The following is a 115343-nucleotide window of genomic DNA, read 5'->3' on the forward strand; positions in this document are numbered from 1 at the left end:
CGGCTGCCATCGTATTCAATACCCAGAGCCAGTCTGGTGGTCTGTGGCTCTGGAGTGGTTAAGGTCACCAGAAATACTCCTGCACCAGCTTCTCGGCGGTTTTCACTGCCATCAACGCACCGCCAAAGCGAACGTTATCGGCTACCGACCAGAATTGCAGCATCTCCGGGATGCCGTAGTCGTTGCGCAGGCAGCCAAGGCTGAGCTGGGCATTGCCTGACGCGTCTCCGACCTGCGTAGGATAATCGTCGTCCCCGGACAGGGCGATATCTTCGGTCTGCGACAGCACGTCCCGCGCTTCTTCTGCCGCCAGCGGACGCAAATTTTCCATATGCACAATTTGTGCGTTGCCGTAGAAAACCGGAGCCTGAACGGTACTGACCGCAATCGGCAATCCTTCATCCTGGAGTACTTTACGCACCTGATCGACCAGCCGACGCTCCTGCAACACGCTGCCTTCAGCATCGGGCAACAACGGCAGCATATTAAAGGCCAGCTGGCGACCAAACCAGTTTTCTTCCGCAGGCAGACCATTAAGCAACCGCGCGCTTTCACCCGCCAGTGAATCCACCGCTGCTTTACCGTGCGACGATGCCGCTATCAGGCTGGTCACCTGCAAACGTCCCAGACCGGCTGTGTCGATCAGGGGTTTGATTGCACACAATAACTGGCTGGTCAGGCTGTCGGCGACGGTAATGATGTTGCGGTTCCGGTAGTCTGCCAGCACCTGCGGATTAACGTCCGGCACCACCAGCGGCACGTCCGGCTCCAGGGCGTAAAGATCGCTGGTATCGATCACCAGGCACCCGGCGCTGGCCGCTTCCTCTGCATAGCGCGCAGAGGCCTCGCGTCCGGCGGCAAAGAACGCCAGCTGCGCCTGCGACCAGTCGAAATCACGGGCATCACCAACCTGCACGGTTCTGCCTTCAAAACGCAGGTTTTCACCAGCGCTGCGTTCACTGGCCAGTAAGTAAAGTTCCCCCACCGGGAACTGACGTTCCGCCAGCAGCTCCAGCACCGCTGCCCCTACTGCTCCTGTCGCACCCAGTAGCGCAATATTCCAGCCGTCAGACATGTTGGCTTACTCCAGACAATCACAAAAAAACATCAGGCGGTGACATCACCGCCCGGCAACAGATTATTTACCCCACCTTATGGCAACCTTAGGAAGCCCGGCGAGATAATCTTAACAGGCCATCCTGACTCAGTGAGCGGGCTGAAAAACAGCGTCAAAACCCAGTTTTGTCAGCATTGTGGCAGCCTGCTCTGAATCACAAAGCACCTGTAACGAAGACCATTCACGCCGCTCCTGATAGTTCTTACGCAGGCGGTCAAACTCTCCGGGAAGCGCAGCAACTTTGCGCAACGCGGCATCATCGCGGCGCACATCATACACCAGATGAACCAGCCTTTTCAGCGCAGACTGATCAAGCTCACCGTGAAGCGTCACGCTGGCAAATTCTGGCGCAGGCAGCAGCGTATCCAACGCTATCTGCTGCGGTTGTTTGAGAAAGGCGCACCAGGCTTCGAAGACCTGGGTGGTTCCGCGTGCTTTGCCCTCCAGCGTGTAGCCCGCAATGTGCGCCGTCGCCACATCCACCTTCTGCAACAGCGGCAGGGAAAGTTCCGGCTCTGGCTCCCAGACGTCCAGCACCACACTCAGGTCGTCGCGCTGCTGCATGACCTTCAGCAACGCCGCGTTGTCCACCACCGCTCCCCGGCAGGCATTTATCAGAATAGTTCCCGGTTTAAGCGCCCGGAGCAACGCCTCGTCGACCAGATGCCAGCTCGGCCAGCGCCCCTCCCTGAACAACGGCGTGTGGAAGGTCAGAATATCGGCCTCCGCCACCAGCGCAGAGAGCGGCAGAAAATCCTCTTCGTCACCGCGTTCAGCACGCGGGGGATCGCAGAGCAGTGTACGGATCCCCAGCGCCTGCAAGCGCTTCTGCAACCGGCCGCCAACGTTACCCACGCCGACAATCCCCACGGTACGATCCTGTAGCCGGAAGCTGTCGCGCTCTGCCAGCATCAGCAAAGCGGAAAACACATACTCCACCACCGCAATCGCGTTACAGCCCGGCGCGGCGGAGAAAGCAATGCCCTGTTCGTTCAGCCATGCCTCATCAATATGATCCGTGCCGGCCGTGGCCGTCCCGACAAACCTGACCGGTTTATCCCTGAGCAATGCTGCATTAACCGGGGTGACGGAGCGCACCATCAGCGCATCGGCATCATGCAGCTCCGCCTGCGGCACCGGACGACCAGGCACCGCCAGCACCTTTCCGGTACGGCTGAACAGCTCGCGGGCGTAAGGCATATTTTCATCGACGAGAATTTTTAGCTCTTTTTTTACATCAGGCACAGTTAACCTCCGGTGGGCACAACGCCCGCAAGACCTGAAACAGATTTAAAATAAAACCTTATAAAACATAAAAATAAACTTATCACATCCGGAAAGAGCCTGAAAACGCAGGTAGCTGCTCATTCTGTTCTGCCGAAGTAACCCAGTGCGCAATCATACCCGCACCACCCCGTTCAGGCAGAGGCCGGATAAAATATTTCCCCCGGGCACCTCCGCCCACTACCTAACACCGGGTGGGATTGTTATCATAGTGTTTCACTCTTTTTCCGGCGCGCCCCGGATGTTAACCGATGAGTTAAGGATTTTGCCATGCAACCGCTTAGTGGCCCTGGTGCGCCGATCCCCGGCGATCGTACAACGGTCGATCTCAGGCCCGGTACTCTGCCAACCGGCCCAGGAGAGCAGCCGCTTTCACCCGCTCAGCGCACCACGCTGGAAAGGCTGATAGTCAAAATCATGGCGCTCAGTTCACTGAAATCCGTGGAGTTATGGGCTGGCCTGCGTCATGAAGTGGGAGTGAAAAATGACGAGGGTCTGCTGTCGCGCCATTTCCCCGCCGCTGAACAGTTTCTTAACACCCGCCTTGCGCAGGTGCAGAATACCCATGCCACCCGCCAGTTGTTTCAACAGTTAACCGATCTGCTGCCCCAGGGCAATAACCGACAGGCGGTCAGTGATTTCATTCGTCAGCAGTTCGGTCATACGGTGCTCAGTTCGCTGAATCCTGACCAATTGCGTCAGGTGTTGACCATGTTGCAGAACGGTCAGATGGCTATCCCGCAGCCGCAACAGAACCATATTACCGATCGCACTCTGCTGCCAGCCGAACATCACACCCTGAATCAGCAGGTGGCAAAACTGGCTGCCGCCACCGGAGAACAGCCGGTAAAACTGTGGGCGTCGGTGCTGAAAATGGTCAATCTGCATCATGGCGATCCGATCCCTTCCCGGGTCTTTCCTCTGCTGACACAGTATCTGCAAATAAGCCATACGCTGAATCAGCACACTGCGCCAACCCTGCCATTGCTGCTCTCTGCCCTGAAGGTTCCGCCGGATCATGCAGAACAAAAAATGCTGGAAGACGCCAGCCAGCAACGCTTCCAGCTGCCACCGCAGGCGGTATTGACCACCGCTCAGGCTCAGGATTTGATCAACCTGCTGTTTGCCCGCCGTGCGGAAAAATTGCGCGAACAACCCGTGGCCGACAGCGAAATCAATCCGCAGCCAATTGTTGCGCCACTCTGGGCCTGGGTGCCGCCGGACCTGCGCCCGCTGGTCAACCGTCCGGCTTTTACCGTTTTTGCCGCCGTGTTAGTGCTTATTTTTCTGCTGTGGGTTTTTCTCTGAACCCCCTGCCTTGCTGTCAGGTTAGTTTCACCCGCAGAATCCGGTATTTCATCTGTAAACAGGGTTGCGACTTAGCAGCGGTAAATTAGCGGGTAATGAGGCGGGATATTCTCCGCCCTGCCGCAGGCAGAGAATAGTGTGCTGGCAATGCCATTCTGTCGTTGTCACTGGCGGCAGGCGATGTGATAACACCTGACTACCACCAGATTTCCATCTGTGCGCCAAAGGTCACTTCATCGTTATTGCCCGGCTGAAGGTATGTAATGCCGTGTCGCTGTAGGCCAGATTGGCCACATAGCCGCTATCGGTACGGGTGGCATATCCCCATTTTTCCTGCCATCTGGCATAGGTGGCGAACACCCGCAACGAGGGCCTGGCCCATACGCTGGGGCCTGCCTGCCACTGCTGAGCCAGCGTCAGTTTATACTGACCGTTACGTTCACCGGTGCGCTGCGATTTAACATTGTCGTAGCCCAGCTCCATGAGGCTGCTCATTATGGGCGTCCAGTTATAAGAAGGACGGATACCCGCCGTATACCAGGTCGAGCCATTCTGATTATCGCGGTCAATATTCTGGTACATCGCCACATACGTCAGCCCCCAGCGGTCGTTAAAATCCACCGCGCCGTGGTCGATAACCCGCAACATGGTTCCGTTGTTATCGATGCTGGCCCCGCTACTGCGGCCATTATTCAGCGAGGTCATCGCATACGTGGCGTACTGCACCACCACATGGTTGCTGCCGCCGGAGAGCGTCTGGCTGTGTATGGCGGTCATCATCCAGCCGTCTCTGCTGGCACCCTCAGCCAGTTGGTAACCTTGCTGCACGGTAGCGCGTCCGTAGTCCAGCCCCAGCTCCAGCGTACCGCCAGGGTTAACCGCCAGCCCCGCCAGACGCAGGTCAAAAACATCGTTGACCGTGGGCCGCTCATCACGCTGGCTTTCAAGGAAACCCAGTGAACCGCCCTCCTCACTGTTTCGCGTCACCGCCAGCGACAATTTACCAAAACCCACATCCACCTGCTCCAGCCCTGCGCCCGGCCCGGAAATATCCCAGTAATTGAAGTCGATCATATGGACATCATGGCGCTGGTAAAAACGTTTACCTGCCCAGATAACCGATCCGGGCAGCGCATCAATCAGATTAACGCCGGTGACATTAACCTCACGAAATCCCGGTGAGACAGACTCAAAATCAGCACGCTGAGAGACGGCATAGGCCAGCGTGGTGTCGAAATAAAAGCTTTTGTCTCCCTCTTTCCACGCCTCATGACCCAGTTTTAATTCCGCGTAAGTTTCACATTCATTCCCCAGACGGTATTTGCTGCCTGCGCCTGTGGCCTGAAAACATTGCTGCTCACCCCCGCTGCCCGTCCAGCCGATGCCGGAACGGGCATAGCCGTGAAAATCTACCGCCAGGACCGGAGCAGACAGCAGCCCCGCGGCCAGCGTGCCCAGTAAACAGCTTTGCTGCGAGGTGTTACGACGTTTTATTTTTTTCATCATTATCATTCCCTGTTATTAAAATCCGGATAACTCACTTATCCAGCCACCACGCCGATTCAAATGGACGAAGCATCCCGGGAAGGCTGCCTGGCGCATCGTTATAGTTGGCAATCACTGGCTGAGCGGAGGAGGAGAGCGCAATCTGTTCCCCTGACAGGGCCAGCGGCTCACGATTGAGATTGGCGACCACCAGCAGGCGTTGCCCCTGCCAGCGACGTTGATAGCACCACAGTGAAGGATGTGCCGGTGCAAGATCCTCATAATCTCCGTGGGTCAGCACCGGCAGCTCTTTACGCAAGGCAATCAGGCGACGGTAGGTGTAAAACACCGAATCAGGACTGGCTGCTGCCTGCGCCACGTTGACCTGCGGATAGTTTTGCGCACAGTCCAGCCACGGCTCACCGGTAGTAAAACCGGCACTGGCGGAACTGTCCCACTGCATCGGCGTCCGGCCATTATCACGCGATTTGCTGGCAAGGATGGCCAACACCTCTGCCTCACTTTTTCCTGCGTTGCGCAGGGCGGTCCAGGTGTTCAGGCTTTCCACATCACGATACTGACTGATATCGCTGAAGCCTGGATTGGTCATGCCAATCTCCTCCCCCTGGTAGATATAGGGAGTACCCTGCATACCATGCAGCACCATGGCCAGCATTTTGGCGGCGGTTTCCCGCAGCGCCCCCTCGTCACCAAAGCGCGAAACAATACGTGGCTGATCATGGTTACACCAGAACAGGGCATTCCAGCCCCGGTTATGCATTCCCCGCTGCCAGTCGCTGAAAATTTGCTTTAGCTGGATAAAATCGGGCGCGCCCTGGGCCCACTTCTGACCATCCGGATAATCCACTTTCAGGTGATGAAAATTAAAGGTCATCGACAGTTCACTGCCGTCATTCGAGGAGTATTGCTGGCAGTGTTCAAGCGTGGTGGATGACATCTCTCCCACGGTCATCAGGCCGCGCGGGGTAAAAACGTCCCGGTTCATCTCCTGTAACAGCGCATGGATACGCGGGCCGTCAGTATAAAAACGGCGGCCATCTCCAGCGTGGTCGTCAGGTAACTGTTGTGGCTTTGACACCAGATTGACCACATCCAGCCTCAGTCCATCCACCCCCTTATCCGCCCAGAAATGGCAAATCTTTTTCAACTGCTCACGCACAGGCGGATGCTCCCAGTTGAGATCGGCCTGTTCCGCTGCAAAAAGATGCAGGTAGTACTGGTTGCTTGCCTCATGCCATTGCCAGGCAGAGCCACCAAATTTGGAGAGCCAGTTGTTTGGCGCACGACCGTCGCGCCCTTCTCGCCAGATGTAAAACTGTCGGTAAGGGCTGGAAGGGTTCTGCGCGGCCTTAAACCAGGGATGTTCTGTGGAGGTGTGATTAAACACCATATCCATCACGATACGGATACCGCGCTGGTGTGCTGCGGCTGTCAGTCGTTCGAAATCGGCCATGGTGCCAAAGGCCGGATCGATGGCGCAGTAATCGGCAACGTCATAGCCGTTGTCAATCTGGGGTGAAACGTAAACCGGCGTCAGCCACAACGCCGCGACGCCCAGGTCTTGCAGGTAATCCAGCCGTTGGTAAATGCCATGCAAATCGCCATGACCATTACCGCTGCTGTCCTGAAAGCTTTTTGGGTAAATCTGATAAATAACGCCGTTCTGCCACCAGGGAAGAGTGTGTTTCATGACAAAATCCTTTTCTGTTTTTATTCCACAATGTTCATCTGTTGGCTTTTACGACGGTAAATCAACAGCGTCAGACTCAACGGCACCACCACGGCTACCAACATTGCCAGCGCATAGACCGGCCAGAATGCAGGCTGTACCGACAAAATACCCGGCAGCCCCCCGACGCCGATACCGTTTGCCAGCACACCATTCAGCCCGCAAATCAGCGCAGCGCAGGCCGACCCGATCATGGCGCACAGCATCGGAAAGCGATATTTCATGTTAATGCCATACATCGCCGGTTCAGTGACCCCCAGATAAGCCGCGATCGCCGCCGGGACTGACACTTCGCGCTCATTTTTCTTGCGGCTGATAATAACGATCGCCAGCACCGCCGAGGCCTGCGCAATATTCGAAAGCGCAATTAACGGCCACAATGGCGTACCGCCGGTGCTGTGGATCATCTGCATATCAATCGCCAGAGTGGTCTGATGCACCCCGGTAATGACCAGCGGCGCATAGAGGAAGCCGAACAGCGTGGCACCAATGGGGGCAAAGCTACCGGTCATGATCGCCTTCACGCACCAGGCAATGCCATCGCCGATCATCCGTCCCAGCGGTCCAATCAGCAGATGTGCCAGCAGGACAGAGAGCAACAGAGTGACCACCGGCACAATGACCAGACAGACTGCATCCGGGATCAGCTTTTTCAGCCGGACCTCGATCCAGCCGAGCAGCATCCCGGCCATCATTGAGGGAATGACCTGCGCCTGATAACCCACCTTCTCAATGCTGAACCAGCCGAAGTCCCAGACCTCCGGCAACTGCTGCCCCAGCAGATACGAGTTCATCAGCTGTGGGGAAACCAGGGTAATGCCCAGCACAATCCCCAGTACCGGCGTGCCCCCCATTTTTTTCACCGTTGACCAGCACACCGCCACCGGCAGGAACATGAAAATGGCCTCGCCAGGCAGCCACAGAAAGTCATACACCGTTTTCCAGGCTGGTGATGACTGCGCCAGCGTCTCCCCGCCTGAAAACTGAATATCACCGATGATGTTGCGGAAACCGAGGATCAAACCGCCGCTGATTAACGCCGGTAACAGTGGAAAGAAAATCTCTGCAAAGTGGGAGATTACCCGCTCTGACCATTTCATATTCTGTCGGGCGGCCGCCTTCACCTCTTCTTTGTCGGCACTGCTCTGGCCCAGAGCGGTAATCAACGCCTTATAGTAGTCATCCACGTTGGTGCCGATAATCACCTGGAACTGGCCTGCGTTGGTAAAACAGCCCTTTACCATCGGCAACGATTCCAGTTGCTGCGGTTGAGCCAGCGCCGGATTGGCCAGCACAAAGCGCAATCGGGTAATGCAGTGACTGATGGTGGCAACGTTTTCTCTGCCCCCAACCAGCGTGATCAGTCTGTCAATATCTGATGGGTTTACTTTACTCATGGGTAATCCTTTATCGTGTCCTTTTGCGAATGCTTTCCAGAAATACCGATCGGTGTTGACCGGCGCTGACACAAGATTCGCGGTAAGATCTCGTGGCAAAAGGAGTGTAACGATCGGGCAGTCAGCCAAAAATGGGAACGTTCCCTTTTTGGCGCGGCGATCACAAAACGCCGTGATTTATTGGCGTTTTATGACAGTTTTCGTAAGAGGATAAATGATGAAAATTCAGGCTAGCTGACAGGGAACAAGGGTGTGGGTCACTGAGGATGCGCCAGACAGCAGGGAAAGAAGCTGTTGTGCTGCCTGCATCCCGGCTGCGCCATAGCCAAACTCGACTGATAATGTCTGTGGAAAGAGAAAACGCAATAACTGGGTATCACCAATTGCTGCGATCTGCACATCGCTTATCTGCTGTTGCTGCAAATATTTGCTGGCTCCGAGGGCAATACTTTCAGAAGCGCAGACAATCGCACTGGTGCCATCGGCGATCACCTGGGCAGCCAGGGTGTAGCCGCTCTGAAAATTCAACGGGCCCAGCGCTGCCAGCGGTTGCAATTGCCATCGCTGGCAGTCGTCCAGATAGGCCTGATAGCGGCAGGCACCGGTGGTGAGATCATTTTCATCCACGCCCAGATAGCTGATAAAACGATGCCCCTGCTGATGCAGTCTTGCCATCAGCAAATTAACCGCACCGGCATCATCGTAACTGACGGAGGAAATTCCGGCATATTGCCGCACCATCACCACCATTTTCTGTTGCCAGGACGCCAGCATTTCATGGTTCAGGCCATTAAAGCCAAACAGGATCACCCCATCAACATGCCGTTGTGCCAGCATTTTCAACTGGCTGGTCACCAGTTGCGGATCAAACTGGCTCTCCATGACGATGGGATCGAAACCCTGCTGATAAAACAGGGGCAACATGGTGCGCACAGCCTGATTCTCGGCCGACGAATCCAGACGGGTAACAATAATGCCAACCACTTTATCGCTGTGTCCCCGCATGGCACGGGCCGAACGGGAAGGCATAAACGCCTGTTGCTGAATGACGGCCTCTACCTTTTCGCGGGTTTTCTGACTGACGCCCTCTTCGCCATTCAGCACCCGGGAAACGGTGGATTTCCCCACCCCGCTCATTTGCGCAATATCCTTGATGGTCAGACGATTTTGCATATCTCAGTACCGGTTTAACGATCTGCGGCGAGAGGGTCTTCTCTGGCCGGATTTTTACAGGATGTCAGGGCGCGACTGTTTAATCAGACGTGGTCACTCACCAGATGCAACAGGCTTCTGCCTGCCACGCAACATTAACATTTTGCTGCCAGTGATAACACAGGGATGCCGGGCCGACTCGGCGTAATCACTAAAAGAATTTAAAAAAAGGTATGGAAGAGTCTGGCTGCTGATAAGAAATACGCGGGGAAAAAAGGCGTCAGAAAAGGGGGCAGGAACTGCCCCCCGGATAGGATCAGTTGAGCTTACGCATCACCAGCGTAGCGTTAGTCCCACCAAAACCGAAGCTGTTAGACATAACGGTTTTCAGCGGCTGGTTAACGGGTTTGGTGACGATATTCAGCCCCTGTGCTGCCGGGTCCAGCTCGTCGATATTAATGCTTGGTGCGATAAAACCGTGCTCCAGCATTAACAGTGAATAGATCGCTTCCTGTACGCCAGCGGCACCCAGTGAGTGGCCGGTCATCGCTTTGGTAGCCGACATCGCCGGAGAGTTATCACCAAACACTTCACGGATAGCCCCCAGCTCTTTCACGTCGCCGACCGGCGTCGAAGTGCCGTGGGTATTCAGGTAATCGATTGGCGTGTCCACATCCTGCATCGCCATCCGCATACAGCGCATAGCGCCTTCACCGGATGGGGCGACCATATCGGCACCGTCGGAGGTTGCGCCGTAGCCCACCACTTCGGCATAGATATGTGCGCCACGCGCCAGCGCATGTTCCAGCTCTTCCACCACCACCATGCCGCCGCCGCCAGCAATAACAAAACCATCGCGGCCGGCATCATAGGTGCGCGAAGCTTTATGCGGGGTGTCGTTGAATTTAGTCGAGAGTGCTCCCATCGCATCAAACTCACAGGACATTTCCCAGCACAGCTCTTCACCGCCACCGGCAAAAACCACATCCTGTTTGCCCAACTGGATCTGCTCTACCGCATTACCGATGCAGTGGGCGGATGTGGCACAGGCCGAGCTGATGGAGTAGTTAACACCGTGAATTTTGAACGGTGTGGCGAGGCAGGCGGAAACGCCGGAGGCCATCGCTTTCGTCACCATATAGGGTCCCACGCCGCGCAGACCTTTTGCCCGCATACCATCGACGCTGGCCGCCTGAAAGAACGGCGAACCACCGCCTGAACCGGCCACCAGGCCAACACGGGGATTATTCTGATACTGCTCAGCGGTCAGGCCGGAATCTTTTACCGCTTCGAGCATGGAAATATAGGCATAAACGGATGCATCACTCATAAAACGCAGAATTTTGCGGTCAATGAGGCCGGAGATTTCGTCTTTAGACAGTTTGACGTTACCCCAGACGTGACTACGCATGCCGGAATCTTTCAGCTCCTGAGAGAAGGTAATGCCGGAACGTCCTTCACGCAGAGATGCGAGAACTTCCTGCTGGTTATTACCAATGCTGGAAACGATCCCCAGGCCAGTAATCACTGCTCGTTTCATTCAATACCTCATTCACTACTTACATTAGGATTCGACAGGCACTTTAGCTTACAGTTGTAAGCCGAACAAGTCCGATCAGCGGTTAACTTTTGTAAATTTGCGTGGGCCGCCTCACACCGTTACAATCGCGCCACCGCCTGATAAATGAGCATCTGCTGTGGAAAATAGCCCGATAAAACATGCCGAACTGCACTGGAATGAACAGGGTACACCTGTATCCCGAACCTTTGACGATATTTACTTCTCCAGTGATAACGGCCCGCAGGAGACACATTATGTCTTTATTGACGGCAATGATTTACCCAATCGGTTTGTACAACATCCGCGCGATCTGTTTATTGTGGCCGAGACCGGCTTCGGCACTGGACTTAACTTTCTTACCCTGTGGCAAAACTTCGAACAGTTTCGCCAGTCGCAGCCGGGTGCCAGGTTACAACGTTTACATGTCATCAGCTGTGAGAAATATCCGTTAACGCTCGATGATCTCACCCTCGCCCACGCCAGCTGGCCGCAGCTGGCGAAATTTTCAGCAGAGCTGCGCGAACAATGGCCGGCTGCTCTGCCCGGCTGTCATCGTCTGCTGTTGCAGGGGGGGCAGATAACCTTAGACCTGTGGTTTGGCGATATTAATCAGTTGATTCACACTTTTGATGACAGCCTGCATCAGCAGGTGGATGCCTGGTTTCTTGACGGCTTTTCACCGGCGAAGAACCCGGATATGTGGACAGCAGAATTATTCAACTGCATGGCAAAACTTTCCCGCGAAGGTGGGACGCTCGCGACCTTTACGTCGGCAGGCTTTGTGCGCCGCGGATTGCAGGAAGCGGGATTCACTCTGGCTAAACGCAAAGGTTTTGGCATCAAGCGTGAAATGCTGACCGGCGTACTGAGCAAAGCCATCAGATCCCCCGCTCTGGCACCCTGGTATGCCCGAGCCACAGCCTCAGACGATGATATCGCCATTATCGGCGGCGGTATTTCCGGGATCCTGCTGGCGCTGGCGCTGCTACGGCGTGGTAAAAAAGTGACGCTTTATTGTGCCGATGGCGCGGCGGCTGAGGGGGCTTCAGGTAATCGTCAGGGGGCACTTTATCCCTTACTTAATCATCACGACCCGGCGCTGGCCCACTTTTTCCCCGCTGCCTTTACCTTTGCCCGACGCATGTATGACCAGCTCGACGTCAGCTTCGATCACCAGTGGTGTGGCGTCACTCAGCTTGGCTGGGATGAAAAAAGCAGCAAGAAAATCGCCGGAATGGCGGCGATGGCCCTGCCGGAGGACGTTGCCCGTCTGGTCAGCCAGCAGCAAGCCGAGGCGCTGTGTGGTGTGACAACCGGCTGCGGCGGCATCACCTACCCGGCAGGCGGCTGGCTGTCTCCCGTTCAGCTCACACCGGCACTGCACAAGCGGGCAAAAGAGTTGGGGTTACGGCTGAACTGGCATCATCGGCTGAGCCGTCTCACCGCCACACCAGGCGGCTGGCAGCTGCATTTTGCCGCCAGCCCGACGCAAACACATCAGAATGTGGTGCTGGCAACCGGCCATGCGCTGACCTCATTTACCCAGAGTGAAAAACTGCCGACCTACGCGGTGAGTGGTCAGGTCAGCCACATCCCCACCACGGCGAAACTGAGCAAATTGCAGCAGGTGCTCTGTTATGACGGCTACCTGACACCGGTTAATCCGGCTAACCAGCATCACTGCATTGGCGCCAGCTATCATCGCGGTGACAGCTCGACCACTTATCGTGAAGACGATCAGCAGGCAAACCGGCAACGGCTGGCAGACTGTCTGCCAGAGGCAGACTGGCCGCGAGAAGTTGACGTCAGCGCTGGCAGTGCGCGTAGCGGCGTACGCTGTGCCACGCGCGATCATCTGCCGATGGCAGGCCCCCTGCCCGACTACCAGCAAACGCTGGAGCAGTATGCCACGCTGTCAGAAAACCGGGAGGATGCGGTGACGGCCCCCGTTTATCCGGGGCTGTTTGTGCTGGGGGCACTTGGTTCAAGAGGATTATGCAGCGCGCCACTGGCGGCAGAAGTGCTGGCGGCGCAGCTTTGTGGCGAACCGATCCCGCTGGATCGCCACACGCTGGCTGCACTGCATCCCAACCGTTACTGGGTGAGAAAATTACTGAAAGGCAGAGCGGTTTTGTCCGCGCCCACGGCGACTCAGACTGGCTGACGCGCCTGAAGGAACAGGTTGTCCCACATCCCAATCACCAGCGCCTGATCGCGCGGTGACAGTTCGCCCGCCTGGATGGCATTTTGCAGACTGTTCTGCACCTGGATCTGTAGCGCTTCCGGCGTATGTTCGCCGGCCTGTTCGATCTCTGCCACCGCCAGCGTCAGGTGCCCACGCAGATAACCGCTGGCAAACAGCTCATCGTCACTGGCACTTTCCACCATATCGTCGATCAGAGCGAGGATGCGCGCTTCAAATTCGTCAATCATACCGTTCCTTATCGGATGCATCCCTGAGGTCACAAATCTTCCGGCCACGGAAACTGTGCCGCACTCAGTGGAGGAGTTGAATAATAGTTACCCAGTTCAGCGATAAAGCGGGCGGGCCGTTCTGGCACGCCTTTTTCCAGCTGTAACATAACCTGGGCGTGTACCTTGCGCTGAAATGCAATGCGATCCGGCTCACAATCACCGCTGAGATTGTCACAACTCACGTTGAAGGGAAACCCCGCAGCCACACAAAACATCCATTCCAGCGCCTGAGGCCTGATTTCCACCTTTTCAAACTCACTCTGCGTGAGGGCATCTCGCCCGTCCGGGCAGTACCAGTAGCCAAAATCAACCTGCTTACGACGCTCGGCACCGGCGATACACCAGTGGGAGATCTCATGCAGCGCACTGGCATAGTAACCGTGCGCAAAAACCACACGATGGTAATCCACCGCATCATCGGCAGGAAGATAGATGGGTTCGTCATCGCCTTTTATCAGGCGCGTCTGAAAATCGTCAAAAAAACAGCGATCGAAAATCTCAATCAACTGCGGGTAGTGATGTGTGGAAGGCATGGTCATTCGCTCAGATTTAGCGCCATTTCCGTGGCGCATCGGGATTATCGCGTTAAGCAAACAGGTGATGCCAGAAGGCAACAATGGCTGGGCCATGACTGTCATACAGCAGCTTTGCACTCATTACCGCTGAGACGGTCACTACCATCGGGCGGATCAGCGTCTGACCGCGACTGAGCACCATACGAGCCCCAAGCCGCGCACCACAAATCGCGCCAATCAGCATGATCAGCCCGGTGCCCCATACCACTTTGCCACCGAACATAAAGAACAGCAGCCCGCCAAAGTTCGAGGTAAAGTTCAGTACCTTGGCATGTGCGGTAGATTTAGCGAGATTAAAACCACATAAGGTGACAAAGGCCAGGGCGTAGAACGATCCCGCGCCGGGACCAAAGAAGCCGTCATAAAATCCGACGCATCCTCCGGCGACCAACGCAAAAGGCAGCCCGTGCAGACGACGCTGCCGGTCCTCTTCGCTCACTTTCGGCATCAGGAGAAAATAGAGGCCAATGCCGATCAGCAACAGCGGCAGTACCTGACGCAACAGTCCGGGTTGGATATGCTGGATCAGAACAGCCCCCGTCACCGCGCCCAGAAAGGTCATGGCGATGTTCAGCCGCTGCTCGCGCAGGTTAACGGCTTTACGGCGAACAAAATAGAGGCTGGCGGAGAACGATCCTCCCACCGACTGTAATTTATTCGTCGCCAGCGCCTGAGCGGGAGAGAGCTCGGCGGACAACAGCGCAGGGACGGTCAGTAAGCCCCCGCCCCCGGCTATCGAATCAATAAAGGCGGCAAGTACCGCCACCAGAAACAGCACACCAGCCACCAGTGGGCTGACTACAAACCAGTCCATTCGAACGTTCCTAAAGCAGATGCTTATCCAGTAGTGCCTGACAGGAGGGAGGCAACGGCGGCGGCTGACGCTTCACCGGCTCACCGCTACCCGGTTTCGCAGGTGCAAACCAGCTTTGTAACTCGGCACCGCAGCCATCACCCGGCGGTGGAAGCGGCTGGTCCTGACACTCCAGACTGTCTGGCGGGCAGCGCAGGCGCACATGCATATGTGCCCGGTGACCAAACCACGGCCGCACTTTGCGCAACCAGTCGCGGTCGACACCAGCATCGGCGCACAGCTGTTTTTTAATCGCCGGATTAACGAAGATGCGCGTGACATCATCATCCTTCGCCGCCAGTTTTATCAGGCTGTCGATTTGCGGCTGCCAGTGCGCACTCACCACGTTTTTTCCGTCAGCGCTGACCAGATCCAGTGGCTGGGGCTGCAACAACATGGCCGGGGTCCAGCGGTTCTTTGGTAGTTGCAGCCAGATATCGACGTCCAGCCCCGACTGGTGGCTGGCATGGCCGCTGCTGAAACGGCCGCCAGCCGCCATTCCCATATCGCCAATGAGGACTTCACCCAGTTGCAGTTGGTGTACCTGCGCACTGAGCCGCTGAATAAACATAATCAGATCGGGATGGCCGAAGAAGCGCCGCTGATCCTGACGCATCACCTGATAATCGGGCGCATCCAGCGGTAACGGTTGCGCCCCAACAATGCAGCCGTTGGAAAACGCGCCAATCGCCTGCGGCTTACCCTCAATCGGCTGGCGAATCGACTGCCAGGGCGTTGCCGCCAGCGATACCGCACTTATCATCAGCGCACTCAGCGCCAGCAGAGTCTTTTTCATCAGCGCTTACCAGCGAGGAATATCCGTTTTTACGTCAGCGTTTTGCGCTCGCTGACGCAGTAAGTGATCCATCAGTACAATCGCCATCATCGCTTCTGCGATAGGCACCGCACGAATTCCCACGCAGGGATCGTGGCGACCTTTGGTTATCATCTCCACTTCATCACCGTGACGGTTAATGGTTTTACCCGGCACGGTAATACTGGACGTGGGTTTCATCGCGATGGTCGCCAGAATGTTCTGGCCGGAGCTGATACCGCCAAGAATGCCACCTGCGTGGTTACTCAAAAAGCCATCTGCACGGATTTCATCCCGGTGTTCGCTGCCACGCTGGCTGACTACGGCAAAACCGTCGCCAATTTCCACCCCTTTTACCGCATTGATACTCATCAGCGCGTGGGCCAGATCGGCATCAAGGCGATCAAAGACCGGCTCGCCCAGGCCCGGCGGCACCTGTTCCGCCATCACCGACACTTTTGCGCCGATGGAGTCACCCTCTTTTTTTAGCGCACGCATCAGTTCGTCCAGCGCCGAAATTTTATCCGGGTCCGGGCAGAAGAAGGGATTTTGCTCAACCTGCTCCCAGTCCTTCAGCTCACAGGCCACATCACCAATTTGCGCCAGCCAGCCACGCACCCGGATGCCGTATGTCATCGCCAGATATTTTTTGGCAATCGCCCCTGCCGCCACGCGCATTGCCGTTTCGCGAGCAGAAGAGCGCCCGCCGCCACGATAGTCACGCACGCCATACTTCTGTTCGTAGGTGTAATCCGCGTGGCCCGGACGAAACAGGTCCTTAATTTCTCCGTAGTCCTGCGAGCGCTGGTCGGTGTTTTCAATCAGCAGGCCAATACTGGTGCCGGTGGTTACGCCTTCAAACACGCCTGACAGAATTTTTACCCGATCCGGTTCGCGACGCTGAGTGGTATAGCGCGAGGTTCCCGGACGACGACGATCAAGATCGTGCTGTAAATCGGCTTCTGTCAGCGGGATGCCTGGCGGCACGCCATCAACAATGCATCCCAGCGCCAGTCCGTGAGACTCACCAAAGGTGGTCACGCGAAACACCTGACCAATTGTATTACCCGCCATCCTGACTCCTGTATCTTCTTCAATGGGCGTTTTAATTGCGATTCAAACTTACAAAGCGTCGCCCGTTACCCGGGCAGTCTGACTGTCCGCAGGACGGTGAGCACGCTTCGCCTCTCACCCTCGGGTATGCGCCGACATTAACTGACGTTGCCCCCTGGCGATCGCTATGGTTATTAATCTTTGTAAATGCTGAAGTGATGCTGCGCATCAACAATCTGCTGACGGGTGAGCATAAAGACCCCGTCGCCGCCATTGCTGAACTCAAGCCAACGGAAAGGGACATCCGGATACTGCGCAATCATATGCACCATGCTGTTGCCCACCTCACAAATCAGCACCCCTTCTTCACTCAGATAATCCGGCGCGCACGCCAGGATGCGTCGGGCCAGCTTCAGGCCATCGCTACCCGCAGCCAGACCCAGCGCAGGTTCATGACGATATTCGCCGGGAAGATCGCTCATATCATCTTCATCAACATACGGCGGATTGGTGACGATCAGATCGTAAGGCGTGGCAGGCAGTTCACGGAACAGGTCCGAGCGGATTGGCGTCACATGGTGCTCCATTCCGTGCAGTTCAATATTGTGCTCAGTTACCGCCAGCGCATCGGTCGAAATATCCACCGCATCCACTTCCGCATCGGGAAAAGCATACGCGCAGGCGACAGCAATACAGCCGCTACCGGTGCACATATCCAGAATATGTCCGGGTTCTGTCGGCAGGATAGCGGCAAAACGTTCATTAATTAATTCGGCAATCGGCGAACGGGGAACCAACACCCGCTCATCGACATAAAATTCATGACCACAGAACCAGGCTTTGTTCGTCAGATAAGCGACCGGAATGCGTTCGTTGATACGGCGTATAACCCGCTCAACAATGCGGTGCCGTTCACTGGATGTCAGCCGGGCAGTGCGCATATCTTCCGGAATATCCAACGGCAACCAGAGGGTGGGAAGGACCAGTTGGACAGCTTCGTCCCAGGGATTATCGGTGCCATGACCGTACCAGAGTTCAGCGGCAGCAAAACGGCTGACCGACCAGCGCAGCATATCCTGGATGGTGTGCAGTTCACTGACTGCCTCTTCGACGAAAATTTTGTCCAAAGTGCCCTCCACAGGCCAAACTTAATCCGGCAGCTAGTTTGCCATGAAGCTGGCGATAATTCAGCGCAGCAGGGTGAAAAAGCTGACATTTGTTTATCTGCCGGGAAAAGTCAGGGTAGACTGTCGATAAATGTTAAAAATCCTGGCATTTTTCGCGCCACGGGAGAATCAATGAGTAAAAAACAGCCGCTCAGTGCTGATGACAAAGCCCTGTTTCGAGGATTGATGTCCGGCACCCGCAAGCTGTCACAGGACACCATTGTCCATAAGCCGCTGCGCAGGAAACTGTCGGAAGTGCCGCAAAAGCGTCTTCTTGCCGAGAAAATCGATGCCAGCCACTACTTTTCCGATGAGTTTCAGCCGCTGCTGGCAGAAGAAGGTCCGGTCCGCTACGTCCGTGCTGACGTCAGCCACTATGAACTGAAAAAACTGCGGCGCGGTGATTACACTCCGGAAATATTTCTTGATCTGCATGGTCTGACGCAGAAACAGGCGAAAGACGAACTGGGTGCGCTGATTGCCGCCTGTCGCCGCGAGCATATCTTTTGTGCCAGCGTGATGCACGGCCACGGCAAACATGTGCTGAAACAGCAGACTCCGCTGTGGCTGGCGCAACACCCACTGGTCATGGCTTTTCATCAGGCACCAAAGCTGTTCGGCGGCGATGCCGCGCTGCTGGTATTGATTGAGGTGGAAGAGTGGCAACCGCCAGCGCTGCCCTGAGAGGTAGGGCCGGTATCAACGGCCCGCTGAGGAACTACATGGCTTTCGCCAGTTTGGACGGGCTGACCTGCCACGCCAGACTACCGGTGGCGTTCCCGTCGTCATAATCAACGCAGGCAATCGCCGAGGTGGCAAACATTGGCGGCGCTTCCTGCGGACAAAGTTCAGACACCAGATAGCCCACCAGTGGCAGATGAGAAATCACCAACGCCGATTTCACCCCTTCCTTTGCCAGCGCTTGCAGATAACAGGCCACCAGTGCGGGATCGCCGCCGGGCGTCAGCTCTGGCAGGATATCCTGCCCCTCCGGCAGCGGCAGTGCTTCGCGCACGGCAACCAGAGTTTGCTCCGCACGCAGGTATGGGCTTACCAGTACCCGCTCAATATCCACTTTCTGGCCGTTCAGCCAGTTAGCCATCTGCCGTGATTCATCACTGCCGCAATGAGTCAGAGGTCTTACCGAGTCACTGGCAGCTTCTAAAGCCGCATCGCCGTGACGCATAATGAAAACTTGCATAATGCACCGCTTTTGTTAAACAAAAACGCCGGAAAAAACCACTTTCCGACTCTTCATTCCGGGAATGAACGCTGTGTTGTACCCTAATGCCGGAAGTTAAGTCAACCGATTGTTTACTAATTAACCGCATTCCGGAACACTCCTGCTCAGCATAATAACCGCAGCAAACCTAACCCGCTGAATCCTCTTGAGTCTCATCCTTAACTCGTGGTTTGTAAAAGGTTTCTTGTGTCTCCGCCATCTGGCGCAACCGCTCACAGGGGGCAAAGCGCTCACCCCGCGCCTGCATCAGGCGTTCTAATGTATTCACCACCTGGCGGATGCCAAGCCGGTCCATATAACGGAATGGCCCGCCAAGAAAAGGAGGAAATCCCATGCCGTATATCGCCGCAATATCTCCATCACGTGCACAACGAATCACACCGTCATCCAGGGCCCGGGCTGCTTCGTTGAGCATCATCATTACGCAACGGCGGGCAATATTCTCGCTGCTCAGATGACGCTGCGGTTTGATATTTAACAGGTGATAGACAGTGCCATCGACGGACTTTTTGCTGCCCCACTTTTTTTTGCCGTATAAGTAAAAACCACGGCCGTTTTTCCTGCCCTTACGGTTGTCATCCAGCAGGGCACTAAAGGCGTCCGGCGCGATGAATCGTTCTCCCCAGGCGTCAGCCAGCACCGGCATGATATGCGTCCCCACATCGATGCCTACCTCATCCAGTAACTGAACAGGCCCGACCGGAAAACCAAAATCCACCAGCGCCTGGTCGATAGCATCAACCGGCTCACCTTCCAGCAGACAGCGCATGGCTTCATTTATATAAGGTGCCAGAATACGGTTAACGTAAAACCCCGCTTTATCCGCCACGACTATCGGCATTTTGCCCTGCTTTTTGGCCAGCGCGATGGTGGTGGCGATGGTTTCTGCGCTGGTGAGTGAATGTGGAATCACCTCCACCAGTGGCATTTTGTCTGGCGGGCTGAAGAAGTGCAGACCAATAATATTTTCAGGACGCCGTGCGTTAGCGGCGATATCACTGATTGGCAACGATGAGGTATTAGAGGCAAATACCGTATCGGGCCGGGTGCAGGCTTCGACCTCCGCCACCATTTTCTGCTTGAGGGTGAGATCTTCATACACCGCTTCGATCACCACATCTCGCTGTTGAAAGCCCTGAAAATCTATCCCACCAGTAAGCAACGCCATTTTTTGCTGGCGCTGGACTGAGGTGATGCGACGACGCTGTACCTCTTTGCTTAACAGCTCCCAGCTGTATTTCAGCGCGTGATTTATCCCCTGCGCGCCAATATCCTTGATACGGACCGGTAGTCCGCCGCGAACGGCGGTCACATAAGCGATCCCTCCCCCCATCAGCCCCCCGCCAAGCACCCCGACAGATTTAACCTCACGCGCCTGCGCCTGGCTTCCCGCCTCTTTCTTCATTTCCGTGGTGGCAAAGAAAATCGTGCGCAGTGCAGCAGATTCGGGGGTCATCGCCAGCTGGCCAAAGGCCCTCGCCTCAAGCACATCCCCCTCTTCACTGCCCTTTTGCAGGCCAGTTTTCATCACCTGCAAAATCTGCTGTGTGGCAGGATAATTGCCACGGGTTTTCTCATGGGCTTTCCTCGCCGCCAGTCTGAACACCAGGGCACGGCCAGCCGCCGTGTTAAGCAGGCGTTCCCGCAGTGGCAAAGCACGCGCAGCGGTTGCTCCCTGCAATACCCTGCTTACTGCCGTTTCCAGCAGGATTGACGGCGGTACGGCATCATCGACCAGTCCCAGTTTCATCGCCTGGCTGGCCCGCAGCGTTTTGCCGGTCAGGATCATATCCAGTGCCGCAGAAGCACCAATCAGTCGGGGAAGCCGCTGCGTTCCCCCGGAACCGGGCAGCAGTCCCAGCTGCACTTCAGGCAATCCCAGCCGTGTTTTATCATCCAGCGTGCACACCCGTTGATGACATGCCAGCGCCAGTTCCAGACCGCCGCCCAGGCAGGCACCGTGAATAGCGGCCACCACCGGAAACGGCAGCGAGGCGATCTCCGCCATCACGTCCTGTCCCTGCCGGGCCAGCTCCTCCGCCTGTTGTGCCGAGGAACAGTCTGCAATCATGCTGATATCCGCCCCGGCAATAAATGAGTCCGGCTTGCCGGAGATGATCACCAGTCCGGCCAGTTGCGGGTTCTGTCGGGCTCTGGCAATCACTTCCCGTATCTGTCCGGCAAATTCCGCCTTCAGGGTGTTCATTTTTTCACCGGCAACATCAAGCGTGATAACCCCAACGTTGTCCGGCCGCTGACTCAGGGTGAATGCAGATTTGGTCTCCATTATTCAGCCTCCACAACCATCGCCGCGCCCAGGCCACCAGCAGCACAGGCAGTAACCAATCCGAGGCCGCCGCCACGACGTCGCAGTTCGTTCAGCGTTTGAGTAATCATTCTGGCCCCGGTTGCCGCAAAAGGGTGACCATAGGCGATTGAACCGCCCAGCACGTTAAATTTATCCGGGTCGATCTCGCCCAGCGCATCGGGACGATTCAGTACGTCCCGTGCAAAACGCTTATCGGCGAACATCCCGATATTTGCCAGCGTCTGGGCAGCAAAGGCTTCATGCATATCAATCAGGGTTAAATCGTCCAGAGTGAGACCCGCCCGCTCCAGCGCCAGCGGAGAGGCACAGGCGGGTCCCAGCAGCATATCCTGCCAGACGTCAATGGCAGTGAAGGCATAACTTCTGAGATAGCCCAGGGGTATCATCCCCAGCTCTTTAGCCCTTGATTCGGTCATCAGGATCACGGCGGCAGCGCCGTCGGTGAGCGGCGTGCTGTTGGCGGCCGTCACCGTACCGTGCCGCCGGTCGAAGGCCGGACGCAGCCGCGCATAATCTTCCATTTTCGACTGCTCACGAATGTTGTTGTCCTTTTCCAGCGCATTTTTCCAGGGGGGAGCAAACGCGGTCATCACTTCATCGTTAAGCCAGCCCTGTTTCCATGCATGGGCCGCACGCTGATGCGAGCGATGCGCCAGCTCATCCTGCTGCTGACGTGATATGCCGTGTGTTTTCGCCATCTGCTCAGCGGTGTCACCCATCCGCAGTCCGGTGGAGTACTCCGCCACAGCGGGGGGAACAGGCAGTAAATCACCAGGACGCAATTGCGCGATCAGCAGGAGTTTTTGTCGCAGGGTCCGGGCTTTACTGAGATCGACCAGCACTCGCCCCAGCTTTTTGCTGACGCCAATCGGCAGAACCGAAGAAGAGTCTGCGCCGCCCGCCATACCGGCCTGAATGGTGCCGGCCAGCAGGCTCTCCGCCACATTCGCTACCGCCTGAAAGCTGGTAGCGCAGGCACGGGAAACAGTGTAAGCATCGGTATTGACGCTCAGACCACTGCTCAGCACAATTTCACGTGCAATATTAGGGGCTTCCGGCATCTGCACCACCTGACCAAACACCAGTTGTTCTATCACCCCGGGGGATATGTCCCAGCGGGCCATCAGCTCGGTGACCACCATGCGGCCAAGTTCCAGCGCCGCAATGCCGTGAAACGCCGTAGCCTGGCGTGCAAAAGGGGTGCGTAAACCGTGGGTGATGGCGATACGATCGCCCTGTCTGGTCAGCAAAGGTAACGCTTTACGCATGCTTATCACCTGTAAAATCGCCATGGAGTGTGCCTGTTAAAACAGGTCTGACCTCTCTAATGTTAACCAGATTTTTACATTTTGCACCACAGGGAAAAGAAAATTGCGAGGAACAACACGCTATCCCGGACAGCGAGCAGGCGTTGAGCCCGCCCGACCATTGGAGGAGGAATTAACGCAGGCCGAGTTGGAAAATCATGGTTTCCGCCTGGCAACAAAAGGTGAAATCGGCATCCAGTTGAATACCCTGCGGCACGTCAGTCAGTCGTGCATCAATCTGGCAGGGCTCGGATTCAACCTGACGCGCTTTTTCAGTCAGGCGGCTCAGTACGGCCTGCGCCTGTTGACGGTCAGTGCACAGCTGGCTCCAGCTGGCGGTACAGTCGGTGTTGTCCATCACGGTTCCGACATCAACACAGCAGCAGGCGGCGGTTTCGTTTGCGTTGCAGGGTTTAGTGACATCACTCATTAGCATTCTCCGGTTGGCCTGTGTATATCCAGGCAGAAAATTGACAGATTGCTCACAGTTTACGCCGCAGCAATTTCCCTGTCCGGTTATTGTCCCGGTCAGCGATTTTAAGTGACGAATATCACAGTAAAAATTGATCAGGGACATAAGAAGCAAAAGTCACTAGCGGATAGTGTTATTTTTTTGTTAAGCAGATCGCTTTTCTTAGATCATTTCTGAAATATTTATAAATCAATATTGCAACATCATAACAGGTCAGACCTATACTGGGGCCACTGGTCTGATTTGTTCGCTGTCATTCAGTCCCTACACTCCCCCGGCGTTTGTTACTTGATGTAACAGAGTTAATAAAAACCAGAAAATGAGGTTGTGGTCATGAACCATAAAAACCTGTTTGCAAAGTCGGCTTTGACAGTTGCAGTGGCGCTTATCTCTTCAAATGTTTCCGCGGCAGGCTTCCAGCTTAATGAATTCTCCGCTATTGGTTTGGGCCGGGCATACTCCGGTGAGGGTGCGATGGGCGATACCGCTGCGTCGGCCAGTCGTAACCCGGCCACCATGGCGTTGATGGATCGTCCGATGTTCTCTATTGGCGCGGTCTATATCGACCCGGATGTCAGCATTGACGGCACCAGCCCGACGGGAAGGAGCCTCAGTGCCAGCAATATTGCCCCCTCTCAATGGGTGCCAAATCTGCATTACGTTCAGCCATTAAACGATCGGTGGTGGCTGGGGGCCTCAGCCACCTCCAATTACGGGCTGGCGACCGAATACAATAATGGCTACACCGCAGGCCCCTATGCCGGTAAGACCGACCTGCAAACCATGAATCTGAATTTAAGTACGGCGTACCGACTTAATGAGCATTTCAGTTTTGGTGTCGGGTTTGATGCGGTGTATGCCAGGGCAAAGATCGAGCGTTATGCGGGCGAATCCGGCCAGGCTCTCGGGCTCCCTGCTGATACACAAATTGCCCACCTGAAAGGCGACGAATGGGGCTATGGCTGGAACGCCGGGATTTTGTATGAGGTCGATAAGGATAATCGCTTCGGCTTTACCTACCGCTCAGAAGTTAAAGTCGATTTTGACGGCGACTACAAGAGCAATCTCCCCAGCTCCATTAACCCACTGAATCAGGCTCTGAATCTTGGCCTGCCTTATGGCACCAGCGGCACAACTATTCCGGGTTCGTTAACCCTGAACCTGCCGGAAATGTGGGAAGTCTCTGGCTGGCATAAAGTCGCGCCGCAGTGGGCGGTTCACTACAGCATGACCTACACCAGCTGGAGCCAGTTTCAGGAGTTGAAAGCAACCGGCAACAATGGCCAGACCCTGTTTCTGAAGGATGAAAGTTATAAAGATGCTTACCGTATCGCGCTCGGAACATCCTATTTTTATGATGACAACTGGACCTTCCGCGCCGGTATTGCCTTTGATGACAGCCCGGTTCCGGCAGATAACCGCACCATTTCTATTCCCGATCAGGACCGTCTGTGGCTGAGTACCGGGGCATCTTATGCCTTCAATCAGGATGCGTCGGTTGATCTCGGTATCTCTTACATGCACGGACAGGATGTGACGGTAAAAGAAGGACCTTACACCTTCCATTCCACCGGAAAAGCCTGGTTGTATGGCGCAAACTTCAACTATAAATTCTGACAGCAATGCTTAAACAACGAAGGCCTGTCAAATGACAGGCCTTTTTATCTTTAATTGGCATCAATATCGTTGATATCGCCCTGAATAGCCGCCGCATTGGGGTTCTCCTGCGGAACCAGTCTGCCTCCGCTGGCGAGGAAATCGTGACGCTGGAAGTAGGCTGCACGCATAAAGGCATAAGGGTCGCCGGTATTACGTAGCATTGCATCGCTGTCCAGCAGCTGCGCCCGCGTTTCCACGCCTTCCAGGGTCCATTTCCCCAGTGACATCCACCATGTCAGCCAGCCAAGCGGCGCATACAGGTCATCCACCATGCCACCGATATCTTCACGTGGCGTGAAATTGCCGTAGCCCGGCAGCACCACATAAGGTCCGTAGCCGACACCGTAGTTGCCCAGCGTACTGCCGAAGCGGCGCGGCTCTTCCTTTGCCAGTTTCGGGTTGGCCATGCCTGCCACATCAATAAAACCGCCAAGCCCCAGAATGGTATTAAGAAAGAAGCGATTGAAATGGATCATCGCCTTGTAGGGCTTTCCTTCGACAAAATAGTTCACCATCGTTGACGGTTCACTGAGGTTGCCGAGGAAATTACTCAAGCCGGTGCGCGCCGGGACAGGGACATAGTCACGCCAGGCTACCGCCACAGGGCGAACGACATACGGGTCCAGCACGTTGTAATTGAAGTTGAACATGGAACGGTTGAAGCCTTCCAGCGGATCGGATCTGCCCTGCGGTTGATCCTTTGTTTGCAAACTGGCACAGCCGATCAGCAATACGCTGGCCAGCGCAACGCCCATCACGCGGTAGCTCATATCATTCTCCCTGTAGTGAAATAGTAATCGCTCACGCCTGCCGTTGATTAATCTTTACGCTCCACGGCTGATGACCTGCAAACGCATCACAGTCTGGATGCCCTGCCGGGTGTCCGGCAAGGTATGGGCGCTAACCTCAGGCACCTCTCAGCCCACATCTCGGTACTGCTCATAGCGCAACCAACAACCGGTGCAACATCATGACCCTGCTGTAATCAGGCGTCAGCAATAAATGGCTTCACGGCAGTTTTTTTAACCGTGCCTGGCATTGGTGAGCTGCCATCTGTGACGGAAATATACATCACTCCGTCAGCTGGTAACATTTTTTCTACCTGCGTTGCCAGGGTTGACGTCTTGTCAGGGTGGCTGACTGACCTGAGAAAGGCGCTCTTCAGCGGCGCAACAGCAGAATACAACCCGGCGTCAGCGAGTAATAACTGTCAGATTCTTTGCCGGGAAGTTGTTATCAGGTCAGATCCGTCAGCCTGAATTCACCTGTTAATGCTTGCGGCGTGAGCCTGGCTGGCGGTCTGGCTGCATCTGTTGAGCGACGCCCGGCCCTGAACAGGTGTACCGCCGGGCTCGGCTACGCAGAATAATAATCAACATCCCGATAAACACAAATAACGTCGGCCCAGCCCAAAGAAGGACAACTGAAGATGTCGTCATCGGCTGAGAGGTCAGAAAATGGCCCTGAGTTGCTGTCATCAGCGCTTTTGTCTGTTCCGTTGTTCCGGCATTTTGTCGCAGTTGGTAATCTGTCAGTCGTGGATCCGCCGCGTCGGTTGTCCGGTAATCGGCAACGCTGTCGTTCCGACATTCAGCGCAACGCAGAAAGTGGAGCAGTAAATGATTCTGCTGCCGCTCGACGACAAAAAATGATCGGGTATTGAAATCATCAGCCAGCGCACTGAATGCCAGCAGCACCGCCACCAGCATGATCATGCCATATTTCATATTCCTGCCTCCTTGCTGTTATTAATTCACTATCGCCTGTTTTCGCTGTTAACCTGGCCATTCAGGTCCGCAGGCTGGCGATAGCAAACATTCCCTTTGCCATCAACACCGTGCTATAAGCAAGCGTCTCAGCATACCGTTGTCGCCCTACAGACTCAACGCCTGCGGGTTGGCTGAATAAATCAGCCTGCTCATGGCCTTATGAGAATTCGCATTATCATTCAATACTTCCATGCCTGAAATCAGCAAACCCCGGCAAAAGACGCTGAGTATCCCCCCTGCCAGAGCACCGTCCCCCCCCTTCAGCACCGTAAAAGTTCAGCAAAACCAGCCCTGAATGCAGATAAAACCTGAAAGCACACTTCAGTCAGATAGCTGAGCAGACGAAACCCGCTACGCTTAAGATAAAAAATAAACGCTTTAAGGAAGTTACAGATGAACGGCAGTAAAGAAGAAGTGGAAATTGATAGCGAAGAAAGTGAACAGGGCAAAGAAATTGATGTAAATGAGGAGTCCCTGCCCTCACGCGCAGCAGCGGTGCATGAGTTGATTCGTCAGGAAGGAGAGAAAGAGCTGGAAAGGGACGGTCTGGCGCTGCTGTTTTCTGCCGTTGCCGCAGGCCTGTCGATGGGGGCTTCACTGATGGCAAAAGGCATCTTTCAGGTGAATCTTGATGGCGTTCCCGGCGCTTTTCTGCTGGAGAATCTGGGTTATACCTTCGGCTTCATCATTGTCATTATGGCCCGCCAGCAACTGTTTACTGAAAATACCGTCACCGCAGTATTACCAATCATGCACAAGCCAACCGGCAGCAACATATTGTTATTGCTTCGTCTGTGGGGAATTGTGCTGGGTGGAAATCTGGTCGGTACTGCGCTGGCCTCTCTGGCCTTTAGTCATATGCCCATTTTTGATGACGCCACACGTCAGGCTTTCATCCATATCAGCGAGAAGGTGATGGCCCACACGCCGGGAGAGATGTTTGCTAATGCAGTGGTGTCAGGCTGGATTATTGCCACAATGGTCTGGATGTTCCCATCTGCTGGTGCGGCAAAAATCTGGATTATCATTTTGATGACCTGGCTGGTTGCGCTGGGCGACCTGGCGCATATTGTGGTGGGATCGGTTGAAATCCTCTATCTGGTTTTCAACGGCGTGATTAGCTGGCATCAGTTCATCTGGCCTTTTGCCCTGCCCACTCTCGCAGGCAACATCATCGGTGGCACCTTTATTTTTGCCCTGATAAGCCATGCACAAATACGTAATGATATGAGTAATAAAGCAAAAACAGAGGGGAAAAAGAAAAAGCAGAATACCGGCTCAAAAGGATAAATCATCGCTACCGCAGTCTGGGTCCAGCCGGGTGGGCAATAACAGAGTCTGGTGGTAAGACGGGTACTTTGCTCTCCGGCAATGCTATGACGGAACGATTGCCGGAGGAAATGAATTATCCGTTAAACAGGGCAAAAGTATTGGCGTAATATCCGGCTGCAAAGACGACGTAACTCAGCCAAATTGCAGTAATGACAACCAGTGACAGTTTACCAGGCATAGTGTATTCCTTCAGAAATGCTCCAGAACGGATAGTTCGAATTACACTATTCCTGCGCCAGGACACCGATATTGATCTACCTCAATTTTGATCAAAATTGCCCCGCACCGGCTTCAAATTGTCCGCAGCCATATTGCCCGTCTGATGGAAGAGAATCGGAATCTGACAGACGATTGATGACAAAACCAGCAGTCAGAAAGGTAAGTGCTTAATCTGCTGCCATAAACGCGCTATACTGCCGCCGCTGTCTCCTTAGTTAAATGGATATAACGAGCCCCTCCTAAGGGCTAGTTGCAGGTTCGATTCCTGCAGGGGACACCATTTCATCGTTCGCCACCCTCCGTAATCGTTCGCAAAACCCCAGTAAATCCAGCGCCCGGGCACAACACCCGATGGTGATGGCTCATTGACAGACGCTCTCAACTAACAGGTGGAAGCCCCATCAAATGGATTTCATCCATATGCCGCTTATTGAGGTTTATCTCGCACTGATCACGCCAGGACTGATAATCATAGGCATCTTCATCAATCTCAGTGGCAACCGCAAGGCACAGCGCCTGTCGGTACTGTTTCCATTTCTCCTGCGCTGCCAGAAATCTATTGCTGTACACATCGCCTGAGGTTTCTTTAGCATCCTCTTTGCCATTAAATGGGCCAATATTGTTCGCCTTAATCCGTTTATCCGTTTCCGAAATTAAAACGTCGAGCTTCCTGTTGCTCTCATCCTTTTTTTTCGCAAGGCAGTCATAGGCCAACGGAATCGTTTTCTCTTGCTTAAAACAGTTATCACGCTCAGTTCCCCATGACAATTCAGCACTGGAGGTAAGAGGAAGGGCTGAAAAAACCACCAGCATTGTGATCACCTGTTTTTTCATCGTAAATATCCCAATCTTTTCTGTGACCTTTATAGCTCATATATAGAGAATCTTTTTTAATGTGTTCTGCAAGAGCGCTTTTGCCAGCAATCGCCGCCCGCATCAGTGCAGGCGCGTTATGACCCCCCTGATAAAAAAATATCGACCACCACGTCTCTGATTTTTATGTCGAGTGTATTCCAGGCGGGGGCATTGGGTATGGATTTAGCCACCCGAATATAAAAACTGCGAGCCTCACTCAGTCTTTTTCTGTAAGCGATGTTAAAAAGCTGGACTTGTTGCTGATGGATGCGACCAGAACTGAAGGCGACATATTCAGCAGGCGCTGATACCGGCGGATAGCATCAATCGTGCCCTGTCCGCATACACCATCAACTTTCAACGCTCGTCCGGTGGACTGTCGGTAGCCTGCATTTGAAACCATCTGCTGGCGCTTTTTTACTTCAGCAGGTGCATTGGTGCCTCATGTGCCGACCGGGGAAAAAAGACGGTCAGGATGCAACGTCATGCGGGTCATGCTGGTTTTCAACCCCCGTTTCCCGATTGGGAAACGGGGTGTGGGTCAGATGCGGAAGGCATTGACCACTTCGCTTAAAGAGTGCGCCTGCCCGGAAAGAGACTGAGAGGCCGACGAGGACTCCTCAACCAGGGCGGCATTGTTCTGCGTCACACCATCCATCTGGTTTACTGCAATGCTGACCTGTGAAATTCCCTGCATCTGTTCAGACGAAGCAAGCGAGATATTATCCATCGCCTCTGCCAGTTTGCCGACCATCCCCACGATATTGAGAATGCTCTGGCCAGTGCCAGTGGCAACAGCCACCCCGCTTTCAACCTGTTTCACCGCCTCTTCAATCAGATGCTTAATATCTCTGGCCGCTGTGGCACTACGCTGAGCCAGCGTTCTGACTTCACCGGCAACCACAGCGAATCCGCGGCCCTGCTCGCCAGCTCTGGCGGCTTCAACTGCCGCGTTGAGCGCCAGAATATTGGTCTGGAATGAGATGCCTTCAATCACTGAAGTGATGTCGCGTACCTTGGTGGCGCTAAGTGAAATATCGTTCATGGTTTCAGACATACGCTGCATCTCCCGTTCACCCACGCGGGCAAGTGTTGCAGCTTCACGTGCTGACTCCGCAGTTTGCTGCGCGCTGGCGGTATTGCTTTTTACCGTAGCGGTAAGCTGTTCCATACTGGCGGCGGTTTCCTGAAGCGCTGCTGCCTGCTGCTCGGTGCGGGAAGAGAGCTCCGAGTTCCCCTGAGAAATCTCATCGGCGGCCTGCGCGACTGAGGTAGAAGACTCTTTAATCTGCGACACCAGTCTGCGCAGATTAGTCTGCATGCTGTCCAGGGAGGCGAGCAGACTGGTGGTATCACTCGGACGCAGATTTACTGGCGTGGTCAGATCCCCGGCGGCAATCGTTGCGGCTAGTTGCTGTGCCTCTGACGGCTCGCCACCCAGCTGACGTTTGATGCGGCGAGTAATCAGCCCACTCATAACGAAGCCAAGAATAACAAACACAACCGTCAGACCAACCAGCGTCATATAAACGCCAGACAGAGCCTGAGTCGATGTCTGCGCCGTTTTCAGCGTCACCCGCGCCTGATATGAAACCATGCCATTTACGGCAGCACGATATTGCGAAAATGCCGGAATCAGGTCACTGACAAGCTTTGCGTCTAATGAGGCCTCATTTTGCTGAAAGACATTCCGGGCAGTCTGGTTAACCGGTCCAGAGGTCATTTCAATTTTTTTCAACAGGTCGGAGGCCTCTTCAACTTCAGCAAGATTAATCCCTGGGATACTTTTGGCGCCGTTAATTAACGTCCGAAAATGCGCCGTAATAGCGTCACTGTTTTGCAGCAGTGAGAAAAACTCCGTTTGCAGGTTAGCCACCGTCTGTTGCTGATCGTGTGCGGCAACAGCCAGTAACAGGCTGGTTTGCTGAGTGAGGTTATCTTTCAGCGACTGAAGGGCCTGTAAGTCTGACAGTCGCGCGCTGGTCAAATCCTGTTGCTCGCTTGCCGTATTGAGTTTAAATCCGGCAAAGCCCGTGGTAAATACGCCCATGAGGATGACAATAAGAAACGCCAGTGTGAGCATGGCATTTAATTTTATTTTTCTGTTTCTGAACATATTAACCCAGCCTTTAATTCAGTGTTTTACTCCGGACGTTTACACATTATTGCCCGTCCCCATCAATCCGTTTATCGGCAGGCGCAGGAAAATTTCCAGCGAAAAATCACCCTTATTTTCTTTTTATTCTTCTTGCTCACACTAAGAAAATCTTGCGCGGTGGCTGCTGAGGTGGCATTTCAGAAAGCTGCCGGGGGCAACAGATTGAATTTACGAGAATGAAACCGCATCGGGTGACTGGCAGGATAATTAGTTGCGGATATAAATTAATTCCGGTTTATTTTTAAAATCATCAATAACGACAAGTTAATCAGAATCATCGCCCGTTGCAGGGGATAATATTCAGCCAGGTGCTCAACGTCTCCCCTTTTTCACTGAAATTTCAGCCCGATAAAAGCCTTAAAAATAATATCGTCAGGGCATTGCGATGACGGCTTACAGCATCTGTTGAATCTGATTTTCCAGTCTGACCTGATCGACGGCAAACAACCTGATCCCTTCAGCCAGTTTTTCTACCGCCATTGCATCCTGATTGTGCTGCCAGAGGAACTCCGCCTCGGTCAGCGGACTGGGGCGGTTTTCTGTTACATTACCGGGTTCCAGCTGACGGGATAACGCACCTTCGCTGGCAGCCAGCTCATCAAGCAGTAGCGGGGAGAGAGTCAGACGGTCGCATCCGGCCAGCCCCTGTACCTGCTCAATGCGGCGGAAACTGGCTCCCATCACCACAGTCTCGTAGCCATGCGACTTGTAATACTGATAGATCTGCCGGACAGAAACCACCCCCGGATCGCTGTCCACCCGATACGCCGTCTGGGGCTGATTTTTCTGATACCAGTCGTAAATGCGACCTACGAACGGCGAGACTAAAAAAACGCCTGCTTCGGCGCAGGCCCGTGCCTGAGCGAAGGAGAACAGTAGAGTCAGGTTACAGTGAATGCCGTTTTGCTCCAGCTCTTCTGCTGCGCGAATCCCCTGCCAGGTGGCAGCGAGTTTGATCAGGATACGTTCTGGTCCGACGCCGTTCTTTTCGTACATCTGAATAAGCTTGCGCGCTTTCGATACGCACATCCCACGATCCCAGGCAAAGCGGGCATCAACTTCGGTGGAAATACGCCCCGGTATGTGACGCAACACTTCACAGCCGATATCCACCGCCACCTGATCGCAGGCGTTAATCAGTTGCGTTTCTGCGCTGCCGCCCTGCTGACGAGCTTTGCCGATAGCCTCAGCAATCAGCGACTGATACTGCGGCAGCTGCGCGGCCTTCAGCACCAGCGAAGGATTGGTGGTCGCATCCTGAGGGGCAAACTTTTTGATCGATGCAACATCGCCGGTATCAGCAACCATCGTGGTGTATTTTTTCAGTTGGTCTGAATAGCTGCGCTGAGTGGGGGCACAGGGTGACTCGACGTGACAATACGGCCCTCTAAGGGCGTTCCAGGGCATTTGGAGCTGTAAGTCAGAAATCGACAAATTAAATAATCCTTTATTTTGTTAATTTTTATTCAATGAATTGCTACTATTTCGAAGTTGCAAACGGACAGCAATTAAATGGAGTTAGTCAAATGGATATGAAAGATTTTGCGCAATGCAAAGTAATGACAAAATCCCCTTCCTGGACTTTTTTAGATGTATTTCGCTGGAAAGCCCTCCCTGAACAGTTCGGTGGTGGCAGGCGTCACGCCAGGGGATTTAAAGACGCGTGGGTGAAAAAACACCGTACACTCATCAGATCGGCCGCTCTTCGTTACAATATTCCAGCTGAGTTACTTGCAGGAGTCTGCTGGATTGAAGTCGGCGGAGATCCAAATATTATTGACAGGATTGCTTTTGAGATACGTTCTATTGACTGGAGCGGCCCTGCTTATGTTGACCGTAATTTTACTATAACGTCGCCACCGGCTAAGACCTCGTTCGGTTTTATCAGTATGCAGCTTCGCACCGCCGCCAGGACTATGGGACTTGATACGGATCAGATGAGCACGTCAGAACTTCGGGCGCTATCACTATGTCTCGAAAAAGACACCTGTAATATTAACCTCGCGGCTAAGCACTTACGCCAGCTATCGGACTATGACAAGTTACCAACGCGTCTAAGTATGGATGATGTCAGGATAGTCGGTGCCAGATATAACCGGGGCACCAAACCAGGTCTGGCAAGCATTAAAAAAGATATGCGGTACGGTGATTTCATTGTCAGAAATTGGCAGCATTTCAACAAACTAATTTGGTGATAGCTGAGTGAAAAAGTTCATCAGGTTTATTTTCATCCTGTTTTACCTGCTTTTTATGCTGGTGATTTACCTGTCCACGGTAGATAATTATAGCGTTATATATGATATGGATTCGGCCATACCTCAAGGCTCACTAAGTAATAACGGCAGTGATAGTGGGAAAGTTTTTGCTGGATTAATCCTGTTTATTATCGTTCTTATTCAGGGTATTTTTGTTTACTTTGATAAGTCAAAAAAGTGGAAATGGATAGCGGGGATCATGGCAGCATTTGCGTTAATTTTTTTCCTTCTTCGGTAAGCTTATCGCGGTTCCCATCTTAGAACTCCCGTTTACGATGAGTACAAAACCCTACAGTAAGCGCTGGGGAATCCCCAGTAATGGGCGGGTAAATCAGATCGGGCATAGAAAGTATGATCTACTGATTGTGCAACCAATTCAGGGAGATCGCCATTATACCTGTTCGCTCATTATGTCAGAAGTTTTTCCGCCACGCTTTAGCTCCGTTTAACCAGTATCGTCAGGACGCACTGCTCGATGCCACCGCTGCCTTGACGCGGGGGTGATTGACGTGCTGGCCACCAGCGCGTCAAATGCCAGGGCAGTGATTAACATGCAGAAGGCTCTGTGAGGAAAGCGTGCAGAGCCGGAATAACAGTGGTATCACCTTTGCCTGCTGAGCGGCTGTTTCAGGCTTAGCAGGCCGGCGTTAATCATCCGTGCTGCCGAAACAATAAATCCCTGTGATATTGATTAACCCTGACAGGGGTGACAGAAAAATCCGCCCTTGCGAGCGGATCTAAAACGAAATGCCTGAACGGTTATCTTCACCAGTAAAGGTCAGAAGTGTTCCCAGTTTTCCTGAAGATTTGTTTCGGTTTTCGCCGTCGGCAATGCCGGAAGCGATTTTATCGCCGGGCTGTTTGTCGGTCTCAACGTCGTCGGTGTTGTGGACGGCGCATTAATGATAAAGGCGGAAACCAACTGATTAAGGGTGCCTGCCTGCTCCATCAACGAGCGGGATGCCGCTGACGCTTCTTCCACCAACGCGGCATTCTGCTGTGTCACATCATCCATCTGATTAACAGCCTGATGGACCTGACCAATACCCAGCATCTGCTCCTGAGCAGCGGCAGAAATTTCATTTATCAGGTCAGAAACCTGACGAACAGCATCCTTCATGCGGTCCATGTTCTGCCCGACGTCCTCCGCCTGTTCTGAGCCGGTTTCCACATAACGCATGGATGACTCGATCAACTCTTTTATCTCACGGGCTGATGCGGAAGAACGCTGAGCCAGATTACGCACCTCACCCGCCACCACCGCAAATCCACGGCCCTGTTCACCGGCACGCGCCGCTTCCACCGCAGCGTTAAGCGCCAGAATATTGGTTTGAAAGGCAATGCCTTCGATAAGGGATATGATGTCGGTAATTTTCGTTGAGCTGTTGCGGATATCAGACATCGTCGCCAACATCGCCTGCACGCGGGTAACACTGTTATCTGAAATTTCACGCGCATTTTGCGAAAGTTCAGTAGCCAGGCGGGTGTTCTCAGCGGTCTGCCTGACGGTTTCAGTCAGTTGAGACATGCTCGCTGCCGTTTGCTCCAGCGACGCAGCCTGCTCTTCAGTACGGGATGACAGGTCTTCATTGCCGGCGGAGATTTGTGCTGATGCGGTGCTGACAGAGTCTGAAGATGCGCTAACCGAAGAGAGTGAACTGGCGACATTTTTCACCAGGTGGTTGTAGGCCTGGGCTGTCAGGCCAATTTCGTCCCTGCGCGAGTCGTCAGCACGCAGCGTAAGATCAAGAGAGGCGCTGGCATTTTCCATGGTGGTGCGCATGGCGTTAAGGCTTCTGCGGATACTGAGGATAATTTTTATCACCAGCGTACCCAGAATAAGGATTACTGCGGAGGAGCCTGCAATCATGCTCCAGAAGGTGGTGTTATAAATACGATCGTTGTCTTTTCTGAGCTGGTTACTGATATCGACATTCAGCTTCAGCTGTTTCTGATAGCCAGCGATAAGATCCCTGGCTGACTGGCCGATACCGGCATTTCCCTGGAGTTCGCGCAACGATACTTTATCGTCCTGCGCCAGCGATCCCTGGATGAACACCGGTAACCTGTCTCTGATATCTTTGATCGTGGCAAAGGCCGCCTGGGTCATCTGACGATCTTCATCGCTGGATATATCGTGGTCCAGATAGTACTGATTGAGGGTTTGCAGTTTGTCGATCACCTCGTCAATCTGCTTTCCTACCTGCGCCTGTTTATTCAGGTCGGTGGCACTCTGATGCCGATACAGCCAGATAATCAGTTCATTGCTGCTATCAACCTGCTTCCCGAGGTCGATGATTGAAGGAATAGCATTTTCCTGGACATACTGAAATCGCGACTGAAATCCGGTGACGACAAACATGGCAACAATGACCACCGTAATCAAAGAGGCTGCAAGCAAGGAAAAACTCAGAAAAAGTCGCTGTGTAATTGTCATGAACATATCCACCTGAAGAGATGCGAGAAAAACCATACCAAAAACGGATTAACCGTAGCGGAACAAAGTACTATCGGCAGCGCAGGCTTAATTATTAGTAATTTTATAATTAATCCACTGACAAATATTGTTTAGTGACCTGAACAGATTGATGCAAACTGAAAAAACGCCAGCCCGTCAGCAGCGATAAGGCACATATCTCTGAGGAAAAGTGATATGCGGACAATTTCTGCCGGAGATAAGAATACAAATAACCAACTGATCAACATACGGCATTATGACATGACGTTACTACTTGTCGCAGAATAATGTCGTTAATAATTCAGGTGCAGATTCGATCACAAGAAACACACTCATCTGTTAAACATAAACCTGGATAATTGATTGAACAAATAAGATGATGCCGTTGCGTTTTCACGCCCTGTTTCCTGATTACATCTGCACAGTTTTAAAATAATAAAAATAGCGGAAAAATTAACTTTTACGCCCGGACAGATATTTTACCCCTTTGCTGCCAAAATATTCCTCGTGCTGCTCATCAGTAACCAGATGAAAAGTCTGGCCAGCCGAATAAGTCACTTTCTCTGCGCTATTAGTAATGGTTATATCACCGTCAAGGATCAGGGCCATCGCTTCGAAGGGATGCGAATGCCAATCCAGACAGCTGTTGGCGGCTCTCTCAACCAACACCGGCTCGCTGTAGCCTTGCTGTTTCAGTATCGCCCGGAATTCACTCTCAGTCATATCGCCACCTTTTTTTCGATTCTGCAAGTGTAGTACAGGCTGTTAAAACTGACAGCTGAGCGATCGACAGGCATAACTATCCAGCCTGAGTCACCGTATTAAGGTATGGCAATGATTCTGGCCCCAACTTATTCCAGCCCTCCAAAAAGGGAATCCCGCGCTGACTCAGATTAAGCAGGCATGAGACGTTAAGAGTGATAAGAATTTATTTTCATCCGGCCTTATCGTCTCATTTCTGTCATTTTGACGATGTAATAATATTTGACAGTAACCCATCTGAATTGTCCAGAGATGTAATCCATTCACGCCATTTCACAATATCTCTGGCGGCTGAAAACAGAGTATGGATGCCGTTCACCCTGTAATTAATATTCTGTGATATTCAGAATCAGCACTTCATTCATTTTGTCATCGCCCTCTGACCCGAACAAAGGTTGTCGGTAAAATCTCTGCGGATTTTAAAAGTCATCCCCCACAGACATCACTTTATTTCGATCAGATAACGGCAGACTTGAATTAATTTTTGCTTACTGAGATAAGAGCGGTGCTGTTCAGCATGGCAGAACGCAACGATAAAAGCGTTATCCCTGCTCACATCGCTTACAAGGGCTGTCTTTACCGGGTAGCTGGCGCATAACAAGCCTCAGGCATGCTGCGGACAGCAATCATCACTTACCGCGATCCTGATAAGGATCTTTTTTATGATCCTCACTGTCATCGCGCGTGCGAGGGATCTCACCGTGTTCAGCAGGATTATCTCTCGCCGGATGGTGCTTATCGGTTTTCTCAGGTTTTTGATGGTTAGCGCTGGACGACATCTCACCCTCCTGCTGTTTACATCACGTGAAATTGACTTTCTGTTACTATAGTCGGATTCAATCTGAGGTGGTGTGAATGAAAAAATATTTCTGCGTATTGATGCTTATTCTGGCGGTTGGCGGCTGCTCTTCTTCGTCGGGAGTAAATTTCGACGACGCGAAACTGGCTAAGATTCAGTATGGTTCCACAACCCGTCAGCAGCTGATTTCGCTGTTTGGTCAGCCGACATCTGAGACACCTTACCCGGAAAATCATACCCTGATGATGTGGTCCTACAGTAAAGCCAACGCGATGAGCACCACAGTTGGCAAGACGCTGACGGTACAGCTGGATAATGGCAAAGTAAAAAGTTACACCCTCAGCAAAACCTGACCAGCAGCGGATTAGTCAAACAGGTCCAGTTGTTGGTCGCCATGCGGTCTGCTCTTATTGCGCGTTTTCTTTTCGGGCGGCAGTGGCCGCTGCATTTCCTGCTCTAACCAGCGCATGATCACCGCCACAATATAAGCCTGTTGCGCTTGCGTCAGCGGCTGCATAGCGGGAATCGCATGCCATTTGCTCAGACAGCCACGGCAGCAGGTTGCAGTGGCGTGTTGTGCGATAAACACCGGATGTCCGCGCATGGGGGTTTGTTTACCGTCGCTGGCAGGTACAGCAGGCGCCAGCCGCATGTTGATAAAGTCCTGCGCGTGACGCCTGACTTCCGCTTCCCCCCGCTTACGGCAGTAGTGATATTCCGTCTGCCCCAGGTGGAAACGCTGACGAAAAGCGGAAGCGGCCAGCCGCTGAAAAACATCATCGATGATCACGGCGATACAGCGTCCATTCTTCGACCCGTTCCCCGCCGGGTAAAGTGCAATAGCCGGTCTGTCCCTGTCCGGTGTTGACAATATCGAGGTTTCCACCCTGTTTTACACACCATGCAGAAGCCGGATTTGGCATCCCCAGTTTGGCTGGAGTGGCAGGTTTTTCTGGCTGCGCGGCACAACCCAACAGCGATGTTGCCCATATCAGTAAAAGGATATTTTTCATCTGTTTTCCCGGTTTAACAGCATCAACATGATGCTTTGTTCAGGGTGAGTTACCCAGTTTAACGCGTTGAACTTAAACCCTGATTCATTAAGATAGGTTTTTGCCCATCTCAACAGGAAGTTGCCCGCATGCTGAACACCTTTACCCTCCGGCTTACCCGCCATGTCAGCCAGTATCTGCTGCCCGACATGCGTGCACTGCTGCCCTCTGAATCCGTGCAGTTCTTTTGTAACGAACTGGATGAGGAGTGGCACTATACGTTGCTCTGTCGGCAAAACGAACACATCTGTTCGTTGACGGTATCGGCGATACTGGTGTGGCATCAACTCAGACACATACAGTCAATGGTCTGGAGTACAACGCAGGAACAGCAGGATGCCACGCATTACAGTGCCGCCAGGCTGTATGAACGCCTCATCACGCCAGGGGCAATACTTTATCTCTCCTGAAGGTTCTGTGACGATTTAGCAGCAGTTTTTTGCTGTATTCATCTGATTGAAATCTGCACTTTCCCGCTAATCTGGCAAATATTCATCAAAGTGGTAGTGGAGTAACCTATGCCGGATAAAGACGCTGTCGTTGAAGGACTGACTGTGGAAGTTCTCGCACTGAGACATATCGTGCAGATGCTTATCGCCTATGGCAATGTGCCAACCGGCGGCAAACTGAATAAGTATCTGCAAAAAGTGGCCGATGACGCCGAACATCGTGATGAGCGTGCGGCTAACAAAGCCATTGCCGACGCGATTCGCAGCTATATTCAGTAAAGAAAACGCGGAACAAAAATAATAAAACCGACACTGTTTGTTCACGGTTGAAAGGTTCAGGCTGTCTGTATTTCATAAGGAGACAGCCATGAAAAAACGTCCTGCTATGCTCACCGCGCTTTATCTTCTGTTCCGCCAGGAACGCCAGCCTCACAAATTGTTCGGTATGATTTATCTCTCACCGGAACAGCGCGCTGCTATCCTGCGCGAGCTTCTTTACCCCTGCGACCAGCCTGGTGGTTAGCCAGCTGGCAGTTTGATTTTACGCTTCCAGCCACGTTATTCTCCCCACCCCCGGCTTTGCAAAGTGGTCGGTTAATCACTGGAACAGTCTCAACACAGGGAACAGAAACAGATGTATCAGTATATTCTTGGCTGGCTTACAACTTTCGAACTACCTTATGCACCGCTGATTGCCCTGCTGGCAATGCTTGGCATAATTTTAATTATTTCCTTAATTGTCCACGGCTTGCTCCACCGTGCCATGCTGCCGTTTCTGCGCCGGCTTGCCACAAAATCATCACGCCAGTGGCCTCACGTTATTTTCGACAGTAAATTGTTCAGCCGCTTCGCCCTGTTAATGCAGGGTGTGTTGTTACAGATTCAGTCGGAGATGTTTCTTCAGGGGCATGAACCCGTTTTCAGTATCGTTATGGTGGCAAGCCAGGTATGGATGATGATCTTCAGCCTGCTGATGTTTTTCTCACTGCTGGATCTTGTCCTTGGGCTGTCGGAAAACAGCATGTTCGCCACACAATTACCACTGCGTGGCATCTTTCAGAGTCTGAAACTGATTGCTGCCCTGCTGATCGCGCTGATGATTATTTCGGTGCTGATTGGCAAATCCCCGCTGGTGTTACTGACCGGACTGGGCGCAATGACCGCCGTGCTGATGCTGGTGTTCAAAGATCCCATCCTTGGTCTGGTGGCCGGGATTCAGCTCTCAGCAAACAGTATGCTCAAGCTGGGGGACTGGCTGGAGATGCCGAAATATGGCGCAGACGGCTCGGTGGTGGATATCGGCCTGACCACGGTAAAAGTGCGTAACTGGGACAATACCATTACCACCATCCCGACCTGGGCGCTGATTTCTGATTCGTTCAAAAACTGGCAGGCAATGTCTGAATCAGGTGGGCGTCGTATCAAGCGCAGTATCAACATTGATACCACCAGCATTCGCTTCCTCAATGAAGAAGACATCCTTGCTATGCAACGGGCGCAGCTGCTTACACCTTACCTGGATGGCAAAAAAGAGGAAGTCTCGGCGTGGAATGCAGGTCTGAACTGCGATCTCAGCACCCCTCTCAACGGTCGCAGAATGACCAATATCGGGACTTTCCGCGCCTGGCTGGAAGCCTGGCTGAAGGCGCATCCCCGGACCCATAAGGGAATGACGCTGATGGTGCGTCAGCTGGCTCCCGGCTCCGAGGGACTGCCAATTGAAATTTATGTTTTTACCAATACGACGGTGTGGCTGGAGTATGAAAGGATTCAGTCAGATATTTTTGACCATATCTTCGCGGTGTTGCCTGAATTTGATCTGAGAGTTCATCAGACACCTACCGGTAACGATATGCGCAATATGCGGCTGACTACCGGCTGATAGTCAGGCTGACAGCGGGCTGTCTGTCACCCGCTGTCAGGCCAACGAAACTTAGCGGCGATAAAACGGCTCGGCTATGCCGGCGACGCCGACCCGCACCGCGAAGAGATCGCCGGACTGGGGATACTCCGCCAGCTCCTGTGGCGAACGTTCCTCGCGCGAACTGGTAATAAATAACGTCTTCAGGTCAGGGCCTCCAAAAGCAACCATCGTTGGCCAGCGTACCGGGAGAGGGATTTCATCGACAATGTCTCCATTGGCCGGATTGAGACGAATAACTCTGGCACCATCAAACATGGCCGACCAGTAAAATCCTTCGCTGTCCACCGCCGCGCCGTCTGGTAAGCCTCCCTGTTGCTCTACAAAGCGCTGTACGACCTGTCGTGGCCCGATTTCACCCTGCTCATCCATCGGATAGCGATAGAGCACACCATTTGGCGTATCAGAATGATACATCCAGCGGCTGTCGGGTGAAAAAGCCACGCCGTTGGAAATCATAATATCTTCTGCCTGAACGGTCAGGGTGAGATTCTCATCGAGTCGACACAGCTTGCCGCCATTACGATCCTGCGGCTCCCACAGGCTGCCACACCAGAAACGACCAAAACGGTCAACTCGTCCGTCGTTAAAGCGGCTACGAGACGCTTCTCCGGGATTCGGTGCAATTCGTGCGGCAATTTTTCCGTGGTGATCAAGCATACAGACGCCGCTGCGTAATGCCGCCACAAAACCGCCCTGCTCTCTCAGACCGAAACAACCAATATGTTCTGCCACCGGCATAACGCGATGTTCACCGCTACCAGGATCGAAACGGTGGATCGCCGGAGCGAGAATATCGACAAAGTAAAGGGCCTGCTCGCTCACCGACCAGACAGGACACTCTCCGAGTTCTGCCTGCACCGCCAGTACATTATCAACCTGATAGCGCATAAATTTCTCCTGAACACCAATGACAGCACTGAGTGTAATGCAAAAATGATTTTCTGCCGTGGTGAAATAAAGGGAGATAATAAACTCTGGTTGAGCATCTCTTAAATATAATTAAGAGCATTCCTTCTGCTGGGGCTTTTTTTTCGTCTTTTTCTTATTTATAATCCTCGCCGTTGGCAACGAATTACATATTAAGAATTATTTTGAAATATTTAATTAAATAACTCTACAAAGTCGGCATTATTCCTTCACTTTTCAATTGTAAGCTTGTAGTCATTGAAAAAGCGCAGGAGCATTACCAATGAGAACATTAATTAAAGCCGTCTCTGTTCTGGGTGTGATAATGATGCTGAGTGGTTGTATTATTGATGATGGTTATCGTGGTGGGCCCGGCTGGCACCATGGCGGCGGTTATCATGGCGGCCCGCACTACGGCTACCGCTATGGGCCTGGCCCGAATCGCTGTTGAAATGCAGCCGTCTGAGTAGCAGGCATTGAAGAAGAGTAAGATGTGATATAGTGACAGGCAAAGCCTGCACACAGCAATAAAAAAGAAAGGCAACAACATTGGGTGGGAATTTTCCCGCCCTTTTTATTATTTAACTTTTAATACTGTAGTTACACTGATACCAGGCTTTCATTAATCCGGGAATGCGACTTTCCTGCGGTTTAATCGGTTCGACTTTATCAAAACCTCGCTCTGCACAATAACGTTGTACATCTTCCAGCATGGCTGTTTTATTTACCAGCGACGGATTAAAACGATATTGCACCGTATTTACTGCACGATCCTCATCGACTTTTTCAAACGCGCCGGGTTTGCTGGATGTACATCCCGTTAATAAAAATGCACCGATCAGCAGTGTGTAAGTTAAAGATTTATTTTTATTCATTTTTGCTCCTTTTCCGCAGCAGTATCATAACAACGCAATTTCATTTCACTATCGGAAAAAACCGTATTTGCACATTTTTTACAGTGTGGATGCAAAATTTTGCCGATTGAATCAATCAAGAAAAACACCTGGTGCCTTTTTCTTATCGATGACATGATGACTTCACAAAACGACATACCTGTACCACACCAGGATATTACTGTTATAACAATATGTTATGCCCGCGGCGAGCGGGCTTTTTTTTGCTACCAGTTGGCATTGCCGTCAAGAATGATACGCAGTACTTCAGCCGAATGATTAACCGGAAGTGCCAGCACAGATTGATAAAGATCGATGGTCATTTCACAAAGTTTCGTCTTATCAGCCCCTGTTTCAGCCGGTGCATTAATTAATTGCAGATCACTCCCCCAGCGGCCGTACAGGCTGCGAACAATATTTCCCAGATCTTCACGTCCCTGCAATGCATTACCGGTGTGTTCTGCCCCAAAGCTTTGTTGCAGAAAATAGTCCAGGGCTTCGCCCTCCTTTTTACGCAACTCAACAGGCAGACTTTCTGTGGTGTTAATTCCTCCACTGACCTGCGGGAACAAAAATTTAAAACAGAGTTCGCTATTTTGCTGACGCAGCGCTTTCATCTGCTCCAGCGAAACCTGCATATAGCGGTACAATGCTTCATTACTGGCATAGCTGATACGCTGACTGAGCAGGTCTGCCAGCATTGGCCGAAGATGTTCCAGCGCCTGCGCTTCGCTTTCGCCCGTTGCCACTGCCGACAGATATTGCTGATGCAGCTTTTGGTATAGCGAAGGTTGCTGCACCTTCAACGTACGGTAAAGTGGCAGGTTGATAAAATAGTGTTCTGCTGCGTTCAGGCGGGCCTCGTGCTGCTGATGTGGCACTCTTACAGCAACGTAATAAGTACTGCTGACAGCAATAAGAACAATCGCCAGCCATACGGCCAGCGTTGTGCTGATTTTTTTGCGCTTGTGCAGCAGAATTAAAATCAAAAGCGCGGCAATGCCGCAAATAAAAACAATAAGCCCGGCGAAGAAAGTCAAAATTGCATCCTGAATAAGCGGGCCAGTCGGCGCAGCCCGGAAATATAATCAGTCGACGCGCACGTCAACCAGAACCGGGCAGCTGGCTCGTTCAATTACTGCGGCACTGACCGATCCTTTTAACAGACGATTAAAAGAAGACAGATGGCGACGCCCCATGATAATCATCGTTGCCCCCATTTCATTAGCCTGAGCAACAATGGTTTCAGCCGATTCTCCGGCAATGACTCTACCGGTTGCGTCAATCCCTGCCCCCTGAAGCTCCGCGAGTGCCTGACGGACAGCAGCCTCCGCCGTGTTCTGTTCGTCAAGTGCACTGCCAAAATCGCCGGGATCTTCCCCCGCTTCGATAATATAGTCACCCGTTGTGGCAGCGTAGCTGGCATCAACACAGCATAAAACTACCACCTGCGCAGCCAGTGCTCTGGCCTGCTGAACAGCCAGGGAGACGACTTTGCGGGCAATTGTTGAATTATCGACGGCAACCAAAAGTTTTTGCATTTCCCTCTCCTGTCAGTCACGTATTGACGCTTTGCCTATCTCATCCACCAGCGCCTCTTTGCATTTAAGGATTGCTTCACGGTAGAGCGCCTCATGCTGCTGAAAGCGGCTGGAAGGAACCAGTAAACTGATGGAATAGCGTCCAAGTATGGTATCGATAGCGACCGCCATCGTCGAAATCCCTGCCAGCGTTTCCTCGCGGTCATAAGAAACCCCCGTGCGGCGAATCTCCTTTAATCGCTCCAGCAACTCCGGAAAAGCTTTTACCGTGAGATCGGTAATGGCCTCAAATGCATCGCCAACCAGCGCCCTTGCCTGTTGATCGCTCTCCAGCGCAAGCAGGGCTTTTCCACCCGAAGTGCTGTACAACGGCAGATGCAACCCAATGCGCGGTACCACCCGCAACTCACGATCGGCAACCACTGAATGCACAATTGCCAGTTGCAGGCCACTGGCACGCGCCAGAGTTACCGTTTCGCCCGTGGCATCACTTAATGTCTGAAGCCAGGGCCGGGCGATGGCTACCACGTCGGTGTGAACAGTGGCAATCAGTCGCAGCAGGGCCGGACCAAGGCGAACACCGCCTGCGCCATGAATGCGCACCAGTTGCACCGAATCCAGCGCGGCGACGATACGCTGTACCGTGGAGCGAGGGAGATCAACGGCCTGGGCAATTTCCCCCAGGCTCATACCATCGGGACGATTACCGAGAGCATCCAGAATTTTTGCGGCCCGCGAGATCACCTGGATCCCGCCGTTACGTTCGTCTTCACGGGGAATTGAAGATTCAGACATCAGCTTTCCTTCCTTGCTTAAGGCCGATATTTTAGCACGCTATTGCGGTTACGGCTCAGTGTATCGCATTGCAATACACTCACTCACAAGGTAGTATGCACAGCAAATGTACCGTAATACGGTACAGTGAATCACATAATTTTTATCCTCATGGAGCCGTTATGTCTTCCCAGCCTGTTGCGGCCTCTCACCCTTTTACCCTGCGTCTGGCGCTTGGCCTGGTTGGCGTGATGATTGCTGCCCTGACCTCTGGCCTCAACGATCGGGTTACCGATCTGGCGCTGATCGATATTCGGGCAGCAACCGGTTTTGATTACGATCGTGCCAGCTGGATCACTTCTGCATATCAGGCTGCGGAGGTGGCGGCGATGATGATTGCGCCCTGGTTCGCCGTCACCTTTTCACTACGACGTTTTGCGTTGAGCGTGGCTACGGTTTTTGCCATCACGGGCGCAATACAGCCCTGCGTATCCACTCCCGCACTCTTTGTTGCTCTGCGTGTCATACAGGGCCTTGCAGGTGGTGCTTTACCGCCACTGCTGATGACGGTAGCACTGCGTTTTTTGCCTCCCCCGATCAAACTCTACGGGCTGGCAGCTTATGCCCTGACTGCGACTTTTGGTCCCAATATTGCCGCTTCGCTGGCCGCATTCTGGACCGATTCAGTTGGCTGGCAGTTTGTATTCTGGCAGGTTATCCCGCCGATTTTTGTCGCCTGCCTGCTAATGAGCTGGGGATTACCGCAGGATCCGCTGCGACCGGAGCGTTTCCGGCAGATTGACCTGATCGGTATGCTGACAGGTTGTAGTGGAGTGGCATTGCTTATTCTTGTGTTGAGCCAGGGAGAGAGACTTGACTGGTTCAACTCGCCGCTTATTACCAGCATGCTGCTGTTTTCTCTGGCATTGCTGACCATTTTTTTCATTAATGAGTGGTATCACCCGCTGCCGCTGTTCAGATTGCAGATGCTGTCCAGGCGCAACCTGGCTCACGGCCTGCTGGCACTGGCAATCATACTGCTGACAGCGCTCTCTGGTTCCGCCCTGCCGTCTGCATATTTTTCACAGGTGGACGGATTTCGCATTAATCAGTTTGCCCCGCTGGCGCTGGCTGTTGGTTTACCTCAGTTGCTTATCGCGCCACTGCTGGCAGCATTATTAAACCGCCGCTGGATTGACGGCCGTCTGATGCTGAGCAGTGGTGCCGCGCTGCTGTGCCTCTCCTGTCTGCTGGGTATGCAAATCACCGGTGACTGGGCGCGGCAAAACTTCTGGACAATTCAGCTGTTGCAGGCGTTCGGCCAGCCAATGATGATTCTGCCTGTGCTGATGAGCGCCACCAGTGTGGTTCATCCAACGGAAGGCCCCTGGGCCTCTGCGATGTTCAATACCGTACGTGGTTTTGCCAGCGTGGCGGCTGGCAGCCTGATTGAAAACCTGCTCACTTATCGTGAGAAATTTCATTCTCACCATCTGATTGACCAGATGGGTAATCACCTCTGGCTAAGCATGGCGGATAACGCAGCCAGCGCCGGCCCGCTGACACCTTTGTTGCCAGATGGCTCAGTCAGTTCAGCGGAAAATATTCGCCACTTAGCCACGCTGCTCAGACATCAGGCGCTGATCCTGAGCGTCAGCGATCTCTATTTACTGATAACCGGCTTTGCTCTGCTGCTGGTGCTGCTGACCGCCTTGCTGGCGACGCGCGTTTATCCACCCCAGACACTGATGCAATCAGCAACCTCCACCACGAGATAATCACCATGCGCTTCACACCTGCAAAAAGAATTCTGATGCTGGCTCTGTCGTTATTGTTGTTGCTGGCAGCCGCTCTGTTTGTCTGGTCTGCCATGAGCCGGCATCAGGCCAGCACTGAGGATGCCGTGGTGGCCGCCGATTACACCCTGGTGGCACCCAAAATTTCCGGCTACATTCGTTACGTTAATGTCGGTGATAACCAGGCGGTGAAAGCGGGTCAGTTACTGGCGACGCTTGACGATCAGGATTATCGCGTCGCACTGGAAAGCGCAGAGGCCAACCTTAAGATCTCTGAAGCAAAACTGGCAGGCGCAGAGGCCAGTCTGCAACAGCAACAGGCCGCCATCGCGCAGAGCGAAGCTGCCGTCAGCGCCAGCGAAGCCACCCTGGAATATGCCGGACAGAATGCCGATCGCTATCGTCGCCTGTTGAAAAGTGGAACGGCAACCGCCGATGAGCAGCAAAAAACCTATGCCACCCTGCGTGAAGCCACAGCAGGGCTACGGCAAAGTAAAGCCGCAGCTCTGGCGGCGCAAAATGAGGTGCCGGTGTTGCAGGCGGCGATTAAGCAGGCTCAGGCTGACATCGCCGCAGCACGCGCCAGCGTTGACCAGGCACGTCTTAACCTCTCTTACACCCGTATCACCGCGCCGGTTGACGGTTCCGTTGGTCAGCGCTCAGCTCGTCCCGGTGCCTGGGTTTCGGCTGGCACGCGCCTGATGGCGGTGGTCCCCTTACAGCAGAGCTATGTGCTGGCTAATTTTCTGGAAACGCAGCTAAAGCATGTGCAGACAGGGCAAGCCGTTTCTGTCAGGGTTGACGCGCTACCTGACGTCATACTTCATGGACATGTTGACAGCATCGCTCCGGCAACCGGATCCACATTTGCGGTGATTACCGCCGACAATGCCACCGGAAATTACACGAAAGTGGCGCAGCGCCTGCCCGTAAAGATAGTGCTGGACGCCAGTCAGCCAGACCTGGCGCGTTTGCGCGTCGGCATGTCGGTAGTGCCAGAGATTGATATTCACTGAATCCGATAATTTCAGGGATCACTTTATTTTACCGCAAAGAATCAGTAGATTAGCGCGCGGTCCTGCCATGAACTGATGATGGCAACCCTGAGCGAATGGACGAGAATCTTTTCGCTTTTATTCTGTTCACGTGAAGAAGGCCACGAGCCGCCGCAGGGAGTTGTACGGTGAAATATGCTTTGATGGGAGTGTCTTTTATTCTGCTGGTGTGGGTTGGGACATTCTGTCTGATGTTATAAACAGCAAACTGGCGGGGCAGGCAAAAAGCCTGCCCCTTGCTGTCAGACGGGTTCTTCCGGGGAAGCGCTGACACCGGGCAAAATACCATCAGCACGAAACATCGCTTTAATGCCTCTGATCGCCTGACGTATACGGTCACTGTTCTCAATCAGCGCAAAACGCACGTGGGTATCACCATAGTCGCCAAAACCGATACCCGGAGAAACGCAAACTTTCGCTTCCTGCAACAAATGTCTGGCAAAATCCAGTGATCCCATTGACGCATAATGGTCAGGAATTTTCGCCCAGATATACATTGAGGCTTTAGGGATCTCCACCATCCAGCCCGCTTCATGCAAACCTTTCACCAGCACATCGCGACGGCGTTTATATTGCTCTGCAATATCCCGCACACACTGCTGATCGCCTTCCAGCGCCGCAATAGCCGCGACCTGCAAAGGAGTAAAAGTGCCGTAATCGTGGTAGCTCTTGATGCGAGCCAGTGCCGCCACCAGCTCTTTGTTGCCGACCATAAATCCGATACGCCAGCCAGCCATATTGTAGCTTTTTGACAGGGTGAAAAATTCAACGGCAACATCGCGGGCACCGGGTATCTCCATGATCGATGGCGCCTTCCAGCCGTCATAGACAATATCGGCATAAGCCAGATCGTGGACCACCAGCACGTTGTATTGCTTCGCCAGTGCAATGACCCGTGCAAAGAAATCCAGCTCCACACATTGCGCTGTAGGATTAGAGGGGAAACCGAGGATCATCATTTTCGGTTTCGGATAACTTTCACGAATAGCTCTTTCCAGTTCGTTGAAGAAATCAATACCCGCTACCAGAGGAACCGAACGTACCTGCGCCCCGGCAATCACCGCGCCATAGATATGAATGGGGTAACTGGGGTTTGGCACCAGCACCATATCTCCGTGATCAAGAGTTGCCAGCATCAGATGCGCCAGCCCCTCTTTTGAACCGATAGTGACTATCGCTTCGGATTCCGGGTCGATCTCCACCTGATAGCGATCGGCATACCAACGGGAAATCGCCCGACGCAGGCGGGGAATGCCTCGTGAAGTGGAATAGCCGTGAGTGTCCTCACGCTGAGCCACGGAACAGAGTTTTTCCACAATGTGCGGCGGCGTTGGGCCATCCGGATTACCCATACTGAAATCGATAATATCTTCGCCACGTCGGCGGGCGGCCATCTTCAGTTCAGCAGTGATATTAAACACATAGGGTGGAAGGCGTTCAATGCGGGAAAAACGACGTGCAGAGCTGATATCAGCCATAGAAACCTCTGAGTTACGTTAGCGCCCGGACCGTCCGAGCGACGCTGACCACCAGTGGGTCAGCTATGAACATATCGCAGAGGTAAGCAGCCTGTCGAGAGGCCGGAAGAAATGTTTATCGGCAGGGCCGCCAGGTAAATGACTGTTCACCAGGTCTTACAACGTTAACAGGAAAACAATCAAAGACTGAGTTTTTAGATTTCCCCTTTTAATTAGCAGGCTGGGAGAATCTGAATCTGCTCGGCAGTCAGCCGCTGATGACTGATGTCATCTCCCTGATGGTTTACCGACGCCTCAGCGCTAACCAGCAGGAAATTGCCTGTTTTTACACAAAGAAGCCAGAAATTTGCGGGGAGTACGCGGCACCTTGAAGAAAGGTTTTCAGCGACTGAAGGCGCACTTAATACAGCAGACCATGAGGCGTTGCCTGGCAATCGCACCAGGGAAGATGACAAACGTTCACCTTAAAGTCTGTCAGAGAAAACCGTCAAACCTGAAAAAATGACATCCCCTTTTATCTACCTGGATTTCCGTAATTACGCCACTCTCCATCCCAATTAAGCTTGCTGCTGATAACGCTGAATGCTTTGCTGATCAACACGTTGACGGAGAGTTGCTGAGTTAGCGGCCGGAAGGAGATGTAAGGAAAAAAATGCGATCAGGAGCCCGAAATAACCACCGGGTAAGGGCCATAAGAAGTCTGGCCCGTGAAAAATTACAGCACACTGCCCAACGTCTGACGCAGATAGGCACCGGCGCCGAGCAGGCCTGGCTGATCGTGGGTGATCAGATATACCGGGATATCGCAGACATAGTCGCGAAAGCGACCTTTGTCTTCAAAGGCGGCGCGGAAGCCAGAGGCTTTAAAAAAGTCGAGGAAGCGTGGCACAATGCCACCCGCAATATAAACGCCGCCAAAAGTCCCCAGATTCAGCGCAAGATTACCGCCAAAACGCCCCATGATGACACAGAACAGAGAGAGCGCCCGGCGGCAATCCGTGCAGCTGTCGTCGAGTGCGCGCTGAGAAACATCTTTAGGCTTAAGGTTTTCCGGCACCCGGTCATCTGATTTGACAATTGCCCGGTACAGATTGACCAGCCCGGCTCCGGACAGAACTCGCTCCACCGAGACATGCCCCAACTCAGCACGTAACACTTCCAGAATCTGATCTTCTTCATCGCTGTTGGCGGCGAAATCGACGTGGCCTCCCTCCCCCGGCAGGCTCACCCAGCGCTTATCAACATGCACCAGATGCGCAACGCCCAGCCCGGTACCTGCACCATAGACCGCTACAGGTTTATCCTTCACCGCCTCTTTACCGCCAAACTGCAAGACATCCTCCGCAGAAAGCACAGGGATTGCCATTGAAACAGCGGTGAAGTCATTAATGATTTCGAGATGCTCAAAACCGAGATTGTCTTTCATTTTGCTGGTTGAGAAAGCCCAGTCATGATTGGTCATCTCGACCCAGTCGCCGGTGATCGGACAGGCAATGGCAATACAACCATCGGTCACATCCTGCTTTTGCTCGTCAAGATAGAAACGGATCACGGCTTCAAGATTGTCATAGTCTGCTGTGGGAAACGTTTTGGCTTGTGAGATGGCACCATTTTCAACATCACACAGTGCGAGGCGGGCATTGGTTCCGCCGACATCACCTACCAAAGCATATTTAGTCATTATTGTTTTACTCCGCTTGCGTAATCAGAACACATCATAAATTTCCCCCACTCAAACGACAACGCTCACCTTACACGGGTGAGCGGAAAGTCACGCTGTAACCATTCACCATACCTTTCACATCAACGATTGCCCACGGGCATCAATCTGAATTCTTTGCTCAGACTGGCACTATCTGTTGATATCAGGAAAAAACGATAGCCTGTTACCTGTTAATTTTACCGGCAAAATGCTGAGCAGTTGTGCTGAAGCGACCGGTTGATCAGATTGCGATCGACAGCGCGATATGCTTCGATGTAAACGTATACACTGCTGTTTTCATCACTGATACCCACGTTATCGCACAGGATCTCTTCATGGTTTATCAACCGGACAGGAAACGCTACCAGACAATGACCTACCACCGCTGTGGACAAAGCGGGCTGAAGCTTCCCGCCGTGTCGCTCGGTTTGTGGCACAATTTCGGCGACAGCACCAGAGTCGACAACAGCCGCGAGCTGCTGCGACACGCATTTGATAACGGCATCACCCATTTTGATCTGGCCAATAACTATGGCCCGCCTCCCGGATCGGCAGAAGAAAACTTTGGCCGCATTCTGCGCCAGGATTTCCACGCGCTGCGCGATGAGCTGATTATCTCCTCTAAAGCAGGTTATACCATGTGGGACGGCCCTTATGGTGACTGGGGTTCCCGTAAGTATCTGATTGCCAGTCTTAATCAAAGCCTTAAGCGCATGGGGCTGGACTATGTGGATATTTTTTACCACCATCGTCCGGACCCGGAAACGCCACTGGAAGAAACGATGACCGCGCTGGACCACATCGTGCGTCAGGGCAAGGCGCTTTATATCGCCCTGTCTAACTATCCGGCTGAGCTGGCAGATAAAGCAATCGTCATGCTGCGTGAACTGGGCACCCCGTGCCTTATTCATCAGCCCAAATATTCAATGTTTGAGCGCACGCCGGAAAATGGCCTGCTGGATGTATTGCAGAAACATGGGACAGGCTGCATTGCCTTTTCTCCGCTGGCGGGCGGCATATTAACCGATCGCTATTTACAGGGTATTCCGCAAGATTCACGCGTTGCCAGCGGCAGTCAGTTCCTCAATGACAGCCAGTTGACGCCAGAAAAGATGGATAAGGTGCGTCAGTTGAATACGCTCGCTCAGCAGCGGGGGCAGAAACTTTCACAAATGGCGCTGGCCTGGGTGCTGCGTGGCAGTCGAGTCACCTCAGTACTTATTGGCGCCAGTAAAACCGCTCAGATTGATGATGCGGTGGGTATGCTCCATCAGCGTGAGTTCAGCCAGACCGAACTGGACAGCATTGAGGCGATACTGCGTTAATCTTTGCTCCGCCGTACATCGCGGCGGAGCGTTGCGGAAAATTCCCAATTCCACTCCCCTTTCGCCTTTTAAGATTTGCCCAGGCGTAACCATCGTTATCTCTTTTATATGCTGCCAGCACGGTGGAGATGTCACGCCGCTGATAAGGAGACAACATGAAACGACTCATTCTTCTGGCCACCTTACTGGCAGGTTTATCTCCGTTAGCACTGCACACAGCACAGGCCGACAGTGCGAGAATTATGCTGGCACCTGGCGTTGAATTACATATCGGCGATCGCGATCCCTACGGTCGCTACTGGGATGGTGGAGGCTGGCGCGACCCGCGTGACTGGCATGATAATTATCGTTACGACGAGGGACGCTGGTGGCGTTATCAGGAATGGCGTCGTCGTGAGGAATGGCGTCAACAGGAAGAGTGGCGCCGCCATGAAGAGATGCGTCGTCGACACGAGTGGGAACGGGAGCACAGATGGCACGAACGTGAACGCTATTACGACGATCGCGATGAGGGTGGCTGGCGCTAATCCTTAATGATCAGAACCACATTTTGCTGAGGAAAGCCGCCTTTAACCGGCGGCTTTCACCGTTGTCATCACACCATCGACACCAGCAGATAGAGATTAAGCGCCACCACCACGACCACGATCACCCTGCCGACATTTTGCATCAGGGGTGAATTAACCATATCGCCCATCAGCTCGCGATTGCCGGTAAAAGCCAGCAGTGGAACCAACGCCAGCGCAATGCCAAAACTGAGCAGAACCTGGCTCATCACCAGAATACGTGTCGGTTCCCAGCCCGCCATAATGACAATAAATGAGGGCAGCATGGTCACCACACGACGGACCAGCAATGGAATCCGTATATGAATAAAGCCCTGCATAACCACCTGGCCCGCCATGGTGCCTACCACGGTTGAAGAGAGCCCGGCCGCCAACAGGCTCAGACCAAAGACCAGTGACGCCGCCCGACCCAACAGGGGATCGAGTGTCAGATAGGCCTGGTCCAGATCGGCAATACCGGTGTGGCCGCTGAAATGAAACGCCGCTGCTGCGGTCGCCATCATCGCCAGATTGACAAATCCCGCGATGGTCATGGCAATCGCCACATCAAGTTTGGTGGAGGAGTAATGTTCTGCGCGCGTGCCACCATCCGGGCTTTGCGTCAACGATGAGTGCAGATAGATAACATGCGGCATGATGGTCGCACCCAGCACACCCGCAGCAAGCAGAACCGCGTCAGCGGTGGGTAGCGAGGGAACGACAACGCCCTGCATCAGGGCACCGATCTTCGGCTGCGAGAAAAACAGCTCTAAAACGTAGGCAGCGGCCACAAACAGTAAAAGACCGCCTATCAGCAGCTCCAGCGGCTTTTCCCCTCTTTTCTGGAGCATCAGAATAAGAAAAGTGACCACACCGGTTAACACCGCGCCCTGCAACAGGCTGATGCCAAAAATCAATTTAAAACCTATTGCCGCACCAATAAACTCAGCCAGATCGGTTGCCATGGCGATGATTTCGGCCTGCACCCAGTAAAACCATACGGCAGGACGTGGAAAGCGGTCACGGATGTGTTCAGCAAGGTTTTTCCCCGTGGCTATCCCCAGTTTGGCCGACATCAGTTGAATGACCATCGCCATTATGTTGGCCCAGACCACCACCCATAACAGTTTGTAGCCATAGGATGCTCCGGCCTGGATATTGGTGGCAAAGTTTCCCGGATCGATATAGCCGATGGCAGCAATGAAAGCTGGCCCCATTAGCGCAAATTTGATTTTTCGGGAGCTACGAACCGTTTGCTCCACAGTGCGGCCTTCGGACATAGACTTACCCCTGCTATACACCTGATATGAGTATTGTCTTTAAAATGATAATGATTATCAAGCGCATTTAAACAGGTTTTCCTGATTGCTATGATAGCCAGTACTAATAAATATAGCACTGGCTATATTCACCGTTAAACTACGCCATTGCCAACATCTCAGCAACAGTTTTTACTTTAGGGTAAAAAAGATAACCTCACAACATGATGGGTGATTTTTTAAACAGCAGATCAAAGTTACAAAATCAGATGATTCTCAACGGCGCGCAATAGGTAATTGTTATATTGCGGAATAGATCTCGTTTTTCTGTAACCCGTTACATAGAATGTGCAGCGAAATATAACAGCCTTCAAATTTGGAGCAATCATGTCCCGCATTCTGCATTTTGCTTTGGCGCTGGTTGTCGTGACCCTGCTGGCCTTGCTGGTCAGCAGCGATCGCAAAAACATTCGCGTACGTTTTATTATACAGCTTCTGGTTATTGAGGTTCTGCTTGCGTGGTTCTTCCTGAACTCGGAAGTCGGCCTTGGATTCGTAAAAGGTTTTGCGGGTCTGTTCGACAAGCTGTTGGCTTATGCCGCCCAGGGTACAAATTTCGTTTTTGGTAATATGAATGATAAAGGGTTGGCCTTCTTCTGGCTGAATGTCCTTTGCCCGATTGTGTTTATCTCCGCACTGATTGGCATTCTGCAACACTTCCGCATCCTGCCGGTTATTATCCGCGCGGTGGGTACCGTGCTGTCGAAGATCAATGGCATGGGCAAACTGGAATCTTTCAACGCAGTAAGCTCGCTGATTTTGGGACAGTCAGAAAACTTTATTGCCTATAAAGATATTCTGGGAAAAATGTCACAACGCCGCATGTACACCATGGCCGCAACGGCTATGTCCACCGTTTCGATGTCAATCGTCGGCGCGTACATGACCATGATCCAGCCCAAATATGTTGTGGCAGCGCTTATCCTTAACATGTTCAGTACTTTTATCGTCCTGTCATTGATCAATCCATACCGCGTGGAACACGAAGAAGACCTGAAGCTGAGTAATTTGCATCAGGGGCAGAGTTTCTTCGAGATGCTGGGTGAATACATCCTTGCAGGTTTCAAAGTGGCGGTCATCGTCGCCGCCATGCTGATTGGCTTTATTGCATTGATTTCCGGGATTAACGCCCTGTTTGATGCCATTTTCGGTATCAGCTTCCAGGGCGTGCTGGGTTAAGTGTTTTATCCTTTTGCCTGGATGATGGGTGTACCGGCAGCGGAATCATTGCAGGTTGGCAGCATTATGGCGACCAAACTGGTATCAAATGAGTTTGTCGCCATGATGGATTTGCAGAAGCTGGCTGGTCACCTCTCCCCTCGCGGCGAAGGCATCCTGTCCGTTTTTCTGGTGTCGTTTGCTAACTTCTCTTCAATCGGTATTGTCGCTGGCGCAATTAAAGGCCTGAATGAAGAGCAGGGTAATGTGGTATCGCGCTTTGGTCTGAAACTGTTGTACGGCTCCACACTGGTCAGTGTGTTATCGGCGTCCATCGCAGGTCTTGTACTGTAAGCCATTGCAGAAAGACAAAGGCGGCCCGGCTAATCAGGCCGCCTTTTTATTGCACTTTCCGTCTTGCATCATTTCTCTGATAATGGCTACAGGATGGCTGTCACCGATGGATAAGTGACGATGGCGGGCAGTGGGAAATAAAACGGAAGTCTGAACAGACCTGATAACGCTGATTGCTTAACGTATTATTTTGAATACAAAAAAACCCTGCCAGGCAGGGTTCTTTTTAAATCTGGTGTAGATAAGCGGGATCGAACCGCTGACCTCTTGCATGCCATGCAAGCGCTCTCCCAGCTGAGCTATACCCCCAATAATACCGTTTTATCAGTTTCAGATTTATTAGTGAAAATCTGGTGGAGATAAGCGGGATCGAACCGCTGACCTCTTGCATGCCATGCAAGCGCTCTCCCAGCTGAGCTATACCCCCAAACTGATAAACCATGTCATCCTGACGGCGGGCATAATATGAAACAGTGCCGGTGGTGTCAACGGCAAATTATCATTCCAGGATCAATCGCTGAAAAAGGCGTCAACACATTAAAAAAACCCGCTTTTTAAAATGCCTGCTGCCGTATGAATGTCTACAGCAACACGAATCCGCTGCAAAATGTAGCCCCCCAACCTGCAATCATTCTTTCTGTGCGGGCACGTTCTGGCTAAGATGGAAATAATGTAAACAGGCTGTTATTTATATCTTTTTCGATGCTTTTTTTTGTTAATTCCTCATACAAAACTGCCCACGTTTTAACAGACCCTGACCCTTCCCAGGCTGAACGTGCGCTTTCTCAGCGCAACAGTTTCGTTTTTTTTCTTTTTAACACCGACTACACATTGTTCAGAGCGACTATGTCCCTCAATCAACCTGGAGAGATAGCGGCAGTCGTCATCCATTCTGGCGTAGCCAAAAGTCATTTATTCATTTCTTCCATCCTGATCCTCGGTTTTCTGGCGGGTGCCTTTATTGCCACCGGATTTCTGTTAGATATCCATGTAATTAATCAGCCGCCTGCCGACTGCGGCTCATTTAGCAGTCTGTCAGGCGCGGTGATGTTTCCGGTCGGTATTATCCCCACCATACTGGCCGGAGGAGAGCTCCTGACCGGCAATATGATGGTAATGCCAGTGGCCTGGTTTGCCTGTCAGATCGGTGTCTTAAGTGTGTCTGGTAACTGGTTTTGGGTCACCCTTGCCAACTTCATCGGTAGTGTGGCGGTAGCGTGGTTTTTTTTGCCATCTGCTGGGTATAACGGAAGGTGACTATCTTAAGAAGAGTGCCGCTATCGCCAATGCCAAAATACATGCAGATTTTATCCACGCATTTATTTCCGGTATCGGCTGTAACTGGCTGGTTTGCCTGGCAACCTGGCTGGCTTTTGCCAGTAAATATGTGATGGGTAAAATTTTAGGAATGTGGTTCCCGGTTATGGCATTTGTCGCTATCGGTTTTCAGCACGTAGTCGCCAATATGTTCATTATCCCCGCAGCCATTTTCGCCGAACAACTGAACTGGGCTGACTATTTCCCTGATTTTGTCGCGGTATTCCTGGGTAATACCGTTGGCGGCGCTGTTTTTGTTGGCCTGGTTTATTACATGGCCTGGCGACCACAAAAAAGCACTGCATCTGCCACACGCTGAGAGTTGACTCTCCTGCTAATAAACGGAGGGAGTCCTGTTTTTTCCCCTGTCATTCTGATTAGTCCTTTCTGTTAGTTGTTCACACAACAATTTGCTGTAATATGTACCTGTTACAAATCAACGCAAAAAGGATATTGCATAGTGAAAAAGGAATGGTTGACGCCTGAAGAACTGGCGCAGGAAACGGGTTTCAGTCGGCAGACGATCAATAAATGGGTTAAGAAAGAGCAATGGACAACGGTGCCCAAACCCGGTGTTCAGGGTGGTAAAGCCCGGATGATCCACATTGATGAAAATGTCAGAAACTTTTTGAAGTCGACCCGACACGTTGCTGAGCCAACCGCCACCTACCGCGTAACACAAAACTCTCTGCCCGCTCTGTTGATGACCTCGATTCAACAAATGAACACGGAAGAGCAGGAACAACTTTACTCATTGCTGTTACGTGAAGGTATTCAGGGCATGCTGCTTCGACTGGATATAAGCCAGTCTGAAAAGTAGAAATGAACTGAAACAGATTGATCGGGCGGCAGTGCCGAAATGAGAAAATCCGGAAATGTAGCATTTCCGGATTTTTTTTATGCGTATGACGGAAATAATGCGCAAAGCAAAAAAAAAGCCAGTCAGCTTTAACCGACTGGCATCAGACCCTGAGATCACTTTATTACTTTTGCCGGAATTAAGCCTGCGCTTCACGCTCCGCAATGAAAGCCAGTGCTTTTTCAATACGGGCAATGGCGCGGGACTGGCCTATTGCCTGTACCGTGACGTCCAGTGCCGGGGACTGACCGGCACCGGTCACTGCAACACGCAGCGGCATCCCCACTTTGCCCATGCCCACTTCCAACTGATCGGCCGCAGCCTGAATGGCCTGATGGACATTTTCAGCCGTCCATTCAGTAATGGCAGTTAGTTTATCCCGCACGACCTCCAGCGGCTGACGCGCTACCGGCCGCAGATGCTTTTTAGCAGCATCGGCATCAAACTCATTGAAATCTTCGTAAAAGTAACGGCAACTTCCGGCCATCTCTTTCAACGTTTTGCAACGCTCGCCCAGCAGCCTGACGAGTTGAGCCAGTTCAGGTCCGGTACGGGTGTCGATGTTTTCCTGTTCAATATGCCATTGCAAATGGGTGGCAACATATTCCGGGGCAAGGCTGTTGATGTAATGGTGGTTCAGCCACTGTAGCTTTTCCGTATTAAATGCGCTGGCAGATTTGCTCACCGCATCCAGATCGAATAGTTGCTTCATCTCTTCAGTGCTGAAAATTTCCTGGTCACCGTGGGACCAGCCCAGCCGCACCAGATAATTGAGCAGCGCTTCTGGCAGATAGCCGTCATCGCGATACTGCATCACGCCTACGGCACCGTGACGCTTGGACAGTTTTTTGCCGTCGTCGCACAGGATCATCGAAACGTGAGCATATACAGGCACTTCAGCCCCAATCGCTTTCAGAATATTGATCTGTCGTGGCGTGTTATTAATGTGATCTTCACCACGGATCACGTGGGTGATCTGCATATCCCAGTCATCAATCACCACGCAAAAATTATAGGTAGGCGCTCCGTCAGTGCGGCGAATAATCAGATCATCCAGTTCCTGATTGCTGAATTCGATTGGGCCACGGATCTGGTCGTCGAAAATAACCGAGCCTTCCTGTGGATTGCGAAAACGCACCACGCAGGGTTCATCATCCGCATGCGATTCGTGGCTGTCGCGGCAGCGACCGTCGTAACGAGGTTTTTCATTGTTAGCCATCTGCTCTTCACGCAGCGCGTCCAGACGCTCTTTTGAGCAGTAGCATTTGTAGGCCGTCCCCGCTTGCAACATCTCATCAATCACCGCGTTGTAGCGATCAAAGCGTTTAGTCTGATAGTACGGACCCTCATCCCAGTCGAGGCTGAGCCAGTTCATGCCATCCATAATCGCGTCGATCGCCTGCTGGGTAGAGCGTTCCAGATCGGTATCTTCAATACGCAGCACAAACTCGCCGCCGTGATTGCGGGCAAACAGCCATGAGTAAAGTGCGGTGCGAGCGCCACCGACGTGCAGATAGCCGGTCGGGCTGGGTGCGAAGCGGGTTTTAATTTTCATTAACAGCTGCCTTAATTACGCTATCAGAATCGGCTGTCGCCGGAGGTTCTCATAAAGAACAACAAAAAGTGGGCCACATTCTATCACCTGAGGACGAATCCTCAACGGCATTACCCGGCTTCTGTCCAGTCTTTTCCGGAAAGAGTTCATGATGATGCGGTTTTTACATGAAAGCCCGGGCGTCTGTTTAATTTTAAGACGAACGCACTTTTTCGTTTTAAAAAGCGTTGACTCATTTCCCGCGATCCCTATAATGCGACTCCACACAGCGGGGGTGATTAGCTCAGTTGGTAGAGCATCTCCTTTACACGGAGGGGGTCGGCGGTTCGAGCCCGTCATCACCCACCATCTCAAATGAAATCTGTTATGAAGTCACGAAGTGGGTGATTAGCTCAGTTGGTAGAGCATCTCCTTTACACGGAGGGGGTCGGCGGTTCGAGCCCGTCATCACCCACCACTTCGGGTCGTTAGCTCAGTTGGTAGAGCAGTTGACTTTTAATCAATTGGTCGCAGGTTCGAATCCTGCACGACCCACCAATGTAGAAAGGCACCCTAAAGGTGCCTTTTTGCTTTTATAAAATCGTGCAGGGTTCGAACCTGCCGCAGTTCGAGTCGAACGCAGTGAGACAGCGTTGCCAGCGGCAACGACCCGTAGGGCGAGGCGTAAGCCGAGTCATCCTGCACGACCCACCAGTGTAGAAAGGCACCCTGAAGGTGCCTTTTTGCTTTTATAAAATTGTTCTGCACTTGTTTTCCTGTTCCCGGTTATTAGCTCTCTCTGCCTTTAATAACCTGACCTTTACTTCTTCCTGTCAAAATTCTTACAATTTACTCATCAAGTCTGCTGCGACATATGCCGATAACCGATCTGGTCTATTACAAAGGAGAAGACGATGAGTACTATCAGTTCCAGCACCTCAATCGGTTCCGCAAGCACGGGCAGCAGTGGCTCAACGTCACAAATTGCCAGCCTGAACAAACAGATTGTTCAGCTACAGAACCAGTTAAAAAGTCTGGGTAACGACACCACCCTGACCGACGAGCAAAAGTCGGAGCAGGAGCAGATGATCGACAGCCAGATTCAAATGATTCAAGCACAGATAGCACAAATCGAGCAGCAACAGGCTCAGGCAGCACAGGAAAAGCAAGACATCAAGAAAGAGGCAGCAACCACCGCCACCACTAAAGCGGCCGATGGCGTTAATCGTCCAACGGCAACTAACTCGCTGGATGTGTATATCTAAAACGCTGGCATATTCTGGCGTTGTTGCGTCAGCAGCACAGCCTGCTGACGTACTTCCTGCCAGATAGCTTCAGCTGCCGGTGTCAGTGAGCGGTTCTTACGCCGTACCAGCATAATCGTCCGGTTAATCTCCGGCACCATCCTTCTCACCAGTAGTGCTCTTCCCCGCGGTAAAGGTAGCGCCAGAGCAGGCAGAATACTGATACCAATCCCCGCTTCCACCATCGGATACAATGTCGCCGGATGCCCAATCTCCTGCACAATTTCCGCTTCGATCTGTTGTACTCGCAAAGCTTCGTCGATTAACACCCGGCTGCCAGATGCATAATCCTGGAGAACCAACTGGCGTTGGTTGAGCATCTTCCAGTGCACAGGATACTGTTCAGCCAGCGGATCATCCCGGCGGCACAGCAACAGAAAAGGCTCATCAAGAATGGCCTCACACGCAAAATCTTCAACCGGCAGCGGCCCGATAACGATGCCAAAATCAACTTCAGCATTACGGATGCTTTGCAACACCCACTGCTGGGGTCTGTCGTGCAACATCACTTTTATCTCAGGGAAATGCAGTTGACTCGCTGCCAGGCATTGCGGCATCAGATGCGCAGAGATAGTCTGACTGGCTGCAACGCGCACCGTGCCACTGCGCTGCTGCCCATAGCTGCGCACATCCAGTAACGTTGTATTCAACTCTTCCAGCAGGCGTTCAAGACGGCTGGCCAGTTGTTTGCCTGGCTCAGTAAGGAGCACCTCACGTGTGGTGCGATCCAGAAGACGGATACCCATTTCCCCTTCCAGCTCTTTAATGCTGTGACTGACGGCTGACTGGCTCAGCCCAATCTGCTGTCCGGCCTGACTGAAGCTACCCTGCTGAGCGACAGCGACGAATACCCGAAGTTGACGGAGTGAGTAATTCATCTGTTTTTTTCATATATGAATTCAATAAATCAATTTTATTTCTAAACCCACTCGTCGCACAATAGCCGCATTGTTTAATTTAACCGGATATTAACAATGCGTCTTTTTCGTCTCGATCCTTTGATGGTGAAGCTTATCGTCACCGTGCTGCTGGCTTCTTTCCTGCCCGCGCGTGGTCATTTTGTCGATTTCTTTGAATGGCTCACCACTGCGGCTATCGCGCTGCTTTTTTTCATGCACGGAGCCAAACTGTCACGAGAGAAAATCATTGCCGGTGGCAGCCACTGGCGGCTACACCTGTGGGTGATGTTCAGTACATTTGTGCTGTTTCCGATGCTGGGTCTGCTGTTTGTATGGTGGCATCCGCTGCCGGTCAGCACAGAGATTTACACCGGTTTTCTCTATCTGTGTATTCTTCCTGCCACCGTACAGTCTGCTATCGCCCTGACCTCTCTTGCTGGTGGCAACGTGGCCGCTGCGGTATGCAGCGCCTCAGCATCCAGCCTGCTTGGCGTGTTCATCTCCCCTTTACTTGTTGGTCTGGTAATGAACGTGCATAACGATGCAGCCGGCGGCAATCTGGAGCAAATTGGCAAAATTATGCTGCAATTATTGCTGCCATTCGTACTGGGACACATCTCGCGCCGATGGATAGCCAACTGGGTGGAGAAGCATCGTGGTTTGATCGGTAAAACGGATCAGGCTTCAATCCTGCTGGTGGTTTATTCCGCCTTTAGCGAGGCGGTGGTCAATGGTATCTGGCATCGTGTGGGCGTCAGTACGCTGCTGTATATTCTCGCAGGCAGTCTGGGCCTGTTAGCCGTTGTATTAGTGATTAATCTGCTGGCGGCGCGCCTGTTCGGTTTCAATCGTCCTGATGAGATTACCATTCTGTTTTGTGGTTCAAAGAAAAGTCTGGCAAATGGCGTGCCCATGGCCAACATTCTGTTTCCTTCGGCGGCAGTTGGCATCATCGTGTTACCACTGATGATCTTCCATCAGGTGCAGTTGATGGTTTGCTCAATGCTGGCACAGCGCTATAAAAAGGCCGGAGAAAAACTGGCCGAGAAGCAGCAGGAGAAGAACAACGCCCCGGTTGAAACCCCGCGACAGATGAAGCAGGCGGACTAAAGTTCCGCCTTTAAACTGGTGTAAAACACCACAGACAACCCCGTCGCATATAGCACTGACTTGTCATTGCCACTTTGAGTGAGGTTTACAGGCTCGCTTTCAGTGGCTTAATCAGCCCTTCAAGTCCTTCGGTTTTGATCGCCAGCGTCAGTTGCATCAGCTCCCCAAGGTGCCCGGCAGGGAATTCGCCCTTTCGGGCAAACCACAGCAGATAGGGCTCCGGCAGATCGATCAACATTCTGCCTTTATATTTACCAAACGGCATGGCGGTGTTCGCTATTTCCTTCAGATGCTCTTTTTCCATGTTAATCACCTAATAGTCGGATCATCTCTGCTTCATCGATCACTTCAATTCCCAGTTCCTGTGCCTTAGCCAGTTTCGATCCTGCGGCTTCTCCGGCAATAACCAGGCTGGTTTTCTTTGACACGCTACCGCTGACTTTCGCTCCCAGCGCGGTAAGACGATCTTTCGCCTCATCACGTGACAGTACCGATAAGGATCCGGTCAGCACAACCGTCTTACCGGCAAAAGGACTGTCGATGTCCTCAGCCTTCACCACGGTAACCGCAGGCCAGGTGATACCGGCTTCCTCAATCAACTGACGTATCACCTCACGATTACTCTCTTCGTCCATAAAATTACGCACATGGGCAGCGACTACCGTACCGACATCCTGAACGGCAATTAACGCCTCTTCATCCGCAGCTAAGATCTTCTCAATTGAGCCGAAATGTGCCGCAAGATTACCTGCCGTAGCCTCACCAACTTCGCTAATCCCCAGCGCATACAGAAAGCGCGCCAGCGTGGTGTGCTTTGCTTTTTCCAGTGCATTAACCACATTCTGTGCCGATTTAACGCCCATCCGGTCAAGGCCGGTCAGCTTGCCGGGGCTGAGAGTGAACAGGTCCGCCGGCGTTTTGACGTATTCTTTATCCACCAACTGGTCGATGATCTTGTCACCCAGGCCATCCACATCCATCGCACGACGTGAGACAAAATGTTTTAACGCCCCCTTACGCTGTGCGCCACAAATCAATCCGCCAGTGCAGCGCGCCACCACCTCGCCCTCCACGCGTTCGACGTCTGAACCACAAACAGGACAGTGCGTTGGAAAAACCACTTCTCTTGCATCATCCGGACGTCCGGATTCAATAACACCTACCACCTGTGGAATAACATCACCGGCTCGCCGGATAATTACCCGATCGCCAATACGCAGCCCCAGCCGATCAATTTCATCAGCGTTGTGCAGCGTGGCGTTGCTGACCATGACGCCGGCCACCTGCACCGGCTCCAGACGAGCCACCGGCGTAATTGCTCCGGTACGTCCAACCTGAAACTCCACATCACGTACGGTAGTGATCTGTTCCTGGGCGGGAAACTTGAAGGCCACAGCCCAGCGAGGAGCACGAGCGACAAATCCCAGCCGTTCCTGTTGTGCCAGAGAATCAACCTTAATGACCACCCCGTCGATATCAAACCCCAGCGCAGCGCGCTCTTCTTCAATTCTACGGTAAAACGCCAGTACCTCTGCGGGAGAGCGGCACAGGCAGATACGGTCACTGACCGGCAGTCCCCAATCTCGCAGTTGTTGCAGGCGTGCGAGGTGACTGCCCGGCATCTCGCCTCCTTCACGCAATCCCGTGCCATAGCACAGAAAGGTTAACGGACGACGTGCGGTAATACGGGGATCAAGCTGCCGCAGTGAACCGGCAGCAGCATTGCGGGGATTAGCAAAAACTTTACTGCCCGTTCGCCTTGCCTCTTCGTTAAGTTTTTCAAAACCGGCCTGGGGCATAAATACTTCACCGCGAACCTCAATTCTCTCCGGGATATTTTCACCCCTGAGCCGCAGAGGTATTGCAGCAATAGTACGAACATTCGCGGTGATGTTTTCGCCAGTAGTACCATCTCCACGGGTTGCCGCCCGGATCAACACCCCGTTTTCATAAAGCAAACTGACAGCAAGACCATCCAGCTTCAGCTCGCAACAGAAGATGATGTCATCAGTACTTTTCAGACGGTCCTGTACACGCTTGTTAAAAGCAAGATAGCTCTCTTCATCGAAAGCATTATCAAGTGAAAGCATTGGCACTTCATGACGCACCTGCTCAAAGGCCGTGAGTGGTTCAGCACCCACGCGCTGAGTGGGAGAGTCTGGCGTAATAAGCTGTGGATTCGCCGCTTCCAGCTCCCGCAATTCGTTCATCAGGCGGTCATATTCAGCGTCCGGAACCACTGGCTCATCAAGGACATGATACTGATATTCGTAATGCCTGAGAGTGGTTTGCAGGGCGATAATTTTGTCTTGAACAGATTGCATAACGGCACCATAGCGATAAAAAACCCCCGACAAGCGGGGGTTCTGAAAAGTGAGGATTAAAACGCTCCCGGGAGGACTATCAGGCGTTGGCCTCAGTCACTTCACGAATACGGCTTTTGTAAGTTTCCAGCTTCTGTGGAGTCATCATACGCCGCTCATCGTCAAGCACCACGCCGCCAACGTCGTCAGCGATGCGCTGAGCGGATTGCAACATCAGCTTGAAGTTCTGGTTTGCATCACCGTATGAAGGCACCATCATAAATATCGAGATGCCTGGGGTGGAAAAATCAGACATTTCATCAGGATTAAATGAACCAGGCTTAACCATGTTGGCCAGGCTGAATAAAACAGGGCCACTGCCAGCGGGATTCAGATGGCGGTGAAAAATGTTCATTTCGCCAAACTGAAAACCTGCCTGAAGGATACCCTGAAGCAGAGACTCGCCGTTCAACACGCCACCAACATGCGCACCAACATGAAGGACCAGTACGGTCTCTTTCAGACGTTCCTGCGGAGGTCTGGTTGCAGTTGGCACTGCTTTTGACTGCTGCGGCTCGGGAAGCAGATCAGGCTCCGGCTGATGATGTGCCTCTGCCGGAGTCGGCCTGACAGGCTGAGCTGGTTTTGGAGCAACCGGCTCTGTAACCTGGCGTGGGGCAGGCTCAGGCGGTAATTCAGCGCCAAACAAAGGGTCAAGTTCAGGCTGCTGATCAACGACCGGCACGTGAGGAGGAGTAGATTCCGGCGGCACACGCAACCTGGCTGGTGCAGGTCTTTCAGGTGTTTGCTGATGTTCAGTCAACTCATGCTCATGCTCGTCTTCAGCACGCGCACGCGCAGGCCTGGCGCGAACATTTTCACCAGGCTCATCAATGTCGTCGAACGACTCTTCTCTTTCCTGCTTTAAGCGTTTGTGCGGACGATCACGAAAAACCGATGAGCGCTCTTTACTGCTGGTCCACAGGCCATGAACCAGAAGCGCTATTATAGCGATCGCGCCAACAACAATTAATATCAGACGCAAATCCTGCACCATTGTACTCTCTGTCTTCCAATACCTTGCCAACACGGCAAACTTTATCCTCTAAATGTATTTGCCCTGGTGCACAAGTGCAAGTCCGTGCAGTATTTTCTGACAAATAAGCGTGAGTCGACACATTTTTTTGCTGTTTTTTTGTCCAAAAGCCCCCCTTCCGGTATTAACACTCTGTATGTGGTAGCATCGCCTGGCCAATAAATAAGGAAAGCAGCCGATGACCACTCACTCAACAGCAACCAACACTAATGGTATCCACTATTTTTTTCAGGGTTGGAAGCTGATAACACTGCCGGGGATTCGCCGCTTTGTTATCGTTCCTCTGATAGTGAATGTTTTGCTAATGGGAGGAGCCTTTATCTGGTTGTTCCAACAGCTGGGGCACTGGCTGCCAGCCCTGATGTCTTCGGTTCCCGGTTGGTTACAGTGGTTAAGCTATTTGCTCTGGCCACTGGCGGTTATCTCAATTCTGCTGGTTTTCAGCTACTTTTTCTCGACGGTGGCAAACTGGATAGCCGCGCCGTTTTGCGGTTTGCTGGCTGAACAACTGGAAGGCAGGCTGACGGGAAAACCTTTACCAGACAGTGGCTGGATGGAGATGTTGAAAGACATCCCTCGCATCATGAAACGCGAATTGCAAAAGCTGGCATGGTATCTGCCAAGAGCTGCCGTACTTTTACTGCTCTATTTTATTCCGGGATTTGGTCAGACAGTCGTACCGCTTCTGTGGTTTCTGTTCAGTGCCTGGATGCTCTCAGTTCAATACTGTGACTACCCGTTCGATAATCACAAAGTCAGTTTCAGACAGATGCGCAGCGCTTTAAAGCAGCACAAAACTGACAATATGCAATTTGGTGCGCTGGTCAGTTTGTTTACCCTGATCCCGCTACTTAATCTGATTATCATGCCGGTGGCCGTCTGTGGCGCAACGGCAATGTGGGTTGATCGGTATCAGAGCCTGTCCAACCGCAAACCCTGAGCCTTATGCCTTTTGATTACCCCTTATTGCTGCATTACATATATATATGCAATTTCTTTACTTCTCAGGAAATATGAACAGGGTATGCTCTCGAGGTTGCCAATATTTCATACAGTTAAGGATGGGCCATGAGTAAGATCTACGAAGACAACTCGTTAACAATCGGTCATACGCCGCTGGTTCGACTGAACCGCATTGGTAATGGTCGCATTCTGGCAAAAGTTGAATCCCGCAATCCAAGCTTCAGTATTAAATGTCGCATCGGGTCAAACATGATCTGGGATGCGGAAAAACGTGGCATTCTCAAACCCGGCGTCGAACTGGTCGAACCGACCAGCGGTAATACGGGCATAGCCCTGGCTTACGTTGCTGCCGCCCGCGGTTATAAGCTGACCCTGACCATGCCTGAAACCATGAGTGTTGAGCGCCGTAAGTTGCTGAAAGCGCTGGGCGCGAATCTGGTGCTAACCGAAGGGGCAAAAGGCATGAAGGGTGCCATCAGCAAAGCAGAAGAAATTGTTGCCGGCAACCCTGACAAATTTATCCTGTTGCAACAGTTCAGCAATCCTGCCAATCCTGAAATTCATGAAAAAACTACCGGCCCTGAAATCTGGGAAGATACCGACGGCCACCTTGATGTATTCATTGCCGGGGTGGGCACGGGCGGTACACTCACCGGCGTCAGCCGGTATATTAAAAATATCAAAGGTAAAAAAGATCTGTTGACCGTGGCCGTCGAGCCAACCGATTCACCGGTGATTACGCAGGCTCTGGCGGGCGAGGAGATCAAACCCGGCCCACATAAAATCCAGGGTATTGGTGCAGGCTTTATTCCGGGAAATCTTGATTTGAGCCTGGTTGATCGGGTGTTGACCATTACTAATGACGAGGCCATTTCAACCGCGCGTCGGCTGATGCAGGAAGAAGGCATCCTGGCAGGTATCTCTTCAGGTGCGGCTGTGGCGGCGGCACTGAAATTGCAGGAAGAAGCTGCATTTGCGGATAAAAACATCGTTGTCATCCTGCCCTCTTCCGGCGAGCGTTACCTGAGTACTGCTTTGTTTGCCGATCTTTTCACCGAGAAAGAGTTGCAGCAGTAATATCCGGAATGCGAATTTTCTAAAAAAGCACCCATTCGGGTGCTTTTTTGTGGAGCAGGTCAAAGTTTTGCATCCCTGCCGATTGCTTTTACCCCTGGGTGTCTGGTATCTAAGCTTCCAATTATTTCGAACCACAAAATTAATCGCTCCATGAAATGGATCAAGCTGAATCGATTTACTGGTTTGGCGGAGCTGCGCAAATCGCGGCATAATAGGAAAGGAAAACGTTAGTCGGAAGGCATAAGTGCCCATTCGCTTCCTCCTGACCTTTATCAGCGCATTTTTTGGCGCGTCATTGTACGCAGGCCAGCGCGACACATCCAGACTAAAGTACAGCCCACGGCCAGACTTTAGAACGACGACACAAAACCTAATTAAGTTGGGGAAACATAATGTTCCAGCAAGAAGTTACCATTACCGCACCTAACGGCCTCCACACTCGTCCCGCCGCTCAGTTCGTGAAAGAAGCGAAAGCTTTTGCTTCTGAAATCACCGTCACCTCAAATGGCAAATCTGCCAGCGCGAAAAGTCTGTTCAAGCTACAGACGCTCGGCCTGACTCAGGGAACGGTTGTTACTCTGTCAGCTGAAGGCGAAGACGAGCAGAAGGCCGTTGAGCATCTGGTCAAACTGATGGCAGAACTCGAATAAGCCCTGGTTTTTCCAGTGCGGGCTTAAGAAATTTTTGCAACCATTTCTGTCGCGGGCTATATGGTCCGCGCTGTTGCTTTCATCTAGTCCCCCTCGGTGCCAGTCGTGAGTAGCCAGCCTGTTGCAGCAGTGGTAACGGCGTTCTACCTACGTTTATGTGGCCGACAGATTCAGAACGACAGCCCTGGCAGTTGCCCGTTATTAAAAAGGTAGGATTATGATTTCAGGCATTTTAGCATCACCGGGTATAGCTTTCGGCAAAGCGCTTCTACTTAAAGAAGATGAGATCGTCATCAACCGAAAAAAAATTTCTGCCGATCAGGCCGGACAGGAAGTCCAGCGTTTTCTTGATGGTCGTAATAAAGCTGCCGCACAGTTGGAAGCGATCAAAATCAAAGCCGGAGAAACCTTCGGTGAAGAGAAAGAAGCCATCTTCGAAGGCCACATTATGTTGCTGGAGGATGAAGAGCTGGAGCAGGAGATCATTGCCCTGATCAAAGACGACCTTGCTTCTGCCGACGCGGCTGTTCACTCTGTAATTGAAGGTCAGGCTAAGGCCCTGGAAGAGCTTGACGATGAATATCTGAAAGAACGCGCAGCTGACGTGCGTGATATTGGTAAACGCCTGTTACAGAATATTCTGGGTCTGCATATTGTCGATCTCAGCGCTATCGCTGAAGAAGTTCTGCTGGTGGCTAAAGACCTTACACCTTCAGAAACCGCGCAGCTGAATCTGGATAAAGTGCTGGGTTTTATCACCGATTTAGGTGGACGCACATCACACACCTCTATCATGGCGCGTTCTCTTGAACTGCCAGCCATTGTCGGCACCGGCAATGTTACCTCTGAGGTTAAAAATGGCGATTTTCTGATCCTCGACGGCGTAAATAACAATATTTATGTTAATCCGTCGCAGGAGAAAATCGACGAGCTGAAGGCAATCCACAATCAGTATGTGTCCGAAAAAAACGATCTGGCCAAGCTCAAAGATCTGCCAGCTATTACGCTTGACGGTCATCAGGTTGAAGTCTGTGCCAACATCGGTACAGTGCGTGACGTGGCAGGGGCTGAGCGAAATGGAGCTGAAGGTGTCGGCCTGTACCGAACTGAGTTCCTGTTTATGGATCGTGAGTCACTGCCGAGCGAGGAAGAACAGTTCCAGGCTTATAAAGCCGTCGCAGAGGCAATGGGACAGCAGGCGGTCATCGTGCGCACCATGGATATCGGTGGTGACAAAGATTTGCCGTATATGAATCTGCCAAAAGAAGATAACCCGTTCCTTGGCTGGCGTGCGATTCGTATTGCCATGGATCGCCCGGAGATTCTTCATGCCCAGTTACGCGCTATTCTGCGTGCTTCCGCGTTTGGCAAACTACGCATTATGTTCCCGATGGTCATCTCTGTTGAAGAAGTTCGCACGCTGAAAGCGGAGCTGGAAAAATTAAAAGCGCAGTTGCGTGAAGAAGGTAAAGCTTTTGATGAAAGCATCGAAGTTGGCATCATGGTGGAAACACCCGCCTCTGCTGCGATTGCTCATCACCTGGCGAAGGAAGTTGATTTCTTCAGCATTGGCACCAACGATTTAACCCAGTACACGCTGGCAGTTGATCGTGGCAACGATCTGATTTCTCATCTGTACAATCCAATGACCCCTTCAGTACTGACGCTTATCAAGCAAGTTATTGATGCATCTCATGCTGAAGGAAAATGGACCGGGATGTGTGGTGAGCTTGCTGGCGATGAACGTGCTACACTACTTTTATTGGGAATGGGGCTGGATGAGTTCAGTATGAGTGCCATTTCTATTCCGCGCATCAAGAAAATCATCCGAAATACGAATTTCGAAGATGCAAAAGCGTTAGCAGAGCAGGCCATGGCTCAACCGACAGCGGACGAGTTGATGAACCTGGTCAACAAGTTCATTGAAGAAAAGACACTCTGCTGATACGTGGTGACGCTAGCCCAATATTACTGCTTAGGAGAAGATCATGGGTTTGTTTTCAAAACTTTTTGGCGATAAATCAGATAGCGCATCTGGAGCCATTGAGATCGTAGCGCCGCTGTCCGGTGAGATAGTAAATATTGAAGACGTACCGGACGTCGTATTTGCGGAGAAAATTGTTGGCGACGGTATCGCTATCAAACCTGCTGGCAATAAAATGGTAGCGCCGGTTGATGGTACCATCGGAAAAATCTTTGAAACTAATCATGCTTTTTCCATTGAATCTGACAATGGCATTGAGTTGTTTGTCCATTTCGGCATCGACACTGTCGAGCTGAAAGGCGAAGGTTTTAAACGTATTGCCGAAGAAGGTCAGAAAGTGAAAAAAGGTGACGTCGTCATCGAATTCGATCTGGCTTTGCTGGAAGAAAAAGCAAAATCAACGCTGACGCCGGTTGTTATCTCGAACATGGATGAGATTAAAGAACTGGTGAAACTGACAGGCAGCGTTGTCGTAGGCGAAACACCGGTTATTCGTATCAAAAAGTAATCCGACAGCGAACTCACACAAGCTTCCTGAAAAAATCAGGGAGCTTTTTTTTTGCTGTATACCAGGCATTTACCCTGCCAGTGCATCGCGCAGGCTTAATGTATCCGGGGCAATTTCACGCAGATCCAGCTGCTGTTCCAGACGGTCAAGATGTTCTGTCATCGCCTTCTGCGCCAGAACCTGGTCTCCCACCCTTAACGCCGCCACAATCTCGTCATGCTCGTCACACTGGCAGACCGATAGATCATTGCGTTGGTAAAGGGCGACGATCAATGAGCTGCGTACCATCAGGTTGTTAAGAATTTCTTCCAGTACCTTATTGCCGCTTATTTTTGCCAGTAGCAGATGAAATTCACACAGTTCTCGCAACACCTCGCGACGGTCACCGCGGAAAACGGCCTCCTGCTCAATTTTTTGCCTGGCGTGCAATTCATCCGCAAATTCAGTGATTGCCTGAGGAGTAATACAGGAAATGATCGCACACTCAATAGCACGGCGGGCAATAAAAACCTCCCGAGCTTCACTGGCTTCTGGCCGGGCAACCATCGCACCACGATTAGGCTCGATGGTGACAATATGTTGCATTGCCATGCGCTGTAATGCGGTCTGAACGTGATTGCGATTAGCCCCCAGCACTTCCACTATCTGCGTCTCAATCAGGCGCATTCCCGGCTTCAGCCGGTGCTGAGCAATTGCCAGCGACAAAGCTTCGACAATACGCTGAACTTCCTGCTTCTTACTGGGAGCCGCTTTACTCATCCCTTACCTCATTAAGGTGAACACAAATGCTGAAAGGCAGAGATGATAGCATTCGGTCAGGTGCTTAAACCACCCAATGCGGCAGACGAAGCGTCAGTTCCAGCCCACCGTCCTTACCGTTGACAGCACTGACTTCACCCTGATGTGCCAGCAGAACTTTGCGTACTATTGATAATCCCAGACCGTAGCCTTTGCCCGATAAAGGTGAATTCACCCGGACGAAAGGATCAAAAATACTGGAGAGTTTATCGGCGTCCACACCCGGCCCCTGATCGCTGACGCTGATAGCCAGCCAGCCATTTTCCTGACGCAGGGTAATTTTAACCTGTTGACCGTGCAGTGAAAAACGCAGAGCGTTGCGCACCACATTTTCCACCGCCGAGCGAATCAGCTTCGCATCGCCTTTGACTGTATAATCACACTCCTGCTCGGCAACTAACAGAATCTCCACTCCGGGGATCTGAGCTTCATAACGCGCATCATTCGCCACCGCCTCAAGCAATCCCAGCAGATCAAAATATTGCTCATCAGGCAACGTCTCATGTTCGGCGCGTGACAGTGTCAACAACTCACCAATCATCTTATCCAGCCGACGGGCTTCATCATCAATACGGTCCAGCGACTGCGTCAGCATTTCGGGCGTCTGCCGGGCAAGGCCGGTTGCCAACTGTAAACGGGCAAGGGGTGAACGCAGCTCATGAGAGACGTCATGCAGCAATTCCTCACGTGCCTTAACCAGCACAGAAAGACGCTCAACCATGGCATCAAAATCCTGAGCCACCACCGACAATTCATCATAGCGGCGGCGCATTTTTGGAAATAAACGTACCGACAGATCGCCTTTTGCAACGCGATCAAAACCACCTCGCAGCTGACGCATAGGTCTGGTCAGATTCCAGGCAAGAAAAAGGCTGAACAGTAATCCCCCACCGCCACCGATAAAAAGAAAAGGTTCAGGAACATTCAGGAAACTGCGGCGTGGGCCACCCATATTGCTGTCTTCACGCAAAGCCTGCACGTCGTAACGCAATTGATATTGCTGACCATCCGCGCCGGTCACCCATTCGATAACTTCCTTCGGGAATTCGCCAGGACGTAAATTACGATCAAGATTGCTTCTGGGCTGCTCTTGTGGCGGCTTCGGCATTACCCGTACCGAGAAAAAACGCCTGTCGCTATTGGACCAGTCCGCCATCATGTCATTCAGCGCTTCCATCCCGCCTCGCTGCAACACTGAAACGGCTGAGGTCATTTGCAGATTAACGATACGCCGCGCCGCCAGATTTTCTGGTGGTTCATGGTGTTTACCGTACACCTGGAAACCCAGCCATAACAGCTGACTCATCAGCAAAAACGTCAGCCAGAAGCCGAGCAGAATTTTCCAGAACAGAAAACCGGGGTAACCTGCTTTCATCTGATGCGATAACCTATACTACGCACCGTTTCAATGTTGACGGCATCGTTGGTGAGGGCCGACAGTTTCTGGCGGATATTGCTGATATGCACATCAACACTGCGATCGTAGGCTTCGCGTGGACGCCCCAACCCCTTCTCAGAGAGTTCATCTTTTGAAACCACCCGATCGGGTGAGCGCAGAAGCAGGTCCAGCAGATTAAACTCTGAAGCGGTCAGGTCGAAGGGTTGCTTCTGCCACTCACTGATGCGCGTCGCCGGGTTCATCGTTAGCTCTCCCCAACTGACCAGCTCTTTGCTCTGAATTTCGACCGGATGCTCATCAATACGGCGCAGAACCGCACGCAAACGCGCCACCAGTTCACGGGGATAACAGGGTTTAGGCACGTAGTCGTCTGCCCCCATCTCCAGGCCGATGACCCGGTCAATATTATCGCCCTTGGCCGTCAGCATGATGACCGGCAAACGGCAGTTCTGCCGTACCTGTCGCAGCACGTCGATACCACTCATATCAGGCAGCATGATATCCAGGATCATCGCACTGTATTCTCCCGACATCGCCCCCTCAATGCCCGCCTTACCGTTCAGCACCAGCGAGGCGTCGAATCCTTCGGCTATCAGATACTGACTGAGCATGGTTCCCAACTCAAGATCGTCATCAACCAGTAAAATTTTCATACTTATTCTCTCAGGATAGTTGCCGCTATTTTCACCCGTTGTGGCAAGTTTCGCAGCACATTTTACCCAATCCTTACAGTGTATCAGTCAGCCTGTAAGGTGATAATTTCAAAAACAGGATAAAATAGCGAAGAGGGCAAAAAATGGACACACAGAAGGCATGAAAGAGGGTGAATTTTAACCTGGCTAACCGGAATAGCTGACTGAACAATTCCGGCTTTAATGTTACGAAAATTAATAAATTCCGGTCGAGATATAGCGGTCCCCACGATCGCAGACAATAGCCACAATCACACTGCCGGGCTGTTCCCCGGCAATGCGCAAGGCACCTGCTACCGCGCCGCCGGAACTGACGCCCGAAAATATGCCTTCCCGCTGCGCCATTAAACGCATGGTCTGCGTTGCTTCCGCCTGCGTGATATCCATAACCCTGTCTACCAACTCCGGACGATAGATTGCAGGCTGATAGGCGGCAGGCCAGCGGCGAATTCCCGGAATACTGCTTCCCTCTGCGGGTTGCAGACCAACAACGGTCACCCGGTCACTTTGTTCCTTAAGATATCGCCCTACTCCACTAATGGTGCCTGTGGTTCCCATGCTGGAGACAAAATGTGTCAGCCGCCCGGCTGACTGCTGCCAGATTTCCGGACCGGTACAACGATAATGTGCCAGTGGGTTGTCCGGATTATTAAACTGATCCAACACCTTTCCTTCCCCCCGGGATTGCATGGCGTTCGCCAGATCGCGCGCACCTTCCATCCCCAGATCTCGGCTGACCAGTAGCAGCTCCGCCCCGTAAGCCCGCATCGCCGCCTGGCGCTCAATGCTCATATTTTCCGGCATTAACAGCTTCATCCTGTACCCTTTTAACGCCGCGATCATTGCCAGCGCGATACCGGTGTTGCCACTGGTTGCCTCAATCAGCACGTCGCCAGGACGAATTTCACCCCGTTCTTCAGCCATCTGGATCATTGATAGCGCCGCACGATCCTTTACTGAGCCTGCGGGGTTATTACCTTCCAGCTTAAGCCAGATTTCGCTACCGTTAGCCGGGGTAAGCCGTTGCAATTTAATCAGCGGCGTATTGCCAATGGTCTGTTCCAGGGTATTCACTATGCAGATGTCCACGCAAAAGGCAGGATAAAAAAAGGTCAGGCAAGCCCGACCCTGTTCTGCCCGAAAATATCAGGCACTTTGTGCAAACGCAACCTGCCGCAAAGGTGTCTCTCCTTTGTAAAGTCGCGCCTGCTGTAAACCGGCAAACAGCCGTTCACCGCGAATCGGAGCCGTCTGGTTCCCCTCCATCACCAACGTCACCGGCTGTTGGCTCCAGCCAACAGGCTGGACAAGCAGTTGCCAGTAGTGCCCACGCGGGCTGACCTCAAGCACCTGAACCGGGAGCGGCGTTTCGAGACTGCTCTGCCGGCTGACATCGATTTCCCATGGGCGCAGGAACAATTCCACTTCCCCCTGATGTGCCGAGGTATAACCGAGCGGCCAGTGATGTGCCCCCACATGGAACTGAGAACCGTGAACTTCGCCGTCAAAACGGTTGACTTCGCCGAGGAACTCAAGCACAAAGCGGGTGGCCGGATCGCGCCAGACTTCATCCGGCGTCCCCACCTGTTCAATATTCCCCTGACTCATCACCACCACACGATCGGCCACTTCCATTGCCTCTTCCTGATCGTGAGTAACAAAGACGCTGGTAAATTTCAGCTCTTCATGTAACTGCCGCAGCCAGCGACGCAACTCTTTACGTACCTGGGCATCCAGCGCGCCGAATGGCTCATCAAGCAGTAAAATCTGCGGCTCGACCGCCAGCGCCCTGGCCAGGGCCACACGCTGCTTCTGACCACCAGATAGCTGTGCCGGAAATCGTCCTGCCAGGTGACCAAGCTGCACCATTTCCAACAGCTGGTTTACCTTTTCTTTGATCGCCGCAGAAGACGGGCGCTGCCGACGGGGTAACACGGTCAGACCAAAGGCAATATTATCGAATACCGTCATATGGCGGAACAGAGCGTAATGCTGAAACACAAAACCGACGTGACGGTCGCGGGCATGCAGATCACTGACATCGTCACCATGAAAGCTGAGGCGGCCACTGTTCTGATTCTCAAGACCGGCAATAATCCTCAGCAGCGTGGTTTTGCCCGAACCGGATGGCCCCAGCAGCGCCACCATCTGACCAGAGGGGATATCCAGTGAAATATCGTTGAGCACGCGAGTGGCACCAAACGATTTGTTAATGTTAGTAATTTCAATGCTCATGATTCCCCCTCCTGATGCTGGCGACTATTCTGACGTTCCAGACGCCATTGCAATGCACTTTTCAGAAACAGAGTGACAATAGCCATCAGGGTTAACAGACCCGCCGCGGTAAATGCACCTACGGTATTATAATCCTGATGAAGTAATTCAACCTGTAATGGCAGCGTATAGGTTTCGCCGCGGATCGATCCGGACACCACCGATACCGCACCAAACTCACCAATTGCCCGGGCATTGGTCAGCACCAGCCCATAAAGCAGGGCCCAGCGAATATTCGGCAGCGTCACCCGCCAGAACATTTTCCAACCGGAAGCCCCTAACAACACTGCCGCTTCGTCTTCGTGGCTACCCTGGCTAAGCATCACCGGGACCAGTTCGCGAACCACAAACGGGCAGGTAACAAAAATGGTGACCATTGCCATGCCTGGCCATGAGAACATCAGCTGAATGTTATGCGCATCCAGCCAGCCACCGGCCGGACCATTGACGCCCCAGAACAACAAATACATCAGCCCGGCCACCACAGGCGACACGGCGAAAGGAATATCGAATAGTGTCAGCAGTAACTGTCGTCCGGGAAAGCTGAATCTTGTCACCAGCCACGCCAGCAGCGTACCAAACACCAGATTCACCGGCACGGTGATCAGCGCCATCAGCACGGTTAACCAGATTGAGTGCAGCATATCGCCATCTTTCAGATTGCTGAACATCGCGACCATGCCCTGCTCAAAAGCACTGGCGAAGATAGCGATAAGCGGCACCACCAACAGGCCAACAGAAAAGATCATCCCCAACGCGATAAGCAGCCACTTGCTCCAGCTGCTACGGCTTCGTGCCGATGGTTTGAATTCAGTAATATCAGCCATTAGTGACCTCCAAGACGTCGGCCAAAACGGCTTTGCAGGATATTGATTGCAAACAACAGCAACAGCGATGCGGCAAGGATCACCGACGCGATAGCGCTGGCAGCCGGATAGTCAAACTCCTGAAGTCGGACAAAAATCATCAGCGAAGTTACTTCTGTTTTCCAGGCGATATTGCCGGCGATAAAAATTACCGCGCCGAATTCACCAATACTGCGGGTAAATGAAAGCGCCGTTCCCGCCAGGAGCGCCGGGGCCACTTCGGGCAGTACCACACGACGAAAACTCTGAAACGGGCTGGCACCAAGGGTTTCAGCCGCTTCTTCATATTCAGGACCCAGCTCTTCCAGTACCGGTTGCACCGTGCGGACCACAAACGGGATGCTGGTGAAGGCCATCGCCACGGCAATACCCAGCCAGGTGTAAGAGACTTTAATGTCGAACTGCGCCAGCCACTGTCCATACCAGCCATTGACCGAAAACAACCCCGCCAGCGTCAAACCGGCAACCGCCGTCGGCAGAGCAAAAGGAAGATCCATCAGCCCATCCAGCAGTGCCCGGCCAGGAAAACGGTAACGGGTAAGGATCCACGCCATCAGCATGCCAAAAAAAGCATTAAAAACAGATGCCACAGCCGCCGACAGCAGAGTGACTTTGTATGCCGCGACCATCTGCGGATTGGTTACCACCTCCCAGTACTGTGCCAGCGTCATGTGCGAGAGCTGCATTAACAGTGCACTGATCGGCAGAAGCAGGATCAGACAGGTGAAAAACAGGCTGCTGCCCAGACTGATACCAAAACCTGGCAATACGCGCTTATTTTTGCTGGCAAACATTACTGATGTCCCGCTGCTAACAACTTATCCAGTTCACCACCGTTAGCGAACTGCGTTTTCATTACCTGCTGCCAGTCACCGAACATTTCCTCTACCCGAAACAATTTGACAGGAGGAAAACGATCGCCCTGCGCCGCCATCAACTCATGGCTGTTCACCCGATAGTAAAAGTCGGTAATAATCTTTTGCGCAGTCGGACTGTAGAGGTAGTCCAGATAGGCTCTGGCCACTTTCCCGGTGTGATTTGCCGCAACGTTTTTATCAATCCACGTCACCGGAAACTCAGCCAGAATATTGTTCTCAGGCACCACCACCTCGTAACCCTCTGCGGCGTATTGATGACGAATATTGTTTACTTCCGATTCAAAACTAATCAGCACGTCGCCCTGACCACGCTCAACAAAGGTGGTGGTGGCTCCACGCCCGCCGGTATCGAAGACCTCGACGTTTTTTAACAGCCGCGTCATAAACTGCGCCGTTTTAGCACTGTCGTTACCGTCAGCCAGCTTTGCTGCACCCATTGCGGCCAGGTAAGTATAGCGACCATTACCGGAGGTTTTAGGATTTGGAAAGACAAGCTTAACGTCACTTCGGGTCAGATCCTGCCAGCTGTGAATGTTTTTAGGATTTCCCTTGCGCACCAGGAAAGCCATCGTCGAATAAAAGGGTGAACTGTTGTCTGGCAGACGTGTCTGCCAGTTGGCCGGGATCAGATTGCCGCGATCGTGAAGGATCTGTACATCCGTCACCTGATTGTAGGTCACCACATCCGCCTTAAGACCCTGTAAAATAGCCAGCGCCTGTTTTGACGAACCGGCGTGTGACTGGCGGATTGTCAGCCTGTCGCCATTATTTTCTGTTGCCCACTGCTGCTCAAAAGGCTTATTAAGCGCGACAAACAGTTCACGGGAGACATCATAAGAACTGTTCAGCAGTTCTGTTGCCTGCACGGTACCGGCCAGCAACAGGGTAACAGCGGCACCACCAAGAAATTTTTGCAATATCGCTAACGTCATTTTCTACCCTGTATTCAGTCCGGAACCTGCCTTCAACAGTCGCCAGTTTATTTATAACCCGAGAAAAACCTGTAACGCTTTTATATACCGTTTGGTGATTTGCAAGCTTAAAAAGCTATAAGCGGATGGAATTGTTTATGCAGGAGTCAGAAAAAGAGGGATTAAAAAAGCCGTCAGATGACGGCCTGTTGCGGACATTATTTACGCCAGATAATTTTGCTGATGGTCCATTTTTTGAGCGTTTCATCGGCAGGAAGTAATCCTTCAGGACCATGCCACTCTCCACTGAAGACGTAGCTGATGTGCTGGCTGCCGGGCGCTTTGCACTCAACACCTTCGCTACCGGACACTTTCAGACAGGCACCAAATGCCTTGCTGTAAAGTTCGCTAAAAGGGGTACCCATCTTTTTACCGTCTGAAGTGGTAATGGCAGGATCGCTCACTTCAATCTGGCTGTCCGTCGTCGTGCCGTTAACCACAATCCTGACTTTCTTATCTTCAACGCCCTGGAAGAACGTCACCACGCCGCCATTTTCACCGCGCATCCCTTTGCGTATCTGATAGTTATTCTTCAGCGCGGCACCGATCGCTTCTTCATTCATGGGCGTAGCGGCGTTCAATGTGCCGATACCCTGCTCGCTAACCTGTAAGGAGGAACCAAACCAGTTCCAGGGTGCGGCGGCTGACCAGGACCAGCTGAGCGGGTTCCACCAGCTTGCGCCACTGTCAGCGCCCCGGGCATCGCCAGAACTGGCACAGCCGGCAATCATCAATGCGGCGGCAATTAATAGTGGGCGAACAGTCTTCATTACGGCTCCGGTTAAAACAGATAACGTTAATTTAGTGGCTTGGAGTGCGTTTCAGCTAAAAAGTTTTATCCGGCAGACAACGCCGGGTCAAAACAGTCTCTGATGCGGCGACCAGACGCCAGATAAATCAGTCCCGTAAGGTCCAGCAAAGTAAATAACACCACCAGGGGGGCCACTGGCTCATCCTCCTGCCATAACCGCACTCCCTGCTGAGCCACTATCGCCAGCAGGGTCAGGCAAAGTACCCATCTCCAGGCCTGCCACAGACGCGGAAAGCGCTGTCGATAGCCCGTCAGCAACAGCCCCAGTACCGCCGGGATCCCCAGGCCAATACCCGTCCAGAATGCCTGCGTATCCGGGTAAAATAACGCCAGTAGCTCTGCCCCCTGCTGTCGCGACGCGCCAGCCATCACAAACAGCACCCAGGTCCGGGCCTGAAGCAATAAAATCATCCAGAAAGCAGCAGGTAACCTGAGCTGTCCACGGGCATCATAATCATCCGGAGAATAAATCAGTTTCATTGGCTCACAGCGGGGGAAGGCTGGGTGACGGCAGGTCACCCGGACGGTTAATATTCACGGTCTTCAATCAGACGTTTGCCCAGCAGCAGGCTGTCCTGCTGTTCATAGTCCAGCTTTTCATAGAAACCCAACACGGCGTCGTTTTCTTCACGCACCATGACATTGATTTTCGGGCAACCACGGGCAATCAGCTTTTTCTCCAGCCGGTTGATCAATGCATTAGCAAATCCGCGTCCCTGATAATCAGGATGCACGCCAAGATAGTAAGCCGAGCCGCGATGACCGTCGTAACCGCCCATCAGCGTGCCAACAATTTCTCCGCCCACCACCGCCACCAGAAACAAATCAGGATCATGATTGAGCTTACGCTCAATATCCATTTCCGGATCGTTCCACGGGCGCAACAGATCGCAACGCTCCCAGAGGGTGATCACTTCTTCAAAATCGTCCTGGTTGAATACGCGGATTTCCATGAGGTTACCCCAGATGTTAATCATAATTTGCTGATTATCACGCTTTCCTTCGCCGGTGCAAGCCTGGCGGGAATTAATCATAAAAAAAGCCGTTCAATGCCCGTCTCTGGCTGTCTGGTTTTTTCGCCGGTTCAGAAAAGAGAGGCATCACCGGAATACGCTTTACAGAGGTGCATACAAACAATCCCATCAAACATTTGACCGCCACGGGGCGTCTCGTCATCTGTTAGCCTGCTGCAATACAGTAAGACGTTGAAATAGTTCCTTTCTCGCAGCTACGTTAACCTTGCGCTATAACAGTAAGCACTTTATGCGCTGAGGATGTAGTAATGAAAAAGTTTGGCCCGTTGACCCCACTTACCAGCCGTCGCAATCTGCTGCTATCCGGTCTCGCACTGGCATTGCTGGCTAACAAGCCGGTCAGGGCTAAGGAAGAGCATAACGTTTTTAAAGGTAGCTCCCCGCGTAGCAATGCCCCGAGCGTTGCCAGTAACGGGAAAAAAATCGTGATGATTGATCCCGGCCACGGCGGAATTGATTCAGGCGCGGTGGGCGAAGAAGGTTCCGAAGAGAAGCATGTGGTACTGGAAATTGCCAGCCACATCCGTCATCTGCTCAGCACCCATCCACATATTGAAGCGCGACTGACCCGTGAAACCGACCATTTTATTCCACTGGGTGAGCGCGTTGAAATTGCCCACCAGCACGGTGCCAGCCTTTTTATGTCGATTCATGCCGACGGGTTTACCAGTCAGGATGCCAACGGCGCATCCGTCTTTGCTCTTTCCAACCGGGGAGCCAGCAGCAGTATGGCCCGCTATCTGTCCCAGCGCGAAAACGCGGCGGATGAGGTCGGCGGAGTAAAAGCAGCGCAGAAAGATCACTATCTGCAACAGGTCCTGTTCGATCTGGTGCAAACGGACACGATTAAGAACAGCCTGACGCTGGGGAAACACGTGCTTAATCAGATCCGTCCCGTGCACCACCTGCACAGCCAGCACACTGAACAGGCCGCCTTTGCCGTACTGAAATCGCCTTCTATCCCCTCGGTACTGGTAGAAACGTCTTTCATTACTAATCCGACAGAGGAACGCCTGCTGGGCACCACCGCCTTTCGTCAGAAGATTGCCAGTGCCATCACCGACGGAATTATCAGCTACTTTAACGAATTTGATGCCAATAACCGTCGCCCCGGCTGATCCTTTTTCCGTATACTACGCGCATTAATTTTTAACTTAAGGTTGGTTATGAACGTTCCCGATACCGCTCAGGTTAAACAGTTTTTGCTGGATTTACAGGACCTTATTTGTCAGCAACTGGCTCAGGCTGATGGCAGCGCGTCCTTTGCTGAAGATAGCTGGAACCGCGAAGGCGGCGGCGGTGGACGCAGTCGCGTCCTGCGTAATGGTGCCGTTTTCGAACAGGCCGGGGTTAATTTCTCTCACGTCCACGGCGATCAAATGCCCGCTTCCGCTACGGCACATCGGCCAGAACTGGCTGGCCGGAGTTTTGAGGCAATGGGCGTATCACTGGTGATCCATCCGGAAAACCCCTGGGTGCCAACCAGCCATGCCAATGTCCGTTTTTTCATTGCTGAAAAACCTGGTGCCGATCCGGTATGGTGGTTTGGTGGCGGCTTTGATATGACACCCTATTATGGTTTCACCGAAGATGCGGTGCACTGGCATCAAACCGCAGCCAGGCTGTGCCAGCCCTTTGGTGAAGATGTCTATCCACGTTATAAAAAATGGTGTGACGATTACTTCTTCCTTAAGCACCGTAATGAGCAGCGCGGTATCGGCGGCTTATTTTTCGACGATCTTAACAGCCCCGATTTTGACTACGGTTTCCGGTTTATTCAGGCCGTAGGGAAAGGTTTCCTCGACGCTTATCTGCCCATCGTCGCCAGACGTAAAGATTTGCCCTGGGGCGAACGCGAACGTCAATTTCAGCTTTATCGGCGCGGGCGCTATGTTGAATTTAATCTGGTATGGGATCGTGGCACGCTGTTCGGCTTGCAGACCGGCGGTCGTACTGAGTCCATTCTGATGTCACTGCCACCGTTGGTACGTTGGGAATACGACTATCAACCAGAGCCAGGCACGCCAGAAGCCGCGCTGTACAGCGATTTTCTGACGGTTAAAGAGTGGATCTAAACCGCAGGCGTGGCGATCTTCGCTCCTGCCACGCTAAATCCCGACCAACCCGCTACCCGGCCTGCTCACCCCGTGGCCGGATTATGTCAGCCAGGCTTGCTTAGCCTGATGGTTTACTCTGGCACGACCGCCCGCCTCTCCTTCATTCTCAGCCGCCAGTAACAACGCAGCACCATCCTGTCATGCGGATACACGCTTAAATCCGCTGCGCGTCACACTATTGCTGACAGTGGGATGACAGGATAGTCAGCGGCCGTGCCAGCGCGCAACTTCACAGAGCTGCTATAGTTAATTGTACTTTTGTCTGCCCGCCGGCCATCCATTGGACCAACCCATTGCAACAATCAGAGAAAACGCATTCCCATTACCGAATGTCTGATGCACTGTCTGGTCTGAAAAATTCACCGTGTCGGGGAGTACCGGCGCTGCCCTGATGAAAATTCCCTCCTCCGCGCGGCCCTGTTTGTTTTTGCACATTGCACATCAAGGAGCTATGAGATGAACCAGCTAGACGCACTGAAACAATACACCACCGTGGTGGCTGACAGTGGCGATATCGAATCAATCCGTAACTACCATCCCGAAGATGCCACCACCAACCCCTCTCTGATTCTTAAAGCTTCCGGTCTGGACTCTTATAAACATCTGATTACTGATGCGGTTGATTACGCCAGAAAACAGGGCGGTAGCAAAGAAACGCAAATTATTAACGCCAGTGATAAAGTGGCCGTCAATCTGGGTATGGAGATCCTGAAAAGCGTGCCAGGTCGCGTCTCCACCGAAGTGGATGCCCGCCTCTCTTTTGATCGCGGCATGTGTGTCAGCAAAGCCGAAAAGCTGGTGCGGATGTACGAAGATAACGGGATTGACCGTTCACGTATTCTGATCAAGCTGGCCTCAACCTGGGAAGGGATCCGCGCCGCAGAAGAGCTGGAAAAGAACGGCATCAACTGTAACCTTACCCTGTTATTCTCTTTTGCTCAGGCGCGTGCCTGTGCGGAAGCGGGCGTGTTCCTTATTTCGCCGTTTGTCGGGCGTATTTATGACTGGTACAACAGCCGCAAACCTCAGCAACCCTACGTGGTTGATGAAGATCCGGGTGTGGTATCCGTGCGAAAAATCTATGAGTACTACAAGCAGCATCGCTATAACACGGTGATCATGGGGGCCAGCTTCCGTAAAACGGAGCAGATCCTTGCACTTGCCGGTTGTGACCGCCTGACCATTTCACCTGACCTGCTGAAAGAGTTGCAGGCCAGCGATGCGCCGGTTGAGCGTAAACTGACGCCATCAACTGAGGCCTTCCACCACCCAGCTCCGCTTTCAGAAGCCGAATTCCGCTGGGAACACAACCAGGATGCCATGGCAGTGGATAAACTGGCAGAAGGTATTCGCCAGTTCGCCGTTGACCAGCAAAAGCTGGAAGATGTGCTGTCTGCTAAGCTGTAACGTTATTCAGAATGAGCAGGCTTTGCCCTGCTCTCCGCCCCAATTGCAGGGAGAAAAATATGTCTTCACGTAGAGAACTGGCTAATGCAATCCGTGCGCTGAGTATGGATGCCGTGCAGAAAGCTAATTCCGGCCATCCCGGTGCCCCTATGGGTATGGCAGATATTGCTGAGGTATTGTGGCGTGATTTTATGCACCATAACCCGGCAAATCCGGCATGGGCCGATCGCGACCGTTTTGTCCTGTCCAACGGCCACGGCTCAATGCTGCTGTACAGCCTGCTGCATCTCACCGGCTATGATTTGCCAATGTCTGAGCTGGAAAACTTCCGTCAGTTGCACTCCAAAACCCCCGGTCATCCGGAGTATGGCTACACCGCAGGCGTGGAAACCACTACCGGTCCTCTGGGGCAGGGGCTGGCAAACGCGGTGGGTATGGCGATTGCAGAACGTACCCTGGCCGCACAGTTTAACCGTGAAGGTCACAACATTGTCGATCACCACACCTGGGTATTTATGGGTGATGGCTGTCTGATGGAAGGGATTTCTCATGAGGTCTGTTCCCTTGCCGGGACGCTGGGCCTTGGCAAGCTGATTGGTTTTTATGACCACAACGGCATCTCGATCGACGGTGAAGTGGAAGGCTGGTTTACCGACGACACCGCCGAACGATTTGAGGCCTACCACTGGCATGTCATTCGCGATATCGATGGTCACAATCCCGATGCGGTCAGTAAAGCTATTAAAGAAGCGCAAAGCGTTACCGACAAACCCTCATTACTGATTTGTAAAACGACCATCGGTTTCGGTTCTCCAAATAAAGCCGGTAAAGAAGAAGCACACGGTGCAGCACTGGGCGCAGAAGAAGTCGCGCTTACCCGTAAACAGCTGGGCTGGAATTATCCTCCGTTCGAGATCCCGAAAGAGATTTATGCTCAGTGGGATGGCAAAGAAGCCGGTGCGAAATACGAAAAGTCATGGAATGAGAAGTTTTCAGCTTATCAGGCGGCGTTCCCGGAGCTGGCGGCAGAATTTACCCGCCGGATGCACGGTACTATGCCCGATGCCTGGCAGCAGGAGACGCAGAAGTTTATCGCTCATTTGCAGGCCAACCCGCAAAAAATTGCCAGCCGTAAGGCTTCGCAAAACACTCTGGAAGCCTGGGGCAAAACCCTGCCAGAGTTGTTGGGAGGCTCTGCCGATCTGGCACCGAGTAATCTGACAATCTGGTCAGGCTCAAAGTCCATTAATGAAGATCATGCCGGGAATTATATCCACTACGGCGTTCGCGAATTCGGCATGACGGCAATCGGCAACGGTATTGCGCTGCATGGTGGTTTTATCCCTTACACCGCCACCTTCCTGATGTTTGTTGAATACGCCCGAAATGCCGTGCGCATGGCGGCGCTGATGAAAGCGCACCAGATACTGGTCTACACCCATGACTCTATCGGACTGGGGGAAGATGGACCCACCCATCAGCCTGTTGAGCAGCTCGCCAGCCTGCGCGTAACGCCGAATATGAGCGTATGGCGTCCCTGCGATCAGGTGGAAACCGCAGTGGCATGGCAGCAGGCAATTGAGCGTCATCATGGTCCGACAGCACTGATCCTCTCCCGCCAGAATCTGGCTCAGCCCGCACGTGACGAACAGCAGTTACAAAATATTGCCCGGGGCGGCTATGTGCTGAAAGACTCGCAGGGCACGCCCGATGTGATTCTGATTGCCACCGGTTCGGAAGTGGAAATTACGCTGCTTGCGGCGGAAAAACTGAGCGTCAGTGGTCACCAGGTGCGCGTGGTTTCCATGCCGTCCACCGACCTGTTCGACAAGCAGGAAGTGGCGTACCGCGAATCAGTGTTGCCATCAACGGTCAGCGCCCGCGTAGCGGTGGAAGCCGGAATCGCAGATTACTGGTTCAAATATGTTGGTCTTAACGGCGCCATTGTTGGTATGACAGGTTTCGGCGAGTCAGCTCCGGCAGACAAACTGTTTACCGAGTTTGGCTTTACGGTAGAAAACATTGTCAGTCATGCTGAAGCACTGTTGAAACCTCGCTGATAAACAGGGGATCCGTCCCCGACTGAACGTTGCACCTGACGAATGGGCGTCCGCATTCTCAGGTGCATTTTTTTATCTCGCTGACTGGTCTCATTCCACGCCATAAACGACAGTTCAACAGTCATCAACCGCTGGCAGATGCGCCAGAATCAAAGTGTACAGGCCATTTCCCGCAGAGAGAGCGGCCAGTCGCCAGGCCAGACATAATGGTCTTTTAAAATCCGGGCGCTGTACTCAAGACAGATCCTGACGGGCAATCCTGGATAAATTCTGTCTATCTCCGCGATGAGCTGCCGACTGTTCTCCGTTCGATGTAATGCTTTGATAAAATCACCAATATACCGGCGGGTGAAACCAATTGCCGAAGGAGAGAGTGAGGATCTGATGGGCGAATGACCGGGGATCACCGTCTTAGCGCCCAGCGCCTCAAGCCTGTCCAGGCTCGCCATCCATCCTGCTATTCGCTCCGGCGTACGCATGTCGGCCATCCAGACATGCGCATCGGAAAAGACCACATCAGAAGCAATCAGAGTGCGGATCGAGGGGATCCATAATGGCGTGACGGTTATGCAGTCACCGCTCATCACACCAACAATTTTAATCTGCTGACCTTCCAGTAGCAGCGTATCTTCTTCAATCTCTCTGATGGCAAATTTGCGGGTGGCACCGTTTTCTTTCAGCACCTCCCTGCCCCAGTAATCGATTTTAAAATCCCAGGCATCACTGACATCAGCAGCGACCTGCTTATATGCGATCACTTCAGCAGCAGGAAAGACAGATTTAATCACTTCCACCCCAAGGAAATGGTCCGGGTGCAAATGAGTAATGAAGATGCGCGTCAGGTTCCGGCCCGTTTCGATGATTTCCGCCACCAGCCGGTGCGCATTGGCAAGGGTGAACTGTGCGTCAACCAGTATGGCTTCATTCTCCCCCAGAATGATCGTTGAACTCACGCCAAAGCCATTGTGGTTATCACTGCTGATAAATACTTTCGTCGTCAGTTGCATGTATATGTTCCTTATAACAATCAATGCGCATCCCGCTCTTTCCTCTTAAAGATTGTCTGGAAAATTCGCGGGCAGCTCGCTGGCTGGACAGTCAATGACCGTCTCGTTGTCTTTGCCACAGTTGCGGACAAAGGTGATGGTTGCAAATTCATCAATCACTTCAGTGGGATATGCTGGCCCCTGCTCACGATAGCTGGCCATTTCCGATAAATGGTCATTCTGAAAGCAAACGGTTTTTTGTGGCTCATTCATTACCCAACGAGGGAAAAAAATGGTGCCATGAAATAATTTATCCCCCAGATTGGCAATCAGGCTGACATCCGTGCCGGTTGGCTCACTCCAGGAAATTTTATAAATATCCTGCGCAACCCGTACGATATAAACATGCTGATTTTTCACCCAGCGATTACCCACCATACCGCTGTGAATGCGGTAATCCACCGTGTTTTCATTTTTAATATACAGCTCGTAATTCCAGCCGTTGTCATAGGTGTAAACCAGATGTTTGCCGGTAATACCATCCAGATTCTGTTTATCAAAAGTGTTCATCTTTTGCTCCTCATCTTTGCAATGAGACAAGGTTAATGCTTCACTTTATGAATAAAAAACGCTAATTTTCGATAAAATTCATTCAAAAATCAGATTAAAATGCATAAAACGACGCTTGAACAATGGAGCCTGCTGAGTGAAGTGGTCGCTCAGGGCAGTTTTGCCAGAGCAGCAGAAGTCACCCATCGCAGTCAGTCGTCCGTCAGTTACAATCTGGCTATTTTGCAGGAAAGGCTGGGCGTAACACTGCTTGAACCACAGGGGCGCAGGACAGTGCTGACTCCCGCCGGAGAATTGTTACTGGCACAGGTACGGCCGCTACTGGCAACCTTTCATTCGGTGGAAGCCTGGGCCTCATCCGTTCGCGAAGGTTTCCGTACCCGCCTTGATTTGCTGGTTGATACTATTTTTCCCCGCAGCATCCTGTTTCCGGTGCTGAGACGTTTCCAGCAAATTCATCCCCATACCCAGATTAACCTCAGCGAAGTTCTGGAATCACATGCCAACGACAGCAGTGATGCAGATGTGATGATTGTGACCCGCAGGCAGGATTTGACCGGGCGCGGTGAATGGCTGATGAATGTTAATTTCGTCGCTGTTGCACAGCGGGATCATCCCCTGCTTCAGCAAGATGGCCCAATACACGAGGAGTTACTTGCGCAGTATCCCCTGATTCGTATCGCCGACAGAAAAGAGATCGCTCATGGCAGCGGTGAATCCTGGTCATTTTCCACGATTGAAGCAGCCATTGAAGCCGTAATGCATCAGGTGGGATATGGCTGGCTACCAGCAGAACGAATCAGTAGCGAACTGACCTCGGGTCAGCTGAAACGTCTGCCGCTACAGAGTGGCGTGCTCAGAGCAACACCGCTACATTTGCTGGTCAAAAAAGATCTCATTACGCTCGACCCGCAAATGCTGACGCTGCTGGATCTGTTCAGGGAAGCGGTTAAAGAGAACGGCGATTAAGAATCAGCGGCCCTGGGGTGCAATCAGGGACTCATCTCCACCTCCCCCACCACGGTGCGGGGCTGTGTCAGGCTGGTCCACATTGTCGGCCAGTCATCGCTACCATGCCAGGCATCACAGGTCTGTTCCTGAGCATATTCTACCAGTACAAATTCACTGCCGGTGTATTGCCAGCGTGACGTTACTCCGCAATCACCTAATCCCCTGCCTTTACTGAAGGTCACCAGTTGACTGGTATCAGGATCGAAGGCGGCATTGACCAGCTCCATCTGTTTGTAGGTATTGCCGGGTGGTGCAAAGGGTAGCGTCAGAGTGATCTGCTGTACCACATAAGGTTCACTGCGGGTTACTTCGTAAGCCCTGTCGATAACGTTATATGCCCCCATTTCACAGCTCACCAGTAACAAGGCTTTTTTGTCATTCAAGGGAGAAACGCTGACTTCACGCCGCTGGGGATCAAGCGAACACTCATCGGCATTGATCCGCCATGTACCGAAGTCAATCAGGCCGGTACTTTCACTGCGTGTCAGCGCCAGCGGCGGATTCACAGGTGGAACAATCACTGGCATCGATGGTTCGGGGGGCACATCGCTGGCAGCACGGCTGCCCTGTTTTACCCAGGCACTCATTCCGTTCAACCGGCCCTGCACTTCATCCATCAGCAACAGTGAGGCCTTCAGACCATGCAGCGAGATGGCAGCAGCGGGTCGATACAGCAGCTGGATGTTATCGGCATTCAGAGTCTGAACCAGAAATTCGTCGATGGCGATCGCATGTGCCGTCGTAAGATGGTGAGGCTGTACCTCCCAGTGTTTGAGATCGGGTTTCAGACGTCGCCCGTCCAGAAGGAGGCTGTCTTTCAAGGCGGCACCGCTCAGCTCATTAGCATAAGGACTGCCATAATCAATGCGCAGCAAAGGACGGTCATTACTTCCCGCATGACGGGCAATCGTCATCACCAGACCATTATCTGCCGGAAAATTACGCGCCACACAATAATTAAGGTTATTACAGGTAATTTGCCAGTCAGAAATAATTTTTTGCAGTGGTTGCGCATGTAGCGAAGCTGTAAATAACAACATCGCTAAAAGGCAGTTCATCCAGTAGCGCATTGATCACAGGGTTCCCTGAATAATTAAGAAAAGTAAATATAGCGTAATAGCTGACCTTCAGGAGAAGGTTATTATCTGAACCCACGAAAAACGCATATTGATTCACTTAATTAAGAGACACATGCCGCTTTATTATGCAATTGCGTAATGGCTGCATCATGCCGGGAAGGAACTATCTGCACAATCAGATTAATCGGACAAACTCTGACGCCTGCTCAGGGTAATCAACGCATACAAGGGTGAGAATATTCTTTTTTATCAGCAAGTAACCTCCCTTTTTTATTGCCGATGGTGGTACTGAAATGATGATATTCTTGTGATCAGAGTCACTATCTGGAATGCAAAAAAAAGAATCTTACATTATTTATTGCTGAGGACTGAATAAATACAGATTAACAAAAACTCTCACTTAATAAGTTCCGTTAAAAAAGACCGACGTTTCCAAAGAAAAGTTTTTAATTAATCTATTCCTGTATATCACCTGAACCACCCACCGTTGATTTTTAAGCAGACAGGAAAAAATCAATGCGTGCCATAACGGTCTGGAGCCAGCCCACTTATTACGTCGTGCGATGAAAGAATCTGTTGAGCGCTGTCTGCTGAATGCGGCTGCACTCCGGGGCCAACGGAGCGATACGCCAGCAATAACGCCATACCGGCAGTTGAACCTGACACCTTTCAAACCCCGGGGATGACGGTCAGCCCCCCTGTGAAAATCAGCGCCAGGTCCCGCATGAGCAACGATGGTTTCAGTCTGCTTAAACCAGTTTCAGCCAGCCTTCGATTAACGCCTGCTGTAACAGCATCACCGTCTTGCCATCTTTGATCCGCCCGCTTTTCACCATCGCCCAGGCCTGAGGAAAAGTGATTTCCATCACGTCAATATCCTCATCATCAACGCCTCCACCCGCATTAGCGCGCAGTGAGTCATTGTATTCTGCGGCAAAAAAGTGAATTAACTCGGTTACGCCGCCGGGTGACATATACATTTCAAACAGCTTTCTTACTTCTCCCACCTGATAGCCGGTCTCTTCAATCGCTTCTTTACGGATGCAGTCTTCAGGCGAGTCATCATCAAGAAGTCCGGCACAGGCCTCGATCAACATCCCGCTCTCGTTACCATTTACCCAGGTTGCAATGCGGAACTGGCGTGTAAGAATGACGCTGTTTTTTTCCCGGTTATATAACAGGATGGTGGCACCGTTACCCCGGTCATAGACTTCACGTTTGTGGCGGAGGGTTGAACCATCGTTGGCAATGAGATCGTAAGTAAAATTACGCAGAACGAACCAGTTATCTGACAGGATTTTGTTTTTGATGACTTCAATTTTGGCTGACATACAGGCTCCGTAGCGTTTGCGGGAGCCTGTCATCATAGAGCGCGAGCCCCAGGAAAACCAGCCTGCGGCTAACTGAATGCGGTAACAACCCGGCCACCGTATCCGCGCAGACCAACGCTTTCCTTACGCGGGTCTGCTGCCAGCGCAGCGCGTCCGGCAGCGGGCACTCTTATTTCTTAACGTCTTCTTTTACCTGCTGGTGTTCCGTCTGCGCCACCTGATGAACACGCTTGCGCACGCCAAACCAGCCAAGGATCAGAATCACAGCAATAAGCGGTACGGAAGCAATAGTCCAGGTGCCATTCGGGTAGTCAAACGCCATCAGAACCAGCACGCTGGCCAGAAACAGCAGTGTCAGCCAGGATGTGAACGGTGCCCACGGCAATTTGAAACTGACATCTTCAGCACGACCTTCTTTTATCGCTTTACGCAGACGCATCTGACAGTCCACGATAAAGGCCCAGGAAGAGATAATCCCCAGAGAAGCCACGTTCAGTACAATTTCGAATACCCGTGATGGCACGATGTAGTTAAGCCATACACCGATAATATAGACACCGATGGTGACCAGAATCCCCATGTAAGGGACTTGCTGACCGCTCATTTTTGACATGAACTGCGGCGCAGATCCGCCCATAGACATCGAGCGCAGAATACGCCCCGTGGAATACAAGCCAGAGTTGAGGCTGGACAACGCGGCACTGAGTACCACAATGTTCATAATACTGCCGACATAAGGTACACCGAGTTTCGTAAAGAAGGTGACAAATGGGCTCTGACCGGCCTGGTAGGCGTTCCACGGTAACAACAGCACCAGCAACACTACCGATCCAACATAAAACAGACCGATGCGCCAGATCACACTGTTGATGGCTTTTGGCAGCATGGTTTTTGGGTCTTTGCACTCACCTGCGGCGGTGCCCACCAGTTCAATAGAGGCAAAGGCAAACACCACCCCCTGAACCAGCACCAGTGCGGCCATCAAACCATGAGGGAAAAAGCCGCCATTATCGGAAATAAGATGGAAGCCAGTGGCATTACCATCCAGCGGCTTACCACTTCCCAGAAATACCACGCCGACAATCAGGAAGACAACGATAGCCAGCACTTTGATTAGCGCAAACCAGAACTCCATTTCAGCAAACCACTTCACGCCGATCATGTTCATGGTTCCGACAATGGCCAGCGCACCCAGGGCAAACACCCACTGTGGTACATCGCCAAAAGCTCCCCAATAGTGCATATACAGCGCCACTGCGGTGATATCGACAATGCCGGTCATCGCCCAGTTGACAAAGTACATCCAACCGGCCACATAAGAGGCTTTTTCACCAAGAAACTCACGAGCGTAAGAGACAAAGCTACCACTGGAAGGACGATGTAATACCAGTTCGCCGAGGGCGCGAAGTATAAAGAAAGAGAAGATACCGCAGACTAAGTAGACAACAGCCAGTGCAGGACCGGCAATCTGTAAACGGGCACCGGCACCAAGAAAAAGCCCCGTCCCAATCGCCCCACCAATAGCAATCATCTGCACATGACGATTGTCCATCGCTTTTTGATAGCCGGAATCATGAGAATTTAACCAACGTCTTCTTGCGGCGCGCTTCTCTGCAACCGCCTTTTTATCAGCTTTCATTTTCTATCCTATTATCCTGTCCACAGTGATACGGCAGCCCATCCCGGGTGTTCTGGTTTACACATGCCAACCAAACGTTTGCGTTACTGCGCAAACGTCCGGGCAAGCCACTGCTTCCTGTAGTTATCTTCTTAACGGAAGCAGGTAAATTGCGGCGATGCATCCTAACCGTTCTGTAATGTTGACGCAAAAAATCTGGAGCGGAAATCGTGACCTTTTGTAATTTTTGCCAGACAGCGCAAAAAAAAAGGCCGCACCAGGCGGCCATAAGGCAAGGAAGGGTAAATCTGAGCTACATGGGAGGGATATCTGAATTAACGGTAGATCTGCGCGGTGCCAGTCCATTGACTTGAGTCACCAGGGTTGTCAACGCCAATGATGCGATAGTGGGATGCCCCCATCTCCTCGGCTTTCTGTCTCAACTTATGGGTGGCATCATCAATGGAGCCACGCACACCGGAAACGGAAACTACCCCTATCTCCTGTAAATCCTGGCTCTGGCTCTGATCAATCTGGGTTGCAGCAAGTGTGGAAAATGAGGTGGCAGCAACAACGGCAGCAGCGAAAAGTACCGGGAATTTAATGTTCATAGAATCGTCCTCGTTGAGTTCTGTCAGGGGTTGTATCTGATAACGAGGATAATTATGAACAGGCTAATGAAAAACTGCGTTTGTGTGACGTAAATGCGTTAAAGGATTGTGATGCAAGTGAAGCGCTCTACCAAGAATCGTCAACTTAAGTTGCTTTTTATTGTAAATGTAACCTGATATGAATATGGAACAGATCGCTGCTGATTAATTGCCAACTTATCGGCATATTCAGGTCATTTCAAGCAAACATATTCACTTTTCTGCCGCCCCATTTAACAAAGCAGATACTGGCCGACGCCCCTGATAAAGCGCTGGCCAGATACAGAGTAATCAGTACGATAATTTACACTTTCTTCTCAATTTCTCCACGATTATCCGGGGTATGGCAGGTAAAGTGAGTTGATGTCGAAGCATATTGAATAATCTGAAAAATTTGTTCCGGCAGCGTCTTCAATATTCATATCCGACGCGATGTGCGTCCATTTCCCGATAAATAGCCTGGAGTTAAAAATTCAATGGCGAATTTTTTTATCGACCGCCCGATTTTTGCCTGGGTGATAGCAATTTTGCTTTGCCTGACCGGCACTCTGGCTATTTTTTCACTTCCGGTAGAGCAATACCCCGATCTCGCGCCGCCCAATGTCCGTATCACCGCCAACTATCCTGGTGCCTCGGCTGAAACGCTGGAAAATACCGTGACTCAGGTTATCGAACAAAACATGACCGGTATCGATAATCTGATGTATATGTCCTCTCAGAGCAGTAACACCGGGCAGGCCACCATTACCCTGACGTTTGTTGCCGGTACTAATCCTGATGAAGCGCGACAGCAGGTACAAAATCAGTTACAAACCGCGCTGCGTAAACTGCCTCAGGATGTTCAGTCTCAGGGCGTCACCGTCACCAAAACCGGCGACACAAATATTCTGATGGTGGCCTTTGTCTCGACCGATGGCAGTATGGATAAACAGGATATTGCTGACTACGTCGCCAGCAACGTGCAGGATCCATTAAGTCGTATTGACGGGGTCGGCCAGGTTGACGCTTATGGTTCGCAATATGCCATGCGTATCTGGCTCGATCCCAATAAGATGGTTAATTATTCGCTGACCACCTCTGATATCGTCAGCGCCATTGAATCGCAAAACAGTCAGGTCGCCGTCGGCCAGTTAGGCGGTCTGCCCTCGGTAGATAAACAGGCGCTGAATGCGACCATCAACTCTCAGTCACTGCTCACCACACCCGAACAGTTCCGCAATATCACTCTGCGGGTCAATCAGGATGGATCCGAGGTAAAACTCAGCGATGTGGCAGAGGTGGCACTGGGTGCAGAGAAGTATGACTATCTGAGTCAGTATAACGGTCAACCCGCCTCAGGTCTGGGGGTTAAACTGGCCTCAGGTGCTAACGAGTTAAAAACCGATAAGCTGGTGCGGGCGCGCATTGCCGAGCTCTCCCACTACTTTCCTCACGGGCTGAAAGCCGAGATTGCCTACGAAACTACACCCTTTGTCACTGCTTCGATTGAAGACGTAGTAAAAACGCTGATTGAGGCCGTGCTGTTGGTGTTCGTGGTCATGTATCTGTTTCTGCAAAATTTTCGCGCCACGCTCATCCCAACTATCGCCGTTCCGGTAGTGCTTCTTGGCACCTTTGCCACCCTCTCCGCCTGTGGTTTTAGTATCAATACGCTAACCATGTTTGCCATGGTGCTGGCGATAGGCCTGTTGGTGGATGATGCTATCGTGGTGGTGGAAAACGTCGAAAGGATCATGAGTGAAGAGGGTCTGTCGCCAAGGGATGCCACGCGAAAATCGATGGGGCAGATTCAGGGCGCGTTGGTTGGCATCGCGCTGGTGCTGTCAGCGGTATTTATTCCGATGGCATTTTTTGGTGGCACCACGGGCGCTATCTATCGTCAGTTCTCCATCACCATCGTTTCCGCTATGGTGCTTTCAGTACTGGTGGCGATGGTTCTTACCCCTGCCCTGTGCGCTACGCTGCTTAAGCCGCTTCCGAAGGGGCATCATCACGGCCGACGTGGTTTTTTTGGCTGGTTCAACCGCACCTTTAACAATAATGCCGCACGCTATGAGCGCGGGGTGGCCAGAATTCTCGCCAGAGCCGGACGCTGGCTGATGCTGTATATGCTGATTATTGGCGGCATGGCATTTCTTTTTCTGCGTCTGCCCACCTCCTTTTTGCCGCTGGAAGACAGAGGCGTCTTTACCACGCAGGTGCAATTACCGCCCGGAGCAACCCTGCAACAAACCGCAAAGGTAGTGAACAAGGTGGAGCAGTACTATCTCACCAGTGAGAAAGATAATGTTCTGTCAGTGTTCTCAACCATCGGGGCCGGACCCGGCGGCAATGGTCAGAATGTGGCCCGCATGTTTGTCCGCCTGAAAGACTGGGCAGACCGGCCAGGAAGCGAAAACAGCTCTTTCGCCATTATCGAGCGAGCCACCCATGCTTTTAAAAAAATTAAGGAGGGACGGGTTATTGCCAGCAGCCCGCCTGCAATTACCGGCATGGGTAACTCAGCAGGTTTTGACATGGAGTTACAGGACCATGCCGGAATGGGACACGATGCACTGATGCAGGCTCGCGATCGCTTACTGGCGCTGGCAGGCGAGAATCCGGCGTTGACCCGCGTTCGTCATAACGGACTGGATGATACCCCGCAGTTGCGTATTGACATCGACCAGCGCAAAGCACAGGCGCTCGGCGTGGCGATTGATGATATCAATAACACGCTACAAACCGGCTGGGGTTCAACTTATGTCAATGACTTCCTTGACCGGGGGCGAGTCAAAAAGGTTTATGTGCAGGCTGCGGCGCCTTTCCGCATGTTACCGGACGACATCAGTAAGTGGTATGTGCGCAACAGCAGTGGCGGCATGGTGCCGTTCTCAGCTTTTGCCACCACCCGCTGGGAAACGGGTTCGCCACGCCTGGAGCGTTATAACGGCTACTCAGCGGTGGAGATTGTCGGTGAATCTGCCGCAGGTGTCAGTACCGGTACGGCAATGGACATCATGGAAAAAATTGTCAGTCAGCTGCCCGGTGGCTTTGGTCTGCAATGGACCGGGGCCTCTTATCAGGAGCGTCTCACCGGCTCTCAGGCTCCTGCGCTGTATGCTATCTCACTGCTGGTGGTGTTCCTTTGCCTCGCTGCGCTGTATGAAAGCTGGTCAATTCCTTTCTCAGTCATGCTGGTGGTGCCGCTGGGCGTGGTAGGCGCGCTGGTGGCAACCTGGGCGCGAGGCCTGGAAAATGATGTTTACTTTCAGGTCGGTCTGCTGACGGTAATCGGTTTGTCGGCCAAAAACGCCATCCTGATCGTCGAGTTTGCCAATGAAATGAACAGTAAAGGCCGCGACCTGTTGGAGGCTACGCTGGAAGCTTCGCGCCAGCGCCTGCGTCCCATTTTGATGACTTCCCTGGCATTTATCTTCGGCGTACTGCCGATGGCCATCAGCGCTGGTGCAGGATCCAGCAGTCAACATGCGGTAGGCACCGGGGTGATGGGCGGAATGATTTCTGCAACCGTGTTGGCAATCTTCTTCGTTCCTCTGTTCTTCGTGCTGGTCCGTCAACGCTTTCCGGTAAAAAGCGGACCTCAGAATTGAGGTAAAACCTGCCCAGGATGAGCATCTGCGAACGGGGTGGTATCGGGCAGTAAAAAGGCAGCCAGTGGCTGCCTTTTTGATTACACTCTTCGGATGACCCAACCAATTCTCCAACGCTGCCAGTAAGTTACCGACGCGCCAGCATAGCTTCGATAAAGTCTTTCCAGTTCCCCAGTTCTCTGTCAATCATCATAATCATCTCTCGTTATTGTCAGTTCGTTATGCAAGGAATGCTACCACAGAGTGAACATAATGTGCCCACTTACTGCTATCGGCAGTACCGAACAAAACTGTAATGGATGATATGGCAGGTAAAGGCAAAATTCTCCAGGAACAGGACGAACTTCACTGAAAACAGGATGATGGGGTAAAAAGGTAAAAAAAGCGGCACCTGGATATCTGACAGCGGTAAAAGTTACTGCCGCAAGGGAGAAGTGTTATCTCCTCCCCAGCCTGACGATACTATTTAAGAACAATGACTTTATCGTAGCCGCCACTGTCGCTGTCGATATGCGTTTTAGCATCGGGATGCTCAGCCAGTACCGCTTCAACAACGTGATTGAAATCAGCACAGCGCGTCTTTTTCTTTCTCACAATGACAATCATCGACTGGGTTTCTTCGACCGTATGGGCGGAAGACGCTTTCATATAATTCATCTTGTTCCTCCTCTTTTGCGAAAAGCTGCTTTCAGGCCCTGACCGGATTATCTCTGCTGCGGTTACTTATCTTTTTTACCGTCAGCAGGCTGACCACCTTATCCGAATCTCCTGTCAATCCGGATTATCCGGATTACTTTACCAACGCCCGTAAAACACCACTACCACACAGCGGGCGACTGAGCCTTCGAATATAGTTGAAACCCACAGGAAAAAGAAGGGAACAATAGTGCCAGATTTTTCATCGCACAACGGCCTGACACGGTAAAAAAGGTCAGTATAAAAAGGGGAAATTTAGCGATTAAACAGGCTGTTAAAGATTCAGCTTATCCTGACTGGCCTGACTTGTCCGCTGCCAGCCGCAGCGCGCCCCTGTCAGCGTTTAAGATAAATCCTTTCCCTTATCAGCAACGAAGCCGTTCCTTGCCGCCAGACTGCCCCACTGTTTTACTCATCTGAATATATTAATCATTAATCAAATGCTTATCATGAATTTCCATTATGGTTTTCACGCTTTATGATCGCCTGTATGCTACCACCTTAATCAGACAGAACACGGTAAATCAATATGGAAAACCCTACAAAAGCTGAGCTCGTCCTGTACGGCATAAAAAACTGCGATACCGTTAAGAAAGCACGGAAATATCTGGAGAGCCAGGGCGTGGATTATCAGTTTCATGATTATCGTACTGATGGGCTGGATGCCAGTCTGCTGGACGATTTTATAACCCATACGGGATGGGAAGCGCTGCTTAACACCCGCGGCACTACCTGGCGTAAACTGAGCGAAGAAACCCGTAATAATGTGAATGATGCAAAGAGCGCCGCAGAACTGATGCTGGCACAGCCTGCAATGATTAAACGTCCACTGCTTCGCAGCCATGAAGGCGCGACGCTGCTGGGTTTCAGTGAATCCACTTACCAGTCATTTATTGCGGAGAATGCCTGATCATGTTCTGTCCGGTCATTGAGCTGACGCAGCAGCTTATTCGTCGCCCTTCCCTCAGCCCGGATGATGCCGGTTGTCAGTCCATTATGATTGACCGCCTGCTGGCGCTTGGTTTCACCGTGGAGCCATTTAACATTGGCGACACCCTCAACTTCTGGGCCTGGCGCGGCACCGGTGAGACCCTGGCCTTTGCCGGTCATACCGATGTGGTGCCCGCAGGAAACGTCAGCCGCTGGATCAATCCTCCGTTTGAACCCACTATTCGCGATGGCATGTTATATGGCCGTGGCGCGGCGGACATGAAAGGCTCTCTGGCCGCGATGATCGTCGCCGCAGAACGCTTTGTCGCCACTCACCCAAATCACCGGGGTCGTCTGGCCTTCCTGATAACCTCTGATGAAGAAGCCAGCGCCACCAATGGCACGGTTAAAGTGGTCGAGGCGCTGATGGCGCGTAACGAGCGGCTGGATTATTGCCTGGTTGGAGAACCGTCCAGCACGGAGATTGTCGGTGATGTGGTGAAAAATGGTCGTCGCGGCTCGATGACTGCCAACCTGACGCTGCATGGCGTTCAGGGGCATGTTGCCTATCCGCATCTGGCTGATAATCCGGTTCATCGTGCACTGCCCGCCCTGAATGAATTAGTGGCAACCGAATGGGATAACGGCAATGCCTTTTTCCCGCCGACCAGTATGCAGATTGCCAATATGCAGGCCGGAACAGGCAGCAATAACGTTATTCCTGGTGAATTCTTTGTGCAGTTTAACTTTCGCTTCAGCACTGAACTGACTGAAGAACTGATTAAGCAGCGCGTACAGGAGCTGCTGGATCGCCACCAGCTGCGCTACACCCTGGAATGGCAGGTTTCCGGCCAGCCGTTTCTCACCCCAAATGGCAGACTGGTGGATGCCGTGGTTAATGCCGTTGAGCACTATAATGAAATCAAGCCACAGTTGCAGACCACAGGCGGCACCTCAGACGGGCGTTTTATTGCCCGAATGGGAGCACAGGTCGTGGAGTTAGGGCCGGTAAACGCAACCATTCATAAAATCAATGAGTGCGTAAAAGCGGCCGATCTGCAACTGCTGAGCCGCATGTATCAACGCATCATGGAACAGCTGATAGCATAGGGGATGATATGGAATGGTTAAAAGAGTTCTGGTGGTTACTGGTGATTGTGTTGATGGTCGGCGTACTGATGAACGTTTACAAAGATCTGAAACGCATCGATCATAAAAAATATATGGATAACAAGCCGGATCTACCGCCTCACCGTGATTTTAATGATAAATGGGACGACGACGACGACTGGCCGAAAAAGAAATAACCGTCCCGATTGGGGCCAGACTGTGGCCCCTCCTCCCTGACATCCCGGGCTCCCCTCTCAACGGCGGGTCAAAACAGCATGGCGGCATCCTGAAGTCTGACGACTTAAGCTCAGAAAGTATTGCATTAAAGATCCCAGGCAGGGACGTGCGACGTTCAGTTCAGTGAGCGAATAAAATCCTGCCAGCTTTTGCTGCGCGCCGCGTCCAGCGCCTGTAGTGCCTGCTGAGCCTCGCGTCGCCAGCCTGCCAGCAGTGCTTTACGGCCTGATAAACCAGACTGTCGGCACAGCTCCCTGTCAGAAAGCTGTTGCAGCAATGCGCCCTGTAACAAAGGCAAATCTTGCGTCCTGCTGACCAGACGGTCCAGCGCCGCCATGCTCGCCTCAAAGGGCCGCTGGCCCCAGGCAAATCCGGCCAGTTCACGCCACTCGTCCTCCTCAACAATGGATGCGTTATGCTCAGGCAAATCGATATCAACACCATCAAGCAGACGTTGCAACCACGGCCAGTCTCGCGCCAGACGCTGTGCTGCATGGGTGGCGAGTTTTTCTCCCTGCTGGCTCAACGGCAGCACAGCCATCGCGGTATAACAGCCACTGCTGGCCTCTGGCTTGCTACCCAGTCGCACCAGCCTGAATCCGCATCTCTGCCAGAACTGCCACAGGGAGGCAGTAAAGCCAAAGCTGACGGAGACAAAATCCAGCCCGTCAGCCCGATTAACGCTTTGCCTTACCATTTCATGGCCAATCCCCTGACGACGCAATGCCGGTGCGATAGCAATGCGACTGATGCGCCGCGATCGCAACATAGCGGCCAGCGGAAAGCCGCCGTGGGCTGCCAGAGACTGCGCCACCAGGTTTCCGGCCGGTCGGCGGAATCCTGCCCAGACGGCCTGAGCCAGACGCTCTTCCAGGCCGCCTTCATCCACCAGCCACAACGCCCCCTGCACACTTTCACCCTGTAATGCAGCACTGAAATGCATACCCGGCGCATCCATCATTCGCCGCAGGTCCAGTGGTGAGGTTCGATAGTGAGCACTGGTCAGCAGCTGATACATCCCTTCCGGTAACCAGGGCTGACTCTGCCAATCAGCCTGTACGGGAAAGCAATAATGCACTTCAGACCTGTCAGTAACGATGTCGGGCTCACTAAACAGCAATGCCCGGTCGATAAACCGCTCCAGCGGATCCTCTGTTGACCAACGCAGCGGCGGGGTCAGCTCCAGCACCGTCGCGTTGGCAAGGCTGGCACAAAACTTCAGCAAAAAGCCTCGTCCGGTGCCTTCATACCCCTGCGAGGTGGTGGTCAGCAGAATGCGGGGGGCGACAGCAACCAGTTGCTGTAATACCGCCGCAGGAATGGCCGCAGCTTCGTCTATCAGCAGCCAGTCAACATTCTGCGGCCTCTCTGCTGGCTGCAAAGCCAGCAGATGGTCGGGGGCGATAAACTCAGCGGCTTCACCCGCAAATTTCATCAGCACGCGGGTAGACGTTTTTGCCGGAGCGGTGACCAGACAGCGTCCGGGCCAGCAGCTCGCCAGCAAGCCCGCCAGTGCCGATTTTCCGCGGCCACGCGGCGCAATCAGGACATAGATGCCAGGCTTGCTGGCCAGTAATTTGTGCAGAAGGTGTTGTTGTTGCGAAATCGCATCCGGCTGCCACTTTTCGGCAGGTTCTGGCTGCGGCAGATGGAAGGAAGTGTGTTGACGGAACAGCACCACCTGCGGATCCTGGAGAACTAATTGTTGCCAGCGCAATATGAAATTGGGGGTGGCAACAGCGGCAGGCATCTCGCTCCAGCGTACAGAGTCACTGTCAGCCTGCTTCGGCCAGTGATGCCACGCCGGAGCCAGCATCACCAGCCAGCTTCCTGCCCGCAAGGTGCCGCTCAGCGCCGCCAGCGCATCAGCATTAAATCCTGCCCGCGCATCAAATACCGCATGTAAAAACTCCTGTCCCAGCAGCGTGCGCAACGCTTTCGGCGAACAGTGCAATGGACTGTGCGGCACATCGCCCAGCCACATCCAGTCTCCTGGTAATGCAGCCATCCATAATGCCACCTGATCCAGACACCACGAGGGATCGCCACTCAGGATCAGCAATTGCCGCTTTCCCTGCTGTTGCAGGGTAGCGGTATGCGCAATAACTTCTGAAAAATCAATCATCAGTGGCCACTGAAGGTATCGCAGCGTCCCGGATTGCCGCTGTCGAAGCCAGTTTTAAACCAGCTGTAACGCTGCTGTGATGTACCGTGAGTAAAGCTGTCCGGCACCACCCGGCCACGGCTCTGCTGTTGCAGACGATCGTCACCAATCGCTTGTGCCGCATTCAGCGCCTGCTGCAAGTCCCCGGCCTCCAGCACATTCTCCTGTTGCATATAGTGACCCCAGACGCCGGCAAAGCAATCCGCCTGGAGTTCCATCTTCACCGAGAGTTGCCTGGCCTGAGTCTGCGTCGCGGCCTGTTGCAACTGGCGAACTTTAGGTTCGATCCCCAGTAAATGCTGCACATGGTGACCGACTTCATGAGCGATAACATAGCCCTGAGCAAAATCGCCACCGGCTTTGAGTTTATTTTTCATCTCGTCATAGAACGAGAGATCGATATAGACGGTCGTGTCTGCCGGACAATAAAACGGGCCCATAACTGACTGGCCGTTACCACAGCCTGTGGGCGTTGAACCACGGTACATTACCAGTCTGGGGGGCGTGTAGGTTTTACCCATTTTCTGAAAAATTTTCGACCAGGTATCCTCGGTGGTAGCCAGTATCACTTTAGTGAATTTAGCCGCTTCATCACCGCCCTGATGGGTGGTCTGCGAACGGGAAAGTGAGCTGCCATCACCGGTCAGCAGTGGCGTTAAATCGTAGCCGTAGTAACCGGCGAACATAACAATGAGCAGCAGAATAATTCCACCTTTGCCGCGTGGAATACGTATGCGCCCACCGCCGCTGTAACCACCAGATTCATTCCGACGGTCCTCCACATTGTCGCTTTCGCGCCTCCCCTGCCAACGCATAAATCACTCCTGGATACGGTAAACCTGCTGATAGAGGCATGATTTTAGTCGGCAACCGGAGCTGACACCAGACCAGCAGGAATCTGGCTACATCGGAAGTCGGGATTAGCAGACCGTTTTCATTGCCATTGCGCACCTGAACGCTGGTCGTCATCTGCACCCGGCATCTTTACGCTCTGATGAGTCGTGTTCGGCCTGGCGACAGCAAGATATGCTGATGGAACAGACAGTTATCTGTGGAAACAGGAATAAAAGCAGGTTGCCGGAGAGGAAGGTTGAGGATGACCCCTCCGTGTCGTTCAAATAACACGAAGGGACAAATGACCTTTGTTGTGCTGCCGCCGTTCAGTAACGGGTAGTCAGTCCAGTTTGACCCCAAGACGGTTAGCCACTTCTTCATAAGCTTCGATCAGACCACCCAGGCTCTGGCGATAACGATCTTTGTCCATTTTATCCAGGGTTTCGGTGTCCCACAGCCTTGCGCCGTCAGGAGAAAACTCATCCCCCAGCACCACCTCTCCCTTAAACAGACCAAATTCCAGTTTAAAATCCACCAGAATCAAACCGGCATCAAGGAACAGCTTGCTCAGTACGTCGTTCGCCTGGTAAGTCAGCTCACGCATACGGGCCAGATTCTCTTTGCTCACCCAGCCGAAGGTTTCACAGTAAGATTCATTGACCATCGGGTCGTGTTTCGCATCGTCTTTCAGAAAGAGATCAAACAGCGGCGGATTGAGGATCATTCCTTCTTCCACGCCCAGCCTTTTCACCAGCGAACCCGCCGCACGATTACGCACCACGCACTCCACCGGGACCATATCCAGTTTTTTCACCAGCGCTTCGTTGTCAGAAAGCAGCGCCTCCATCTGGGTTGGGATGCCAGCTTCCTGCAATTTGCTCATAATGAAATAATTGAACTTATTATTAATCATCCCTTTACGATCAAACTGTTCGATACGCTCACCGTCCAGTGCTGATGTATCGTTTCGGAATTCGAGTACCAACAGATCCGGGTTTTCGGTGCTGTAAACGGTTTTCGCTTTGCCGCGATACAACTCAGCTTGCTTTTGCATCTTGTTAACTCCACATGAGAACTGAAAATATTAGCCGCGACTATTGTACGTTCTGCGATAAAAAAACCGAAGCAATCGTTTACGTGGCAAAGCAAAAATCGCTGTTGCCCCTTTAGCAGCGCGCAGAGATGAATAACGGTTTTTGCCAGACAGGAAATAAAACACCCTGCCAGCGTAGCGCCGACAGGGTGTGGATAAGCCTCTTCATTCAGGTCGGAACAACCTGACCTGAGCGGCTATTTACTGAACGCAGCCTGGAATACTGCCACCAGCGCATCGTTTTGCGACTGGGTGAGAGTGTGTCCTTTCGGATCAAGGAATTGCAGGCTACTACGGTTATCCAGATCGCCTACCTGGATTTTATAATCGCCCTCGGTCAACTGCGGATCTTTTGCACCCAGCTGATCCCAGGTTTCACTGTCCGGTGCCTTATAGGTGACACTCAGGCTACCCTGCGAACGATTTTTATCCTTAACCTTCATGCCAACGCGTTCCAGCGCGTTTGGCAGGCGCTCCCACACGGTATTAAACGGCGCGCGCACGATCAGATTAGGCAGACCGGTGTCATCCGCTCCACTCTGCACATCAATCTGCGCTGCACTCCGCTTCGCAGCCGCATTTTCGCGACTGGTTTCCATCTTATCCAGACCGCTGCTCAGCTCATTGAGCATCTGCGCGGTGTAGCGCTGAAGCTGAACAGGGGAATTAACGACTTTACCTTCCTGTTGCAACTCTAAAAGTCTGACATTCAGCGCCTGCTGATATCCCTGCTGCTGGACGCTTATCTGATAACGACCACGATACTGGTGATCTTCATCTGCGCGATTCCATTGGACCCAGTCAGTGGTCAGGGTCTGGCTGGCATCTGTGCGGCTGGCAACTGGATAATTGCGCGCCTGAATCACATCCACGACCTGTGGCCATAAAGCACCGCTGCGGTCATTGTCCAGCAGCAGCACACCACTGTTACCGGCAAACTGGGTACGGGTGCCGTTCATCAATGCCAGCGGCTGAGCGGGCGGGCGGATGTCCAGTTGCTTACCAATCGCGCCGTTGGCGCTGGCAGAAGGAATGTCAAAGTCCCCGTTTTGCAGCGGCAGAACAACGCCTGCTGGTGCCTGCAATTCGCTGACGTCAGCGGCCTGCAGATAGGATTCATCACCACTGACCTGACGCTTGTATCGCTGATCGCTGGAACAGGCGGCCAGCATCATCACAATCGATAAGCCAACGACTTTCGCAATGGTGGACTTTTGTACTGAATAAGCCATTAACTCTCCCTAAATTTCCAACAGGCCTGCGCATTTAAGAGCCTGCTCAACAACCGGACGACCGGCATCAGTCATCGGCGTCATTGGCAGACGCAGCGTGTCGGTTGCAATTAATCCTAATTTTTTCGCCGCCCATTTTACCGGAACGGGATTAGGTTCAATAAATAGCTTCTGGTGCAACGGCATCAGTCGCTGATTAAGGCGGCGGGCTTCAGCAAAATTACCCTGCTGAGCCAGTGTACAAACCTGTACCATTTCGCGCGCGGCGATGTTAGCCGTGACGGAGATGACCCCCCGACCACCCAGTTGCATGAAATCCAGCGCAGTGCCGTCATCGCCACTGACCAGAATGAAGTCATCATCAACCAGCTCTTGGATCTGGCTAACCCGCGATAAGTTCCCGGTAGCTTCTTTTATTCCGATAATATTTTTGATTTTAGCCAGACGGCCGACTGTTTCTGGCAACATATCGCAACCGGTGCGGGACGGGACGTTATACAACATTTGCGGCAGATCGGTGCTTTCAGCAATCGCCTTGAAGTGCTGATACAGCCCTTCCTGAGTTGGACGATTGTAGTAAGGAGTGACGGTCAGACAGCCCACCACGCCACTTTTTTCAAACTGGCGGGTCAGCGAGATGCCCTCAGCGGTGGCGTTTGCCCCGGTTCCGGCAATCACCGGAATCCGACCATCGGCCAGCTCCAGCGTCATCTTCACCACGTCACCGTGCTCGTCGTGGCTTAATGTGGCTGATTCTCCGGTGGTCCCTACCGAAACAATTGCCGAGGTTCCGCTGGCAACATGATAATCAATTAGTTTTTTTAAACTCGCACGGCAGACATACCCTTTGTCATCCATCGGCGTGATCAGTGCAACAATACTTCCCGTGAACATTAGCCATTCCCTCCACAAACAAGTGCTTCATGGTACGTTTGACGGCTATTGAAAAGCAAGCAGACAAGCCGCCAGGCCCCTTGGCAGAGGGAATTTTTTATGTTTACCTTAGCGTCATCACAATTGCTAATCATTATGACGGACAGGACGCATTATTTTGCCGCAGTCTCAGCAACATCATCTGGTTATCACCGCCCTTGGGGTTGACCGTCCGGGAATAGTTAATGCGATTACCCGGCACGTCAGCAGCTGCGGTTGCAATATTGAAGACAGCCGCCTTGCTATGCTGGGTGATGAATTCACCTTTATTATGCTACTTTCCGGTAGCTGGAACGCCATCGCGTTGATTGAATCAACGCTGCCGTTAAAAGGTGCGGAGTTGGAACTGCTGATCGTCATGAAACGCACCACTTTTCGTGAGCGTCCGCCAATGCCTGCCACCGTCTGGGTTCAGGTGGAAGTCACCGACTCGGTGCACATTATTGAGCGCTTTACCGATCTGTTTGATTCGCACCAGATGAATATTGCTGAGCTGGTATCACGGACACAACCGGCACAAGAAAATCAGCCGCCGTTGCTCTATATTCAGATCACAGCGCACAGTCCGGCCAGCCGGGATGCGGCAAATATTGAGCAGGCATTTAACCATCTCTGTACAGAGTTAAAAGCGCAGGGCACTATTAGCGTCGTTCAGTATCCACCGCATGATGACAAAATGGAGAGTAGTGATGAATCCACTGAAATCCGGTGATTTAGCACCGAAATTTAGCCTGCCAGACCAGGATGGCGAACAGGTCAATCTGACCGACTTCCAGGGACAACGCGTTCTGGTCTATTTTTATCCGAAAGCGATGACACCGGGTTGCACCGTTCAGGCCTGCGGTCTTCGTGACAGCATGGATGAACTGAAAAAAGCGGGCGTCGAAGTTCTGGGGATCAGCACCGACAAACCCGAGAAACTCTCAAGATTTGTCGAGAAAGAATTGCTCAACTTCACCCTGCTTTCAGATGAAGATCATCAGGTTTGTGAGCAATTTGGTATCTGGGGCGAAAAAACCTTTATGGGGAAAACCTATGACGGTATTCACCGCATCAGCTTCCTGGTGGGCAGCGATGGCAAAATCGAAAAGGTTTTTGATGATTTCAAAACCAGTAACCACCACGATATCGTGATGGATTACCTGAAGTCGGCCTGAGTGCCATTAACAGGGTAGCCGGAGCCAGTCATTTCGCGCCGGCTCCCCCTGCCAGGGTTAAAATCCGCACAGTTACTGCCTCTTTTCAGCCACCCTTATCCGGTCGGCTAAGTCAGTAATTCAACTTTCATGCTGCTCAAGTTCCAGCGCGGCAGCGTTATGTAAATGATTGACAATCACCCGATTTCGTCCGGCATTCTTAGCCTGATACAGTGCATCATCAGCGAGCTTGAACACCCGCTCAAAGGGCATTTCATCAGCTGACCAGAAGGCCACACCAATAGAAATGGAGATATGGCCGACAGAAGGTAGCTTTTCGAGCTCAATTTTCTTACGCACCCTTTCGGCAATACTCAATGCAATGTCACGCTCAGCACCCGGCAGGATCATGATAAATTCTTCGCCACCATTTCGGCTGACCACGTCCGTTTGTCGGGAGCTTCTCTCCAGTTGCAGCGCCACACTCTGGATCACCTGGTCGCCCACATCATGACCCCAGGTGTCATTAACCCGTTTGAAGTGATCGATATCCAGCGCCAGTACGGCAAAAGGCTGGCGTGTGGCAAGAAAGTACTCCAGTACGGCGTTCAGCCCACGACGATTCAGCAGTCCGGTTAAGGGATCGGTCTGAACTTCAAATTTCAGGCGGCCAATCTTATCCTGCAATAAACCGATCCCCGCCAGCATCGCACGCTTGATTTGCGACGCCTCGTAATACCACGAGCGAATACCATTGATGTCTTTTGATACGCCCTGGGCATCCATCTGGCTCGCCTTGCGTGCCAGTTGCCACAACGGCAACGCTATAAGCCTGGCGAGAATCCAGGCGATGATCAACGTCAGCAGGGCGAAAGGAACGGAATGCTGTAAGACTTTCATCAGCAGGCTACTGAGCGGTGCGAGTGTGGTCTGCGTCGGCTTCAGTGCGATAATGGTCCAGCCAGCAGTCGGCACGACAGCATAACCCGCCAGCATCGGCTCCCCCTTATCTGTACTGACCTGCAAAAAACCGTTGCTGCTTTTCCTCTTCTGTTCATCGCTGACCAGCGGCGGAATTTTTTGTCCAATCAGGTTGACATCCTGATGATAAAGAACCCGGTTATCATCATCGACGACAAACAATGAAGAACCATCGCGATAGAACTGTTCACCCAGCAGTTCGTTGAGAATACTTTTCTTTTTCAGATAGATAGAGCCACCAACAAAGCCAAGATAGCTGCCGGTGGGCGACCAGACGGGAGAGGAGACGAAGACAATCAAATTGTTGGCGGCAGAAATACCCGGCTTGCTGATAAGTGGCCTGCGCTCCGCCAGGGCCTGCCTTGAAGTGGACGTTGTCAGATGCACCCCTTTCAACATCAGGGATTCTGGAGAGATAGCTTTGACCCAACCATCAGCATCAGCGATCACCACCGAGTTAAAGCTGTTGGTCTGAAGTCGCAACCGTTCAACCTCACTCTGCATCGCCTCATCGTTATCCATACCCTTGCTCAGGTTCTGAGCACTCCAGGCAAGCTGTGACTGAGCCATCTCAAAAAACATTTCCGTGGTTGAAGCCAGCTTGGTGGCATAAACACGGTTAGATTCAAGGGTATTGTTAATCAGCACGTCACGCTGCACACGCCAGGTGGCGTACAGTGAATTAGCCAGCGTGATCACAATGCTGGCGACGGCTAATAAAGTAATCAGTGTTCGCAAGTCCGTTTTTGGGCGAATCAGCCTCAGCATGGACTTACCTCAGTGAAAAGTTTCATCATATAGCGCCTTATTTTTCTGTGCGCGTTTGTGTTAAGTACGTGTTATGCCCTGGTGAAGCATCCGCTGATTGTACACCTCTCGTGCTTTTTGGGAATAATCGGAAGCCAGGAAAAACAGGAAATATCTGAATTAATCGCCGCTGGCGGCTGCCTCCCTGTAAAGGAAGCAGTGAATGCCACTTTGCCTGAGTTAATCAGACATCTTCTGCCCGGCTTCGCCATCCAGCAAGGTGGTGTCGCTAAGCCCTGGCGAGGCCAGTTGTAGCCTGAGTTTATTGATGAGGTTACGGTAGATGAAGGTTGCAGAAATCCTGACAACCAGCGTCACTCTGTTGCTGCCGAAACCTTTCTGATAAGTGAAAACAGATAAATTTCCGGCAGAGTGCCAGGACAGTTGGCACAATTCGTTTTTGCCTGGACAGGCAAAGGGCGAAGAAAAAGAGATTAAATTCCCGGCCACGACCAGGAATTGACCGATCTGAAGTGCAGAATTAAGACTCTGTTGTTGATTTAGCATTGTCACTTCGTAAAATAATAAGATCGTCAAGCAATCCTTGCTGATACTCTTTCTCTACTTTATCTCCCCTGTCGGCAGCGTTTTTTAATCTTACACGTATTTGAGTTTCAATCTGATTTTCAAGATTCATTGTCGCGGAAGAGAGAGTCCTTCCCAGCCGTTTTGTCCCAGAAAAAACCAGTTGATCGCCATCAATAATATGAAGCTTATTTTTATCATCAACCAGTACATTGCCTGATACATTGAGGTCATGCATATACAGACCACGCGATTCAAGGAGGTTATCGGCGCGGTCATATTCACTGTCCTGTGCGATATCCAACTCATGGCCTTTAACATACTTTGAAACCAGTACATCAACCTGTTCACCATTCCAGTCGGCTTTAGCCGGGCGTGAAAAGTCAGCGTCGTCGTTTGCTATATTTAAATATTTACTGACCCGTGCAGGTCGGGCGTTGCTACTTTCTTCAGAATTCCAGTCGACTAAATTCCCATGGCAGTTAACCGGGAATTTGATCACGAAATCATCGCATTTAAAGCATGTTCCATAAGAACCCCCACCGATTTTTTGTTGCGGTTTAATAATTATGCTTGCAACCTTGTTAACAAAGCTATCTATTGAATCAGAGGGCTTTACGTCAGCGCTGAGAGGCATGTCAGGAGCAGGCATCGATAGCACAGAATTTTTTCCTGAATTCCTCAAAAAAGACATTTCATCATGCATATTAATAGCTGACGAAACAGGCAACAAAAATTCTTTATTTTTTAACTCCTCATTTGAACCAGAACAATGTGTTTTTTGTATTTCGGATGCTGACGATAGTGCAGAGTTAACCATCATAATCTTTCCTCCAGTTTTAAAATTTAACTTTAGTTATCTCTCTGCATTTATTATATAAGAAAACGATAAAAACCTGAGAAAAAATAATCTGGCAATCTTCAGAGCAATGTTTTATCTTGTCAGCACAGAATACTTTACCTTTTATGATAAATATTTTATTAAGAAAAGATCACTCATAAAAACGCAAATAAAATTAAAAATAATCACCAGGCTGACTGAAAAGTCGTACTGTTGTGTAGTATCTTACATTGACGCAACGCCATGCTTTACGTAACGAGAAAGCGACTTACAGGAAATATTATTAAAATCAGACACTGCAATTACCTACCAATTACTATTCCGCAAGCTTATTTATTTGAAGGAGTGATATCCGGCTGTCGGATATTTTCAATTAAAAATTCAGAATAAAAATGTTTCCTGGTTACAGATCTAAAATATCTGTATTTGATTTTGACAAACAGGAGAATGCATGACGATGTTTTCAAAGCGAAGCTCAGTTAGATATGCAAATGATTGTTTTCACTTACGCAGAACGGTTCAGCTATGCTAACCCACAAGATAGTGCTGATATTTTTATTACCCGTTTGACCTGAATCGCTTCCTGCAACAGTTTATCACGCCGTCAGCGGTTTCCTTCCCTGACACCTGTGGTTAAGATACCCTGCGCAGAGGCGGCTGTCGGACAGGCATTTGCTTGCAGAAGAGTAAAAAGAAGAGGACATCATCAGAATGGGATTCAGCATGATTAACCGATTGAAAACATGTGCACTGGCTTCTCTGATTGTTACTCTGTCAGCCAGCTCACTGCCAGCCTCTGCTGATGTCAGCGATAACCTCCCCGATATGGGCACTACCGCCGGAAACACGCTGTCCATCAATCAGGAAATGCAGATGGGCGACTTTTATGTTCGCCAGTTGCGTGCCAGCGCCCCACTGATTAACGATCCGCTGCTGAACAGCTACATCAATAAGCTGGGACAACGTCTGGTCGCCCACGCCTGGTCCGTGAAGACCCCTTTTCACTTTTTTCTGATCAGCAATGACGAGATTAATGCCTTCGCCTTTTTTGGCGGCAATGTGGTGTTGCACTCAGCCCTGTTCCGTTATACCGACAACGAAAGCCAGCTGGCTTCGGTGCTGGCTCACGAAATTTCTCACGTCACCCAACGCCATCTGGCGCGGGCGATGGAAGCCCAGCAGCGCAATGCCCCACTGACCTGGGTGGGTGCGCTGGGTTCGATCCTGCTGGCGATGGCTAATCCGCAGGCCGGAATGGCGGCGCTGAGCGGGACGCTGGCCGGTACTCAGCAGGGTGTCATCAGCTTTACCCAGCAAAATGAGCAGGAGGCGGACCGTATCGGGATCCAGGTATTGCAGCGCGCCGGATTCGATCCGCAGGCCATGCCTGATTTTCTGCAAAAACTGGCCGATCAGTCGCGTTTTACCTCCAAACCGCCGGAAATGCTGCTCACCCACCCCCTGCCTGACAGCCGCCTCTCTGACGCACGTAATCGTGCCAGCCAGATGAAACCGGTGGTGGTGCAATCTTCGCAGGATTACTACATGGCAAAAGTACGGATATTGGGCATGTACGCCACCGGAAAGAATCAGCTGACTGATGACCTGCTGGACAGCCTGAGTAAAGGGAATACCCGGGAACAGGCAGCCGCTCACTACGGTAAAGCGGTGCAATTTTTACAGGCTAAGAGTTACGAAAATGCAAAAAAAATCATTGCGCCGCTGCTGGCTAAACAGCCGGCAAATGTCTGGTATCTGGATATCATGACCGACATTGATATCGGTCTGAAACAGCCACAGCAGGCCATAGCCCTGTTGCTTGCCGCCAAAGCGGCCAGCGAGGATCCGGTGGTTCAACTTAACCTGGCGAATGCCTATGTCGAGGCGAAGGATCCAGCCAGTGCCAGCAGGATTCTTTATCGCTATACCTGGGCTCACAAAGACGATCCCAACGGCTGGGATCTACTGGCGCAGGCCTGCGCCGCGCAGGGACTCACCGATGAAGAACAGGCTGCACGCGCCGAGAGCCTGGCTCTGAATGGTCAGCTTGACCAGGCCATCCGCAGTCTGAGCAGTGCCAGCGCCGCCGTACCGCTGGGTAGCCTGAAACAGGCGCGTTACGATGCCCGCATTGACCAGTTGCGTCAACTGCAACAGCGTTTTCGAACTTATCAGAAATAATGAAACGGGATGACTGTCGGCCTGTCTCATCAGGCTGTTTTATCTGCCATTCCCGGTCCGGCCAGCACCACAATACTTACGTAGCACCTGTACGCGCCGGATAGTACGCCCTGTCCATGTCCGGACTGACCAATACAACCTGTGCCAGGAGGAAAAGACTCTGTGTCTGATGTGAAGATTTACCATAACCCCCGTTGTTCCAAAAGCCGTGACACACTGGCGCTGTTGCAGGCGCAGGGTGTTAACCCTGAGGTGGTGCTTTATCTGGAAACCCCGCCCGACACTGAAACCCTGCAATCCTGGCTGAAAAAATTGGGATTCCAGTCCGCACGTCAGCTGATGCGCACAAAAGAAACCCTCTATCAGCAACTTAATCTGGCGGATGAATTATTAAGTGAAGCGCAGTTGCTTCAGGCAATGGCAGAGCACCCAAAACTTATCGAGCGTCCGGTGGTCGTCGCCAACGGTCAGGTCAGGCTGGGGCGTCCCCCCGAGCAGGTACTGGAGATTCTCTGAACTGGCGGGTGCATCAGCAGATTGAGCCAGACAAAACCCAAAATGGCCTACAGCGCCAGCGCTTCTTTAACAAAAGGAATGGTTAATTTACGCTGGGCGCTGATCGATGCGCGATCCAGCCGGTCAAGGGTGATAAACAGCGTGCGCATTTCACGATCGAGCCTTTTCAGCAGAAAGCGCCCCACGTCTTCCGGTAACTCAAAGCCACGCAATCGGGCCCGCAATTGCAGTGCCTGCAATTTATCGTCGTCCGACAGAGGTTGCAGGCGGTAAATTTGCCCCCAGTCAAGGCGGGATGCGAGGTCAGGGAGTTTCAGATTCAGCTGGCGCGGAGGACGATCGCCGGTGATAAGAAGACGCGTTCTGCCGGTTTCCAGAATACGGTTGTAGAGATCAAACAACGCCATCTCCCACAGCTCGTCTCCGGCAATACATTCGATGTTATCGATACAAATCAGCGCCAGCTGCTCCATTCCGTCGAGCACTTCCGGCACGAACCAGGTGCGCTTATCCAGCGGAACATAACCCACTGCTTCCCCTCTGGCCGACAGTTCCGCACAGGCGGCATGCAGCAGATGGCTACGCCCGCCGCCCTCGCGCGACCAGAAATAGAGATAGCTGCCATGTTCCTGTTGCAGCGCACTTCGTAATGCTGCAATCAGCGACGGATTCTCTCCAGGCCAGAAGCTGGCAAAGGTTTCGTCATCTGGCAGATAGAGTGGCAATGACAGCTGTGCCGGTGTGTTCAGAAGCACCTCAGAGTTGGTCGGCTAAATCCGGCGTGAGTTTATCACAACCCGAAGAAGATAATGAAACAGGGCAGCCGGCGCTGCCCGTTAATTTATCTCTGCTGCTGGTCCGGTGCATCGAGCACCACTTCTTCCGGATGCAACAGGCTGAACACTTTAAAGATCAGACTCAGGCAAATTCCCACAATGGTTGCCAGCGCCATGCCTTTCAGTTCTGCCGCGCCAATATGTATCGTCGCGCCGCTGACACCAATAATCAGGATCACCGAGGTGAGGATCAGATTTTGCGCCTTGTTGTAATCCACTTTTGATTCGATCAACACCCGAATACCCGATGCGCCAATGACGCCATACAACAGCAAAGATACGCCGCCCATCACCGGCACCGGCACCGCCTGAATGGCCGCAGCCAGTTTACCGACGCAGGAGAGCAGAATTGCCAGAATGGCCGCGCCACCAATCACCCAGCTGCTGTAGACGCGGGTAATCGCCATCACGCCAATATTTTCGCCGTAGGTGGTATTCGGCGTGGAGCCGAAGAAACCAGAGATCACCGTCGAGATACCGTTGGCAAACATGGAACGGTGCAGCCCCGGATCCTTTAACAGATCTTTTTTGACAATGTTCGCCGTTACCACCAGATGACCAACATGCTCCGCAATCACCACCAGTGCGGCAGGCAGGATGGTCAGCATCGCATACCACTCAAAGCGCGGTGTATAGAAAGTCGGCAGCGCAAACCACGGCGCGG

General features: G+C 52.2%; 107 protein-coding genes, 6 tRNA genes, 1 other RNA gene and 4 pseudogenes (1 of these 118 running past the window's edge). 46 read left to right on the top strand and 72 right to left on the bottom strand.

The genetic code is table 11. The features are described from left to right. Positions 1–64: 64 nt before the first annotated feature. Both BG55_RS12510 and pdxB read right to left on the bottom strand, forming a co-directional pair. Positions 65–1075 carry an aspartate-semialdehyde dehydrogenase gene (locus BG55_RS12510; RefSeq protein ID WP_034938176.1) on the bottom strand — a complete coding sequence of 337 codons (1011 nt, stop codon included), beginning with the start codon at positions 1073–1075 and terminating at the stop codon, positions 65–67. Positions 1076–1204: 129 nt separating this feature from the next. Continuing rightward, the gene (gene pdxB / locus BG55_RS12515) at positions 1205–2362 is read right to left on the bottom strand and encodes a 4-phosphoerythronate dehydrogenase PdxB (protein WP_034938178.1); all 1158 of its coding nucleotides are present in this window, start codon (positions 2360–2362) and stop codon (positions 1205–1207) included. A gap of 309 nt (positions 2363–2671) precedes the next feature. Between pdxB and flk the strand changes: the two genes are divergently transcribed. Then, positions 2672–3709, top strand: coding sequence for a flagella biosynthesis regulator Flk (gene flk, locus BG55_RS12520; protein WP_034938179.1), 1038 nt, complete (start codon positions 2672–2674; stop codon positions 3707–3709). 196 nt (positions 3710–3905) lie between these two features. Here the strand turns inward: flk and BG55_RS12525 are convergent. The 5 genes and pseudogenes from BG55_RS12525 to fabB form a co-directional block, all read right to left on the bottom strand. Then, positions 3906–5212: pseudogene (locus BG55_RS12525) on the bottom strand (maltoporin). A 34-nt stretch (positions 5213–5246) separates the two neighbouring features. Continuing rightward, complete coding sequence (gene treC, locus BG55_RS12530) at positions 5247–6905, bottom strand: alpha,alpha-phosphotrehalase (protein ID WP_034938180.1); 1659 nt, start codon at positions 6903–6905, stop codon at positions 5247–5249. Positions 6906–6925: 20 nt separating this feature from the next. Beyond that, complete coding sequence (gene treB, locus BG55_RS12535; RefSeq protein WP_034938182.1) at positions 6926–8341, bottom strand: PTS trehalose transporter subunit IIBC; 1416 nt, start codon at positions 8339–8341, stop codon at positions 6926–6928. A 225-nt stretch (positions 8342–8566) separates the two neighbouring features. Further along, positions 8567–9514 carry a trehalose operon repressor TreR gene (treR, locus tag BG55_RS12540; protein WP_034938183.1) on the bottom strand — a complete coding sequence of 316 codons (948 nt, stop codon included), beginning with the start codon at positions 9512–9514 and terminating at the stop codon, positions 8567–8569. A gap of 295 nt (positions 9515–9809) precedes the next feature. Further along, entirely contained in the window at positions 9810–11033 is a 1224-nt protein-coding gene (gene fabB / locus BG55_RS12545) for a beta-ketoacyl-ACP synthase I (RefSeq protein WP_034938185.1), read from the bottom strand. Between the two features lie 157 nt (positions 11034–11190). On the opposite strand from fabB, the gene mnmC reads away from it, so the two are divergent. Then, positions 11191–13218, top strand: coding sequence for a bifunctional tRNA (5-methylaminomethyl-2-thiouridine)(34)-methyltransferase MnmC2/FAD-dependent 5-carboxymethylaminomethyl-2-thiouridine(34) oxidoreductase MnmC1 (gene mnmC / locus BG55_RS12550; RefSeq protein WP_034938187.1), 2028 nt, complete (start codon positions 11191–11193; stop codon positions 13216–13218). Here mnmC and BG55_RS12555 read toward each other — a convergent pair. From BG55_RS12555 to prmB, 6 genes are all read right to left on the bottom strand, one after another. After that, positions 13206–13487 carry a YfcL family protein gene (locus BG55_RS12555; protein WP_034938189.1) on the bottom strand — a complete coding sequence of 94 codons (282 nt, stop codon included), beginning with the start codon at positions 13485–13487 and terminating at the stop codon, positions 13206–13208. The two genes, mnmC and BG55_RS12555, sit on opposite strands and share 13 nt — an antisense overlap. A gap of 29 nt (positions 13488–13516) precedes the next feature. Beyond that, positions 13517–14062: an elongation factor P hydroxylase gene (locus BG55_RS12560; protein ID WP_034938667.1), complete on the bottom strand. Its 546-nt coding sequence runs from the start codon at positions 14060–14062 to the stop codon at positions 13517–13519. Between the two features lie 52 nt (positions 14063–14114). Next, positions 14115–14918: a sulfite exporter TauE/SafE family protein gene (locus BG55_RS12565; protein WP_034938190.1), complete on the bottom strand. Its 804-nt coding sequence runs from the start codon at positions 14916–14918 to the stop codon at positions 14115–14117. Positions 14919–14928: 10 nt separating this feature from the next. Further along, on the bottom strand, positions 14929–15753 hold the full coding sequence (gene mepA / locus BG55_RS12570; RefSeq protein ID WP_034938192.1) for a penicillin-insensitive murein endopeptidase: 825 nt from the start codon (positions 15751–15753) through the stop codon (positions 14929–14931). Between the two features lie 6 nt (positions 15754–15759). Continuing rightward, the gene (aroC, locus tag BG55_RS12575; RefSeq protein ID WP_034938193.1) at positions 15760–16845 is read right to left on the bottom strand and encodes a chorismate synthase; all 1086 of its coding nucleotides are present in this window, start codon (positions 16843–16845) and stop codon (positions 15760–15762) included. A gap of 173 nt (positions 16846–17018) precedes the next feature. Continuing rightward, a complete protein-coding gene (gene prmB / locus BG55_RS12580; RefSeq protein ID WP_034938195.1) occupies positions 17019–17951 on the bottom strand; it encodes a 50S ribosomal protein L3 N(5)-glutamine methyltransferase in 933 nt (310 codons plus the stop codon). A 171-nt stretch (positions 17952–18122) separates the two neighbouring features. On the opposite strand from prmB, the gene smrB reads away from it, so the two are divergent. Next, positions 18123–18674 carry an endonuclease SmrB gene (gene smrB, locus BG55_RS12585; RefSeq protein ID WP_034938196.1) on the top strand — a complete coding sequence of 184 codons (552 nt, stop codon included), beginning with the start codon at positions 18123–18125 and terminating at the stop codon, positions 18672–18674. Between the two features lie 34 nt (positions 18675–18708). Here smrB and sixA read toward each other — a convergent pair whose 3' ends face one another. The 4 genes from sixA to BG55_RS12605 form a co-directional block, all read right to left on the bottom strand. After that, complete coding sequence (sixA, locus tag BG55_RS12590; protein ID WP_034938198.1) at positions 18709–19191, bottom strand: phosphohistidine phosphatase SixA; 483 nt, start codon at positions 19189–19191, stop codon at positions 18709–18711. A gap of 169 nt (positions 19192–19360) precedes the next feature. Beyond that, on the bottom strand, positions 19361–21520 hold the full coding sequence (gene fadJ, locus BG55_RS12595; protein ID WP_052018825.1) for a fatty acid oxidation complex subunit alpha FadJ: 2160 nt from the start codon (positions 21518–21520) through the stop codon (positions 19361–19363). Then, on the bottom strand, positions 21520–22830 hold the full coding sequence (gene fadI, locus BG55_RS12600) for an acetyl-CoA C-acyltransferase FadI (RefSeq protein WP_034938670.1): 1311 nt from the start codon (positions 22828–22830) through the stop codon (positions 21520–21522). Before fadI ends, fadJ begins: the two co-directional genes overlap by 1 nt. A gap of 172 nt (positions 22831–23002) precedes the next feature. Further along, entirely contained in the window at positions 23003–23299 is a 297-nt protein-coding gene (locus tag BG55_RS12605; RefSeq protein WP_034938199.1) for a YfcZ/YiiS family protein, read from the bottom strand. 375 nt (positions 23300–23674) lie between these two features. On the opposite strand from BG55_RS12605, the gene fadL reads away from it, so the two are divergent. After that, on the top strand, positions 23675–24958 hold the full coding sequence (fadL, locus tag BG55_RS12610) for a long-chain fatty acid transporter FadL (RefSeq protein WP_034938201.1): 1284 nt from the start codon (positions 23675–23677) through the stop codon (positions 24956–24958). Between the two features lie 50 nt (positions 24959–25008). Here the strand turns inward: fadL and mlaA are convergent, their stop codons facing one another. Both mlaA and BG55_RS12620 read right to left on the bottom strand, forming a co-directional pair. Continuing rightward, a complete protein-coding gene (gene mlaA / locus BG55_RS12615) occupies positions 25009–25770 on the bottom strand; it encodes a phospholipid-binding lipoprotein MlaA (RefSeq protein ID WP_034938203.1) in 762 nt (253 codons plus the stop codon). Between the two features lie 498 nt (positions 25771–26268). After that, positions 26269–26727 carry a cytochrome c-type biogenesis protein CcmH gene (locus BG55_RS12620; protein WP_034938205.1) on the bottom strand — a complete coding sequence of 153 codons (459 nt, stop codon included), beginning with the start codon at positions 26725–26727 and terminating at the stop codon, positions 26269–26271. 435 nt (positions 26728–27162) lie between these two features. On the opposite strand from BG55_RS12620, the gene BG55_RS12625 reads away from it, so the two are divergent. Beyond that, positions 27163–28059, top strand: coding sequence for a formate/nitrite transporter family protein (locus tag BG55_RS12625; protein WP_034938206.1), 897 nt, complete (start codon positions 27163–27165; stop codon positions 28057–28059). Between the two features lie 466 nt (positions 28060–28525). Next, positions 28526–28600, top strand: a tRNA-Arg gene (locus BG55_RS12630). A gap of 98 nt (positions 28601–28698) precedes the next feature. Here BG55_RS12630 and BG55_RS12635 read toward each other — a convergent pair. From BG55_RS12635 to tal (BG55_RS12650), 4 genes are all read right to left on the bottom strand, one after another. Beyond that, the gene (locus BG55_RS12635; RefSeq protein ID WP_084276298.1) at positions 28699–29154 is read right to left on the bottom strand and encodes a lysozyme inhibitor LprI family protein; all 456 of its coding nucleotides are present in this window, start codon (positions 29152–29154) and stop codon (positions 28699–28701) included. Positions 29155–29392: 238 nt separating this feature from the next. Beyond that, positions 29393–29578 carry a hypothetical protein gene (locus BG55_RS22995; protein ID WP_034938207.1) on the bottom strand — a complete coding sequence of 62 codons (186 nt, stop codon included), beginning with the start codon at positions 29576–29578 and terminating at the stop codon, positions 29393–29395. Positions 29579–29716: 138 nt separating this feature from the next. After that, entirely contained in the window at positions 29717–31291 is a 1575-nt protein-coding gene (locus BG55_RS12645; RefSeq protein ID WP_034938209.1) for a methyl-accepting chemotaxis protein, read from the bottom strand. Positions 31292–31726: 435 nt separating this feature from the next. Then, positions 31727–32659: a transaldolase gene (tal, locus tag BG55_RS12650; protein ID WP_034938674.1), complete on the bottom strand. Its 933-nt coding sequence runs from the start codon at positions 32657–32659 to the stop codon at positions 31727–31729. A 200-nt stretch (positions 32660–32859) separates the two neighbouring features. Between tal (BG55_RS12650) and BG55_RS12655 the strand changes: the two genes are divergently transcribed. Both BG55_RS12655 and BG55_RS12660 read left to right on the top strand, forming a co-directional pair. Then, positions 32860–33528 (top strand): hypothetical protein, encoded by a 669-nt coding sequence (locus BG55_RS12655; RefSeq protein ID WP_084276300.1) that lies wholly within the window; start codon positions 32860–32862, stop codon positions 33526–33528. 7 nt (positions 33529–33535) lie between these two features. Beyond that, positions 33536–33826 carry a hypothetical protein gene (locus tag BG55_RS12660; RefSeq protein ID WP_034938210.1) on the top strand — a complete coding sequence of 97 codons (291 nt, stop codon included), beginning with the start codon at positions 33536–33538 and terminating at the stop codon, positions 33824–33826. Positions 33827–34366: 540 nt separating this feature from the next. Here BG55_RS12660 and BG55_RS12665 read toward each other — a convergent pair. The 3 genes from BG55_RS12665 to BG55_RS23000 all read right to left on the bottom strand — a co-directional run bounded on the left by BG55_RS12665 (position 34367) and on the right by BG55_RS23000 (position 37587). After that, positions 34367–36025, bottom strand: a complete 1659-nt coding sequence (locus BG55_RS12665) for a methyl-accepting chemotaxis protein (protein WP_034938212.1) — start codon at positions 36023–36025, stop codon at positions 34367–34369. A 474-nt stretch (positions 36026–36499) separates the two neighbouring features. Beyond that, on the bottom strand, positions 36500–36769 hold the full coding sequence (locus BG55_RS12670) for a cupin domain-containing protein (protein WP_034938213.1): 270 nt from the start codon (positions 36767–36769) through the stop codon (positions 36500–36502). A gap of 668 nt (positions 36770–37437) precedes the next feature. Then, entirely contained in the window at positions 37438–37587 is a 150-nt protein-coding gene (locus BG55_RS23000; RefSeq protein ID WP_200871618.1) for a hypothetical protein, read from the bottom strand. A 76-nt stretch (positions 37588–37663) separates the two neighbouring features. Between BG55_RS23000 and BG55_RS12675 the strand changes: the two genes are divergently transcribed. After that, on the top strand, positions 37664–37960 hold the full coding sequence (locus BG55_RS12675; RefSeq protein WP_034938215.1) for a hypothetical protein: 297 nt from the start codon (positions 37664–37666) through the stop codon (positions 37958–37960). Between the two features lie 11 nt (positions 37961–37971). On the opposite strand, the gene BG55_RS12680 is transcribed toward BG55_RS12675, so the two are convergent. Then, positions 37972–38397, bottom strand: a complete 426-nt coding sequence (locus BG55_RS12680; protein WP_235192756.1) for a DUF4186 domain-containing protein — start codon at positions 38395–38397, stop codon at positions 37972–37974. Further along, positions 38384–38620 (bottom strand): putative hemolysin, encoded by a 237-nt coding sequence (locus BG55_RS12685; protein ID WP_034938217.1) that lies wholly within the window; start codon positions 38618–38620, stop codon positions 38384–38386. Before BG55_RS12685 ends, BG55_RS12680 begins: the two co-directional genes overlap by 14 nt. Positions 38621–38748: 128 nt before the next feature. Between BG55_RS12685 and BG55_RS12690 the strand changes: the two genes are divergently transcribed. From BG55_RS12690 to BG55_RS12700, 4 genes are all read left to right on the top strand, one after another. After that, positions 38749–39069 (top strand): hypothetical protein, encoded by a 321-nt coding sequence (locus BG55_RS12690; protein WP_034938218.1) that lies wholly within the window; start codon positions 38749–38751, stop codon positions 39067–39069. A gap of 108 nt (positions 39070–39177) precedes the next feature. After that, positions 39178–39387 (top strand): hypothetical protein, encoded by a 210-nt coding sequence (locus tag BG55_RS12695; protein WP_034938220.1) that lies wholly within the window; start codon positions 39178–39180, stop codon positions 39385–39387. An 88-nt stretch (positions 39388–39475) separates the two neighbouring features. Beyond that, entirely contained in the window at positions 39476–39631 is a 156-nt protein-coding gene (locus BG55_RS23005) for a hypothetical protein (RefSeq protein WP_200871619.1), read from the top strand. A gap of 111 nt (positions 39632–39742) precedes the next feature. Continuing rightward, positions 39743–40990: a mechanosensitive ion channel family protein gene (locus BG55_RS12700; RefSeq protein ID WP_034938221.1), complete on the top strand. Its 1248-nt coding sequence runs from the start codon at positions 39743–39745 to the stop codon at positions 40988–40990. 51 nt (positions 40991–41041) lie between these two features. On the opposite strand, the gene BG55_RS12705 is transcribed toward BG55_RS12700, so the two are convergent. Continuing rightward, entirely contained in the window at positions 41042–41920 is an 879-nt protein-coding gene (locus BG55_RS12705) for an SMP-30/gluconolactonase/LRE family protein (protein WP_034938223.1), read from the bottom strand. Between the two features lie 301 nt (positions 41921–42221). Between BG55_RS12705 and BG55_RS23010 the strand changes: the two genes are divergently transcribed. Beyond that, positions 42222–42389 carry a hypothetical protein gene (locus BG55_RS23010; RefSeq protein ID WP_200871620.1) on the top strand — a complete coding sequence of 56 codons (168 nt, stop codon included), beginning with the start codon at positions 42222–42224 and terminating at the stop codon, positions 42387–42389. Between the two features lie 130 nt (positions 42390–42519). Here the strand turns inward: BG55_RS23010 and BG55_RS12710 are convergent, their stop codons facing one another. From BG55_RS12710 to BG55_RS12725, 4 genes are all read right to left on the bottom strand, one after another. Next, positions 42520–42813, bottom strand: a complete 294-nt coding sequence (locus BG55_RS12710) for a hypothetical protein (RefSeq protein ID WP_052018829.1) — start codon at positions 42811–42813, stop codon at positions 42520–42522. A gap of 245 nt (positions 42814–43058) precedes the next feature. Next, positions 43059–43871: a hypothetical protein gene (locus tag BG55_RS12715; RefSeq protein ID WP_052018831.1), complete on the bottom strand. Its 813-nt coding sequence runs from the start codon at positions 43869–43871 to the stop codon at positions 43059–43061. Between the two features lie 48 nt (positions 43872–43919). Beyond that, positions 43920–44372: a universal stress protein gene (locus BG55_RS12720; protein ID WP_034938224.1), complete on the bottom strand. Its 453-nt coding sequence runs from the start codon at positions 44370–44372 to the stop codon at positions 43920–43922. A 12-nt stretch (positions 44373–44384) separates the two neighbouring features. Further along, positions 44385–45167 (bottom strand): IclR family transcriptional regulator, encoded by a 783-nt coding sequence (locus tag BG55_RS12725; RefSeq protein WP_034938226.1) that lies wholly within the window; start codon positions 45165–45167, stop codon positions 44385–44387. Positions 45168–45328: 161 nt separating this feature from the next. On the opposite strand from BG55_RS12725, the gene BG55_RS12730 reads away from it, so the two are divergent. From BG55_RS12730 to ypdK, 3 genes are all read left to right on the top strand, one after another. Further along, entirely contained in the window at positions 45329–46924 is a 1596-nt protein-coding gene (locus BG55_RS12730) for an MFS transporter (protein ID WP_034938227.1), read from the top strand. Between the two features lie 5 nt (positions 46925–46929). Continuing rightward, positions 46930–47958 carry an HlyD family secretion protein gene (locus tag BG55_RS12735; protein WP_034938229.1) on the top strand — a complete coding sequence of 343 codons (1029 nt, stop codon included), beginning with the start codon at positions 46930–46932 and terminating at the stop codon, positions 47956–47958. A gap of 167 nt (positions 47959–48125) precedes the next feature. Continuing rightward, positions 48126–48197 (top strand): membrane protein YpdK, encoded by a 72-nt coding sequence (gene ypdK / locus BG55_RS23510; RefSeq protein WP_152542785.1) that lies wholly within the window; start codon positions 48126–48128, stop codon positions 48195–48197. Between the two features lie 42 nt (positions 48198–48239). Here ypdK and alaC read toward each other — a convergent pair whose 3' ends face one another. Both alaC and glk read right to left on the bottom strand, forming a co-directional pair. Next, positions 48240–49475, bottom strand: coding sequence for an alanine transaminase (gene alaC, locus BG55_RS12740; protein ID WP_034938231.1), 1236 nt, complete (start codon positions 49473–49475; stop codon positions 48240–48242). Between the two features lie 715 nt (positions 49476–50190). Continuing rightward, entirely contained in the window at positions 50191–51156 is a 966-nt protein-coding gene (gene glk / locus BG55_RS12745; RefSeq protein ID WP_034938233.1) for a glucokinase, read from the bottom strand. Between the two features lie 356 nt (positions 51157–51512). On the opposite strand from glk, the gene mgrA reads away from it, so the two are divergent. Both mgrA and BG55_RS12755 read left to right on the top strand, forming a co-directional pair. Then, positions 51513–52502, top strand: coding sequence for an L-glyceraldehyde 3-phosphate reductase (gene mgrA / locus BG55_RS12750; protein WP_034938234.1), 990 nt, complete (start codon positions 51513–51515; stop codon positions 52500–52502). Positions 52503–52657: 155 nt separating this feature from the next. Continuing rightward, positions 52658–53029 carry a DUF2502 domain-containing protein gene (locus BG55_RS12755; RefSeq protein ID WP_034938236.1) on the top strand — a complete coding sequence of 124 codons (372 nt, stop codon included), beginning with the start codon at positions 52658–52660 and terminating at the stop codon, positions 53027–53029. 68 nt (positions 53030–53097) lie between these two features. On the opposite strand, the gene BG55_RS12760 is transcribed toward BG55_RS12755, so the two are convergent. Then, positions 53098–54327: an Nramp family divalent metal transporter gene (locus BG55_RS12760; protein WP_034938238.1), complete on the bottom strand. Its 1230-nt coding sequence runs from the start codon at positions 54325–54327 to the stop codon at positions 53098–53100. Positions 54328–54693: 366 nt separating this feature from the next. Here BG55_RS12760 and BG55_RS12765 point away from each other — a divergent pair. Beyond that, a pseudogene (locus tag BG55_RS12765) lies at positions 54694–55878 on the top strand (NupC/NupG family nucleoside CNT transporter). A 233-nt stretch (positions 55879–56111) separates the two neighbouring features. On the opposite strand, the gene BG55_RS12770 reads toward BG55_RS12765, so the two are convergent. Both BG55_RS12770 and BG55_RS12775 read right to left on the bottom strand, forming a co-directional pair. Beyond that, positions 56112–56187 (bottom strand) — tRNA-Ala (locus BG55_RS12770). A 42-nt stretch (positions 56188–56229) separates the two neighbouring features. Beyond that, positions 56230–56305 (bottom strand) — tRNA-Ala (locus tag BG55_RS12775). A 419-nt stretch (positions 56306–56724) separates the two neighbouring features. Here BG55_RS12775 and BG55_RS12780 point away from each other — a divergent pair. Further along, positions 56725–57514, top strand: a pseudogene (locus tag BG55_RS12780) (formate/nitrite transporter family protein). Positions 57515–57655: 141 nt separating this feature from the next. Beyond that, positions 57656–58015, top strand: a complete 360-nt coding sequence (locus BG55_RS12785; protein WP_034938239.1) for a YfeC-like transcriptional regulator — start codon at positions 57656–57658, stop codon at positions 58013–58015. 178 nt (positions 58016–58193) lie between these two features. On the opposite strand, the gene gltX is transcribed toward BG55_RS12785, so the two are convergent. After that, entirely contained in the window at positions 58194–59609 is a 1416-nt protein-coding gene (gltX, locus tag BG55_RS12790; protein ID WP_034938241.1) for a glutamate--tRNA ligase, read from the bottom strand. Positions 59610–59881: 272 nt separating this feature from the next. Between gltX and BG55_RS12795 the strand changes: the two genes are divergently transcribed. The 5 genes from BG55_RS12795 (at position 59882) to BG55_RS12815 (ending at position 60853) form a co-directional block, all read left to right on the top strand. Next, a tRNA-Val gene (locus BG55_RS12795) sits at positions 59882–59957 on the top strand. 33 nt (positions 59958–59990) lie between these two features. Then, positions 59991–60066: transfer RNA gene (locus BG55_RS12800), tRNA-Val, on the top strand. 4 nt (positions 60067–60070) lie between these two features. Next, positions 60071–60146 (top strand) — tRNA-Lys (locus BG55_RS12805). Between the two features lie 31 nt (positions 60147–60177). After that, positions 60178–60302, top strand: a non-coding RNA gene (locus BG55_RS21905) — RtT sRNA. 200 nt (positions 60303–60502) lie between these two features. Continuing rightward, the gene (locus BG55_RS12815; RefSeq protein ID WP_034938245.1) at positions 60503–60853 is read left to right on the top strand and encodes a FlxA-like family protein; all 351 of its coding nucleotides are present in this window, start codon (positions 60503–60505) and stop codon (positions 60851–60853) included. Here the strand turns inward: BG55_RS12815 and BG55_RS12820 are convergent. Next, positions 60850–61770: a LysR family transcriptional regulator gene (locus BG55_RS12820; protein ID WP_034938247.1), complete on the bottom strand. Its 921-nt coding sequence runs from the start codon at positions 61768–61770 to the stop codon at positions 60850–60852. The genes BG55_RS12815 and BG55_RS12820 overlap by 4 nt on opposite strands. Positions 61771–61866: 96 nt before the next feature. Between BG55_RS12820 and BG55_RS12825 the strand changes: the two genes are divergently transcribed. Then, complete coding sequence (locus BG55_RS12825) at positions 61867–62901, top strand: bile acid:sodium symporter family protein (protein WP_034938248.1); 1035 nt, start codon at positions 61867–61869, stop codon at positions 62899–62901. 85 nt (positions 62902–62986) lie between these two features. Here the strand turns inward: BG55_RS12825 and BG55_RS12830 are convergent, their stop codons facing one another. From BG55_RS12830 to zipA, 3 genes are all read right to left on the bottom strand, one after another. Then, entirely contained in the window at positions 62987–63205 is a 219-nt protein-coding gene (locus tag BG55_RS12830; RefSeq protein WP_034938250.1) for a DUF3820 family protein, read from the bottom strand. Between the two features lies 1 nt (position 63206). Continuing rightward, positions 63207–65225, bottom strand: coding sequence for an NAD-dependent DNA ligase LigA (gene ligA, locus BG55_RS12835; protein ID WP_034938687.1), 2019 nt, complete (start codon positions 65223–65225; stop codon positions 63207–63209). Between the two features lie 79 nt (positions 65226–65304). After that, positions 65305–66261: a cell division protein ZipA gene (gene zipA, locus BG55_RS12840; protein WP_034938251.1), complete on the bottom strand. Its 957-nt coding sequence runs from the start codon at positions 66259–66261 to the stop codon at positions 65305–65307. A 217-nt stretch (positions 66262–66478) separates the two neighbouring features. Between zipA and cysZ the strand changes: the two genes are divergently transcribed. The 5 genes from cysZ (at position 66479) to crr (ending at position 71482) form a co-directional block, all read left to right on the top strand. Beyond that, a complete protein-coding gene (cysZ, locus tag BG55_RS12845) occupies positions 66479–67240 on the top strand; it encodes a sulfate transporter CysZ (RefSeq protein WP_034938253.1) in 762 nt (253 codons plus the stop codon). A 128-nt stretch (positions 67241–67368) separates the two neighbouring features. Beyond that, positions 67369–68340, top strand: coding sequence for a cysteine synthase A (cysK, locus tag BG55_RS12850; RefSeq protein ID WP_034938255.1), 972 nt, complete (start codon positions 67369–67371; stop codon positions 68338–68340). A 392-nt stretch (positions 68341–68732) separates the two neighbouring features. Next, a complete protein-coding gene (gene ptsH / locus BG55_RS12855) occupies positions 68733–68990 on the top strand; it encodes a phosphocarrier protein Hpr (RefSeq protein ID WP_034916267.1) in 258 nt (85 codons plus the stop codon). Between the two features lie 217 nt (positions 68991–69207). Continuing rightward, on the top strand, positions 69208–70935 hold the full coding sequence (gene ptsI, locus BG55_RS12860) for a phosphoenolpyruvate-protein phosphotransferase PtsI (RefSeq protein ID WP_034938256.1): 1728 nt from the start codon (positions 69208–69210) through the stop codon (positions 70933–70935). Between the two features lie 43 nt (positions 70936–70978). Continuing rightward, on the top strand, positions 70979–71482 hold the full coding sequence (crr, locus tag BG55_RS12865) for a PTS glucose transporter subunit IIA (protein WP_034938258.1): 504 nt from the start codon (positions 70979–70981) through the stop codon (positions 71480–71482). Between the two features lie 69 nt (positions 71483–71551). Here the strand turns inward: crr and BG55_RS12870 are convergent, their stop codons facing one another. The 11 genes and pseudogenes from BG55_RS12870 to BG55_RS12920 all read right to left on the bottom strand — a co-directional run bounded on the left by BG55_RS12870 (position 71552) and on the right by BG55_RS12920 (position 81124). Continuing rightward, entirely contained in the window at positions 71552–72241 is a 690-nt protein-coding gene (locus BG55_RS12870; protein ID WP_034938260.1) for a GntR family transcriptional regulator, read from the bottom strand. A 64-nt stretch (positions 72242–72305) separates the two neighbouring features. Then, the gene (locus tag BG55_RS12875) at positions 72306–73655 is read right to left on the bottom strand and encodes an ATP-binding protein (RefSeq protein ID WP_034938262.1); all 1350 of its coding nucleotides are present in this window, start codon (positions 73653–73655) and stop codon (positions 72306–72308) included. After that, positions 73652–74332 carry a response regulator transcription factor gene (locus tag BG55_RS12880; RefSeq protein WP_034938263.1) on the bottom strand — a complete coding sequence of 227 codons (681 nt, stop codon included), beginning with the start codon at positions 74330–74332 and terminating at the stop codon, positions 73652–73654. The genes BG55_RS12875 and BG55_RS12880 overlap by 4 nt, the downstream gene beginning before the upstream one ends. 234 nt (positions 74333–74566) lie before the next feature. Beyond that, the gene (gene cysM, locus BG55_RS12885; RefSeq protein ID WP_034938265.1) at positions 74567–75445 is read right to left on the bottom strand and encodes a cysteine synthase CysM; all 879 of its coding nucleotides are present in this window, start codon (positions 75443–75445) and stop codon (positions 74567–74569) included. Positions 75446–75517: 72 nt separating this feature from the next. Beyond that, on the bottom strand, positions 75518–76606 hold the full coding sequence (gene cysA, locus BG55_RS12890) for a sulfate/thiosulfate ABC transporter ATP-binding protein CysA (RefSeq protein WP_034938267.1): 1089 nt from the start codon (positions 76604–76606) through the stop codon (positions 75518–75520). Continuing rightward, positions 76596–77472: pseudogene (gene cysW, locus BG55_RS12895) on the bottom strand (sulfate/thiosulfate ABC transporter permease CysW). The gene cysA and the pseudogene cysW overlap by 11 nt, the downstream one beginning before the upstream one ends. After that, positions 77472–78305, bottom strand: coding sequence for a sulfate/thiosulfate ABC transporter permease CysT (gene cysT / locus BG55_RS12900; protein ID WP_034938270.1), 834 nt, complete (start codon positions 78303–78305; stop codon positions 77472–77474). The pseudogene cysW and the gene cysT overlap by 1 nt, the downstream one beginning before the upstream one ends. Beyond that, positions 78305–79321, bottom strand: a complete 1017-nt coding sequence (cysP, locus tag BG55_RS12905; protein WP_034938272.1) for a thiosulfate ABC transporter substrate-binding protein CysP — start codon at positions 79319–79321, stop codon at positions 78305–78307. The genes cysT and cysP overlap by 1 nt, the downstream gene beginning before the upstream one ends. A 197-nt stretch (positions 79322–79518) precedes the next feature. Continuing rightward, complete coding sequence (locus tag BG55_RS12910) at positions 79519–80130, bottom strand: RpoE-regulated lipoprotein (RefSeq protein ID WP_034938273.1); 612 nt, start codon at positions 80128–80130, stop codon at positions 79519–79521. A gap of 65 nt (positions 80131–80195) precedes the next feature. Further along, on the bottom strand, positions 80196–80651 hold the full coding sequence (locus tag BG55_RS12915; RefSeq protein ID WP_034938275.1) for a DUF2919 domain-containing protein: 456 nt from the start codon (positions 80649–80651) through the stop codon (positions 80196–80198). Between the two features lie 47 nt (positions 80652–80698). Next, a complete protein-coding gene (locus BG55_RS12920; protein ID WP_034938690.1) occupies positions 80699–81124 on the bottom strand; it encodes a GNAT family acetyltransferase in 426 nt (141 codons plus the stop codon). Between the two features lie 329 nt (positions 81125–81453). Here BG55_RS12920 and amiA point away from each other — a divergent pair, with 329 nt between their 5' ends. The 4 genes from amiA to tkt all read left to right on the top strand — a co-directional run bounded on the left by amiA (position 81454) and on the right by tkt (position 86789). Further along, a complete protein-coding gene (amiA, locus tag BG55_RS12925; protein WP_034938277.1) occupies positions 81454–82323 on the top strand; it encodes an N-acetylmuramoyl-L-alanine amidase AmiA in 870 nt (289 codons plus the stop codon). A 48-nt stretch (positions 82324–82371) separates the two neighbouring features. Continuing rightward, positions 82372–83280 (top strand): oxygen-dependent coproporphyrinogen oxidase, encoded by a 909-nt coding sequence (hemF, locus tag BG55_RS12930; RefSeq protein ID WP_034938278.1) that lies wholly within the window; start codon positions 82372–82374, stop codon positions 83278–83280. Positions 83281–83778: 498 nt separating this feature from the next. Further along, entirely contained in the window at positions 83779–84729 is a 951-nt protein-coding gene (gene tal, locus BG55_RS12940) for a transaldolase (protein WP_034938281.1), read from the top strand. A 59-nt stretch (positions 84730–84788) separates the two neighbouring features. Next, positions 84789–86789, top strand: a complete 2001-nt coding sequence (gene tkt / locus BG55_RS12945) for a transketolase (RefSeq protein WP_034938283.1) — start codon at positions 84789–84791, stop codon at positions 86787–86789. 149 nt (positions 86790–86938) lie between these two features. Here tkt and BG55_RS12950 read toward each other — a convergent pair whose 3' ends face one another. Then, entirely contained in the window at positions 86939–87796 is an 858-nt protein-coding gene (locus tag BG55_RS12950; RefSeq protein ID WP_034938285.1) for an MBL fold metallo-hydrolase, read from the bottom strand. Positions 87797–87841: 45 nt separating this feature from the next. Continuing rightward, positions 87842–88345 (bottom strand): phenolic acid decarboxylase, encoded by a 504-nt coding sequence (locus BG55_RS12955; protein ID WP_034938286.1) that lies wholly within the window; start codon positions 88343–88345, stop codon positions 87842–87844. A gap of 99 nt (positions 88346–88444) precedes the next feature. Between BG55_RS12955 and BG55_RS12960 the strand changes: the two genes are divergently transcribed. Then, positions 88445–89314: a LysR family transcriptional regulator gene (locus BG55_RS12960; RefSeq protein ID WP_034938288.1), complete on the top strand. Its 870-nt coding sequence runs from the start codon at positions 88445–88447 to the stop codon at positions 89312–89314. Between the two features lie 23 nt (positions 89315–89337). Here BG55_RS12960 and BG55_RS12965 read toward each other — a convergent pair whose 3' ends face one another. The 4 genes from BG55_RS12965 to BG55_RS12980 all read right to left on the bottom strand — a co-directional run bounded on the left by BG55_RS12965 (position 89338) and on the right by BG55_RS12980 (position 93995). Next, complete coding sequence (locus tag BG55_RS12965) at positions 89338–90426, bottom strand: DUF1176 domain-containing protein (RefSeq protein WP_034938289.1); 1089 nt, start codon at positions 90424–90426, stop codon at positions 89338–89340. 758 nt (positions 90427–91184) lie between these two features. Further along, entirely contained in the window at positions 91185–91766 is a 582-nt protein-coding gene (gene nudK / locus BG55_RS12970) for a GDP-mannose pyrophosphatase NudK (protein ID WP_034938291.1), read from the bottom strand. A gap of 169 nt (positions 91767–91935) precedes the next feature. Continuing rightward, on the bottom strand, positions 91936–93405 hold the full coding sequence (gene ansP / locus BG55_RS12975) for an L-asparagine permease (RefSeq protein WP_034938293.1): 1470 nt from the start codon (positions 93403–93405) through the stop codon (positions 91936–91938). A gap of 314 nt (positions 93406–93719) precedes the next feature. Then, complete coding sequence (locus BG55_RS12980; protein ID WP_034938294.1) at positions 93720–93995, bottom strand: YdgH/BhsA/McbA family protein; 276 nt, start codon at positions 93993–93995, stop codon at positions 93720–93722. Between the two features lie 515 nt (positions 93996–94510). Between BG55_RS12980 and acrD the strand changes: the two genes are divergently transcribed. Continuing rightward, positions 94511–97627: a multidrug efflux RND transporter permease AcrD gene (gene acrD / locus BG55_RS12985; RefSeq protein ID WP_034938296.1), complete on the top strand. Its 3117-nt coding sequence runs from the start codon at positions 94511–94513 to the stop codon at positions 97625–97627. Between the two features lie 127 nt (positions 97628–97754). Here acrD and ypfM read toward each other — a convergent pair whose 3' ends face one another. Together ypfM and BG55_RS12990 are read right to left on the bottom strand one after the other, a co-directional pair. Next, the gene (gene ypfM, locus BG55_RS23515) at positions 97755–97817 is read right to left on the bottom strand and encodes a protein YpfM (protein ID WP_152542787.1); all 63 of its coding nucleotides are present in this window, start codon (positions 97815–97817) and stop codon (positions 97755–97757) included. A gap of 272 nt (positions 97818–98089) precedes the next feature. Continuing rightward, a complete protein-coding gene (locus tag BG55_RS12990) occupies positions 98090–98284 on the bottom strand; it encodes a hypothetical protein (RefSeq protein WP_034938298.1) in 195 nt (64 codons plus the stop codon). A gap of 568 nt (positions 98285–98852) precedes the next feature. Between BG55_RS12990 and BG55_RS12995 the strand changes: the two genes are divergently transcribed. Genes BG55_RS12995 through BG55_RS13005 form a run of 3 tightly spaced genes read left to right on the top strand, consistent with a single transcriptional unit; the run spans position 98853 to position 100560 of the window. Then, a complete protein-coding gene (locus BG55_RS12995; protein WP_034938299.1) occupies positions 98853–99233 on the top strand; it encodes an ArsC family reductase in 381 nt (126 codons plus the stop codon). 2 nt (positions 99234–99235) lie between these two features. Further along, positions 99236–100363 carry a succinyl-diaminopimelate desuccinylase gene (gene dapE / locus BG55_RS13000; RefSeq protein ID WP_034938301.1) on the top strand — a complete coding sequence of 376 codons (1128 nt, stop codon included), beginning with the start codon at positions 99236–99238 and terminating at the stop codon, positions 100361–100363. 8 nt (positions 100364–100371) lie between these two features. After that, the gene (locus BG55_RS13005; RefSeq protein WP_034938302.1) at positions 100372–100560 is read left to right on the top strand and encodes a YpfN family protein; all 189 of its coding nucleotides are present in this window, start codon (positions 100372–100374) and stop codon (positions 100558–100560) included. Between the two features lie 155 nt (positions 100561–100715). On the opposite strand, the gene BG55_RS13010 is transcribed toward BG55_RS13005, so the two are convergent. The 5 genes from BG55_RS13010 to dapA form a co-directional block, all read right to left on the bottom strand. Beyond that, complete coding sequence (locus BG55_RS13010; RefSeq protein ID WP_034938304.1) at positions 100716–102725, bottom strand: tRNA(Met) cytidine acetyltransferase TmcA; 2010 nt, start codon at positions 102723–102725, stop codon at positions 100716–100718. Further along, the gene (gene ypfJ / locus BG55_RS13015; RefSeq protein ID WP_034938305.1) at positions 102725–103579 is read right to left on the bottom strand and encodes a KPN_02809 family neutral zinc metallopeptidase; all 855 of its coding nucleotides are present in this window, start codon (positions 103577–103579) and stop codon (positions 102725–102727) included. The genes BG55_RS13010 and ypfJ overlap by 1 nt, the downstream gene beginning before the upstream one ends. A 359-nt stretch (positions 103580–103938) precedes the next feature. Then, a complete protein-coding gene (gene purC / locus BG55_RS13020) occupies positions 103939–104652 on the bottom strand; it encodes a phosphoribosylaminoimidazolesuccinocarboxamide synthase (protein WP_034938307.1) in 714 nt (237 codons plus the stop codon). 236 nt (positions 104653–104888) lie between these two features. After that, positions 104889–105923, bottom strand: coding sequence for an outer membrane protein assembly factor BamC (gene bamC, locus BG55_RS13025; RefSeq protein WP_034938308.1), 1035 nt, complete (start codon positions 105921–105923; stop codon positions 104889–104891). Positions 105924–105932: 9 nt separating this feature from the next. Next, positions 105933–106817, bottom strand: a complete 885-nt coding sequence (gene dapA, locus BG55_RS13030) for a 4-hydroxy-tetrahydrodipicolinate synthase (protein ID WP_034938310.1) — start codon at positions 106815–106817, stop codon at positions 105933–105935. Positions 106818–106974: 157 nt separating this feature from the next. Here dapA and BG55_RS13035 point away from each other — a divergent pair, with 157 nt between their 5' ends. Together BG55_RS13035 and bcp are read left to right on the top strand one after the other, a co-directional pair. Further along, a complete protein-coding gene (locus BG55_RS13035) occupies positions 106975–107568 on the top strand; it encodes a glycine cleavage system transcriptional repressor (RefSeq protein ID WP_034938311.1) in 594 nt (197 codons plus the stop codon). Next, positions 107546–108013 (top strand): thioredoxin-dependent thiol peroxidase, encoded by a 468-nt coding sequence (bcp, locus tag BG55_RS13040; protein ID WP_034938313.1) that lies wholly within the window; start codon positions 107546–107548, stop codon positions 108011–108013. Before BG55_RS13035 ends, bcp begins: the two co-directional genes overlap by 23 nt. 120 nt (positions 108014–108133) lie before the next feature. Here bcp and BG55_RS13045 read toward each other — a convergent pair whose 3' ends face one another. The 3 genes from BG55_RS13045 to BG55_RS13055 all read right to left on the bottom strand — a co-directional run bounded on the left by BG55_RS13045 (position 108134) and on the right by BG55_RS13055 (position 111128). Beyond that, the gene (locus BG55_RS13045) at positions 108134–109741 is read right to left on the bottom strand and encodes a sensor domain-containing diguanylate cyclase (RefSeq protein ID WP_052018833.1); all 1608 of its coding nucleotides are present in this window, start codon (positions 109739–109741) and stop codon (positions 108134–108136) included. A 219-nt stretch (positions 109742–109960) separates the two neighbouring features. Further along, positions 109961–110287: a hypothetical protein gene (locus BG55_RS13050; RefSeq protein ID WP_034938314.1), complete on the bottom strand. Its 327-nt coding sequence runs from the start codon at positions 110285–110287 to the stop codon at positions 109961–109963. Further along, on the bottom strand, positions 110262–111128 hold the full coding sequence (locus tag BG55_RS13055; protein WP_052018835.1) for a hypothetical protein: 867 nt from the start codon (positions 111126–111128) through the stop codon (positions 110262–110264). Before BG55_RS13055 ends, BG55_RS13050 begins: the two co-directional genes overlap by 26 nt. A 741-nt stretch (positions 111129–111869) precedes the next feature. On the opposite strand from BG55_RS13055, the gene bepA reads away from it, so the two are divergent. After that, entirely contained in the window at positions 111870–113327 is a 1458-nt protein-coding gene (bepA, locus tag BG55_RS13060) for a beta-barrel assembly-enhancing protease (protein ID WP_034938698.1), read from the top strand. A gap of 162 nt (positions 113328–113489) precedes the next feature. Continuing rightward, complete coding sequence (gene arsC / locus BG55_RS13065; RefSeq protein ID WP_034938316.1) at positions 113490–113843, top strand: arsenate reductase (glutaredoxin); 354 nt, start codon at positions 113490–113492, stop codon at positions 113841–113843. A gap of 47 nt (positions 113844–113890) precedes the next feature. Here arsC and hda read toward each other — a convergent pair whose 3' ends face one another. Further along, complete coding sequence (hda, locus tag BG55_RS13070; RefSeq protein ID WP_235192763.1) at positions 113891–114592, bottom strand: DnaA inactivator Hda; 702 nt, start codon at positions 114590–114592, stop codon at positions 113891–113893. Between the two features lie 92 nt (positions 114593–114684). Then, positions 114685–115343: the 3' portion of a uracil permease gene (uraA, locus tag BG55_RS13075; RefSeq protein WP_034938318.1), read on the bottom strand. The gene runs 625 nt beyond the window's last position; 659 of the gene's 1284 nt are visible here — the last part of the coding sequence; the start codon falls outside the window, past its right edge — the gene reads right to left on this strand; its stop codon occupies positions 114685–114687.

Origin of the sequence: Erwinia mallotivora, assembly GCF_000590885.1 — a bacterium.
GTDB classification, from domain to species: domain Bacteria; phylum Pseudomonadota; class Gammaproteobacteria; order Enterobacterales; family Enterobacteriaceae; genus Erwinia; species Erwinia mallotivora.

What these genes read in the sequence shown, in the direction of transcription:
- BG55_RS12510 (WP_034938176.1), bottom strand. Translation starts at nt 1,075, where the DNA reads ATGTCTGACGGCTGGAATATTGCGCTACTGGGTGCGACAGGAGCAGTA.
- flk (WP_034938179.1), top strand. Translation starts at nt 2,672, where the DNA reads ATGCAACCGCTTAGTGGCCCTGGTGCGCCGATCCCCGGCGATCGTACA.
- treC (WP_034938180.1), bottom strand. Translation starts at nt 6,905, where the DNA reads ATGAAACACACTCTTCCCTGGTGGCAGAACGGCGTTATTTATCAGATT.
- treB (WP_034938182.1), bottom strand. Translation starts at nt 8,341, where the DNA reads ATGAGTAAAGTAAACCCATCAGATATTGACAGACTGATCACGCTGGTT.
- treR (WP_034938183.1), bottom strand. Translation starts at nt 9,514, where the DNA reads ATGCAAAATCGTCTGACCATCAAGGATATTGCGCAAATGAGCGGGGTG.
- fabB (WP_034938185.1), bottom strand. Translation starts at nt 11,033, where the DNA reads ATGAAACGAGCAGTGATTACTGGCCTGGGGATCGTTTCCAGCATTGGT.
- BG55_RS12555 (WP_034938189.1), bottom strand. Translation starts at nt 13,487, where the DNA reads ATGATTGACGAATTTGAAGCGCGCATCCTCGCTCTGATCGACGATATG.
- BG55_RS12560 (WP_034938667.1), bottom strand. Translation starts at nt 14,062, where the DNA reads ATGCCTTCCACACATCACTACCCGCAGTTGATTGAGATTTTCGATCGC.
- BG55_RS12565 (WP_034938190.1), bottom strand. Translation starts at nt 14,918, where the DNA reads ATGGACTGGTTTGTAGTCAGCCCACTGGTGGCTGGTGTGCTGTTTCTG.
- mepA (WP_034938192.1), bottom strand. Translation starts at nt 15,753, where the DNA reads ATGAAAAAGACTCTGCTGGCGCTGAGTGCGCTGATGATAAGTGCGGTA.
- aroC (WP_034938193.1), bottom strand. Translation starts at nt 16,845, where the DNA reads ATGGCGGGTAATACAATTGGTCAGGTGTTTCGCGTGACCACCTTTGGT.
- smrB (WP_034938196.1), top strand. Translation starts at nt 18,123, where the DNA reads ATGAGTAAAAAACAGCCGCTCAGTGCTGATGACAAAGCCCTGTTTCGA.
- sixA (WP_034938198.1), bottom strand. Translation starts at nt 19,191, where the DNA reads ATGCAAGTTTTCATTATGCGTCACGGCGATGCGGCTTTAGAAGCTGCC.
- fadJ (WP_052018825.1), bottom strand. Translation starts at nt 21,520, where the DNA reads ATGGAGACCAAATCTGCATTCACCCTGAGTCAGCGGCCGGACAACGTT.
- fadI (WP_034938670.1), bottom strand. Translation starts at nt 22,830, where the DNA reads ATGCGTAAAGCGTTACCTTTGCTGACCAGACAGGGCGATCGTATCGCC.
- BG55_RS12605 (WP_034938199.1), bottom strand. Translation starts at nt 23,299, where the DNA reads ATGAGTGATGTCACTAAACCCTGCAACGCAAACGAAACCGCCGCCTGC.
- fadL (WP_034938201.1), top strand. Translation starts at nt 23,675, where the DNA reads ATGAACCATAAAAACCTGTTTGCAAAGTCGGCTTTGACAGTTGCAGTG.
- mlaA (WP_034938203.1), bottom strand. Translation starts at nt 25,770, where the DNA reads ATGAGCTACCGCGTGATGGGCGTTGCGCTGGCCAGCGTATTGCTGATC.
- BG55_RS12620 (WP_034938205.1), bottom strand. Translation starts at nt 26,727, where the DNA reads ATGAAATATGGCATGATCATGCTGGTGGCGGTGCTGCTGGCATTCAGT.
- BG55_RS12625 (WP_034938206.1), top strand. Translation starts at nt 27,163, where the DNA reads ATGAACGGCAGTAAAGAAGAAGTGGAAATTGATAGCGAAGAAAGTGAA.
- BG55_RS12635 (WP_084276298.1), bottom strand. Translation starts at nt 29,154, where the DNA reads ATGAAAAAACAGGTGATCACAATGCTGGTGGTTTTTTCAGCCCTTCCT.
- BG55_RS22995 (WP_034938207.1), bottom strand. Translation starts at nt 29,578, where the DNA reads ATGGTTTCAAATGCAGGCTACCGACAGTCCACCGGACGAGCGTTGAAA.
- BG55_RS12645 (WP_034938209.1), bottom strand. Translation starts at nt 31,291, where the DNA reads ATGTTCAGAAACAGAAAAATAAAATTAAATGCCATGCTCACACTGGCG.
- BG55_RS12655 (WP_084276300.1), top strand. Translation starts at nt 32,860, where the DNA reads ATGGATATGAAAGATTTTGCGCAATGCAAAGTAATGACAAAATCCCCT.
- BG55_RS12665 (WP_034938212.1), bottom strand. Translation starts at nt 36,025, where the DNA reads ATGACAATTACACAGCGACTTTTTCTGAGTTTTTCCTTGCTTGCAGCC.
- BG55_RS12670 (WP_034938213.1), bottom strand. Translation starts at nt 36,769, where the DNA reads ATGACTGAGAGTGAATTCCGGGCGATACTGAAACAGCAAGGCTACAGC.
- BG55_RS23000 (WP_200871618.1), bottom strand. Translation starts at nt 37,587, where the DNA reads ATGTCGTCCAGCGCTAACCATCAAAAACCTGAGAAAACCGATAAGCAC.
- BG55_RS12675 (WP_034938215.1), top strand. Translation starts at nt 37,664, where the DNA reads ATGAAAAAATATTTCTGCGTATTGATGCTTATTCTGGCGGTTGGCGGC.
- BG55_RS12685 (WP_034938217.1), bottom strand. Translation starts at nt 38,620, where the DNA reads ATGAAAAATATCCTTTTACTGATATGGGCAACATCGCTGTTGGGTTGT.
- BG55_RS12690 (WP_034938218.1), top strand. Translation starts at nt 38,749, where the DNA reads ATGCTGAACACCTTTACCCTCCGGCTTACCCGCCATGTCAGCCAGTAT.
- BG55_RS12695 (WP_034938220.1), top strand. Translation starts at nt 39,178, where the DNA reads ATGCCGGATAAAGACGCTGTCGTTGAAGGACTGACTGTGGAAGTTCTC.
- BG55_RS23005 (WP_200871619.1), top strand. Translation starts at nt 39,476, where the DNA reads ATGAAAAAACGTCCTGCTATGCTCACCGCGCTTTATCTTCTGTTCCGC.
- BG55_RS12700 (WP_034938221.1), top strand. Translation starts at nt 39,743, where the DNA reads ATGTATCAGTATATTCTTGGCTGGCTTACAACTTTCGAACTACCTTAT.
- BG55_RS12705 (WP_034938223.1), bottom strand. Translation starts at nt 41,920, where the DNA reads ATGCGCTATCAGGTTGATAATGTACTGGCGGTGCAGGCAGAACTCGGA.
- BG55_RS23010 (WP_200871620.1), top strand. Translation starts at nt 42,222, where the DNA reads ATGAGAACATTAATTAAAGCCGTCTCTGTTCTGGGTGTGATAATGATG.
- BG55_RS12710 (WP_052018829.1), bottom strand. Translation starts at nt 42,813, where the DNA reads ATGAATAAAAATAAATCTTTAACTTACACACTGCTGATCGGTGCATTT.
- BG55_RS12720 (WP_034938224.1), bottom strand. Translation starts at nt 44,372, where the DNA reads ATGCAAAAACTTTTGGTTGCCGTCGATAATTCAACAATTGCCCGCAAA.
- BG55_RS12725 (WP_034938226.1), bottom strand. Translation starts at nt 45,167, where the DNA reads ATGTCTGAATCTTCAATTCCCCGTGAAGACGAACGTAACGGCGGGATC.
- BG55_RS12730 (WP_034938227.1), top strand. Translation starts at nt 45,329, where the DNA reads ATGTCTTCCCAGCCTGTTGCGGCCTCTCACCCTTTTACCCTGCGTCTG.
- BG55_RS12735 (WP_034938229.1), top strand. Translation starts at nt 46,930, where the DNA reads ATGCGCTTCACACCTGCAAAAAGAATTCTGATGCTGGCTCTGTCGTTA.
- alaC (WP_034938231.1), bottom strand. Translation starts at nt 49,475, where the DNA reads ATGGCTGATATCAGCTCTGCACGTCGTTTTTCCCGCATTGAACGCCTT.
- glk (WP_034938233.1), bottom strand. Translation starts at nt 51,156, where the DNA reads ATGACTAAATATGCTTTGGTAGGTGATGTCGGCGGAACCAATGCCCGC.
- mgrA (WP_034938234.1), top strand. Translation starts at nt 51,513, where the DNA reads ATGGTTTATCAACCGGACAGGAAACGCTACCAGACAATGACCTACCAC.
- BG55_RS12755 (WP_034938236.1), top strand. Translation starts at nt 52,658, where the DNA reads ATGAAACGACTCATTCTTCTGGCCACCTTACTGGCAGGTTTATCTCCG.
- BG55_RS12760 (WP_034938238.1), bottom strand. Translation starts at nt 54,327, where the DNA reads ATGTCCGAAGGCCGCACTGTGGAGCAAACGGTTCGTAGCTCCCGAAAA.
- gltX (WP_034938241.1), bottom strand. Translation starts at nt 59,609, where the DNA reads ATGAAAATTAAAACCCGCTTCGCACCCAGCCCGACCGGCTATCTGCAC.
- BG55_RS12815 (WP_034938245.1), top strand. Translation starts at nt 60,503, where the DNA reads ATGAGTACTATCAGTTCCAGCACCTCAATCGGTTCCGCAAGCACGGGC.
- BG55_RS12820 (WP_034938247.1), bottom strand. Translation starts at nt 61,770, where the DNA reads ATGAATTACTCACTCCGTCAACTTCGGGTATTCGTCGCTGTCGCTCAG.
- BG55_RS12825 (WP_034938248.1), top strand. Translation starts at nt 61,867, where the DNA reads ATGCGTCTTTTTCGTCTCGATCCTTTGATGGTGAAGCTTATCGTCACC.
- BG55_RS12830 (WP_034938250.1), bottom strand. Translation starts at nt 63,205, where the DNA reads ATGGAAAAAGAGCATCTGAAGGAAATAGCGAACACCGCCATGCCGTTT.
- ligA (WP_034938687.1), bottom strand. Translation starts at nt 65,225, where the DNA reads ATGCAATCTGTTCAAGACAAAATTATCGCCCTGCAAACCACTCTCAGG.
- zipA (WP_034938251.1), bottom strand. Translation starts at nt 66,261, where the DNA reads ATGGTGCAGGATTTGCGTCTGATATTAATTGTTGTTGGCGCGATCGCT.
- cysZ (WP_034938253.1), top strand. Translation starts at nt 66,479, where the DNA reads ATGACCACTCACTCAACAGCAACCAACACTAATGGTATCCACTATTTT.
- cysK (WP_034938255.1), top strand. Translation starts at nt 67,369, where the DNA reads ATGAGTAAGATCTACGAAGACAACTCGTTAACAATCGGTCATACGCCG.
- ptsH (WP_034916267.1), top strand. Translation starts at nt 68,733, where the DNA reads ATGTTCCAGCAAGAAGTTACCATTACCGCACCTAACGGCCTCCACACT.
- ptsI (WP_034938256.1), top strand. Translation starts at nt 69,208, where the DNA reads ATGATTTCAGGCATTTTAGCATCACCGGGTATAGCTTTCGGCAAAGCG.
- crr (WP_034938258.1), top strand. Translation starts at nt 70,979, where the DNA reads ATGGGTTTGTTTTCAAAACTTTTTGGCGATAAATCAGATAGCGCATCT.
- BG55_RS12870 (WP_034938260.1), bottom strand. Translation starts at nt 72,241, where the DNA reads ATGAGTAAAGCGGCTCCCAGTAAGAAGCAGGAAGTTCAGCGTATTGTC.
- BG55_RS12875 (WP_034938262.1), bottom strand. Translation starts at nt 73,655, where the DNA reads ATGAAAGCAGGTTACCCCGGTTTTCTGTTCTGGAAAATTCTGCTCGGC.
- BG55_RS12880 (WP_034938263.1), bottom strand. Translation starts at nt 74,332, where the DNA reads ATGAAAATTTTACTGGTTGATGACGATCTTGAGTTGGGAACCATGCTC.
- cysA (WP_034938267.1), bottom strand. Translation starts at nt 76,606, where the DNA reads ATGAGCATTGAAATTACTAACATTAACAAATCGTTTGGTGCCACTCGC.
- cysT (WP_034938270.1), bottom strand. Translation starts at nt 78,305, where the DNA reads ATGTTTGCCAGCAAAAATAAGCGCGTATTGCCAGGTTTTGGTATCAGT.
- cysP (WP_034938272.1), bottom strand. Translation starts at nt 79,321, where the DNA reads ATGACGTTAGCGATATTGCAAAAATTTCTTGGTGGTGCCGCTGTTACC.
- BG55_RS12910 (WP_034938273.1), bottom strand. Translation starts at nt 80,130, where the DNA reads ATGAAGACTGTTCGCCCACTATTAATTGCCGCCGCATTGATGATTGCC.
- BG55_RS12915 (WP_034938275.1), bottom strand. Translation starts at nt 80,651, where the DNA reads ATGAAACTGATTTATTCTCCGGATGATTATGATGCCCGTGGACAGCTC.
- BG55_RS12920 (WP_034938690.1), bottom strand. Translation starts at nt 81,124, where the DNA reads ATGGAAATCCGCGTATTCAACCAGGACGATTTTGAAGAAGTGATCACC.
- amiA (WP_034938277.1), top strand. Translation starts at nt 81,454, where the DNA reads ATGAAAAAGTTTGGCCCGTTGACCCCACTTACCAGCCGTCGCAATCTG.
- hemF (WP_034938278.1), top strand. Translation starts at nt 82,372, where the DNA reads ATGAACGTTCCCGATACCGCTCAGGTTAAACAGTTTTTGCTGGATTTA.
- tal (WP_034938281.1), top strand. Translation starts at nt 83,779, where the DNA reads ATGAACCAGCTAGACGCACTGAAACAATACACCACCGTGGTGGCTGAC.
- tkt (WP_034938283.1), top strand. Translation starts at nt 84,789, where the DNA reads ATGTCTTCACGTAGAGAACTGGCTAATGCAATCCGTGCGCTGAGTATG.
- BG55_RS12950 (WP_034938285.1), bottom strand. Translation starts at nt 87,796, where the DNA reads ATGCAACTGACGACGAAAGTATTTATCAGCAGTGATAACCACAATGGC.
- BG55_RS12955 (WP_034938286.1), bottom strand. Translation starts at nt 88,345, where the DNA reads ATGAACACTTTTGATAAACAGAATCTGGATGGTATTACCGGCAAACAT.
- BG55_RS12960 (WP_034938288.1), top strand. Translation starts at nt 88,445, where the DNA reads ATGCATAAAACGACGCTTGAACAATGGAGCCTGCTGAGTGAAGTGGTC.
- BG55_RS12965 (WP_034938289.1), bottom strand. Translation starts at nt 90,426, where the DNA reads ATGCGCTACTGGATGAACTGCCTTTTAGCGATGTTGTTATTTACAGCT.
- nudK (WP_034938291.1), bottom strand. Translation starts at nt 91,766, where the DNA reads ATGTCAGCCAAAATTGAAGTCATCAAAAACAAAATCCTGTCAGATAAC.
- ansP (WP_034938293.1), bottom strand. Translation starts at nt 93,405, where the DNA reads ATGAAAGCTGATAAAAAGGCGGTTGCAGAGAAGCGCGCCGCAAGAAGA.
- BG55_RS12980 (WP_034938294.1), bottom strand. Translation starts at nt 93,995, where the DNA reads ATGAACATTAAATTCCCGGTACTTTTCGCTGCTGCCGTTGTTGCTGCC.
- acrD (WP_034938296.1), top strand. Translation starts at nt 94,511, where the DNA reads ATGGCGAATTTTTTTATCGACCGCCCGATTTTTGCCTGGGTGATAGCA.
- BG55_RS12990 (WP_034938298.1), bottom strand. Translation starts at nt 98,284, where the DNA reads ATGAATTATATGAAAGCGTCTTCCGCCCATACGGTCGAAGAAACCCAG.
- BG55_RS12995 (WP_034938299.1), top strand. Translation starts at nt 98,853, where the DNA reads ATGGAAAACCCTACAAAAGCTGAGCTCGTCCTGTACGGCATAAAAAAC.
- dapE (WP_034938301.1), top strand. Translation starts at nt 99,236, where the DNA reads ATGTTCTGTCCGGTCATTGAGCTGACGCAGCAGCTTATTCGTCGCCCT.
- BG55_RS13005 (WP_034938302.1), top strand. Translation starts at nt 100,372, where the DNA reads ATGGAATGGTTAAAAGAGTTCTGGTGGTTACTGGTGATTGTGTTGATG.
- BG55_RS13010 (WP_034938304.1), bottom strand. Translation starts at nt 102,725, where the DNA reads ATGATTGATTTTTCAGAAGTTATTGCGCATACCGCTACCCTGCAACAG.
- ypfJ (WP_034938305.1), bottom strand. Translation starts at nt 103,579, where the DNA reads ATGCGTTGGCAGGGGAGGCGCGAAAGCGACAATGTGGAGGACCGTCGG.
- purC (WP_034938307.1), bottom strand. Translation starts at nt 104,652, where the DNA reads ATGCAAAAGCAAGCTGAGTTGTATCGCGGCAAAGCGAAAACCGTTTAC.
- bamC (WP_034938308.1), bottom strand. Translation starts at nt 105,923, where the DNA reads ATGGCTTATTCAGTACAAAAGTCCACCATTGCGAAAGTCGTTGGCTTA.
- dapA (WP_034938310.1), bottom strand. Translation starts at nt 106,817, where the DNA reads ATGTTCACGGGAAGTATTGTTGCACTGATCACGCCGATGGATGACAAA.
- bcp (WP_034938313.1), top strand. Translation starts at nt 107,546, where the DNA reads ATGAATCCACTGAAATCCGGTGATTTAGCACCGAAATTTAGCCTGCCA.
- BG55_RS13045 (WP_052018833.1), bottom strand. Translation starts at nt 109,741, where the DNA reads ATGCTGAGGCTGATTCGCCCAAAAACGGACTTGCGAACACTGATTACT.
- BG55_RS13050 (WP_034938314.1), bottom strand. Translation starts at nt 110,287, where the DNA reads ATGCTAAATCAACAACAGAGTCTTAATTCTGCACTTCAGATCGGTCAA.
- BG55_RS13055 (WP_052018835.1), bottom strand. Translation starts at nt 111,128, where the DNA reads ATGATGGTTAACTCTGCACTATCGTCAGCATCCGAAATACAAAAAACA.
- bepA (WP_034938698.1), top strand. Translation starts at nt 111,870, where the DNA reads ATGATTAACCGATTGAAAACATGTGCACTGGCTTCTCTGATTGTTACT.